113 protein-coding genes, 1 pseudogene and 2 riboswitches (2 of these 116 running past the window's edge) are annotated in these 115,343 nt (G+C 46.9%); of the genes and pseudogenes, 27 read left to right on the top strand and 87 right to left on the bottom strand.

All coding sequences use genetic code 11. The annotated features are described in order from the left end of the window. From FGT79_RS21350 to FGT79_RS21315, 8 genes and pseudogenes are all read right to left on the bottom strand, one after another. Positions 1-267, bottom strand: partial view of an iron-siderophore ABC transporter substrate-binding protein gene (locus FGT79_RS21350; RefSeq protein WP_138754850.1) — the start only. 825 nt of this gene lie to the left of the window's left edge; 267 of the gene's 1,092 nt are visible here — the first part of the coding sequence; the start codon lies at positions 265-267; its stop codon lies beyond the left edge, outside the window. 278 nt (positions 268-545) lie between these two features. Then, positions 546-1,382, bottom strand: coding sequence for an alpha/beta hydrolase (locus FGT79_RS21345; protein WP_138754849.1), 837 nt, complete (start codon positions 1,380-1,382; stop codon positions 546-548). 142 nt (positions 1,383-1,524) lie between these two features. Further along, positions 1,525-1,935, bottom strand: a pseudogene (locus FGT79_RS21340) (DUF1349 domain-containing protein); the annotation flags it as partial. A gap of 17 nt (positions 1,936-1,952) precedes the next feature. Continuing rightward, positions 1,953-2,654: an SDR family oxidoreductase gene (locus FGT79_RS21335; RefSeq protein WP_138754847.1), complete on the bottom strand. Its 702-nt coding sequence runs from the start codon at positions 2,652-2,654 to the stop codon at positions 1,953-1,955. A 76-nt stretch (positions 2,655-2,730) separates the two neighbouring features. Next, positions 2,731-3,471 carry an SDR family oxidoreductase gene (locus tag FGT79_RS21330; protein ID WP_138754846.1) on the bottom strand — a complete coding sequence of 247 codons (741 nt, stop codon included), beginning with the start codon at positions 3,469-3,471 and terminating at the stop codon, positions 2,731-2,733. Between the two features lie 12 nt (positions 3,472-3,483). Continuing rightward, positions 3,484-3,873, bottom strand: coding sequence for a hypothetical protein (locus FGT79_RS21325; RefSeq protein ID WP_138754845.1), 390 nt, complete (start codon positions 3,871-3,873; stop codon positions 3,484-3,486). A gap of 5 nt (positions 3,874-3,878) precedes the next feature. Next, positions 3,879-4,004, bottom strand: a complete 126-nt coding sequence (locus FGT79_RS32290) for a hypothetical protein (RefSeq protein ID WP_281286001.1) — start codon at positions 4,002-4,004, stop codon at positions 3,879-3,881. Positions 4,005-4,539: 535 nt separating this feature from the next. Continuing rightward, on the bottom strand, positions 4,540-5,115 hold the full coding sequence (locus tag FGT79_RS21315; RefSeq protein WP_138754844.1) for a TetR/AcrR family transcriptional regulator: 576 nt from the start codon (positions 5,113-5,115) through the stop codon (positions 4,540-4,542). Between the two features lie 299 nt (positions 5,116-5,414). On the opposite strand from FGT79_RS21315, the gene FGT79_RS21310 reads away from it, so the two are divergent. Continuing rightward, a complete protein-coding gene (locus tag FGT79_RS21310; RefSeq protein WP_138754843.1) occupies positions 5,415-5,816 on the top strand; it encodes an Rrf2 family transcriptional regulator in 402 nt (133 codons plus the stop codon). Positions 5,817-5,875: 59 nt separating this feature from the next. Here the strand turns inward: FGT79_RS21310 and FGT79_RS21305 are convergent, their stop codons facing one another. The 6 genes from FGT79_RS21305 to FGT79_RS21280 all read right to left on the bottom strand — a co-directional run bounded on the left by FGT79_RS21305 (position 5,876) and on the right by FGT79_RS21280 (position 13,348). Next, positions 5,876-6,373 (bottom strand): YhcN/YlaJ family sporulation lipoprotein, encoded by a 498-nt coding sequence (locus FGT79_RS21305; RefSeq protein ID WP_138754842.1) that lies wholly within the window; start codon positions 6,371-6,373, stop codon positions 5,876-5,878. Between the two features lie 319 nt (positions 6,374-6,692). Beyond that, positions 6,693-7,583, bottom strand: a complete 891-nt coding sequence (locus FGT79_RS21300) for a transglutaminase family protein (protein WP_138754841.1) — start codon at positions 7,581-7,583, stop codon at positions 6,693-6,695. Continuing rightward, positions 7,580-8,575 carry an alpha-E domain-containing protein gene (locus FGT79_RS21295; RefSeq protein WP_138754840.1) on the bottom strand — a complete coding sequence of 332 codons (996 nt, stop codon included), beginning with the start codon at positions 8,573-8,575 and terminating at the stop codon, positions 7,580-7,582. The genes FGT79_RS21300 and FGT79_RS21295 overlap by 4 nt, the downstream gene beginning before the upstream one ends. An 18-nt stretch (positions 8,576-8,593) precedes the next feature. Next, complete coding sequence (locus FGT79_RS21290) at positions 8,594-10,051, bottom strand: circularly permuted type 2 ATP-grasp protein (RefSeq protein ID WP_138754839.1); 1,458 nt, start codon at positions 10,049-10,051, stop codon at positions 8,594-8,596. 227 nt (positions 10,052-10,278) lie between these two features. Next, positions 10,279-11,283 carry a globin-coupled sensor protein gene (locus FGT79_RS21285; RefSeq protein ID WP_138754838.1) on the bottom strand — a complete coding sequence of 335 codons (1,005 nt, stop codon included), beginning with the start codon at positions 11,281-11,283 and terminating at the stop codon, positions 10,279-10,281. A 169-nt stretch (positions 11,284-11,452) separates the two neighbouring features. Beyond that, positions 11,453-13,348, bottom strand: coding sequence for a PrkA family serine protein kinase (locus tag FGT79_RS21280; RefSeq protein WP_138754837.1), 1,896 nt, complete (start codon positions 13,346-13,348; stop codon positions 11,453-11,455). A gap of 242 nt (positions 13,349-13,590) precedes the next feature. Between FGT79_RS21280 and FGT79_RS21275 the strand changes: the two genes are divergently transcribed. Beyond that, a complete protein-coding gene (locus FGT79_RS21275; RefSeq protein WP_138754836.1) occupies positions 13,591-14,316 on the top strand; it encodes a DUF2161 family putative PD-(D/E)XK-type phosphodiesterase in 726 nt (241 codons plus the stop codon). Here the strand turns inward: FGT79_RS21275 and FGT79_RS21270 are convergent. From FGT79_RS21270 to trmL, 3 genes are all read right to left on the bottom strand, one after another. Beyond that, positions 14,300-15,496 carry an aminotransferase-like domain-containing protein gene (locus tag FGT79_RS21270; protein WP_138754835.1) on the bottom strand — a complete coding sequence of 399 codons (1,197 nt, stop codon included), beginning with the start codon at positions 15,494-15,496 and terminating at the stop codon, positions 14,300-14,302. The two genes, FGT79_RS21275 and FGT79_RS21270, sit on opposite strands and share 17 nt — an antisense overlap. A gap of 403 nt (positions 15,497-15,899) precedes the next feature. Next, positions 15,900-16,148 (bottom strand): AbrB/MazE/SpoVT family DNA-binding domain-containing protein, encoded by a 249-nt coding sequence (locus FGT79_RS21265; RefSeq protein WP_138754884.1) that lies wholly within the window; start codon positions 16,146-16,148, stop codon positions 15,900-15,902. A 175-nt stretch (positions 16,149-16,323) separates the two neighbouring features. Continuing rightward, on the bottom strand, positions 16,324-16,788 hold the full coding sequence (trmL, locus tag FGT79_RS21260) for a tRNA (uridine(34)/cytosine(34)/5-carboxymethylaminomethyluridine(34)-2'-O)-methyltransferase TrmL (RefSeq protein ID WP_138754834.1): 465 nt from the start codon (positions 16,786-16,788) through the stop codon (positions 16,324-16,326). A 150-nt stretch (positions 16,789-16,938) separates the two neighbouring features. Between trmL and FGT79_RS21255 the strand changes: the two genes are divergently transcribed. Beyond that, the gene (locus tag FGT79_RS21255; RefSeq protein WP_138754833.1) at positions 16,939-17,661 is read left to right on the top strand and encodes a response regulator transcription factor; all 723 of its coding nucleotides are present in this window, start codon (positions 16,939-16,941) and stop codon (positions 17,659-17,661) included. Between the two features lie 121 nt (positions 17,662-17,782). Here the strand turns inward: FGT79_RS21255 and serC are convergent, their stop codons facing one another. The 11 genes from serC to liaF all read right to left on the bottom strand — a co-directional run bounded on the left by serC (position 17,783) and on the right by liaF (position 30,659). Continuing rightward, on the bottom strand, positions 17,783-18,868 hold the full coding sequence (gene serC / locus FGT79_RS21250) for a 3-phosphoserine/phosphohydroxythreonine transaminase (protein WP_138754832.1): 1,086 nt from the start codon (positions 18,866-18,868) through the stop codon (positions 17,783-17,785). 216 nt (positions 18,869-19,084) lie between these two features. Beyond that, on the bottom strand, positions 19,085-20,509 hold the full coding sequence (gene glnA / locus FGT79_RS21245; RefSeq protein WP_138754831.1) for a type I glutamate--ammonia ligase: 1,425 nt from the start codon (positions 20,507-20,509) through the stop codon (positions 19,085-19,087). 336 nt (positions 20,510-20,845) lie between these two features. Next, complete coding sequence (gene aroF, locus FGT79_RS21240) at positions 20,846-21,907, bottom strand: 3-deoxy-7-phosphoheptulonate synthase (RefSeq protein WP_138754830.1); 1,062 nt, start codon at positions 21,905-21,907, stop codon at positions 20,846-20,848. 384 nt (positions 21,908-22,291) lie between these two features. Next, a complete protein-coding gene (locus FGT79_RS21235; protein ID WP_138754829.1) occupies positions 22,292-23,263 on the bottom strand; it encodes a 4-hydroxy-3-methylbut-2-enyl diphosphate reductase in 972 nt (323 codons plus the stop codon). Between the two features lie 46 nt (positions 23,264-23,309). Beyond that, a complete protein-coding gene (locus tag FGT79_RS21230) occupies positions 23,310-24,821 on the bottom strand; it encodes a sensor histidine kinase (protein WP_138754828.1) in 1,512 nt (503 codons plus the stop codon). Between the two features lie 4 nt (positions 24,822-24,825). Then, positions 24,826-25,518, bottom strand: a complete 693-nt coding sequence (locus tag FGT79_RS21225) for a response regulator transcription factor (RefSeq protein WP_138754827.1) — start codon at positions 25,516-25,518, stop codon at positions 24,826-24,828. A 74-nt stretch (positions 25,519-25,592) separates the two neighbouring features. Continuing rightward, positions 25,593-27,266 carry a S1C family serine protease gene (locus FGT79_RS21220; protein WP_138754826.1) on the bottom strand — a complete coding sequence of 558 codons (1,674 nt, stop codon included), beginning with the start codon at positions 27,264-27,266 and terminating at the stop codon, positions 25,593-25,595. A 185-nt stretch (positions 27,267-27,451) separates the two neighbouring features. Then, positions 27,452-27,865: a YugN family protein gene (locus tag FGT79_RS21215; RefSeq protein WP_138754825.1), complete on the bottom strand. Its 414-nt coding sequence runs from the start codon at positions 27,863-27,865 to the stop codon at positions 27,452-27,454. A 74-nt stretch (positions 27,866-27,939) separates the two neighbouring features. Beyond that, positions 27,940-28,578, bottom strand: coding sequence for a response regulator (locus tag FGT79_RS21210; protein WP_138754883.1), 639 nt, complete (start codon positions 28,576-28,578; stop codon positions 27,940-27,942). Positions 28,579-28,601: 23 nt separating this feature from the next. Beyond that, positions 28,602-29,636, bottom strand: coding sequence for a sensor histidine kinase (locus FGT79_RS21205; protein WP_138754824.1), 1,035 nt, complete (start codon positions 29,634-29,636; stop codon positions 28,602-28,604). Between the two features lie 6 nt (positions 29,637-29,642). Beyond that, positions 29,643-30,659, bottom strand: a complete 1,017-nt coding sequence (gene liaF / locus FGT79_RS21200) for a cell wall-active antibiotics response protein LiaF (protein ID WP_138754823.1) — start codon at positions 30,657-30,659, stop codon at positions 29,643-29,645. 262 nt (positions 30,660-30,921) lie between these two features. On the opposite strand from liaF, the gene FGT79_RS21195 reads away from it, so the two are divergent. Beyond that, entirely contained in the window at positions 30,922-32,217 is a 1,296-nt protein-coding gene (locus tag FGT79_RS21195) for an ammonium transporter (protein ID WP_138754822.1), read from the top strand. Between the two features lie 67 nt (positions 32,218-32,284). Here FGT79_RS21195 and FGT79_RS21190 read toward each other — a convergent pair whose 3' ends face one another. The 10 genes from FGT79_RS21190 to metA form a co-directional block, all read right to left on the bottom strand. Further along, positions 32,285-32,668 carry a hypothetical protein gene (locus tag FGT79_RS21190; RefSeq protein WP_138754821.1) on the bottom strand — a complete coding sequence of 128 codons (384 nt, stop codon included), beginning with the start codon at positions 32,666-32,668 and terminating at the stop codon, positions 32,285-32,287. A gap of 78 nt (positions 32,669-32,746) precedes the next feature. Further along, entirely contained in the window at positions 32,747-34,144 is a 1,398-nt protein-coding gene (locus FGT79_RS21185; protein ID WP_138754820.1) for a methyl-accepting chemotaxis protein, read from the bottom strand. A gap of 128 nt (positions 34,145-34,272) precedes the next feature. Next, positions 34,273-34,401: a hypothetical protein gene (locus tag FGT79_RS32285; protein WP_269433050.1), complete on the bottom strand. Its 129-nt coding sequence runs from the start codon at positions 34,399-34,401 to the stop codon at positions 34,273-34,275. A gap of 60 nt (positions 34,402-34,461) precedes the next feature. Beyond that, entirely contained in the window at positions 34,462-35,064 is a 603-nt protein-coding gene (locus FGT79_RS21180) for a 3D domain-containing protein (RefSeq protein ID WP_138754819.1), read from the bottom strand. 62 nt (positions 35,065-35,126) lie between these two features. Next, on the bottom strand, positions 35,127-37,064 hold the full coding sequence (thrS, locus tag FGT79_RS21175) for a threonine--tRNA ligase (RefSeq protein ID WP_138754818.1): 1,938 nt from the start codon (positions 37,062-37,064) through the stop codon (positions 35,127-35,129). A gap of 532 nt (positions 37,065-37,596) precedes the next feature. Beyond that, on the bottom strand, positions 37,597-38,529 hold the full coding sequence (locus tag FGT79_RS21170) for a putative sporulation protein YtxC (protein ID WP_171056357.1): 933 nt from the start codon (positions 38,527-38,529) through the stop codon (positions 37,597-37,599). Between the two features lie 270 nt (positions 38,530-38,799). After that, positions 38,800-39,936 (bottom strand): cyclic dehypoxanthinyl futalosine synthase, encoded by a 1,137-nt coding sequence (gene mqnC / locus FGT79_RS21165; RefSeq protein WP_138754816.1) that lies wholly within the window; start codon positions 39,934-39,936, stop codon positions 38,800-38,802. Positions 39,937-40,102: 166 nt separating this feature from the next. Then, positions 40,103-41,275: a trans-sulfuration enzyme family protein gene (locus FGT79_RS21160; protein ID WP_138754815.1), complete on the bottom strand. Its 1,173-nt coding sequence runs from the start codon at positions 41,273-41,275 to the stop codon at positions 40,103-40,105. Positions 41,276-41,281: 6 nt separating this feature from the next. Further along, the gene (locus tag FGT79_RS21155; RefSeq protein ID WP_138754814.1) at positions 41,282-42,442 is read right to left on the bottom strand and encodes a PLP-dependent transferase; all 1,161 of its coding nucleotides are present in this window, start codon (positions 42,440-42,442) and stop codon (positions 41,282-41,284) included. A gap of 124 nt (positions 42,443-42,566) precedes the next feature. After that, positions 42,567-43,484: a homoserine O-acetyltransferase MetA gene (gene metA / locus FGT79_RS21150; protein WP_138754813.1), complete on the bottom strand. Its 918-nt coding sequence runs from the start codon at positions 43,482-43,484 to the stop codon at positions 42,567-42,569. A 99-nt stretch (positions 43,485-43,583) separates the two neighbouring features. Continuing rightward, a riboswitch (SAM riboswitch) is annotated at positions 43,584-43,693 on the bottom strand. A gap of 305 nt (positions 43,694-43,998) precedes the next feature. Between metA and corA the strand changes: the two genes are divergently transcribed. From corA to FGT79_RS21125, 5 genes are all read left to right on the top strand, one after another. Next, positions 43,999-44,934, top strand: a complete 936-nt coding sequence (gene corA, locus FGT79_RS21145) for a magnesium/cobalt transporter CorA (protein WP_138754812.1) — start codon at positions 43,999-44,001, stop codon at positions 44,932-44,934. Positions 44,935-45,084: 150 nt separating this feature from the next. After that, the gene (locus FGT79_RS21140) at positions 45,085-45,987 is read left to right on the top strand and encodes a LysR family transcriptional regulator (RefSeq protein WP_138754811.1); all 903 of its coding nucleotides are present in this window, start codon (positions 45,085-45,087) and stop codon (positions 45,985-45,987) included. A 77-nt stretch (positions 45,988-46,064) separates the two neighbouring features. Continuing rightward, positions 46,065-46,877: a histidinol-phosphatase gene (locus tag FGT79_RS21135; RefSeq protein ID WP_138754810.1), complete on the top strand. Its 813-nt coding sequence runs from the start codon at positions 46,065-46,067 to the stop codon at positions 46,875-46,877. A 150-nt stretch (positions 46,878-47,027) separates the two neighbouring features. Beyond that, on the top strand, positions 47,028-47,873 hold the full coding sequence (locus FGT79_RS21130; RefSeq protein WP_138754809.1) for a DMT family transporter: 846 nt from the start codon (positions 47,028-47,030) through the stop codon (positions 47,871-47,873). 142 nt (positions 47,874-48,015) lie between these two features. After that, positions 48,016-48,324: a winged helix-turn-helix transcriptional regulator gene (locus FGT79_RS21125; RefSeq protein WP_138754808.1), complete on the top strand. Its 309-nt coding sequence runs from the start codon at positions 48,016-48,018 to the stop codon at positions 48,322-48,324. 186 nt (positions 48,325-48,510) lie between these two features. Here the strand turns inward: FGT79_RS21125 and sdhB are convergent, their stop codons facing one another. From sdhB to FGT79_RS21110, 3 genes are read right to left on the bottom strand one after another with little or no spacing between them, the layout of a single operon-like run. Next, positions 48,511-49,275: a succinate dehydrogenase iron-sulfur subunit gene (sdhB, locus tag FGT79_RS21120; RefSeq protein WP_138754807.1), complete on the bottom strand. Its 765-nt coding sequence runs from the start codon at positions 49,273-49,275 to the stop codon at positions 48,511-48,513. A 2-nt stretch (positions 49,276-49,277) separates the two neighbouring features. Beyond that, positions 49,278-51,035 carry a succinate dehydrogenase flavoprotein subunit gene (gene sdhA / locus FGT79_RS21115; protein ID WP_138754806.1) on the bottom strand — a complete coding sequence of 586 codons (1,758 nt, stop codon included), beginning with the start codon at positions 51,033-51,035 and terminating at the stop codon, positions 49,278-49,280. A gap of 24 nt (positions 51,036-51,059) precedes the next feature. Beyond that, on the bottom strand, positions 51,060-51,731 hold the full coding sequence (locus FGT79_RS21110) for a succinate dehydrogenase cytochrome b558 subunit (RefSeq protein WP_138754805.1): 672 nt from the start codon (positions 51,729-51,731) through the stop codon (positions 51,060-51,062). A gap of 310 nt (positions 51,732-52,041) precedes the next feature. On the opposite strand from FGT79_RS21110, the gene FGT79_RS21105 reads away from it, so the two are divergent. Next, positions 52,042-52,950, top strand: a complete 909-nt coding sequence (locus tag FGT79_RS21105) for a LysR family transcriptional regulator (RefSeq protein ID WP_138754804.1) — start codon at positions 52,042-52,044, stop codon at positions 52,948-52,950. Positions 52,951-53,021: 71 nt separating this feature from the next. Here the strand turns inward: FGT79_RS21105 and FGT79_RS21100 are convergent, their stop codons facing one another. Continuing rightward, a complete protein-coding gene (locus FGT79_RS21100; protein ID WP_246096532.1) occupies positions 53,022-53,690 on the bottom strand; it encodes a potassium channel family protein in 669 nt (222 codons plus the stop codon). A gap of 13 nt (positions 53,691-53,703) precedes the next feature. Continuing rightward, positions 53,704-55,044: a TrkH family potassium uptake protein gene (locus FGT79_RS21095; RefSeq protein WP_138754803.1), complete on the bottom strand. Its 1,341-nt coding sequence runs from the start codon at positions 55,042-55,044 to the stop codon at positions 53,704-53,706. A gap of 99 nt (positions 55,045-55,143) precedes the next feature. Continuing rightward, positions 55,144-55,347, bottom strand: a riboswitch (cyclic di-AMP (ydaO/yuaA leader). A 245-nt stretch (positions 55,348-55,592) separates the two neighbouring features. Between FGT79_RS21095 and FGT79_RS21085 the strand changes: the two genes are divergently transcribed. Further along, positions 55,593-57,221: a CPBP family intramembrane glutamic endopeptidase gene (locus FGT79_RS21085; RefSeq protein ID WP_171056356.1), complete on the top strand. Its 1,629-nt coding sequence runs from the start codon at positions 55,593-55,595 to the stop codon at positions 57,219-57,221. On the opposite strand, the gene uvrC is transcribed toward FGT79_RS21085, so the two are convergent. After that, positions 57,190-59,094, bottom strand: a complete 1,905-nt coding sequence (gene uvrC / locus FGT79_RS21080; protein WP_138754800.1) for an excinuclease ABC subunit UvrC — start codon at positions 59,092-59,094, stop codon at positions 57,190-57,192. The genes FGT79_RS21085 and uvrC overlap by 32 nt on opposite strands. 207 nt (positions 59,095-59,301) lie before the next feature. Here uvrC and FGT79_RS21075 point away from each other — a divergent pair, with 207 nt between their 5' ends. Next, entirely contained in the window at positions 59,302-59,448 is a 147-nt protein-coding gene (locus FGT79_RS21075) for a YqzM family protein (RefSeq protein ID WP_138754799.1), read from the top strand. A gap of 29 nt (positions 59,449-59,477) precedes the next feature. Here FGT79_RS21075 and FGT79_RS21070 read toward each other — a convergent pair whose 3' ends face one another. From FGT79_RS21070 to FGT79_RS21025, 10 genes are all read right to left on the bottom strand, one after another. Next, positions 59,478-61,472, bottom strand: a complete 1,995-nt coding sequence (locus FGT79_RS21070) for a dihydroorotate dehydrogenase (RefSeq protein WP_246096531.1) — start codon at positions 61,470-61,472, stop codon at positions 59,478-59,480. 234 nt (positions 61,473-61,706) lie between these two features. Beyond that, positions 61,707-61,949 carry a YezD family protein gene (locus FGT79_RS21065; protein WP_138754798.1) on the bottom strand — a complete coding sequence of 81 codons (243 nt, stop codon included), beginning with the start codon at positions 61,947-61,949 and terminating at the stop codon, positions 61,707-61,709. A gap of 24 nt (positions 61,950-61,973) precedes the next feature. Continuing rightward, a complete protein-coding gene (gene cysW / locus FGT79_RS21060; RefSeq protein WP_138754797.1) occupies positions 61,974-62,858 on the bottom strand; it encodes a sulfate ABC transporter permease subunit CysW in 885 nt (294 codons plus the stop codon). 16 nt (positions 62,859-62,874) lie between these two features. Further along, entirely contained in the window at positions 62,875-63,708 is an 834-nt protein-coding gene (gene cysT, locus FGT79_RS21055; protein ID WP_138754796.1) for a sulfate ABC transporter permease subunit CysT, read from the bottom strand. 34 nt (positions 63,709-63,742) lie between these two features. Next, a complete protein-coding gene (locus tag FGT79_RS21050) occupies positions 63,743-64,861 on the bottom strand; it encodes a sulfate ABC transporter substrate-binding protein (RefSeq protein WP_246096530.1) in 1,119 nt (372 codons plus the stop codon). A gap of 475 nt (positions 64,862-65,336) precedes the next feature. Beyond that, a complete protein-coding gene (locus FGT79_RS21045; protein WP_138754795.1) occupies positions 65,337-65,549 on the bottom strand; it encodes a hypothetical protein in 213 nt (70 codons plus the stop codon). A 147-nt stretch (positions 65,550-65,696) separates the two neighbouring features. Continuing rightward, positions 65,697-66,299, bottom strand: a complete 603-nt coding sequence (locus tag FGT79_RS21040; RefSeq protein WP_138754794.1) for a hypothetical protein — start codon at positions 66,297-66,299, stop codon at positions 65,697-65,699. 292 nt (positions 66,300-66,591) lie between these two features. Then, the gene (dnaI, locus tag FGT79_RS21035) at positions 66,592-67,548 is read right to left on the bottom strand and encodes a primosomal protein DnaI (RefSeq protein WP_138754879.1); all 957 of its coding nucleotides are present in this window, start codon (positions 67,546-67,548) and stop codon (positions 66,592-66,594) included. 21 nt (positions 67,549-67,569) lie between these two features. Continuing rightward, positions 67,570-69,099: a replication initiation and membrane attachment family protein gene (locus FGT79_RS21030; protein WP_138754793.1), complete on the bottom strand. Its 1,530-nt coding sequence runs from the start codon at positions 69,097-69,099 to the stop codon at positions 67,570-67,572. A gap of 304 nt (positions 69,100-69,403) precedes the next feature. Next, positions 69,404-69,694, bottom strand: a complete 291-nt coding sequence (locus FGT79_RS21025) for a YuiB family protein (RefSeq protein WP_138754792.1) — start codon at positions 69,692-69,694, stop codon at positions 69,404-69,406. Positions 69,695-69,857: 163 nt separating this feature from the next. Between FGT79_RS21025 and hemQ the strand changes: the two genes are divergently transcribed. After that, positions 69,858-70,604: a hydrogen peroxide-dependent heme synthase gene (hemQ, locus tag FGT79_RS21020; RefSeq protein WP_138754791.1), complete on the top strand. Its 747-nt coding sequence runs from the start codon at positions 69,858-69,860 to the stop codon at positions 70,602-70,604. A gap of 219 nt (positions 70,605-70,823) precedes the next feature. On the opposite strand, the gene FGT79_RS21015 is transcribed toward hemQ, so the two are convergent. Together FGT79_RS21015 and FGT79_RS21010 are read right to left on the bottom strand one after the other, a co-directional pair. After that, positions 70,824-71,096, bottom strand: a complete 273-nt coding sequence (locus FGT79_RS21015; protein WP_138754790.1) for a hypothetical protein — start codon at positions 71,094-71,096, stop codon at positions 70,824-70,826. Continuing rightward, positions 71,096-72,289 (bottom strand): NAD(P)/FAD-dependent oxidoreductase, encoded by a 1,194-nt coding sequence (locus tag FGT79_RS21010; protein WP_138754789.1) that lies wholly within the window; start codon positions 72,287-72,289, stop codon positions 71,096-71,098. The genes FGT79_RS21015 and FGT79_RS21010 overlap by 1 nt, the downstream gene beginning before the upstream one ends. Positions 72,290-72,620: 331 nt before the next feature. On the opposite strand from FGT79_RS21010, the gene FGT79_RS21005 reads away from it, so the two are divergent. Continuing rightward, entirely contained in the window at positions 72,621-73,622 is a 1,002-nt protein-coding gene (locus tag FGT79_RS21005; RefSeq protein WP_138754788.1) for an NAD(P)/FAD-dependent oxidoreductase, read from the top strand. Between the two features lie 389 nt (positions 73,623-74,011). Here FGT79_RS21005 and sda read toward each other — a convergent pair whose 3' ends face one another. The 7 genes from sda to FGT79_RS20970 form a co-directional block, all read right to left on the bottom strand. Then, positions 74,012-74,155: a sporulation histidine kinase inhibitor Sda gene (gene sda / locus FGT79_RS21000; protein WP_138754787.1), complete on the bottom strand. Its 144-nt coding sequence runs from the start codon at positions 74,153-74,155 to the stop codon at positions 74,012-74,014. A 302-nt stretch (positions 74,156-74,457) separates the two neighbouring features. Beyond that, positions 74,458-75,363 carry a metallophosphoesterase family protein gene (locus FGT79_RS20995; protein ID WP_138754786.1) on the bottom strand — a complete coding sequence of 302 codons (906 nt, stop codon included), beginning with the start codon at positions 75,361-75,363 and terminating at the stop codon, positions 74,458-74,460. Positions 75,364-75,389: 26 nt separating this feature from the next. Beyond that, complete coding sequence (locus FGT79_RS20990; RefSeq protein ID WP_138754785.1) at positions 75,390-75,731, bottom strand: DMT family transporter; 342 nt, start codon at positions 75,729-75,731, stop codon at positions 75,390-75,392. Further along, complete coding sequence (locus tag FGT79_RS20985; protein ID WP_138754784.1) at positions 75,721-76,515, bottom strand: HAD family hydrolase; 795 nt, start codon at positions 76,513-76,515, stop codon at positions 75,721-75,723. The genes FGT79_RS20990 and FGT79_RS20985 overlap by 11 nt, the downstream gene beginning before the upstream one ends. 14 nt (positions 76,516-76,529) lie before the next feature. Next, the gene (locus tag FGT79_RS20980) at positions 76,530-77,888 is read right to left on the bottom strand and encodes an ABC transporter substrate-binding protein (protein WP_138754783.1); all 1,359 of its coding nucleotides are present in this window, start codon (positions 77,886-77,888) and stop codon (positions 76,530-76,532) included. Positions 77,889-77,944: 56 nt separating this feature from the next. Beyond that, positions 77,945-78,778, bottom strand: a complete 834-nt coding sequence (locus tag FGT79_RS20975) for a carbohydrate ABC transporter permease (protein ID WP_246096539.1) — start codon at positions 78,776-78,778, stop codon at positions 77,945-77,947. Between the two features lie 39 nt (positions 78,779-78,817). Next, on the bottom strand, positions 78,818-79,687 hold the full coding sequence (locus FGT79_RS20970) for a carbohydrate ABC transporter permease (RefSeq protein ID WP_425465035.1): 870 nt from the start codon (positions 79,685-79,687) through the stop codon (positions 78,818-78,820). A 199-nt stretch (positions 79,688-79,886) separates the two neighbouring features. Here FGT79_RS20970 and FGT79_RS20965 point away from each other — a divergent pair, with 199 nt between their 5' ends. Beyond that, positions 79,887-80,471, top strand: coding sequence for a GbsR/MarR family transcriptional regulator (locus FGT79_RS20965; protein WP_138754781.1), 585 nt, complete (start codon positions 79,887-79,889; stop codon positions 80,469-80,471). 194 nt (positions 80,472-80,665) lie between these two features. Here the strand turns inward: FGT79_RS20965 and FGT79_RS20960 are convergent, their stop codons facing one another. Together FGT79_RS20960 and FGT79_RS20955 are read right to left on the bottom strand one after the other, a co-directional pair. Continuing rightward, positions 80,666-81,337 (bottom strand): YheC/YheD family protein, encoded by a 672-nt coding sequence (locus FGT79_RS20960; protein ID WP_138754780.1) that lies wholly within the window; start codon positions 81,335-81,337, stop codon positions 80,666-80,668. Between the two features lie 208 nt (positions 81,338-81,545). Next, positions 81,546-83,714, bottom strand: coding sequence for a DNA topoisomerase III (locus tag FGT79_RS20955; RefSeq protein ID WP_138754779.1), 2,169 nt, complete (start codon positions 83,712-83,714; stop codon positions 81,546-81,548). A gap of 225 nt (positions 83,715-83,939) precedes the next feature. Between FGT79_RS20955 and FGT79_RS20950 the strand changes: the two genes are divergently transcribed. After that, positions 83,940-85,088 (top strand): metallophosphoesterase, encoded by a 1,149-nt coding sequence (locus FGT79_RS20950; RefSeq protein WP_138754778.1) that lies wholly within the window; start codon positions 83,940-83,942, stop codon positions 85,086-85,088. Between the two features lie 5 nt (positions 85,089-85,093). On the opposite strand, the gene FGT79_RS20945 is transcribed toward FGT79_RS20950, so the two are convergent. After that, positions 85,094-85,384, bottom strand: coding sequence for a low molecular weight protein tyrosine phosphatase family protein (locus FGT79_RS20945; RefSeq protein WP_425465034.1), 291 nt, complete (start codon positions 85,382-85,384; stop codon positions 85,094-85,096). Positions 85,385-85,431: 47 nt separating this feature from the next. Continuing rightward, entirely contained in the window at positions 85,432-86,679 is a 1,248-nt protein-coding gene (locus tag FGT79_RS20940; protein ID WP_171056355.1) for a helix-turn-helix domain-containing protein, read from the bottom strand. A gap of 167 nt (positions 86,680-86,846) precedes the next feature. On the opposite strand from FGT79_RS20940, the gene FGT79_RS20935 reads away from it, so the two are divergent. After that, positions 86,847-89,129, top strand: a complete 2,283-nt coding sequence (locus FGT79_RS20935) for a beta-glucosidase family protein (RefSeq protein WP_138754776.1) — start codon at positions 86,847-86,849, stop codon at positions 89,127-89,129. Positions 89,130-89,237: 108 nt separating this feature from the next. Here FGT79_RS20935 and FGT79_RS20930 read toward each other — a convergent pair whose 3' ends face one another. The 5 genes from FGT79_RS20930 to FGT79_RS20910 form a co-directional block, all read right to left on the bottom strand. Beyond that, positions 89,238-89,696 carry a type II toxin-antitoxin system VapC family toxin gene (locus FGT79_RS20930; protein WP_138754775.1) on the bottom strand — a complete coding sequence of 153 codons (459 nt, stop codon included), beginning with the start codon at positions 89,694-89,696 and terminating at the stop codon, positions 89,238-89,240. Between the two features lie 13 nt (positions 89,697-89,709). After that, complete coding sequence (locus FGT79_RS20925; RefSeq protein ID WP_138754774.1) at positions 89,710-90,009, bottom strand: hypothetical protein; 300 nt, start codon at positions 90,007-90,009, stop codon at positions 89,710-89,712. A 76-nt stretch (positions 90,010-90,085) separates the two neighbouring features. Then, positions 90,086-90,880, bottom strand: a complete 795-nt coding sequence (locus FGT79_RS20920) for a DUF817 domain-containing protein (RefSeq protein WP_171056354.1) — start codon at positions 90,878-90,880, stop codon at positions 90,086-90,088. Between the two features lie 385 nt (positions 90,881-91,265). Then, complete coding sequence (locus tag FGT79_RS20915) at positions 91,266-92,384, bottom strand: saccharopine dehydrogenase family protein (RefSeq protein WP_138754773.1); 1,119 nt, start codon at positions 92,382-92,384, stop codon at positions 91,266-91,268. After that, complete coding sequence (locus tag FGT79_RS20910; RefSeq protein WP_138754772.1) at positions 92,381-93,109, bottom strand: class I SAM-dependent methyltransferase; 729 nt, start codon at positions 93,107-93,109, stop codon at positions 92,381-92,383. Before FGT79_RS20910 ends, FGT79_RS20915 begins: the two co-directional genes overlap by 4 nt. A 154-nt stretch (positions 93,110-93,263) precedes the next feature. On the opposite strand from FGT79_RS20910, the gene FGT79_RS20905 reads away from it, so the two are divergent. Continuing rightward, the gene (locus FGT79_RS20905; RefSeq protein ID WP_138754771.1) at positions 93,264-94,331 is read left to right on the top strand and encodes a helix-turn-helix transcriptional regulator; all 1,068 of its coding nucleotides are present in this window, start codon (positions 93,264-93,266) and stop codon (positions 94,329-94,331) included. Between the two features lie 29 nt (positions 94,332-94,360). On the opposite strand, the gene FGT79_RS20900 is transcribed toward FGT79_RS20905, so the two are convergent. The 3 genes from FGT79_RS20900 to FGT79_RS20890 all read right to left on the bottom strand — a co-directional run bounded on the left by FGT79_RS20900 (position 94,361) and on the right by FGT79_RS20890 (position 97,257). Further along, on the bottom strand, positions 94,361-96,184 hold the full coding sequence (locus FGT79_RS20900; protein ID WP_138754770.1) for a hypothetical protein: 1,824 nt from the start codon (positions 96,182-96,184) through the stop codon (positions 94,361-94,363). A gap of 201 nt (positions 96,185-96,385) precedes the next feature. Further along, entirely contained in the window at positions 96,386-96,805 is a 420-nt protein-coding gene (locus FGT79_RS20895; RefSeq protein ID WP_138754769.1) for a VOC family protein, read from the bottom strand. Between the two features lie 191 nt (positions 96,806-96,996). Beyond that, positions 96,997-97,257 (bottom strand): DUF7667 family protein, encoded by a 261-nt coding sequence (locus FGT79_RS20890; RefSeq protein WP_138754768.1) that lies wholly within the window; start codon positions 97,255-97,257, stop codon positions 96,997-96,999. A gap of 140 nt (positions 97,258-97,397) precedes the next feature. Here FGT79_RS20890 and FGT79_RS20885 point away from each other — a divergent pair, with 140 nt between their 5' ends. Next, the gene (locus tag FGT79_RS20885) at positions 97,398-97,748 is read left to right on the top strand and encodes a hypothetical protein (RefSeq protein WP_138754767.1); all 351 of its coding nucleotides are present in this window, start codon (positions 97,398-97,400) and stop codon (positions 97,746-97,748) included. Between the two features lie 85 nt (positions 97,749-97,833). On the opposite strand, the gene FGT79_RS20880 is transcribed toward FGT79_RS20885, so the two are convergent. The 3 genes from FGT79_RS20880 to FGT79_RS20870 all read right to left on the bottom strand — a co-directional run bounded on the left by FGT79_RS20880 (position 97,834) and on the right by FGT79_RS20870 (position 100,265). Next, positions 97,834-98,421: an NAD(P)H-dependent oxidoreductase gene (locus tag FGT79_RS20880; RefSeq protein WP_138754766.1), complete on the bottom strand. Its 588-nt coding sequence runs from the start codon at positions 98,419-98,421 to the stop codon at positions 97,834-97,836. 64 nt (positions 98,422-98,485) lie between these two features. Then, positions 98,486-99,286, bottom strand: a complete 801-nt coding sequence (locus FGT79_RS20875; RefSeq protein WP_246096538.1) for an SDR family oxidoreductase — start codon at positions 99,284-99,286, stop codon at positions 98,486-98,488. A gap of 76 nt (positions 99,287-99,362) precedes the next feature. Continuing rightward, the gene (locus FGT79_RS20870; RefSeq protein ID WP_138754764.1) at positions 99,363-100,265 is read right to left on the bottom strand and encodes a LysR family transcriptional regulator; all 903 of its coding nucleotides are present in this window, start codon (positions 100,263-100,265) and stop codon (positions 99,363-99,365) included. Positions 100,266-100,433: 168 nt separating this feature from the next. Between FGT79_RS20870 and FGT79_RS20865 the strand changes: the two genes are divergently transcribed. From FGT79_RS20865 to FGT79_RS20845, 5 genes are all read left to right on the top strand, one after another. Then, the gene (locus FGT79_RS20865) at positions 100,434-101,546 is read left to right on the top strand and encodes an extracellular solute-binding protein (protein WP_138754763.1); all 1,113 of its coding nucleotides are present in this window, start codon (positions 100,434-100,436) and stop codon (positions 101,544-101,546) included. A gap of 15 nt (positions 101,547-101,561) precedes the next feature. Then, positions 101,562-103,232 carry an ABC transporter permease gene (locus FGT79_RS20860; RefSeq protein ID WP_246096529.1) on the top strand — a complete coding sequence of 557 codons (1,671 nt, stop codon included), beginning with the start codon at positions 101,562-101,564 and terminating at the stop codon, positions 103,230-103,232. After that, complete coding sequence (locus tag FGT79_RS20855; protein ID WP_246096528.1) at positions 103,229-104,446, top strand: ABC transporter ATP-binding protein; 1,218 nt, start codon at positions 103,229-103,231, stop codon at positions 104,444-104,446. Before FGT79_RS20860 ends, FGT79_RS20855 begins: the two co-directional genes overlap by 4 nt. Before the next feature lie 9 nt (positions 104,447-104,455). Beyond that, complete coding sequence (locus tag FGT79_RS20850) at positions 104,456-105,127, top strand: metallophosphoesterase (protein WP_171056353.1); 672 nt, start codon at positions 104,456-104,458, stop codon at positions 105,125-105,127. 218 nt (positions 105,128-105,345) lie between these two features. Next, the gene (locus FGT79_RS20845; protein WP_171056352.1) at positions 105,346-105,744 is read left to right on the top strand and encodes a collagen-like protein; all 399 of its coding nucleotides are present in this window, start codon (positions 105,346-105,348) and stop codon (positions 105,742-105,744) included. Positions 105,745-105,885: 141 nt separating this feature from the next. Here the strand turns inward: FGT79_RS20845 and FGT79_RS20840 are convergent, their stop codons facing one another. The 7 genes from FGT79_RS20840 to FGT79_RS20810 all read right to left on the bottom strand — a co-directional run bounded on the left by FGT79_RS20840 (position 105,886) and on the right by FGT79_RS20810 (position 111,724). Beyond that, positions 105,886-107,025: a PAS domain-containing sensor histidine kinase gene (locus FGT79_RS20840; RefSeq protein ID WP_425465033.1), complete on the bottom strand. Its 1,140-nt coding sequence runs from the start codon at positions 107,023-107,025 to the stop codon at positions 105,886-105,888. Continuing rightward, entirely contained in the window at positions 107,012-107,674 is a 663-nt protein-coding gene (locus FGT79_RS20835; protein ID WP_138754760.1) for a response regulator transcription factor, read from the bottom strand. The genes FGT79_RS20840 and FGT79_RS20835 overlap by 14 nt, the downstream gene beginning before the upstream one ends. A 99-nt stretch (positions 107,675-107,773) precedes the next feature. Continuing rightward, entirely contained in the window at positions 107,774-108,205 is a 432-nt protein-coding gene (locus FGT79_RS20830; protein ID WP_171056351.1) for a GAF domain-containing protein, read from the bottom strand. Positions 108,206-108,726: 521 nt separating this feature from the next. After that, entirely contained in the window at positions 108,727-109,032 is a 306-nt protein-coding gene (locus FGT79_RS20825; RefSeq protein WP_138754758.1) for a hypothetical protein, read from the bottom strand. 137 nt (positions 109,033-109,169) lie between these two features. Beyond that, the gene (locus FGT79_RS20820; RefSeq protein WP_138754757.1) at positions 109,170-109,532 is read right to left on the bottom strand and encodes a HesB/IscA family protein; all 363 of its coding nucleotides are present in this window, start codon (positions 109,530-109,532) and stop codon (positions 109,170-109,172) included. Positions 109,533-109,677: 145 nt separating this feature from the next. Continuing rightward, entirely contained in the window at positions 109,678-110,964 is a 1,287-nt protein-coding gene (locus FGT79_RS20815) for a polysaccharide deacetylase family protein (RefSeq protein WP_171056350.1), read from the bottom strand. 46 nt (positions 110,965-111,010) lie between these two features. After that, positions 111,011-111,724 (bottom strand): hypothetical protein, encoded by a 714-nt coding sequence (locus FGT79_RS20810; protein ID WP_138754755.1) that lies wholly within the window; start codon positions 111,722-111,724, stop codon positions 111,011-111,013. Positions 111,725-112,058: 334 nt separating this feature from the next. Between FGT79_RS20810 and mqnE the strand changes: the two genes are divergently transcribed. Both mqnE and FGT79_RS20800 read left to right on the top strand, forming a co-directional pair. Then, the gene (gene mqnE, locus FGT79_RS20805) at positions 112,059-113,162 is read left to right on the top strand and encodes an aminofutalosine synthase MqnE (protein ID WP_138754754.1); all 1,104 of its coding nucleotides are present in this window, start codon (positions 112,059-112,061) and stop codon (positions 113,160-113,162) included. Between the two features lie 62 nt (positions 113,163-113,224). Beyond that, positions 113,225-114,292: an NAD(P)/FAD-dependent oxidoreductase gene (locus tag FGT79_RS20800; protein WP_138754753.1), complete on the top strand. Its 1,068-nt coding sequence runs from the start codon at positions 113,225-113,227 to the stop codon at positions 114,290-114,292. 4 nt (positions 114,293-114,296) lie between these two features. Here the strand turns inward: FGT79_RS20800 and FGT79_RS20795 are convergent, their stop codons facing one another. After that, the gene (locus tag FGT79_RS20795) at positions 114,297-114,557 is read right to left on the bottom strand and encodes a YuzB family protein (protein ID WP_138754872.1); all 261 of its coding nucleotides are present in this window, start codon (positions 114,555-114,557) and stop codon (positions 114,297-114,299) included. A gap of 98 nt (positions 114,558-114,655) precedes the next feature. Between FGT79_RS20795 and FGT79_RS20790 the strand changes: the two genes are divergently transcribed. Then, on the top strand, positions 114,656-114,901 hold the full coding sequence (locus tag FGT79_RS20790; protein WP_054026871.1) for a NifU family protein: 246 nt from the start codon (positions 114,656-114,658) through the stop codon (positions 114,899-114,901). Positions 114,902-115,013: 112 nt separating this feature from the next. On the opposite strand, the gene FGT79_RS20785 is transcribed toward FGT79_RS20790, so the two are convergent. Next, positions 115,014-115,343: the final stretch of an SDR family oxidoreductase gene (locus tag FGT79_RS20785; protein ID WP_138754871.1), read on the bottom strand. Its footprint extends 447 nt past the window's final position; 330 of the gene's 777 nt are visible here — the last part of the coding sequence; its start codon lies beyond the right edge, outside the window — the gene reads right to left on this strand; the stop codon is at positions 115,014-115,016.

Here is a 115,343-nt window from a genome sequence, read left to right as displayed (position 1 = left end):
CGCCCACGATATGGTCGCGACGCGTTCTGGTTTCGCTTCAATAACCGTTTCGCCCAGCGCATGCTTAATTGTAAGCGGATATTGAGTTGTGGATGCTTCCGAAGCCGGTGCTTCACTCGCTTCATTGCTCGCACTCGGGGAGGCAGTAGGTGATGCAGTGGTATTCGTATTTCCATTGCTGTTGTTAGCTCCACAGCCAGCAAGTAAGATCACAAGCGCAAGTGAGGATAGCAGTGTTGACATTGTTAATTTCTTTCTAGTTTTCATTTTAGACCCGTCCTTATTCATAAATTTTATTGATAATGATTATCAATCTCTCGAGAATTATATAACCTAGGTTCATCTCTGTCAATATACTAAACTAGATTCATTGGAGATTAGGGAATAAAATATGAGCTATTCCTTACTTTATACAAAATTTTCTTGCATTTCTATTTCCCCGACCGTAAAAAAGCCGCAAATCCATTGGATTTGCGGCTTTTTTACGGTCGGGAGGTGAGGTCTCGCTTCGATTGCGTCCTCCATTGTACGAGTAAAGCGCAGCATCATTGCTGGAGCAGCCAACGGTGAGCCTCTATAAACAACGGCCCCCATGTGGATTCGTGATGAGTTCCATCCGGAATGACGTCGAATCGAATTCGATCCTCCGTTACCCCAGCTGCAATAAGCGTTTGTCGAACCAACGCAACATGTTCATAGGCAAGCTTATTGAAATCGGCCTTTTCGGTCTCGAGTTCTCCAATGCTCAAATATATTCGCAGCGCAGGAGACAAAACCGACTGCTGAATAAGTTGATTGATCGCGCCATTGTCATGCCACATCACAAATGAAATGCCGCTCACTCGGCCAAACAGATTTGGGTAGCGAATAGCGGCATAAAGCGAAATATACGCACCAAACGAGCTGCCGCCAATTATGGTATTCTCCGCTTCAGGAAGCGTCCGGTAGCTACTGTCGATGTATGGCTTGAGCGTTTCCGCGAGGAACGAGACGTACGCATCGCCTTTACCTCCGAAACCATACTCCGCATTTATCGTGAAATTATACTCATTGTTGCGCTGGTCGCCTCCATGATCAATGGCAACCACGATAACCTCGAGCGCTGGTTCATTAATCCCTGCTTGCTCGAGCGTCTCATCAACGCCCCACTCACTTCCCCAAGAGGTCGCTTGATTAAACACATTTTGCCCATCATGCATATAGAGGACGGGATAATGGCGAGTTCCTTCGTTATAGCCTCTTGGCAAGTAAATCCACACTCTACGCTCCGTCTGCAGCTGCGGAATCGGGAACGCTTCGATTATCCTTACATCACCGGTAATGGTATGCATCTTATCGTCAGACAGAACTTCACTCCACGGCAACGCCGTATGATTCGTCATAATTGACTCTCCTAGTCATTTGTTTACTAGAATCGTAACGTGCTGTCCAGCAGAAATCAATACAAAATAATACGGAAGTCTCTAAATCAGATTCTAAAATGAAAAGCTAATTCGTTCTTCTAGAGGTTAAAGGCGTTATAATCTCCGTCCTTGCTCGAATAATGACCGCATCCTTTTTACGGGATGTACGAATTGTCACTTCCTCTCCTACCCATTCCTGTACAGGAGCGAGTGACCAATCTGAGAATTGATCCGTGACAACAACTGCCAAATGTGGAATACCATCATTCATTTCAATACCCGCTTTAATCCACTGGTCGGAACCTTTCAACAGCATAATTCCCGCCTGATCGTACAGCTCAGTGAAGGAATCGAGCTTGAAGGATACCTCCATTGCATACTCATCCTTCCAATCTGCGAGCAGGGCATGGCCGTTGCTATGCACAAAATCATACAACGTTTTTTCCCAGTAGTCACTGCCTTTACTGGCCTCAACGATTAGCTTTCCGTCGTTCTCTACGGCGGATACGCATGTTTCACTCCTCCTAGCCATAAGAATGCCCGTAAATTTTATTGGAACAATTGCGGATACAAGGCAAGCACTCCTCCAGCGAGACCCTGCTGTACATTCCTGCTTGTATCATCAGCTACAATCTCGTAGAGTTTCGATTCGATTCCATCGATAGCGATTTTGGCGATATCCTTCGGGGAAGACTTAGGAGCTTGGATGCCTGCTGTCATATCTGTATCCATGAACGCAACATGCAATCCAGCAAGCTTAATATTTTTGGGAGCTAATTCTAAGCGTAATGCATTTGTTATTCCCCATTGAGCGGATTTTGCAGCGGAATAAGCACCTGAGTCACCGATACTGAACCAAGATAAGGCCGACAGGATATTTAGTATTGAGCCTCCTCCATTTTTTTCAATAACAGGCGCGAAACCGCGAATCATAGAAAGTGTACCGAAAACATGAGTATCGAACTCCAAATGAATATCTTCTAGATCACCTGAGAGAAGAGAAGCGCCCGTAGCTGTACCTGCATTATTGATCAGAAGGGTCGCATCCTTAGCAACTTCAACCGCCGCCATAACGGATTTCGGATCTGTAATATCAAGCTGAAGTGGAATAGCACCAGGCAAATTAATGGATTCGGGGTTTCTTGCACCAGCGTACACTTTAGCTCCCCTAGCTAGAAGCTCAAGAGCCAATTCCTTGCCTAAACCTCGATTAGAACCACTGATTATTGCAACTTGTTTAGAAATATCCATTTTAATTACTCCCTTGGTTTTTAGAATTATCGTTCTTAAATTATTACATCTAAAACGTGCCTATTATGATTATGAATCATTGACCAGACATCATATCGTTAACATGATTTACAAGAACACTCTCGTTCGGGCCCGGATTATTACGATACATTTTTGCTGACTCGACCAAAACCTCATCCGTATCTGTACCAAGTACATTCATTGTTTCTTCAATGAAGGCTGCAAGTGGCATTGCATTCGGATCGTAATTGATCATTTGCGTCTGAACCAACGGCGGTGCAATTTCCAGCACTTTCACTGAGGTGTCTTTCAACATGTAGCGTTGTGTCAGTGTATAGGAATGAAGCCCTGCTTTCGTCGCTGAATATACAGCCCCCTGTGCCACTGGTACGAAACCGAGTATCGAAGTAGTATTAATAATATAAGCATCTTCTTTGGATTTCAAATGACCCTGTAGTGCAGCCGTCATACGGATCGGACCCAGTAAGTTTGTAGTAACTGTCTGGACCAATATATCTTCGTCTACCAACCCCGACGGGTCTTCGGGGGTATAAATACCAGCGTTATTAAACAACACATTAAGATCTGGATATTGTTTAATTAATTGCTGGGCGACGGCATTTATACTTGCAGGGTCCTGTATATTCAGCACTACTGCTGCCATCCCGGGATTTGCTCGGATGGTATCCTCCAGGCGCTCTTTACTCCGTCCTGAAATAATTACCTTATTTCCAAGTTTGTGTAATGCCTCTGCTAAACCCCGTCCAATTCCCGAACCGCCGCCTGTAATAAAAATTGTATTTCCTGATAATTTCATTATAAATCCTCCTTATTTCATCACTAACCAGTCGACAGATTCTTCCAGAGAATCGAAACTTTTAGTGGCGTAGCTTCCTGTAAGTGTAGAATCTAACTTTTTTAAAATAGATCTAGCTACTGCCTTTTCTGGTGTAATTAAAGCCAGATATTTCAGCCCCGCTTCTTCTGCCTTTGGAAACCATACATCAGAGAACCATTGCTGATCCGCACCTGTTATGGCTGAGAATTTCAAAGTATTTGCGATTGCCTTGGAAGATTTTTTTGCAATCAATAACTCTAAACTTTTGTTTAATGGAACCTGGTATTTATCACGTGTTGCGAACCGTTTCCATTCTAAAACAACGGTTTTTATCTCTTCGTTCCAAGAGACTAGAGCCTCGGGAGATTCGTAATAAAGCAATTCATTTACCTCCATTCTTGTTGCAAATCTGTTTCCAAAAACGAGCCATACAAGCCAAAGCCCGCGTTATTGACCAGATAATCGACGGCGATTCCATCCTTTTTTAGCTCCGCATAAATTTCTTCTGCCACGCCAGGTATCGAAACATCCTTCGCGAACACCTTGGTTTGAACACCGTATTTTTTTAGTATTCTTTTTCCAGCTCAACAAGCTTAGACTCATTTCTTGCTATGAGAACCATGTTGTGTCCATCTTTGGCAAAACGATCAGCCAGCTCTTTTCCAATCCACCGGATGCACCAGTAATAAGTGCCGTTTTATTCAACTTACATCCACCTCAATTAATCATGATTAGTTTGTGAAAGAATCATGATTAGCTACATTGAAATTTTATTAATTAGGAGGATTACCTTTTGCAAGTAACAACCCCACTTATCAGGAATGATCGTTCTAAATAAAGTAAAAAAAAACGATGCTTATGCAACAATTTCATTGATACCCTACCGATTATATTTCCTCCCGCAACTAATGTAACATATCGGGAACGATCAGTAAAGAAAAACATTGCTAATTTTTTTGCGACAAATATTAGAACGCTTCAAATCAACCTCCTAATTTGAGCGCCCTCATCTGCAATGCCGATATACTGGGAAAACTTCTTAAATCACTACTCCAAAAGTTTTAGCGACACCTTCACAATCCGATATAATTTTTGTTTGTCAATTGAGGTTCTTGCCATTGCTCTTATTCCAACTGATATATTATGCAAGTACTCTGCCATTTCCTTGGCATTATGCTCAGATGAGATTTCGCCATCACGCTGGCCCCAGACAATAATCTGCTCGAACATCTGCTCTGCTACTGAGAACGATTCAATAGACCTTGCATCTACAACAGTATCACGTGCGGCAAGCTCCACCGCTGAATTCACGATTAAGCAGCCAGACGGCATGTCCTCCGTTTCGTTGATCATAAAATCGAAAACTTTATGCAGTGCCTCCGCTGCAGTATTTGAAGCTTTGACTTCTCCCAGTAATGTAACGTTAACCTTGCCGCAATATCGATCCATAGCCTGCAGATACAGTGAATGTTTATCGTCAAATGTATCATATATACTTCTGCGATGAATTCCCATATGGTCAACTAGGTCACTCATCGATGTCTTCTCGTAACCTTGCTCCCAGAAGAGCTTCATCGCTTTATCCAATACTTCGTTCACTTCAAATTCTTTACTTCTAGCCATTTTAATTCCCCCCTACAAATTAATGTATCATATCGGGAACGATCAGTAAATAAAACGACTAACGCGCTCTTCCCAGTGGGATAACGAGTGGGTATGAGAAATCAGATCAGCAATAATTTTGCAAGGCAGACCAATGATGGGCAATGTCGAGGAAGGACGTCGGTTCGTCGAGCAGCAACCGTGAACGCTCAAAATGAAATTTGTGAAACTTCGAGGCGACATGGATCAAGCTTGACGATGCCTGCTTGTAAAAGCTATTATAGATCATTAAAAGCTTTTATTAAGGCAGGTGGTTAAACATGAAGTACTCAAAGGCTACAAATTACGCTCTGCATACAATGCTCTTCCTTGTTGCAGCCGGACAGAGTAAACCAGTTGGCGTGCAGCAGCTGGCAGAGCAGCAAAACCTATCTCCCACCTATCTATCCAAAATACTAACGAAACTGGTCAAGGCTGGAATGATTGAATCGGCTTCCGGTGCCAATGGCGGCTATCGATTAAAACGAAATTGGGAAAATATCTCGTTCCTTGACATTATTCACGCTATTGAAGGAGCAGCCTCCTTATTCGATTGCAGCTTAGATCACGGGCCGCAATGCGCTATTCAACAAGTCGTTCTCGCAGCAGAAGCCCAGATGGAACAGCATTTGAGAAATCAGACTATGGCTGAGCTAGTCCAAAGAAAAAAGATCATATTCTGAATATGATCTTTTTTCTACTTCCCACATTTCCGACTAATCCTGCCCATGCAGAAGCTTCTTTAACGTATAGGAGGGGATATTTCAGCATTAATATCACGGATAATAACAGCTGCATCCCTCGTCAAATGCTGCTCAGGAGCCCCTTTCAACTTCAGAGCGTGCAGAGCACTAATCCGCTTACGCAAGCCCTCGTCTGACGTGACGTAAATTTCATATGCGGGATATTGACCTTTCAAGGCTGCATATACCTGCTTCTCGATAATAAATCTCTTCCCACGATCATTAACAGTTAGAGCAACGAAGGCATCCTTCTTCAGTAATACAACTTGCACTTTATCCACACCTGTAACGCCATCCGCCCGATTCTCCAGCTGCTTGGCACTTTGTGCAGTTCCCATATCTTGGCTGCGCATAAGCCTCGTATCCAATTGCTTCATTTCATTTCCTGCTTGAATATCCATTTGTTTCATACTGCCATGTTGTCCGCATGCTGTCAGTGAGCAGCAGATCGCAATCGTAAATAAAGATAATGTTGCCGGCTTGAACCAGTTTGACATGCCAAAGCACCTCCTGCTTATTACTTATAAGGTTTGCTATTGGCGGCAAATCATACATATAAGAAGAAACATCTGACGGCGTCCTTACTATAAACGCCATCGTTTCTGCGAAACGTATAGAGAAAGGATGAGCAGAACCTTATACTTTCCTATGCGTCAAGGTACAACGCTCCGTCTCTTGGCGGCTCGACACGTTTCATTCCGAGGAACATAGAGAGTGCATAGCCTAAGAAATGCTTTCCTATATTTCAAAAAAGAACAGTTGACCGCAGCAGAACTAGGCGGCTAACTGTTCTTTTTATCGATGTTTTCTCATCTGTTAATCCTCAACATTTCTTACATCAACCGACACATGCAGCACTTGCTCGCCCGTGCCTCTATAAACACCCTTAACCGGTACGATATCCTTATAGTCCCGTCCATGACCAAGCTTCACATAACGCTCGCCAACCGGGTCAACGTTCGTCGGATCAAAGCTGCACCAGCCAAGTCCAGGAACGAAGGCTTCAACCCACGCATGCGAAGCCTGCTCGAAATCTGCACTCCCGCCCTGCAAATCGCCCACGAAGTGATAGCCGCTCACATAACGCGAAGGAATGTTATAAGCCCTGCAGCTTGCAATCATCAAATGCGCAAAGTCTTGGCAAACCCCCCGTTTGCTAATAAACATATCTGAGGTTTTCGTTTTGACATCCGTAGCTTCAGGATCATAAATAAATTCCGTTCTTATCTTGGTAGACAATGCGTTCAACCAATCGAGCACGCTGGAGGAGCCAAACTCATCGGTATCTGTTATCTCGCTCGCGAACTGCTCAACCTCGATCGTCGCAGCCGTATACTCTGTCGTAAGCAGAAACTCCGTAAATCGATTGGCTGCATCTTCTGTCCGGAGCCAGCTCCACGCTTGCTCTGGTGATCGTTTGCTTAAGTATTGGGCTCTCTCCTCCGAGCTTGGCGCCTGCTTCGTCACGACCGTCATATTCGTTCGAATAGTCAGCCTTTTATGCGGCGCATTCACAGAAAAGGCATGCACTCGATTTCCGAAGTAATCCTCGTACGTAAATAAAGACGCATTCGGCTCGATGGATATTGCCTGCTGATAGCAGGACTGCCGCTCATTCGTGCTTGGCGTGAGTCTAATCTCATTGACACTGTCCGTTACGGCTTCCATATATTCGTATTGCGTCACATGTGAAATACTCAGCTTCATGCGCTTGCCTCCCCCATGCGAAAAAAGGTTTTGGCGAATGACATGCCTAGCTGCTGGCTGGCATCCAGCAAGTGGGCAACGATTGCTCCGCTCCGATCAACAACCATATCCTCACGCTCCAAGCATGCCAAATCAGCTTTTACCTTACCGACCTGCCGAATAACACGCTCATGTGCTGTGCGCAGCTGTTTATCCTGCAGTTCAATTTTCCGCATATGATCATCAAGCGTATGGAGTGAAAAGTGGAGAGAACGCGGAAACGCTGCATTCAGCACGACGAATTCCACAATCGTCTCAACAGATATACCATCTGCATAATAACGCCTGAAAGCTTGATACCCGCTCACAGAACGCAGTACAGCCTGCAAGTACGGATAAGCGCTTGAGCTGTTCCAGCTCTCGCCGCTTGCTGCGTTGCCAATCGCTTTGATGATCCGCAGCGTATTCTCTGAGCGTTCCAGATATCGCCCGCATTCGATGAAATGCCATTCGTTCTCCCGCGGCATGACCGATTGGCTAACCCCTTGGAACAAGGCCGTCCACTCCTTGATTCGGCAGAAAAACAGATGGGGAGACTCGCGCAGCAAATCATCAGGCTGCTTCTCGCGCAGCCACAAATAGAAGGCGTTCGTTGCATCCCACATCTCACTCGGCACCTTCTCGCGCAATGTACGCAGATTGCCCCTCGCATGACTTACGCAAGAAACCAACGAATTCGCATTATCGCGATCAAGCGTCGTATAGAACAGCACATCGCGTTCATTATAGTTGTTGTATTGCTGCTCATACGCCTCTCTGCTTCCCAAGGCATCGACAATTCTGGCCCATTTCAAATAAGGCTCCACCGTGTCGCCTGCTTGCTTGTCTTCTGACTCTAATGAGGCTTCCTCACCATGAAGATGGTAGTGGACATCAATTAGTCTTGCATGATTCTCAGCCCGCTCCATATAACGGCCAATCCAAAATAATGCCTCCGCATTCCGATTCAGCATCGCATTCCCTCCATTTTTCTATCGATTAAGAACCCACGTATCCTTGACGCCGCCGCCTTGTGAAGAATTAACAACGAGTGAGCCTTCTGTCATGGCCACACGTGTCAAGCCTCCCGGAATAACATGTGTTTCCTCACCCATTAATGCAAAAGCACGCAAATCAATATGGCGCGGAGTCATGCCGCCTTCTACCATAACTGGTGCGCGCGAGAGCTTCATCGTCGTCTGTGCGATATATCGCTCAGGCTCGCGTTTGATTGCTTCCGCGAATGCTTGAATTTCTTTGGGCGTTGCACTTGGCCCGATCAGCATGCCATATCCTCCCGATAGTGAGGTTTCCTTCACAACAAGCTGTTCCAAATGCTCAAGCACATATTCCCGTTCTTCCTTGCGAGAGAGAATATAGGTCGGAACGTTCTGCAGAATAGGCTCCTCGCCCAAATAATAACGAATCATATCCGGCACGTAGGCGTATACCGCTTTGTCGTCCGCTACTCCCGTACCCGGCGCGTTCGCGATGGCAACATTTCCCGCCCGATAGGCATTCATTAGGCCGGGAACGCCTAGAAAGGAATCAGGCTGAAAGGCAAGTGGATCTAGGAAATCATCATCAATCCGTCGGTAAATGACATCCACCTGACGGAGTCCACGCAGGTCTCGCAAATAAATTTTGTGGTCTTTGTAGACAAGATCTCTACCTTCAACGAGGTGAATGCCCATTTGCTGTGCTAGGAAGGTGTGCTCGTAATATGCGGAATTATAGGCGCCTGGCGTCAGCAGCACAATTAATGGATCCCGTTTACCGTTTGGAGATAATGCGCGAAGCGAGCTTAAGAAGCAGTTCAAGCTGCGGTCGATACTTTGTACGGAGCTAGATAAATACAAATCATGAAAAAGCTCATTCATCAGCGTTCTGCCTTTAAACAGGTAAGAAAAACCGGAAGGCGACCGTAAATTATCCTCCAGCACATAATAACGGCCTTTTTCATCACGGATCAAATCAATGCCCGATGCTGTAATATATACACCACCTGGAACATGTAGACCAGCCATTTCCGGCCGAAAATACGTATTCGAAACAATCATTCGCCGAGGAATAATGCCATCCGATACGATTTTCTGTCCATGGTAGACATCATGAAGGAATGCGTTCAAAGCCTGTATCCGCTGCTTGACGCCGCGATCAACAACATCCCATTCATGCTTAGGTATAACCCTAGGAATATAATCGAATGGAATCGTACGCTCTAACGGCTCATTCTGGGCACCGCTATAAAGCGTGAACGTTATGCCCTCCTCCATCATTCTTTGATTAATTGCCTTCTGCCGGACTGCGAGCTCTGCGGGCTTCATTCTGCCGAACAGCCTGTGCACCGTGTCATAGTGGGCACGTACGGAGAAGTCCTTCTCGAACATTTCATCGTAAAAGGTTTGAGCATCGTAATATTGCGATTGCGACTGTTTGGCCGTCGACATGACAACCGCCTCCTTCATGATGGGCGCTGCACCAATTTGGTACAAGCTAGGTAAACATTCGATCAATCTTGTTATATTTATGTCAAAAAACTTAACATTTATAACCGAATTGCATCTTAATGTTAGGATTATCATACTAAAATCTGAAAATTGTGTCAACTTATATAACGCGAAAGCAGGAACCCTCGGTGGAGAGAATTCCTGCTTTTTCTAAGCTGCGTATTATTCTAGGATTTGTTTAATTGCTGAAGATCCTTCGTGACCTTATCGACCATATGGACGAATGAGGCAAGCTCCTGCGACCTTGCCGCTTGGTTGCGCGCTTCAACCGAAGTTTGCTCCGATTCATGCCGTACGGCGGAGAGCTTCTTGTCAATCTCTTCAAGCTTTGACTGTATCCCTTCAAGCGCATTGCGCGACGAGGTGGCAAGTTTGCGCACTTCATTCGCAACAACCTCGAACCCCCGTCCATGATCACCTGCTCTAGCCGCTTCGATTGCGGCGTTAAGACCAAGCAAATGGGTTTGATCCGATAAGCCGCGAATTAACGTGCCCATCTCATTAATGCCGTCCAGTTCCTCGCGAAGCTCCCCTAATAATGTATGCGTCTTATCCTGGGATTGCGAGGTCGAAATTGCAGTTGCTGCAATGGATTGCGCACCCTCGTCCAATTCGAGCATAAGCGCTGCCAGCTCTTGAACGGCACTCGTTACAGTAGTCAGCATCATCGAGCGGTTGTCCGCAAGTTCTTGAACTCTATGCTGCTCATGCTGATTATAGGCCTCCAACACGAATTGCGAGTCTAGATTAAATAACTTCGTAAGCGCATGCACAACTTCCTGCCAGCTGTCTGGAAGAACTCGACTAATCACATTTGTGGAAATATCCAAATATGTCATATACGCGCCCAAATACCAATCGGTCGTCAAGCCGATTCGTGAATGAACGGCACCTATCGTTATACGGTTATCAATATACGCTTGATCGATTACCCCGTCAGTTAGCGACATATAATACGAGCGCTGCGTTTCCTTGAGACGGTCCATCGTGCTGAATTTCGAAATAAGAGCGACCAAATCCGGCTGCTTGCCTACGCTTTCATAAAACCGATCAACAACTTCATCGACAATCTTTTGAAAAATAGGCCTATGCGATGCGAGATGATTAAGATCCCACTCCGTAATGCCTGTGTAATCTAGCTGATTTTGACGTTCTGCCGATAATTTAATCAAATAACCCGACTCCTTCGGTGTATAGTCCATCACTATCACCTATTATATCGGAAAACATACAAGAAATAGTATGGACGCGATAATTTCTTTTTAAACCTCATTTTCGTACAGAAAAGCCGATAGACAGTTGTCTATCAGCTTCTCTCAGGCTGAGGCTGCGGCCATTCGCTTAGCGATTCAATAAACTTCCTACATAACGCAGCAATTCATTCGAGCATACCGGGCAGTATCCATGATCGTCCATTAATCGTTTCGTTACTTCATTAATACGTTTCAATTGGCTTTCATCCGGTGTTTTGGTAGAGGTCGTAATCTTGACGATGTCCTTCAGATCCGCGAACAGCTTCTTCTCTACAGCCTCGCGCAATCGTTCGTGGCTCGTGAAGTCAAATTTTTTGCCTTTCCGTGAATAGGAGGATATACGTATTAATATTTCTTCACGGAACGCTTTTTTCGCATTTTCCGACACGCCGATCTGCTCCTCGATGGAACGCATGAGCCGCTCGTCTGGATCCATTTCCTCGCCCGTGAGCGGATCCTTAATTTTGGCCCAGTTGCAGTACGACTCAATATTGTCGAGATAATTCTCAAACAAGGTGCGCGCCGACTCCTCATAGGAATAGACGAACGCTTTCTGAATTTCCTTCTTGGCAAGAAGGTCGTATTCCTTACGCGCAACCGAGATGAAATTTAAGTACCGCTCGCGTTCTTCCTTCGTAATAGAAGGATGACTGTCCAGCCCTTCCTTGAGAGCACGCAATACGTCAAGCGCGTTAATGCATTGTGTATCCTGCTTGATTAGCGCACTGGATATCCGGTTAATGACGTAGCGCGGATCAATACCTGTCATACCTTCCTCCAAGTACTCATTCTGCATCTCCTTCAAATCGGCTTCCTTGAAGCCCTCTACTTCCTCCCCGTCGTACATTCGCATTTTTTTGACCAAATCCATGCCCTGCTTCTTCGTTTCTTTAAGCCTCGTCAGAATAGAGAAGATCGCGGCTGAACGAAGCGCATGCGGCGCAATATGGATATGACGCATATCGCTCTGTGCAATTAGCTTCTTATAAATTTTCTCTTCATCCGATACCCTGAGGTTATAGGGAACCGGCATAACGATCATCCTGGAGTGAAGTGCTTCATTTTTCTTGTTGCTTATGAACGATTTATACTCCGATTCATTCGTGTGGGCAATGATTAATTCGTCCGCGCTGATGAGCGCGAAGCGGCCTGCCTTGAAGTTGCCCTCCTGCGTCAGCGAGAGCAGGTTCCACAGAAATTTCTCATCGCATTTGAGCATCTCTTGGAATTCCATCAACCCTCGATTCGCCTTATTAAGCTCACCGTCGAATCGGTACGCACGCGGATCAGACTCGGAGCCGAATTCCGTAATCGTCGAGAAGTCGATGCTTCCGGTTAGATCAGCAATATCCTGTGACTTCGGATCAGATGGGCTGAATGTGCCGATGCCGACGCGATTATCCTCTGAAATAAATACACGCTCGACAAACACGTTTTCAATATCGCCGTTGTATTCCGTTTGCAGCCTCATTTGGCAAGATGGGCATAGATTGCCTTCTATTCGAACGCCAAGCTCCTTCTCAATATCTATGCGAAGCTCATGGGGGATCAGATGCAGCGGATCTTCATGCATCGGGCACCCTTTAATCGCATACACAGCACCACGCTCTGTTCGGGAGAAGCGCTCGAGTCCTTTTTTGAGCATCGTTACAATCGTTGACTTGCCGCCGCTGACTGGACCCATTAAGAGCAGAATCCGCTTGCGAACCTCAAGTCTGCGAGCCGATGAATGGAAATATTCCTCAACCAGCTTTTCAATTGCACGATCTAGCCCGAATATTTCTTGATCGAAAAACTTATACTGCTTGTTGCCGCTGACATCTTCCACCCCGTGAGATTCAATCATTTCATAAACGCGTGAATGTGCAGTCATGGCCGGGGACGGGTCCTTCCTCAGCAACTCAATATATCCCTTGAATGTTCCTGTCCATGCAAGCTTCTCACTCTCAGCCTGATACTCCGATATTCGCTTGAATATGTCCATACCGTGCCTCCTCCCATCGCTTCCGCATACCACTTATCATTCTACGCCCGGGATTTGTCTCTAGACGCTCTACCCTGTGGTGCCAACTTTTATTGAGATATAACAATCCTATGCTTATTCGGCTGGATAATTGCACACTATTTTTGTCCATCTTCCATCAAAAACCGACAGGCCGGCGGCTTCGTTTGTTATAATGGAACTATACATACCGATTGAAGCAACCTCGAGAGGAGAAAGTGGAATTGGCTGTCGCACGCGAGGAAGAGCTCTATATCCCTATAAAAAAGTACTATGAGCAGTTCGGATTTATCGTAAAAAGCGAGGTGCTGCACTGTGATTTGGTCGCAATCCATCCCGAACAGGGTGAAACGATAATTGTCGAAATGAAAAAAACGTTCAACCTCGCCCTGCTGCTACAAGGGGTTGAACGTCTTCGCTTGAATAGCCATGTCGTGCTTGCTATAGAACGAAATAGAAAAAAAAGCGGCGCCCATAACCAACGCTTCGGCGACCTGACAGAGCTATGCCGCATGCTTGGCTTAGGCTTGATGACAGTTACCTTCTACAAAACCAAGCCGCCAGTCATCGAGCTGCTCTGCCAGCCAGGAGATCCGCCGCAGCGTGGGATCAGACGACGGAAGCAAGCTCAGCTGCTAACGGAGTTTAAAGAGCGCAGCGGCGACTACAACGTCGGAGGAAGCACGCGTCGCAAGCTTGTTACTGCATATCGCGAGAAGGCGCTGCGGTGCGCTTATGCCCTTCAGGGGGCGGGGCCGCTTGCGCCGCGCGAAGTTGCGGCTTTAACTGGGTATAGCCGCAGCGGCGAAACCCTTCGCAACAATTATTACGGCTGGTTCGACCGCGTTGCACGCGGCAAATACAGCCTTCGCCCAGAAGGCGAGGCTGCATTAGCCGAATATAGCGAAGTTATCGCTGAATGGGCTGCAAAGGTTAGCTCCGCGCCGTAAATTCACTAAGCGCTTCTACAAAGCGCTCCACTCCCAGCTGCGTACGCGCACCTGTATTATAGGTAAAGTTAAGCCTTGCCGTATTGCGCTGTGGATTGTCTCCATAGAATGAGCTGCCAGGCACAAAGGCTACATTCTTCTGAACCGCGCAGCGAAGAAGTGCCTCTGCATCCAAGCCATCAGGCAGCTCAAGCCATAAGAACATACCGCCCTTAGGCTTCACCCAAGTGATATCCTTTAACGCTTGGCGCTTCAATAGCTCGTGCATCTCCAGCATCCTCTCACCGTAAGATTTGGATATAACGCGGATATGTCCATCTAGGTCAAAGCCTTTAAGCAGCTGGCTCAAAATTTGTTGATCGATAGCGCTTGAATGAAGATCAGCTGCCTGCTTCGCTTTCGCTACCATTCCCATCACGCTGCTATCCCCGATCGCCCAGCCTGAACGAAGTGCAGGTGCGACCGTTTTGGAGAAAGTGCTCGTATAGAATACCGCTCCGCCTTCTGCTTGACCCTCAAGCGAGAACAACGTCTGGAATTGTTCAGTCTCATCAAATTTAATATCTCCATAAGGATCATCTTCAATAATCGGCATTTCATTCTGTTTGCACAGCTCAAGCAGCTTCTTTCTTCGTTCAAGACTCCATACTCGGCCCGTAGGATTACCAAATGTAGGTACAGCATATAACAGCTTAGGACGATGTGCTTTAATTAACCGCTCAGCGTCTTCGGGTATCATTCCGTCCTCATCGCTCTCCGCAGCGATCACGTTAAGGCCATGCAAGGCAAACACTTGCAGGCTGGCCAGATAAGTAGGCTTCTCGACCAGAACGGTGTCGCCAGGCTCCGTCAGCACGCCAACGAGCAAATCAATCGCTTGCTGCGAGCCTGTTGTCAATATCATTTGATCCGGGTTTACATGCATGTTCTTGGCAGCCATGCGCTCGCACAGCTGCTCGCGAAGTGGCATATAGCCTTCAGTTAAGCCATATTGCAGCGCTCCCTTGCCCGCCGTGAATGCACGGTCGGCCGCCTCGCGGATGGCTTCAACCGGGAACAATTCCTCTGCTGGCAAGCCGCCTGCGAATGAAATCATATCCTTGCCTTGCGTCAGCTTCAATATATCTCGTACTGCTGACGATTTAAGCGATAATACTCGGGATGAAAAACGATAATTCATAACGATTGCTCCTCCTCATATGCTAAACGCTTACTACGCTTATAGTATCTATGTTAACAAGGTGTTCACAACTTTTAAAGTTTTCTTTTTTGCCCGGGTTGGTTATAATAAAGACAATATACTTGGAGGTGTCCACAGATGAACTTTATTATTGTCATGACTGTGTTTGCGTTGTTCATTACAGCGATGCTTACCAGCTCCTACAACGAAGACAAAACGTCAGGTCTATAAGCCGTTTTTGAAACTGGCCTATCACAACCGTCTGCCACTGTACCCGCATTTTGACGTGGCTGCGCATCCTTATGAAGGACAACTTCCTTCACAACAAATGAAGCTTCCCGCTTGAGCCGACGGCTCAGACTGGGAAGCTTCATTTCGTTAAGAAAGCAGTCCGCTTCGCTTATTAGCGTTGCAGAACTGCCATTTCTTCCATACATACGCCGCATACATATCGATCCTTGAAATCACGAACTTCAATCATCGATCCACAAAATACACATTTGGGGCGATAACGCTCCAAAATGATATGGTCACCTTGGACGAAAATTTCAACGGGATCGCCCTCGTTCATCAAATAACGTTTACGTAGTGATTTTGGAAGTACAATACGTCCGAGTTGGTCCACTTTTCTTACTACACCTGCTGGTTTCATCACTTTCACCTCTTCTGTGTCTGGTTTCGCAAGTCATGTTGAGAAACCTCTGCGTTATAGTCTTTCGATGGCACTTCGGCTTTTCCTTCCTATTTTCATAATTTCTTAATATCCTGCAATAAAAAAGTGTTTTCCCGCTAATAAAACCCAAAAAATGATAAATAGAGAAACTTTATTATGCAAGGCCAGGAAAATCATTTTGCCTAAGTGCTTCGTACACAATGATTGCTGCAGAATTCGATAAGTTCAACGATCGAACTTTATCTGTCATCGGCATTCGAATACAAGTTTCCTTATTCGCATCTATTAACTCCTGAGGCAGACCTTTCGTTTCCTTACCGAAAACAAAAAAATCGCCATCTCGATAATCGAATTGTGAATACGGCTTGCTTGCCTTTGTGCTGGCATAGAAAAAACGCCCCTGCGGATAAGCAGACAGCACCTCTTCAAAGGAATCATGATACTCGATATGTACCGAATGCCAATAATCCAATCCCGCGCGCTTCAATGTTCGGTCATCCGTATCGAAGCCAAGCGGTCTAACTAAATGCAGAATTGTACCGGTTGCGGCACAGGTACGTGATATGTTGCCTGTGTTAGCCGGAATTTCCGGTTCTACCAAAACAATATGAAATGGCATATCTGTCCTTCTCACCTCTCATTTTGCCTATTATACACGAAAACGAACAATATTTTTACACCCACTTTACGTACCGTTAATCTCAAGCATAATTTCCACCCTCATAATAAGAAACAGAATAGGCGGAAACACATGAAGGAGAGCTGAACCATGCGAAAAAAAATATTGGTCGTGGATGACGAGCCATCCATTTCGATGCTGATTGAATTTAATTTAAAGCTGGCAGGCTACGATGTGCGCTGCGTAGGCGATGGCGAAGCAGTATTCGATATGCTTAAGCCTTTTCGCCCGGATTTGATCGTACTAGATCTCATGCTTCCCAAAATGGACGGCATCCAAGTATGCCGCGAGCTTCGCAAGCAAAGCAATGCCGTACCTATCGTCATGCTTACTGCGCTTCAGGATGTGACAGACAAAATTGCAGGTCTCGATAACGGTGCCGATGACTATATGACCAAACCCTTTAGCCCGCAAGAGCTGGTTTCACGCATTCAAGCTATATTACGCAGAGTCCAGTCCCTTCCAGGCACTTCGGATGACACAACCTTCCATATTGGACGGTTGAAGGTTCAAGTCGAACAGCGTGAAGTATTCATCGACGGCAAACCCGTTGAGCTTACCCCTAAGGAATTCGAGCTGCTTCTATTTCTTTGCCGCCACAAGGGCAAGGTGCTTAGCCGCCAACAGCTGCTGCACGGCGTATGGGATTATCACTTCCTTGGCGATACGCGAATCGTTGACGTTCATATTAGCCATTTGCGTGACAAAATCGAGAAAAACGCACGTACACCTGAGTACATCATGACGGTTCGCAATGTAGGCTACAAGCTAGGCGGCCCTCATGTCGCTGAAAGTTCTGCTCTGCAAGCCTAAGAACTGATCACACTCCCAAACTTTCCTATAACTCAAATGAAAGCCGCTCTCTCCTGATTCAAGGAAGGAGAGAGCGGCTTTGTGCTACCTCTGCTGCTCGCCAGCAAGGGTATTCCGATTGTTAACCGTTGCGTTTCTGGAAATCAATCATAAATTGTTGAAGCGCTTGGCAGCTCTCAAGCGGTACTGCATTGTAGGTAGAAGCTCTGAGGCCGCCTACATCACGATGCCCCTTCAAACCTACGAAGCCTTCCTTCTCTGATTGTTTGACAAACAGATTCTCAAGCTCCTCGCTTTGAATCCGGAACGTAATGTTCATAAGTGAGCGGCTTTGCGGCTGCGCACATCCGCTGTAGAAACCTCCGCTTTGATCAATGGCATCATAGATCAGCTTCGTTTTGTTCTGGTTAATCAGATCCAGCTGAGCAACCCCGCCTTGACCCTTAATCCATTGCAATACAAGATTCATCATGTACACAGAGAATGAAGGCGGCGTGTTGTATAGCGAGCCCGACTTCGCATGCGTGCTGTAACGGAACATAGCAGGAATGGATTTCGAGCCATTCTCAACAAGGTCCTTACGGATAATAACAAGTGTAACGCCCGATGGTCCCAAGTTTTTCTGAGCACCTGCATAGATCACACCAAATTTGCTTACATCAACCGGTTTACTAAGAATGTCGCTCGACATGTCTGCTATAAGCGGAATGTCTCCTGTTTCTGGAAACTCCTTGAACTGCGTTCCACCGATTGTTTCATTCGAAGTAATATGCAAATAGGATGCGTTATTCGGAACTTCAATCTCGGACAAGGTCGGCATACGCATGAACTTGTCGCTTTCTGTCGATGCAGCTACAACCGTTTCTCCGACAAGCTTCGCTTCTTTCAGCGCTTTGTCCGCCCATGCTCCAGTCATAACGTAAGCACCTGGCTTGCCTGGCTGTAGAAGATTCAAGGGCAGCAAGGCAAACTGTGTGCTTGCGCCGCCTTGCAGCAATAGAACATCGTAATTGTCAGGAATTCCGAACAATTCACGAAGCAAAGATTGCGACTCATTGTTTACAGCTTCGTACAATTTGCTGCGATGAGACATCTCCATAATCGACATACCTGCACCTTGATAATCAACGAATTGCTCCTGCGCTTGCTTCAGCACCTCAAGTGGAATTGCGGCTGGTCCTGCATTGAAGTTAAATGCTCGTGTCATCTTCGGATACCCACCTCTATAGTTTCTATATGATATGGCTATGATAGCAATTTTGAAGGCCTTCATCAAGTGTATTCCGCAATTTCAAAAAACTAAAAGTCGAACGTATGTCGAAATAACGACAATAAACATTCGGTTTTCATTTACATTTCGCTCATAATCCATAAAAAAAAGGGCCCCATAAGGACCCGTTTCTTATATTTCATAGCGATTGGATTAGCAATCGTAATAAAGGCTGAACTCGTGCGGATGAATACGGATTGCAACTGCTTTCGCTTCTTGGCGTTTGATTGCTACGTAGTTCTCGATAAATTCTTTCGTGAACACGCCGCTTTCTGTCAAGAAATCGGAATCAGCTTCAAGAGCGCTAAGCGCTTCGTCAAGCGTTCCAGGAACGCTGCGAATTTCTTTTTTCTCTTCTTCTGGCAATTCGTAAATGTTTTTGTCGAATGGACCGTAGCCAAGAGCTACTGGATCAAGCTTGCGCTTGATACCGTCAAGGCCTGCAAGCAGCATAGCTGCGAATGCAAGGTACGGGTTAGCTGTATTATCCGGTGTACGGAACTCGATACGACAACCTTTTGGTGTTACAGCTGCAATCGGAATACGAATAGCTGCAGAACGGTTACCTTTCGAGAATACAAGGTTAACTGGAGCTTCATAACCAGGCACTAGACGTTTGAACGAGTTCGTGCTTGGGTTAGTGATTGCGATCAAAGCCGGAGCGTGGTAAAGCACGCCGCCGATGTAATGCATAGCAAGTTCACTAAGGTTTGCATACGCGCCTTTGTCGTAGAACATTGGCTCGTCGCCATTGAAGATAGAAGTATGAACGTGCATACCGCTACCATTGTCACCGAAAAGCGGCTTCGGCATGAAAGTAGCCGTTTTGCCGTATTGGCGAGCTGTATTGTGAATGATATATTTGAATTTCATCAGGTTGTCAGCTGTTTTTGTAAGTGTATCGAAACGGAAGTTAATTTCTGCTTGACCTGCTGTAGCAACTTCATGGTGATGACGCTCAACGCGAAGACCCGACTCTTGCAATAGGCGAACCATTTCGCTGCGGATATCTTGTTGGGAATCAACTGGCGCTACAGGAACATAGCCGCCTTTTACTGGAATTTTACCACCAAGGTTGCCGCCTTCTTCTTTACGGTTCGTGTTCCAGCCAGCTTCTTCGGATTCAACCATGTAAGAGGAAGAATTCATTGAGCTTTCGTAGCGAACTTCGTCGAAGATGAAGAATTCAGGCTCTGGTGCGAAAAATGCTGTCGTACCGATGCCAGTAGTTTGAAGATACTCTTCAGCCTTTTGAGCAATACTGCGCGGATCGCGGTCATAGCGGTCGCCCTCAGGAGTATGAATATTACACATAATGTTTAGTGTAGGGTGATCAGTGAAAGGGTCAATAAATACGGATTCTGTATCAGGAATCATAACCATATCGGAATTCTCAATTCCACGGAAACCGTGAATCGATGAACCGTCGAATGCTACACCGTTTACGAAAGTATCAGCGTCTACCTCAGCTGCTGGCAGTGTAATGTGGTGAGCATGACCTAGAAGATCCACGAAGCGGAAATCTACAAACTGAATGCTGTTTTCTTTAATATTGTCCAAAACGTTTTGAACTGACATTAATAATTTCCTCCATTTCCGAACATTAGCGTAGTGTTGAACAGGTATTGTTCAATTATTGCTCCAAATCCATGTCGTTATTATAAAACTAGCTCTTAATCTCCGTCAATAGCTATGTAAGGTATTTTTTAAAGCTATGTAAGCTATACTTACAAGTTTGAACAGTTGTTCACAATTCATCCTAAAAAGGATGATAGAACTGCTCTCATCCCTTAACTAGCATAGGCTGCGCGTTACTCCGATACCTTTGCTCAATCTGAAGAAATAGCTATCCCTTCATCAAAAAAAGCTTTGCCGTCCATTGAAGGACTGGCAAAGCTTTATTATTGAGCTAAATTAGATTTTCCATTCTTGAAAAGCTTCCGCCGGTGCTTTCTCTGTATCGAATTGCTTGCCCACGATCGGAGCAAGCTTCTCCAAATCCTTCAAAAGGTTAGCGAATTGGTCCGGGAAGAGTGATTGCACGCCATCTCCAGTCATTGAATTGTCCGGATCTGTATGCATTTCTACAATAAGCCCATTCGCTCCTGCTGCTACTGATGCTTTCGACATCGGCTCTACCAATTCACGACGGCCTGTTCCATGGCTCGGGTCCGAGATTACGGGCAGATGGCTAAGGGATTGCAGAACAGGGATTGCAGACAAATCAAGCGTATTGCGCGTGTAGGTTTCGAACGTTCGGATTCCGCGCTCGCAGAGCATCACGTTCGGATTACCACCTGCCAGAATGTATTCGGCAGCATTGAGGAATTCATCGTAAGTAGAGCTGAAGCCTCGTTTGAGCAGAACTGGCGTTTGAATGGTTCCCAGCTTGCGCAGCAAATCGAAATTTTGCATATTGCGCGTGCCAACTTGCAGAATGTCAGCGTACTCTGCACACACGTCAACGTATTCAGGTGTCATAACCTCAGTGATCGTCAGAAGCCCGTGCTTCTTCCCTGCTTCCGCCATCATCACTAAACCTTCTACGCCTACACCTTGGAAGCTGTAAGGCCCTGTGCGCGGCTTGAACGCGCCTCCGCGCAATACCTGTCCGCCAGCCGCTTTCACCAGTCTTGCGATTTCATCAATTTGCTCCGGTGTTTCGACCGCACAAGGCCCGCCCATAATAACGAGGTTGCTTCCTCCGATTTTCACACCTTTAATATCAATCACCGTGTCGTCTGGATGGAAGTCGCGGCTTGCAAGCTTGTAGGACTTCGAAATTTTAATAACGTTCTCTACACCTTTCATTTGGCGCAAATGCTCAGCAAGCGTCGGCTCAGCAAGGCCGATGATGCCGATAACCGTGCGGTCCGTACCTCTGGATACATGCGCCTGAACACCTGCTTTCTCAATATGGGCAACAATTTCGGTAATGCGCTCTTCTGCAATGTTTGCATTTGTAATTACGATCATGGGGATCACTCCTGAATTTTATTTGTTGGATTAAATAGAAACGCCTGTCGCTGTCCTCTGGCGGGGGAACGCATTTCATTACAAGAAATATAGAGAATGTATAGCCAAAGGATATACTTTCTTCTATTTGAAGCAAAGCCCGCATCGCAAGCATTTACTCAATTTAGTATCCGTATTGAACATCAGTGGCTGCACATTGACTAAAATCCTTTAAGACTTTTATGCTTCGTAGCTTTTAAGCTTCTACGCTTTTAATCACTAAAGTAAATATACATGACTGTCCGTTTTACGTCAACCCCTATAGCAAAAAAAGAAGGAAAACAAGCACACCGCGAATTATCTTTTACGATGTACTTACTGTCCTTCCCCTTGTACTTATGACAATTATTCTGTTTTCTCTGCTGTCGCTGTAGTCGATTTCACCCGCACATTAGGCAGCAGCTTATTCATGTTCACCGTCCGACGGATTTCCCAAGTGTCTGGATTGTTATGATCATACTGCTCCAAATAGTTGATCACCTCTTTGGTCAGCGGAGTAGGCGTCGAAGCGCCGGATGTGACTGCAACACGATCTACTCCTTTTAGCCATTCCTGCTGAATCTCTGACACATCGGAGACGCGGAAGGCTCTCACGCCGGCGATTTCCTCAGAAACCTGGGCTAACCGGTTCGAATTGTTGCTTCGCGGATCACCGACGACAATCGTAAGCTGCGCTTCACCAGCCTGCTCAGCAACAGCCTCCTGACGTACCTGTGTGGCCATGCAAATTTCGTTATGAACCTCTGCAGATGGATAGCGCTCTAAGAGGCGGCTAATAATATGACGAATATCCCACTGCGACATCGTCGTTTGGTTCGTAATAATAATTCGGCCCTCGGGTACATCGAGCGAAGCAATCTCCTCTTCACGCTCGATCAGATGAACCTGATCCGGTGAAACGCCAATGGCTCCTTCCGGCTCTGGATGCCCCTTCTTGCCGATATAAATAATATGGTAGCCCTCGGCAGACTTCGCACGAATCAAGTCATGCGTTCTCGTTACGTCTGGACAAGTCGCATCCACGACGGACAAGCCTTTCTCCCGTGCGCGCAATCTAACTTCTGGAGAGACACCATGCGCTGTGAATATAACCGTCCCCTTGTCAATCTGATCCAAAATATCAAGACGATTCGCACCATCCAGCGTGATAACCCCCTCCTTCTCGAAGGAATCCGTTACGTGCGCGTTATGGACGATCATGCCTAATATATAGATGGGCCGTGGAAGCTCTAGATTTTTGACCGTTTGCAACGCCAGCACCATCGCATCAACGACGCCATAACAGTAGCCACGCGGTGATATTCTTACGATTTCCATTCCTTGCACCTGCTTTCTGACCGGATATACCTATTAAGTATAATTCCTATATTTCATCCGCTGCTACTATTATAGACGAATGAGACGTGTCAGAAAAGCTTAACGGCAGCCAAATGGTAAACTTCGTTCCAGCTCCCTCTCGCGTTGTCACCTCAACCGAGCCTTGATGCTCATCAATGATCCACTTGGCAATGGATAAGCCAAGGCCAGTTCCAACCGTAACTCCTCTTGATTCGTCGGCGCGGTAAAAGCGGTCGAATATATGTGGAATCTCCTCTGGGTTCATGCCGATGCCTGTATCTTGAATAACAAATCCAATCTGCTGCTCGTTTCTTACTGCACTCAGCACGATTGCACCTTCAGGCGTATACTTGAACGCATTCTCAATAAATATAAACAGCAGTTGCTGTAAATAGTTATGATTGGCATTCACGCGAACATCCTCAAGCGCGGAGAGATCACCGACTACCCAATCTGCGCTCCGCGGAAGCAGCTGCGCTCGTCTAACAACCTCTTCTGTCAGCGGGATCAGATCAAGCGGCGTTTTCTCCATTGTGTAGCCCGCATCGGCTCTAGCCAGCGCAAGCAGATCATTTACGAGCGTGCTCATGCGCTTAGCCTCAGCCGAAATATCGCTCATCGACTCTCTAGAGAGCTCCCACCGATCAAGATCGAGAGGCATCCACTCGCCTGTCTCTGCATTCTGGTTCGTTTCCCGAACTTTCGTCCACATCCGCTCTAGCAGCTCTATATTGCCTCTGATGGTCGTAAGCGGCGTTCGCAATTCATGTGAAGCATCGGATACGAATCTGCGCTGTGCCTTATAAGCCTCATCCAGCTCGTTGTAGGCCATCTCCAGCCTCTCCAGCATGACATTCAGCGTACTGACCAATCGGCCAATCTCATCCTTAGGCCCCATAGCGGGAATCCGCATGCTCAAATCCGAACCGTTCTCAATTTGCTGGGTTGCGCGAATGACTCTCTCAATTGGGCGCAGCGCCTGCCGGGCAATGAATAAACCGACGGTAAACGCAATCAGCACGACGATCAAAGATGAGAAAATAAGTGTTGTACGAACACCATTCAAAAACTGTTCTTCGTTATATGGAATGGCGCCAACCTGAAGAAGCCCAACTAGCTTACCGTTCTGAAGCAACGGTCGTTGATGAATCATCATCGTATATTTTTGTTTATTGATTTCCACCTGAATGCTAACGATATCTACTTCAGGATTCGTTGAAGCTTCTGAATAGGGGATAACGAAGCCGAGCTGCCGCAAGTTGGAGGATTGTTTAACAGCGCCTTCAACATAGTTGACGATTTGGATATACATATCCTTCTCTTCGATCCGCGACTGACGGTCCAAATTGAGATCATATTTGTCCCAGAATGTCGTGCCACCTGTAACAACAATATTACGGTCTTGATCCTTCAATTGTTCTTTCAGATCTGAGTACGTATTCCAATTGATAAACAAATAAATCGTAATGCCGAACACAAGCAGAGTGACGGCAAGCAAGCCAGAATACCATAATGTAAGCCTCAGCCTTATAGACATATGCCTAACCCGCCTCTCCGCGGAGCACATAGCCGGTGCCGCGAACCGTTTGAATCAGCCGGTTTCTGCCTCCGTCCTCTACCTTTTGGCGCAGCATCGCAATATATACCTCAAGTACATTCGATTCGCCGCTAAAGTCGTAACCCCATATTTTTTCCATAATTGAATCACGGGTAAGAACGCGGCGCGGATTCTGCATAAACAGCAGCAGCAAGTCGTATTCCTTGGATGTCAGCTCTATGCGACGCCCAGAGCGAATTGCCTCTCTCGCATCCATATCCAAAATTAAATCTTCATATAATAGCTGATTGCTAGATTGCTCCATTTTGTCAGTTTTGCGGCGCAGCAAAGCGCGGGCACGAGCGAGCAGCTCTTCAAGCGCGAACGGCTTGACTAAGTAATCATCTGCACCGAGATCGAGTCCCTTTACTCGGTCAACAACATCATCTTTCGCTGTCAGCATCAATATTGGCACGGTGCTTCCGCTCTCGCGTACGCGGCGGCAAACCTCCCAGCCGTCCACCTGCGGCATCATAACATCAAGGATGAGCAGATCAGGTTCTGCTTTCAGCAGTACCTTCAGCCCTTCCATGCCGTTCGATGCGGTTGTTACTTCATAGCCTTCGAAAGCAAGGCTTCGTCTGAGCAAAGATATGATCTTATCATCGTCATCCACTACTACAATGTGCTGTCTCATCTAATAATCCCCTTTAGTTGCAGCAAAAAGCACAGAGTCGCCATCTCTCTGCGCTTTTTGCGTGGCAATCATTTCTATTCTTGTGCACCAGCCGTATTCTTATCGCCGATCTGAACCTGCAAATTCATCGCACTGCCTTTTCGAACGATATTAAGGTCTACCTTATCGCCGACCTTCTTCGTTTGAATCGCAGCAATAAGCGCCTGTGTATTTGCATATTTCTTGCCGTCAATGCCGACGATCACGTCGAACTGTTGAAGCTCAGCGAGATAAGCTGGAGAATTATAGTATACATTACGAACGATTGAACCTTCTACTGAATCCATGCCCAGCTGCTTCGCGATATCAGCCGTTACGTCTTGAAGCTCTGCGCCGATATAAGGCACTGCTGGTTTAGGAATCGTCGTATTATTCTTAAGGTTCTCAAGCACTTCTTGAATCGTGCTTGTGGGGATCGCAAAGCCGATACCTTGCGCTTGTGAACTTACAGCCGTGTTAATGCCAACTACCTCGCCGTTTACATTAAGCAAAGGACCACCAGAGTTGCCGGGATTAATAGAAGCGTCTGTTTGCAGCAAATGCTCGTATTTGCGCTCGCCTTGTGTATCTTGAATATCGATTGGACGTTCCTTCGCACTCAGCACACCAACCGTAACGGTATGATCGAAGCCGTATGGATTGCCGATTGCCACTACCCAGTCGCCGATGTTAATGTTATCGGAATTGCCAAGCGGCAGTGTTGGGAACGCTTTGTCTCCAGTAACTTTAAGTACAGCCAAATCTAGATCATAACTCGAACCAAGCAACTCTGCTGTGAATGGCTTATCGTAGCCTTGCACAATGACTTTGATCTGATCTGATTCGCCAACCACATGCTGATTGGTCAGAATATAACCCGTTGATTCGAAGAAGAAACCTGTACCGATACCGGATTGCTGCATTTGACTATCATCTTGCTTCGTTCCTGTTTCAGGCTCAGCCGTACCCGGATAGTCATCGCCGAAAAACTGTCTGAAAAATGAATCGTCAAGCATACTGCCGCTGGTGCTCCGCTTTGCCGTATTCACATAGGTTTCGATTTTGACGACCGCTGGACTAGCTGTCTCGAACAACTGTGCTATGTTGTCGGGTCTAGCTGCAACGGTGGAAGCGCCACCGGTGTTTCCTGCTCCAACCGCAGCCGTTGAGCCTGTTCCGCTTGGCTGCGTGTTGTTCGCAACTGCTTGCTCATTTGTAAACCAGTTGTTAATATCTGCCGTATACATCAAAGTGCCTACGAGAATAACGCCTGCTAGAAAAGAAGCAAATATCGCTCTAAAAGATGTCCGTTTTTTCTCACGTACCTGCCATGCACCTTTCGAAGCTTGCGGCGATGGGTTGAATGACCGGATTTGGGACTGAACTGGAACTTGAGGCCTAACTTGCTCTTCATCCGGCTGCGAATCCAGCTGCCCATGCGCTTCCGATGCGCTAGACTGGGAACGTTGAATATCTCCATAAGGCTCGTCTTGGATCACCTTAGGCTTCTCGGCACTGTATTCTGAGTCTACAGCATTTGCACTTTCGTTGCCCCCCGCTCTGAACGGTCCGTAAGAATAGTAGTAAGAAGGCTTAGCCGCTTGCTCCTGTGAATCATTGGATTCGCGTTGTTCTGCGTTAATACTTTCGCTGTTATCCGCAGCCCCTTGCTCGTTATCTTTTTTTCCAAAAAAATCATCAAAGCCTTTTTTGTTGTTTTGATCATCCATGTTCGTTCTCCTCCTTGAATCTTATTGCATCACACTCGCGTACTGTCTTCTAGCACGAAGTCTGTTATTTGGTATAGCTCTATCATGCACATTCTACCTTAAAACAAACTTAAAAGGAATTTAAACAGACATAAAAAAAACGCTCCAAATTCATTTTGGAAACGTTTTTCTACACGATTCAATTTCTAATGAGGAAAAAGCTGCTCTACTTCTTGTAACGCCTGCTTAGCCTGATCAACCCACTTCGGCTCCACGTGAGCATCGGGATCGGAAGGCGATTGGAATTGATCGAATAATGCGCCAACAACACGAACCGATGCTTCGGGATCATTGCCTTCCCGATAGAGATGCTTCAGCACGTAAGGTGTACCCAGCTTAATCGTTGCCTCATTATCCGCTTCACTTACATCGATATGCCCAGCAGTCACTTCGAACGGTATGCGAAGCCAAACCTTATGAGCATCATCAAGGGAGCGGTCAAAGGAACCGCCAGCATATTCCCAATTGCCGCCAAGGGTGAATTGCTGTGATTCCAGCAGCTCCTTCGTTTGTAGAAAATGTTGCTCCCGAGACTCCAGCACAGACGAAATAGGTATCATGACAGCTGCTCCTTTTCACTAGCGAATTTCATATTATTTCAGCTAGTGGGTAGTATGCCCGGCCCATTCATCCTTTATGTGCGATTCGCCCAGCCCTTCCGATGAGCAAGCACGGCCAGTTGTGTCCGGTCATCGAGCTCACACTTCATTAGTAGGTTGCTTACATGCGTTTTGACGGTTTTGATACTAATATGCAGCTCTTCCGCAATTTCCTTATTCGATTGACCGTCGGCGATGAGCAGCAGCACTTCTTTCTCCCGCTCCGTCAACCCTTCATCGCCTGATTGAGCCGTTCGCTGCCGGAGACCGCGTGTTAAAGCTTGCGAAACATCCGCCGTCATGACTGGCATCCCTTTGAATGCCCCGCTTATGGCATAGATTAGCTCTTCTGCTGAAACGGTTTTGAGGACATAGCTCACTGCACCTGCCTCAATCGCACCATAAACTTTGTCGTCTTCTAGAAAACTCGTCAGCATCACGATTTTCATGCTTGGATGATTTGCTATGATTGCTCTTGTTGCTTCAATGCCGTCCATGCCTGGCATCATAAGATCCATCAATATAATTTGCGGTCTTATATCCTCCGCCGTTTTCTCCAGCAGATCAATAGCTGCCTGTCCGTTGCTTGCCTCCGCAATGACATGAAATTTAGGCTCCAGCATCAAATAGGTTCGAAGACCTGTTCTAACCATATCATGGTCATCCACAATCATAATTCTAATTTGTTCTGCTCCGCTCACGCTTCACGATCTCCCTTCAGCATCTTAGGTATAGTCACTTTCACTCTCGTCCCACCGCTTGGCTTACTCCATATCTCCGCTGCTCCGCCCAGCTTCTGCGCTCTTTCCTGCATCGTCGAAAGGCCGTAGGAGCCGCGTTTAACCTCATCAGGCTTGAATCCAACGCCGTCGTCCTGCAGAATCATGACAACCTGACGCTCATTATCAGTCAGCGTCAACGTGCAGCCGTTTGCTCCAGCATGCTTGACAATGTTAGCCATTGCCTCCTGTGCGATCAGAAACAACTGATGCTCCTTTGCTTCGGACAGCTGCTCCTTCAGACGCCATTCAAGCTCACCCTGCAGCTTATTTTGCCGGCAGTAATCGGGAAACCATTTATCTAACGCTTCATGCAGCGTTCTGCCCTCAAGCTCCATCGGACGCAGCTGCGCGATGAAATTTCTCATTTGCTTTTGAGCCGTATTTGACATGCTGACGAGTTGTTCCAGCACGGAATCAGCACGCTCGCGATCAACCTGCTGCAGCTTAGGCAGCGAGGACGCGCACATATGAATGGCAAAAAGCTGTTGACTAACCGTATCATGCAAATCACGGGCAAGCCGTTTCCGCTCTTCTAGAACCGCCGCTTCATTAGAAGCCGATTCCGTCATCACATATTCTTCACCGCGCATTTGGAGCCATTTCATTTTCTCTTCCATTTGGCCTGCAAGCTCATTAAATTCCCGATAGACCTCAATAAATGAATTATGTCCGTTTTCCGTTATACGAACGCCATAATTCCCGTTAGCAGCCTGCTTCAATGAAAGATGCAGCGTATCGATACGCCTGCCTATTCGCTGTGCCGCCCAATAACCGAAACCAGCGCTCACAAGCAGGAAGACGGAGGCGGCCCCAAGGCGCACTTCCGTCTTTCCCGCTTCATCAATCAGGCTAGCCCAAGTAACCGCTCCAAGCACAAGCGACACTACGGAGGCGATGACGAACATTCCGATAAGCTCCCACTTCCCACTTCGAAGAAAACGAACCATCATACCCGATCACCCTACCTTCGTCACACGAACGTCTCCAACGAACGTGCTAACGATCAGTTTGATTTTTTTATCGGTTTCTTGATAAGAAGGCGATTGAATGTTGATATTCGTAAATATGCCGCCTTCCTTCTGTCCTAATATTTTGACATCACCGATAAAAGCGCTGGATATGACTTGCACGCCGACCTCGTAATCATTCGGAACGAATACTTTCACATCCCCTATAAAGGAAGAGATATGAATTTTCGTTTCCCCTTGAGACACCTGAGCCTTTGTCAAATCAAGCACCGTATCTCCAATGAAATGAGAGATATTAAGCGGCTTCAAATCCCAGTAATCATGACCGATATGAATGTCACCAATGAAGCCCGATCGTGTTTGCGTATTGGAATCGCCATGACTCCACCATTCCACATGCTCTTTATGGTTTCTTTTCCAATCACCAGTATTTTTCTTATGCTCTGATTTAAAGTTATTTTTCCATTCCTTGAATTCCTTCTTCCCAGATGCGAACGGTTCATAGGCTTCCTGTACGTCTTCCCGATTCGTCTTCTGACCCAAATCTTGAAATTGTGATTGAGTAGGATCTGGATGCAATGGCGGTGCAGGAGGAACCTCTGGTCCTTCCGAATAAGACTGATACGACTTCCAATCATCCGTAGGAGGAGCCTGACGCTTTGATTTGGGCCGCCATATTAAGTTGATGCCGACTAAAATAACGACAACAGGCCAAATATAAGGAGCAATATCGCCAATCGACCAGGAGAATAGTTCCAAGCTTCGTCCAAGGAAGACAACGCCGATCAGCAATACAATTGCACCCCACCAGCTTGAACCCGAGCCATGTGTCCGGCTGGACAGCAAGCCTCGAATTCCGACAATAATAAGAATGACTGGCCAGTACGTAGAAATCATATCACCGATATTAAAGGTCACATGACCTGTCTGCCTAAGCAAAAACAAAACGCCAACTGCAATGATGACTAACCCGGTGAATAACCGGTTTGCGAAATTTCCGTTCATGCCGTCTCAGCTCCTTACGATTCCATCTCGGTTTAATAATCTTAGTATAACGGACAGCAATCAATAGAAAAAGGGACGACCGATTGAAATGACAATCAGTCTCTAGACTGAGTAATTGTTGAATCTATCCATTTCATACCTAACACGCGTCATGAAACATCACTTCTAACGTTGACATTGCTTACTTCTTCTACTTATAATGATGAACGGATTAGGAGCATAGAGATAACGATGCACAATTGATGGAACAGGGGATGAAGCAATGGACATTATCGAACTGTCCAAGGGATTGGATACGATATGGGTCGTTTTGACAGCAGCTATGATCTTGCTAATGGAGGGCGGCTTCGCCTTGCTTGAGGCTGGATTTGTCAGGCAAAAAAATGCCGTCAGCATTATTATGAAGGTGTTTGTCGATATCGCTTTCGGCGCACTCGTATTTTACTTCTTCGGATTTGCTATCATGTATGGACAAGATGCTGGCGGTTTAATCGGTACAACCGGTTTTCTAATTAACGGTGATTTGTCGCATATTGACTTAAATATTACTCATGAAACCTTTTGGTTATTCCAGTGCGCATTCGTTATCGCCGTTATTTCCATCGTATCAGGAGCGGTTGCCGAACGAATTAACTTCAGAGCTTATATATTGTTAACGATAGCAATGACCGGTTTTATCTATCCGCTTGCTGGGCATTGGGTTTGGTCGGTCAACGGTTTTCTCGGAAAACTAGGCATGATCGATTTCGCAGGCTCTGCCGTTATTCACGCTTTGGGAGGTTTCTCCGCACTTGCTGCTGCCATCTTTATCGGTCCACGCATCGGTAAATTCAGCGCAGACGGCAAAGTAAACATCGTGCCTCCTTCCAATCTACCGCTCGCTTCCGTTGGTGCTTTTATTCTATGGTTCGGCTGGTTCGGCTTCAACGCGGGCAGTACGCTAAGCGCAACGAACACCTCCATTGGTCATATCGCTATTACGACTATGCTCTCTGCAGCTGCAGGCGGCGCAACATGCATCCTATTCACTATGTTTCGTTATAAGAAAGCAGATCCTCCGATGGTTATTAACGGATCGCTTGCAGGTCTAGTCGGGATTACCGCAGGCTGCGCTTTCGTATCTGATGTTGCTGCTATTGGGATTGGTGCCGTATCTGGCATCGCAATGGTATTGGTAACTGAATGGCTGGAGAGCAGGCAGGTAGATGATCCGGTTGGTGCCTTTGCTGTACATGGTGTAAGCGGCAGCATTGGCACGCTTGCAGTTGGCTTATTCGCACTTCCCGAAATGACAGAAGGTGTTGGGAGAGGCTATTACGGATTATTTTACGGCGGCGGTTGGAACTTGCTTGGCGTACAAGCACTGGGCCTTGCCATTGTTTCAGTCTGGGGCTTCCTTCTCACATGGGGAGCGCTTTGGCTCATTCGTAAATTGCTGCCCGTGCGCGTCTCGAAGGATGAAGAGCTCATCGGGCTAGACGTTGGTATACATGGTGTTCCTGCCTATAGCCAAGAGCATGATTTCCTTGATTTCGACAGACTTAGAAACAACAAATAAACCAAAAAAGAACCGTCTCGGCCAAAGCGCTGAGACGGTTCTTTATAATAGTTAATGTACTCGTTTATTATTCATTCATTTCGTTAGCCAGATCATACGATATCGTCACGATATCCGTTGGGGCAGCTACGTTCTTAATAGAACGTGCACTTTCGATTTCCAAGCGCAGCGCACGAGCCTTCTCCATTGGCTTTCGTACGAAATGAATATATTCAACAGCCAAATGATGATCCGGCTTCTTGCCTGTCAGCATTCTTCTTAATGTAGACATCGATTGGTAGGCACGATCTTCCATCAGCCTTCGTTTCTCATAACGCTCAACCATCTGTTCAATTTCAGCAATTTCCTGCTCTTTCTTGGCAACGTAGGCATCAATAAAAGGTAAAACCTCGCCCGCTTTACGATGATGGGCAGCAATTACAAAGCCTGAATGAATGATCGGATCTGTCATGAGAATTCACCTGTCTTGTCATGTTATTAATTCTTACATATAATCATACAACAAATTCAGATGGATGAAAACTGTTTTTTAAGCGATGGAAATATCTGCTCCGATTACACCGATCACTTTACCTTCCGCATCATAAATCGGGACCGATACAGTCAAACAAAGCTGTTTAGTAATTGCCGAAACATAAAGTTCGGATTGAAATAGTTGGCCTGTGATCGCCTTTTTCCACCAATCTCTCCCTTTCGCATTCAGAAGACCAGCCTCCGGCAAAGAGAATATGAATGAGCCGTCTGCGCGATTAGACCAAATCGCTTCAATCTCCGTCCTAGCCTTCAGCAGGGAAGTAAGCTCATCTCTATGATCATGCTCGAATAATGCTGTAAGCTTCGGGGCTGCCGCCGCCGATCTCAGCCATTCCTTCACGGAAGCAACGTCAACTTTGATCTCATGACCCGTTTGACTTACACCAACCTGCTCAATAGCAAGCGATAAATCTGATGATGAGCGTTTAAGATTATGGCTGATCCGGTTCATGTTGCCAATCTGCTCACGCTGCAGCTGTGTCATTGCGAGTGTGCTATCCACGCTCTGCAATGTATCATGAACGGAATCAACTACATCCTTCAGCATCATCGTGGAATCTGTCATATGTTCAGTTTGCTGCCTGCTCGCCGCGCTTGTCTGCTCAACAAGCTCATCCACCTCAACTATTCTTGAGTAAATACGATCCATTCGATCACGGTTTACCGTCATTTCTGCAACTCCCCGCTCAACAGAAAGCTTTTCTATATCCACAGCATGAACGACTTGCTCTACTCTGCCCGCAATTTGCTCCACAATTGCCGATGACCGTTTGACCGCTTCGCCGCTTTGCTCAGCGAGCTTCTTTATTTGCTGGGCAACGACAGAGAACCCCCGTCCATATTCACCTGCGTGAGCCGCTTCGATTGAAGCATTCAGTGCAAGCAGAGAGGTTTGTGATACGATTTCTTGTATGAATTGGTTGATTTCATTGATATGGGAGGTTTGCTCGATCAGTTGACGAATATGCTCCTCCATAGCCCGATTGTTTCTGTTCAATTCGCTCATTACCTCATCGGTGCTCGTCAAAGAATGGCGCACGTCCAGAACAACTGCCTTTGTCTCTTTGCTCTTCGTGTTCAAATGCGAAGAAGCTCCACTGATCTGCTCCGCCGCGGAGGCTACCTCCTGCAAAGCTGAGAATGCTTGCTCAATTCGGTTCATCGCAAGCGTACTGTTCGCCCGCAGCTTCTGTTCATGCTCTGATGATACATCGGCAATCTCAGTCAACCGTGCAGCCGATTGGTCAACCTCGTCTACCGCAGCGTTTAACTGGTCTGAGATAACGACCGATTCATTGAGCAGACGTGTCATCCTAACATGCTCTTCCGCTCCCTGTGAAACAAGCGAGCGCGCTTTCGTATTCCGAGAAAACCAACTGGTCGTAGAACTCATGTCAGGTTTTGTTCCCCTCTCGCATGCTGATACAAAATTTTCCTAAATTATATATCAGCATTCCGCAAAAGAAAAGAGGAACCGCTAGGGTTCCTCCTTGTATGTTCGGTATTGCATGTTAATAACGATTACTTCTCAGCTTTTTGTTGAGCCGTGTTTGCTGCTTGTTTACCTGCTGCGTTATTTTGGTTCAACTCTTCTGCGAATTCTGCATTGTATTGATTGTTTTGGGCTTTATTGTTTTTGTTTTTAGCCATGGTAATCACCTCCCCGTCCAAAGATAGTATGGCATTTATAGCGAATATTATGCGAGCTGTTTACGATTCTAGATACGACTGGGGAATAGGCTTTCCTACCTCGATTGCCTCGTTAATTTGATTAAGCCAGGCTTGCGAAAGCTTGCCTGTTCCTATACGAAGTACCTCAACGTCCACCGTTCGCTTGCCCCATTGCTCATACACCTGCTTGATCGTTTCGAAATACAAGTCGATCCGTTTCCCTTTTATCGCCGATCCGGTATCTGCCACAACGCCGTAGCCATAATCCGGGATATAGAGCAGTGTACCGATTGGAAACAATTTCGTATCCGCTGCAATCGTCGATACCTGATCTCTGCGCACCTTCACCCCTGAATAGGTAATTCCGTATTGCGGATGCCCCGGACGCTTGCCGGTGGATTCTACGCCTGCCGTATAGCCAGTTGCAACAACCTCTACTTTATCCAGCTTCACTGCATTTGAAGGCTTCAACTCTGCAGCAGGCTTTTCGTGACGATTATTGCCTGTTGCAGCGCCACTTCGCTTCGGATAGGCAGCTTCTCCCTGCGCAGAGCATCTTAATGTATTTATGCCGATGAAAATGACAGCAAAGAGCAGCAGCGCTGTAATCCCTCTTCTGAAATAAAAAAAGCTTGTGGTCATCTGGTTTACTTCCTCCTCAGAAGAAATAATGCCCCAGTGGCCCAAGCTTTATGCGTCATTTGTTATTGTTCTTTGTCAGCGATTTGTTTCTGCAGCTTTGCAATCAGCTCTGTAACGGGAATCGCGCCTAGGTCACCTTCACCGCGCTTACGCACCGAAACAGCTTCCGCTTGCATCTCATTCTCACCTACTACGAGCATGTAAGGCGCTTTCTCCAGCTGTGCCTCGCGAATCTTGTAGCCCAGCTTCTCGTTGCGAAGATCGCTCTCAACACGAATGCCGCTTTCTTGCAGTTGTTCTGCTACCTTTCGTGCATAACCTTCATAAGCAGTCGATACGGGAATCACTTTTGCTTGTACAGGGGACAGCCATAGCGGCAGTGCTCCCGCAAAGTTCTCCAGCAAGAACGCCGTCATACGCTCCATAGTACTAATAATACCGCGGTGGATTACGACAGGACGATGCTTCTTGCCATCCTCGCCGACGTATTCAAGCTCAAAGCGCTCTGGAAGCAAGAAATCAAGCTGTGCTGTTGACAGCGTCTCTTCTTTGCCCAGTGCAGTTTTAATTTGAACATCAAGCTTAGGACCATAGAATGCTGCTTCGCCCTCCGCTTCGAAGAACGGAAGCTCCAGCTCCTCGACAACCTCGCGAAGCATACGCTGCGACATTTCCCACATCTCGTCATTTTGGAAGTATTTCTCTGTATCTTTAGGATCGCGGTAAGACAAGCGGAAACGGTATTCCTTAATGCCGAAATCCTCATACACCTTACGGATTAAGTTAACAACGCGAGCGAATTCTTCCTTGATCTGATCAGGGCGACAGAAAATATGAGCATCATTCAGCGTCATTGCACGAACCCGGTGCAAGCCTGTGAGTGCGCCTGACATTTCATAACGGTGCATCGTTCCTAGCTCCGCAATCCTTACAGGCAGGTCACGGTAGCTGCGCATATCGCTTTTGAATACCATCATATGATGCGGGCAGTTCATCGGACGAAGAACAAGCTCTTCATTGTCCATAATCATCTTAGGGAACATGTCCTCACTATAGTGCTCCCAATGTCCCGAAGTTTTGTAGAGCTCTACGTTCGCGAGTACTGGTGTATAGACATGCTCGTAACCGAGTCTTTCCTCAAGGTCGACGATATAGCGTTCCATTGTTCTACGCAACTTAGCGCCGTTAGGCAGCCACAGCGGCAAACCTTGACCTACCTCGCGGGAGAAAGTGAACATCTTCAGCTCACGGCCGAGTTTGCGGTGATCCCGCTTCTTTGCTTCTTCCAAGAAGTGTAGATGCTCGTCAAGCTGTGCTTTTTTCGGGAATGCTGTTCCGTAAATACGCTGCAGCATTTTGTTTTTGGAATCTCCGCGCCAGTAAGCCCCTGCTACGCTTAGCAGCTTGAATGCTTTGATACGACCAGTTGATGGTAAATGCGGTCCGCGACAAAGATCGAAAAACTCGCCTTGGTCATACATCGTAATGACCGATTCTTCAGGAAGATCACGAATAAGCTCCAGCTTCAAGTTGTCGTCCAGCTCTGTGAATATCTCCAAAGCCTCGTTTCTGCTTACGATACGGCGGCGAATATCCAGGTTTTGCTGAATGATTTTGTCCATTTCCTTCTCAATCTTCACTAAGTCCTCAGGTGTCAACGATTGTTCCATATCAATGTCGTAATAGAACCCATCCTCAATAACAGGACCTATACCGAGCTTAACTTTTTCGTTTCCGTATATGCGTTTAATCGCTTGTGCGAGCAAATGCGCTGTACTGTGACGATATACTTCCAAACCGTCTGCGGAATCAAGCGTTACGATTTCGATGGCAGCATCTGCCTCGATTGGTGTATAGACATCGACAACCTTACCGTCTATTTTGCCTGCTATTGCATTTTTGCGAAGTCCAGGGCTGATCGAGCCAGCTACCTCTTCAATTGTTGTTCCAACCTCATATTCCCTTACTGCGCCGTCTGGCAATGTGATATGAATGGCCATTGTTGTTCATCCTCCAATTTGTGATCAAATGAATCGTCACTTACGTATTTCAAGCAAGGTGAAACGGCTGTCTCCGTTCTCTGGCGGTGCACCGCGTTTCATTCTAAGAAATATAGAGAAAAGGTTGGCGAAATCCTATCCTTTTCTATATTTCAAAAAAAGAGCACAAAAAAAGCACGCATCCCTAAAAAGGGACGAGTGCTTGTATGCTCGTGGTTCCACCCTACTTCGACTGCGCCAGCCTCAAATTATGCCGCATTGCAGTCCTCGTAATATCCGGTAACGGGGATTTCCGGTACAGCATACTGCTGCAGCATTCCTCCATAAAGGATGTTGCAGGTTGAGCCATACAGCTTCAAAGGGGTACATCTGCGGATAAAATGGAAGGAAATTGCAGCCGAGTTTCCTCTCTCTAAGCCAACTATCATAAGCAGACACATGTCTTTGTCATTGCCGATTAGATTTCATATGAAGACAATTATAGCCCGCTCAGCTTGATTGGTCAAGTCCATCAGTCCATCTGCTCAGCTCATCAAGGCTGAATAAGCTCATCAAGGCTGCTGCTGCAGGAAACGCATTGCACGCATACGGTAACCCGCTGATCAAAAATCGTTTCTATCGTACGAATGACCTGCATATCCGGCTGTCTCGTGTGAATCGTAATATGCTTTGGAGATACAGCTATGAGTGAGCTAATAACCATATCTTCAATATTCATTTCTGTCTCGAGCATTTCTGCAACGATACGGTCGGTTGGCGGATTGGGATCAAGCGGCTGGAATACACCATCATACAGCATGAAATCATGGCCGCCCTTGTGCAGCAGATGAACCATAGGCAGCTTCGTATCCTGTAGAAATACGAAATATTTCAACAAAGATATAAACTCCTGATATTGCTTATCCAGCACATATTCATCCAGCGCATATTCAACGACTTCGGCCAGTTCCTTACGATATGCCTCTAGTCTAAACGTTGTAAATCCTTTTACATTCATCAGCGTATTTTCTTGCAAAAAAACTTCGGCTTCGACCGCTACCTTGTTTTTTCTTCTTAACCGATCTGCATCCAAAAACTTTGTTCCAAGTCCATCCCATTCCTTGCCATGCAGCAGATCGTGACAGTATTTCTCAAGTGCAGCCGTATCTGCAGCAGTGTTGTTACGGTACTTCTTTCTTATAATAGCAGCCAGCATGGAGGGCTCCATTTCACTGACAACAAATTCTGCAATTGCCATAGCTGCCGCATGATAAGCGGCCTCTCCGTGAGCTTTCAGTTGAAAATGCGGAAGCAGCGCATTGCAGCTAATATCAAGTTCAGCTGTTTGTTCAAATGCAATTAACACCGGCTGATCATGATTTGAACGGATATGTAAATCGACGAGCGCTTGTTCCGTTAACAATTCCTTCAGTTTACTCACTGACTTCCGGAGACTTTCAGGTAAAGATATCGTGAATAGCTCCATAAGCTCACCCCTTTCCTTCCTTATCAGTATATGGTGCCGCGTACGGGGATATACGATGAAGAGATTGGAATAAAAGTGGGGCATCAAGGTGAAACGGCTGTCGCTATCCTTTGGCGGCGCAGCACGTTTCAGTCCGAAAAATATAAGCGGAGTATAAGGGTAAACTTATACATTCTTATATTTGAAAAAAAAACGTCTGCTGAGCAAGCCACTTCTTCATAGAAGGGATTGTTCAGTAGACGTTTTTTGACTAGACAGCTTGGAACTCGTTTAGTTCTGCATCACAAAATCAAGATCAGCTTTATCGGCTTCGTTATATACCTTCAAAATATTGTATTTCGTATCCCGCTGAGCTGGAATTTTACCTACTTCTCGAATCAATTGCAAAATCAGCTCAATGTTGACCTTATGTGTCGTTCCTGCAGCCGAAACTACATTCTCCTCAATCATCGTGCTGCCGAAATCATTACAGCCATACGACAAGGACAGCTTACCCATCTCTGGTCCCATCGTTACCCATGATGATTGGAAATTCTTAATATTATCAAGCATAATTCGGCTTGCTGCTACGATACGGAGATACTCCTCCGGCTTCGCCTTCTCCAGCTTGAGATTCGTGTTGTCTGGCTGGAACGGCCAGGAAATAAAGGCCAGGAAGCCCGTTGAATCATACTTGTTCGCTATGCATTCATCCTGAGCATCACGGATGCGAAGCATATGTAACGCGCGCTCTTCAACCGTCTCACCAAGTCCGTATACCATCGTTGCCGTTGTGTTCATTCCATGACGATGAGCAGACTTCATTACGTCCATCCAATCCGTCCACGAGCCCTTCATTCTACTGATCTTGCGGCGCGTGCGGTCATCCAAAATCTCCGCTCCGCCCCCAGGCAAGGAATCAAGGCCGGCTTCATGCAGCTGCCTGATGACTTCATCAAGTGATAGACCATCTGATACGACCTTCATCTTCTGAATTTCTGCAGGAGAGAAGGAGTGCATCGTAATAGCTGGGTAATGCTGCTTAATCTTGCGAAGCAGATCCAAATAATAGGTAAATGACAAATTCGGATTTGTTCCGCCTTGCATCAATATTTCAGTCCCGCCGACATCAATCGTCTCTTGAATTTTGCTCAAGATCAACTCATCAGGCAGAACATAACCTTCCTTGGAACCTGGCGCGCGATAGAAAGCGCAGAAGCGGCAATACACATCGCATACATTCGTATAATTCACGTTTCGGCCAACGACAAATGTTGTAATTGGCTCCGGATGATGCCTCAGCATAATCTGATTGGCAACATGACCCATTTTCTCAATCTGATCCGAAGCGAACAGCTCCATGCCTTCTTCGAGCGAAACTCGCTCGCCGCGCAATGCTTTATCCAAAATATGGTCTAACGTTCCCATTCCGCAAGACCTCCTTGTGTCCGTTCTAGGTAAACAATTGTACGCTTAATCCTAACATAAATCACAGGGCAAAGTCACTTTCCATATGATGCTCTCTCGCCTTGAAATACGGAAAAACACGGCATGTTCGCTAGAACATCCGTGCTTTCCTTTCATTTCGTCCTCTTTATGGACGAAGTGCGTTATCCAAATCCTCAATCAAGTCCTCAATATCCTCTAGGCCGACCGAATAACGAACCAAGCCGTCTGTAATCCCACGTGCAAGACGAATCTCTTTCGGCATAGCGGCATGCGACATCATCGCAGGATAGGATAGAATGCTCTCAACCGCGCCCAGACTAACGGCTACGAGTGGTATTTGAACTTTATTAAGCAGCGCTTTGGCACGTTCGCCGCTGCCGACATCAAACGAAACGACAGCTCCGTATCCAAGCGATTGCTTCTCATGAATTTCACGGCCCGGATGGTTAGACAGTCCCGGATAAAACACAGCGGTTACCTCACTATGAGTCGAGAGCCATTCCGCCAGCCTGCGCGCACTGCGTTCACTGCTCTCCATACGCATCTGCAGCGTCTTCATACCGCGCATAAGCAGCCATGATTCCTGAGCACTCAGAACAGTACCCATCCCGTTCTGAAGTTGCTTGAGACGCTTGCCAAGCGCCTCATCCGCCGTTACTGCAAGTCCAGCCAACACATCACTGTGACCACCCAAAAACTTCGTTGCACTATGCAATACAATATCGACGCCAAGCTCGATTGGACGTTGATGGTAAGGGGTCATAAATGTGTTGTCAAGCAACGTAAGCAAACCATGCTCCTTCGCCCATGATGTCGTTTCAGCAATGTTCGTAATTTTGAGCGTTGGATTGGATGGCGTCTCCATAAATACAGCTTTCGTATTTGGCTTCAAGGCAGCCTTCACTTCTTCGAAATTCGTCATATCTACAAAAGTCGATTCAATGCCCAGCCGATCTAAAATTGTCGTAAGCAAGCGGTATGTACCGCCGTAAACGTCCTCTGTCACAATGACATGCTCACCTGCTGAGAGCAGCAAGAACGTAGTCGAAATGGCAGCCATACCTGATGCGAAGGCAAAACCTCTTGCTCCGCCTTCAAGCAAAGCGATATAGTCCTCAAGCGCCTGACGAGTCGGGTTGCCTGAACGGCTGTAATCATACTGCGGCGGGTCAAAAATATCATGATGATGGAACGTGGATGCTTGAAATATCGGTACACTCGATGCACCGGTCTGCTCATCGATTTCGGCACCGAAATGAAGCAGCTTTGTCGCAAAACGTCTATCTCGGAAGTTCTTTTTATTAGTCTCATTGCTCATCTGTTATTAAACCTCCTCGATTTCGCGTTGTGCTGCAGCCAGTGCTTGTGCCAGGTCTGCGATTAAGTCATCCGCGTGCTCAATTCCGACTGAGAAGCGAAGCAAACGATCATCTACGCCGATAGCCTGACGAATTTCAAGCGGAATGTCCGCATGAGTTTGAACAGCTGGATATGTCATGAGCGATTCCACGCCGCCTAGGCTCTCTGCGAATGCAATAAGCTTGATATGGCGCAAGACAGGTTCGATATATCTCGCATCCTTCAATCGGAAAGAGAAGATTCCCGTGTTGCCTGAGGATTGCTTGTTCTGAATGTCATGGCCCGGATGATGCGGTAAAGCAGGGTAGTAAACATCTTCGACAGCCTCGTGTTCCAGCAAATAATTAGCGATTGTCGTCGCGTTGTATTGATGTCGCTCCATGCGAAGTGCCAGTGTCTTCATACCTCTCATCAGGAGCCATGAATCCTGAGGACCAAGCACGGCCCCAATCGAGTTGTGAAGGAAAGCCATCTCATCCGAGAGCTCCTTGCCTTTCGTTACGATCAGACCTGCCAGCACATCATTATGTCCGCCCAAATATTTGGTAGCACTATGAATGATGATGTCAGCGCCAAGCTCAATCGGACGCTGGAAGAAAGGTGTAAGCAGCGTATTGTCAACGATTGTCAGCAAGCCCTTCGACTTTGCCCAAGAAGCTACTCGCTCTATATCAGTAATCATCATAAGTGGATTAGTCGGCGTTTCAATAAGTACGGCTTTCGTACTTGGCGTCCAAAGCGCTGCCACTGCATTGATATCATTCGTATCCACATATGAAGCCGTTACGCCGAATCTGGACATGATCCGCTCAAGCAAGCGATACGTTCCACCGTATAGATCAAGAGATACGATCAGATGATCCCCTTGACTGAACAATGCAAATATCGTTTGCAAGGCAGCCATGCCGGAGCTACATGCGAATGCTGCATCTCCTGCTTCTAACTGCGCTGCTGCTTCCTCTAGTACTGCTCTTGTAGGGCTTTTTGTACGTGCATAATCAAAGCCGGTGCTTTGCCCAAGCTTAGGGTGACGGAAGGCGGTTGCTTGATAGACGGGGAAGCTTACTGCTCCGGTTACAGGCTCTTTAATTGATCCAATTTGGGCTAAATGACTCTCTATTTTCATTGTTATATAGCGCTCCCTTTTTTTAAAATAAAGGAAAGTATAGGATCTCGCCCTACTTTCTCTATATTTCTCGGATTGAAACGTGCTGCGCTGCCAAAGGACTGCGATAGCCGTTTCACCTGAATTAAATGCCTCCGCCTAAATCATACGGCGTTTGTTGATATACGTAGTAGTTAAGCCAATTGGAGAACAGCAGGTTCGCATGCGAGCGCCATGTCGACAACGGCAGGTTTGCTGGGTTATCTCCCGGGAAATAATTTTTCGGCACATCGATTTGAAGCCCTTTCGCTTTGTCCCGATCATATTCAAACTTCAGCGAGTTAGGATCATATTCCGAATGGCCGGTAACGAAAATTTGTCTTCCATCCTTAGAAGCGACAATATATACACCTGAGTCTGTCGAATTCGACAAAATGTCAAGTGACTCGATCGGTTCAATATCTTCGCGGCGTACTTCCGTGTGGCGTGATTGCGGAACGAAGAACATTTCATCAAAACCTCTGAGCAGGTTCACATTCCGTTTCTCTACAACATGCGGATAGACACCAAACATTTTCTCATCTAGATTGTATTTCGGAATATTATAGTGGTGAAAAAGTCCTGCCTGCGCGCCCCAACAGATGTGGAAGGTTGAAGTAACACGCCGAGCACTCCAATCCATAATTTCCTTCAATTCCTCCCAGTAGTTCACTTCCTCGAAGGGCATATGCTCAACAGGTGCTCCCGTAATAACGAGACCATCATAATATTCATGCGAAATCTCATCGAACGTTTTATAGAAGGACTCCAAATGCTCAGATGACGTATTTTTGGAGGTATGCGTCTTCGGATGAAGCAGCACGACCTCTACTTGAAGCGGCGTATTGCCGATCAGCCTGAGCAATTGTGTTTCGGTTGTTTCCTTAGTCGGCATTAAGTTAAGAATTGCGATGCGCAGCGGCCTAATATCCTGCTGATATGCAACGCTCTCATCCATTACGAAAATATTCTCGTTGTTAAGTATTTCTTTGGCCGGTAAGTTGTCTGGCACTTTAATTGGCATAAGTTTCACTCCTCTTAGGCAGTATGACCGCTTGAACATGAAAAAGACCCTTTCTGCTGTGAGAAAAGGTCGTATGCTCAATAAATAAGCCATCCGCCTCTCTCATCTCTCAGAAACATAAATGCTTCCGCAAGAATTAGCACCGTGCGTAAAATACGCCGGTTGCCGGGCTTCATCGGGCTAGTCCCTCCGCCTGCTCTTGATAAGAAAGTAGTCTATTCAATTTTCGCGGTTACATTTCAATTACAACTTTAATGCATTCTGTTAATCGCGTCAAGAAGCTCATTTGCATATCCTGAATCATCAGCATGAAAAACACCGTTTTTGTGCTTGAATGTAAAGCTGATGCGGGAGTATACTAGACAAGAATTATTTCACTTATTCCATTAATAAAGGGGTGCATACGGACATGGAAGGCGACAGACCTAAGCCCGAACTCGTACGAATACGGTTACTGCCGGCCAAGTCCAATTCAGCCGGCAGTTTCCTCTAAACACAGGAAGGAGTACACCGGATGAAAATACGTCTCGTTAGCAATGGCATATTTACGACAATCGATGATATTAATGATACATTAATCCCCCCTAAGGAAGGCTTCTACTGGATTGATGCTGATGTGGAGGATCTCACAGTACTTCAGCCGCTGTTCAGCATGCATGATCTCGCTGTAGAGGATTGCCTCAGTGAAGAAGAACAGCGTCCCAAGATTGAAATTTACGAAAGCCACTACTTCATTGTAATTAACAGCATTCGTTTTGATGACGAGGAAATTTTCCTAAGAGCGCTGAACATCTTTCTCGGCCGCCACTTTATTATAACCGTTACGAAACAAAAAATTAATGAGCTTCGCTCATTGAAGCCTGTTCTGTGGGAACAAGAGGTTAGCAGTCCCGATTATTTCCTCTATCATCTGGTTGACATCGTCGTGGATAACTATTTCCTCGTAGGCGATCGGATCGACAATCGGATTGAAGCGCTGGAAGAGGATATATTAATGCACACCAAGAAATCTCATCTCAACGAAATCATCGGCTTGCGCGGTGAGATTCTGTGGCTGAAGAAGATACTCGGCCCACAGCGCGACGTCATTGCAACACTGAACAAAAAGGACTTGAAGCTAATCGATGATCAGCTTCAGAAATATTTCAGCGATATTTATGAGAATGCGCTCAAAATCGCCGAATCCTTCGACACGTACCGCGACTTAATGGGCAACTTGCGTGAAGCCTATCAGTCCAGCGTATCGAACCGAGCCAATGAAATCATGCGCGTGTTTACAGCTATTACAACGATATTCATGCCTCTCACATTTATAACTGGCATATACGGAATGAATTTCGACTTCATCCCTGGGCTTCATCTTAAACTGGGCTCTTACATTCTGCTTGGCATCATGCTGGTGCTAGGCATTAGTATGTTTTTTATCTTCCGCAAGAAGGAATGGCTGTAAATGATTCATAAGGTTGACCAAGAGGGGTGCAACTGCATGGGCTATGAAGCCTCCTGCTAAGCGTCCCTTTTTTGCTGTTGCTACTTCTATCCTTTATAATAGGTTTATACATAAACGAGCACATTCCGTACCTTTGAAAGGGGGATTGGCGTGAATATTAGTCAACTCGAAACACTCCTAACGATATCCAAAACGATGAGCTTCAGGAAAGCTGGCGAGCTTCTGAATCTCACCCAGCCTGCCGTATCCGCTCAAATCAAAAGTCTGGAGGATGAGTTCAAGACCGTCCTTATCGATCGGAACCAGCCTGTCACTTTGACGGATCACGGACAAGTATTTCTAGAGCATGCCGAGCAAATACTTACAATTGTAGATGAATTGAAGCAAAAGCTGTCTGACATGAATTTAACCCCTCAAGGACATATTCTGCTAGGTACAACATCATCCATCGCGATTCAGATTTTACCGCGTGTACTGTCTTATTTCCAGAATCAATTCCCTCAGATCAAAACAACGATACATTCCATGCCCTCATCCCAAGTGATGACCAGCGTCGAGAACGGCTCGGTCGATATCGGTATTACCTACCTTACTGAGAAAAATCCGAACGTTTCCTCCTCCGTTCTTTATTATGATACGTTTGAGCTTGTCGTCTCACCTGCTCATCCAATGAGCCGTCTAGACCATACGACCGTAGATACGCTTAAGGATATTCCAATGATTATGCTTGCGCCAGATACGCTGGGACGCAAATTCGTCGATCAAATATTTAAGAAATTCAATGTTCAGCCTAATGTCGTAATGGAAGTTTCGAGCAGCGAAGAAGTGAAGCGCATGGTTGAGATCAATTTGGGTGCTGCTGTAGTCTCTAAGCTATCTATCGCGAATGAGCTGCGGCTGGGCACATTAAAGATGATCAAAGTAAATGAGCTCGAGATAAGCCACCCTGTTGGCGTCGTATACCGGTCTGGCCGATATATAAACACTGCACTTCAGCAGTTTCTAAGTGATTTGAAGGGAATGCCCGAGCATCATTTCATTAGCAGCGAATAAGCGAACCATTCACACGACGGACCTAGCCGACAAACATGAGTTGAACTTACATACAGCCACAATAAGGAGAGGTAATCATGAAATTTGATCTACATACCCATCACGAGCGATGCGGTCACGCAAACGGTACGATTGAGGATTATATTACTGCGGGTATTAAAGCAGGGCTTCAGGTTATTGGCATCTCTGACCACTCTCCATTCTTTTACCACAAAGAAGATCAGCCCTCACCTGGCATCGCAATGGCAAGAAGCGATTTCGCAAGCTACATCGAAGAGGTACTTCGTCTTAAGGCAAAATACGCTGGTAAAATCGAGGTTCTGCTTGGTATCGAATCGGATTTCTTCCCCCAATACGTTGAGAGCTACAAACAAGCTTACGAAGGCGTTCCATTCGATTATTTGATCGGATCTGTTCATCAAGTTGGCGGCGTGAGCATATTCAACAAAAACCGTTGGAACGGCTTGAAAGAGCAGGAGCAAATAGCGGCGAAACGCAGCTACTACGATTTAATTAAGCAATCTGCTCGAAGTGGAATGTTCGATATATTGGGGCATATTGATGCGATGAAAGGTTATTATCCTGCATTCTCTGATATCCCAGCCTTCGATGCGATCGATGATACACTGCAAACGATCGCCGAATGCGGCGTTTCCATTGAAATCAATACGTCAGGCAGTACGAAATATGTAGGTGGCTGGTATCCGTCAGATGCGATTCTGGAGCGTGCGCTTCACTTTGGCGTTGATGTAACCTTCGGGTCAGATGCCCATTTGCCGGCAAGGGTTGGCGATGAGTGGGAACTTGTGGAGCGAAGATTGAAAGACATTGGGTTCAAGCATTGGGTCTATTATCGCAAGCGTCAGCAAGTCATCGTACCAATCGCTTAGTAGAAGGGCAAAAAAAGTGGACCTGCACGTCGCAGGTCCCAAAGGTTATATTAAAAAAGGGGGTCTTGTTTATTATAATAGCCCACTTATATGATGAGACGGTAACAGAACTATTTCATTTGTGTAACAAATTCGAGGGGTTGGACTTCCATGTGGCTCATAACAGCCATCAGCAGCGCACTGCTCTTCGGACTTGCAGGCTGGTGGATGAAAGTATCACAAATGCGCGGCGGCAGTACAAGAACGCTGCTGCTCGGACTTTACGCATCCGGCATGCTCGGCTTCGGCATACATGCTGCTCTTGAAGGTACATGGGGCTGGCTGGCTGAGCCGCGGGTATGGATTGCCGGCTTGATCATTGGCGCTGGCTCTGCTTGGGGTAATGCGCTGTTTATGAAGGCTCTGCATTACGGGCCTGCGAGCCTGACTTCTCCTCTTACGAATATGAATATCATATTGGTCATTGCAGCAGCAACCTGGTGGTACCAGGAGCCTCTAAGTATGGCTCAGGCTACAGGAATTTCGATGCTGCTACTCGCCGTTATCTTTATCGCTCATAAGAAAAAGGAACCGCTGACAATAACGGAAAAGCGCTGGTTCATCCTTGTTGGAATAGCTATTCTCATGTTCGCACTTCGAAACGGCGGGCTTAAAGTAACGGACGAGCTTGGGCTGCCAAGCGCCCCTATTCTTTTCATCGCCTATGCGCTTTCTCTATGCTGGTTTCTCATTCCAAAGAGAACAACAGCTTCACGCGCTGCTGAGCAAACAGGTCTGCGGCTTGGTATTGTTGCCGGTTTATTCTCCTACGGCGGACTGCAGCTTTATGCAGCCGCACTCGCAACCGGACAAGCCAACATAGCTGCACCGATCTTTGCAACGAACAGTCTCGTAGTAGCGGCTGGAGCTATCATCTTCTACAAAGAGAAGCTCACGTTTGTTCAATGGGCTGCTTTTGCCTTTATGATACTGGGCTTGATCGTAATTCGTCTCTGAAAGCAATCATTTAACTTTTAAGCGTCTAACTTTTTTATAGTAAATATGCATTTTTAGAAATAACACCTATTCCCACCGAAATGAACTTACTTTTAGTTTGTTAATATGCTACAATAGTAATACTAAAAGCGGGGTGATACGGTTGGATTATTCGACAATGTGCCCAAAGTATGAAGCCGCAGCCGACATATTAGGTAAGAAGTGGACTGGCAGAATTATTCGGGTATTGCTTGGAGGACCGAAACGGTTCAAAGAGATAAAGGAACAAATTCCCGAGATGAGCGACAAAATGCTGACGGACCGGATGAAAGAGCTTGAGACAATTACAATTATTAAACGCCAGGTTTACCCTGAAATGCCCGTACGGATCGAGTACGAGCTGACCGGTAAAGGCCGTGAGCTGGAGCCCGTCATTGAATCCATTCAAAAATGGGGAGAACACTGGATGTAAGCTAAAAAACCGCTGAGGCGGTTTTTTTTATTGCTTTCTCCCTCTTTCGAACCTAAACCCTCACTCCCTAATCATCATGATTGACAAAGGATTGGCAATCTACTATCATTGATAATAATAATCAATATCATGTAAACGTAAAAAGAAACCCCCTGAAGCAACAAGGGGTTTCCAATATAAAAATAACTACATACCAAGCCATTTCTTGAATAGATGTTTTGTTGTATCCTTGTTAATCGCAGCAATGGAAGTCGTAAGTGGAATTCCCTTCGGACATGCGCGAACACAGTTTTGAGAGTTACCGCAGCCTTCGATGCCGCCATCTGTCATCAGTGCATCTAGACGCTCCTCTTTGTTCATGTCACCCGTCGGGTGAGCGTTGAACAAGCGTACCTGTGAAATCGCAGCTGGGCCAATAAAGCTGTTCCGGTCGTTAACGTTCGGGCAAGCCTCAAGGCAAACACCGCAAGTCATACATTTGGAAAGCTCGTACGCCCATTGACGCTTCGTTTCAGCCATCCGCGGACCAGGACCTAGATCATAGGTGCCGTCAATCGGAATCCATGCCTTAACGCGTTTCAGAGCGCCAAACATGCGTTCACGATTGATAACGAGATCTCTCACGACTGGGAAGGTGCTCATTGGCTCAAGTCGAATAGGCTGCTCCAGCTTATCGACAAGTGCACTGCAGGCTTGGCGCGGTTTGCCATTGATAACCATCGAGCAAGCTCCGCAAACTTCTTCCAAACAGTTGGAATCCCAGCATACGGGCGCAGTGCTTCCGCCATCGGATTTCTTAGGATTACGTTGAATTTCCATCAACCCGCTAATAACGTTCATATTCGCGCGGTAAGGAATTTCGAACTCTTCCGTATAAGGCTTGGAATCAGGAGTGTCTTGGCGTGTAATGATAAACTTAACCGATTTTGTTGCTACAGTCGTTTCAGCCATCCTTATTCTCCTTTCTTCTTATCGCTCGAGTAATCACGTTTACGAGGCTTGATCAAGCTTACGTCGATATCCTCATAGGATATTTGCGGACCTTCTTTCGTCCATTTCGCAATTGTTGATTTCATAAATTGATCGTCATCGCGTTCTGGGAAATCAGGCTTGTAATGAGCTCCGCGGCTCTCGTTGCGCAGCAATCCGCCAAGTGTCATCGCTTCAGACAGCTCAAGCATGTTCCATAGCTGACGAGTAAAGGCAACGCCTGCATTGTTCCACTTTGCTGTATCGTTGATGTTGATGTTCGCGTAACGCTGCTTTAGCTCCTTGATCTTGTGGATCGTTTGCTCCAGCTTATCGTTAAAGCGAACAACCGTCATATTGTTCGTCATCCATTCGCCGAGCTCTTTGTGAATGACATAAGCATTCTCGTTGCCGTTCATGTTGATAATGCTGTTGTACTTGTCCGTTTGACGCTTGTTCTCGCGGTCGAATACAGAGGAAGCTACGTCTTCAGCCGATTTCTTCAAGCCTTTGATGTATTCCACAGCCTTAGGTCCTGCAACCATACCACCGTATATAGCGGAAAGAAGTGAGTTTGCACCAAGACGGTTCGCGCCATGATATTGATACTCGCACTCGCCAGCTGCGAACAAACCTGGAATGTTCGTCATTTGATTGTAATCGACCCACATACCGCCCATCGAATAGTGGACAGCCGGGAAGATTTTCATCGGGATTTTACGCGGATCATCGCCCATGAATTTCTCGTAGATTTCAATGATACCGCCGAGCTTAACGTCAAGCTCCTTCGGATCCTTATGAGATAGATCGAGGTAAACCATGTTTTCTTGATTGATGCCGAGCTTCTGATCCACGCACACGCTGAAGATCTCACGCGTTGCAATATCACGAGGTACGAGATTTCCGTAAGCCGGATATTTTTCCTCAAGGAAGTACCAAGGCTTGCCGTCTTTGTAAGTCCAGATCCGACCGCCTTCACCGCGTGCCGATTCCGACATTAGGCGCAGCTTGTCATCGCCTGGAATTGCTGTAGGGTGAATTTGAATGAATTCTCCGTTCGCGTAGTTAACACCTTGCTGGTAAACCGCGCTCGCAGCCGTGCCTGTATTAATAACAGAGTTCGTTGTTTTGCCGAAAATAATGCCAGGACCGCCTGATGCCAATATAACCGCATCTGCACGAACCGTGTGTACTTCCATAGAACGAAGATCCTGTGCCGATACGCCGCGGCAAATACCGTCGTCGTCAACGACTGCGCCAAGGAATTCCCAGTGCTCGAACTTGTTAACAAGCCCTGCTGCTTCCCAGCGACGCACTTGCTCATCTAGTGCATAGAGTAGCTGCTGTCCCGTTGTTGCGCCTGCAAATGCTGTACGAGAATGCTTCGTACCGCCGAAACGACGGAAATCAAGCAAGCCTTCTGAAGTACGGCTGAACATAACGCCCATCCGGTCCATAAGGTGAATAATGCCTGGTGCTGCATCGCACATCGCTTTAACCGGAGGTTGGTTGGCGAGGAAGTCTCCGCCATATACGGTATCGTCGAAATGCTCCCATGGAGAATCGCCTTCGCCTTTCGTATTAACAGCGCCGTTGATTCCGCCCTGCGCACATACTGAGTGGGAACGCTTCACCGGCACAATTGAAAACAGGTCAACGTGCACGCCGGCTTCAGCCGCTTTGATGGTAGCCATTAAGCCGGCAAGTCCGCCGCCAATGATGATCACTTTATTTTTAGCCATAACGTTTCGCTCCTTGTCTACAAACTAACCGATATTCGTAAGTGCCAATGCCGCACTTGCCGCTTCCGCAAATTCATCGCCTCTAAACGCGACAAGCGAAAGGATAAACAAAGCGGATACAATAACAAATACACCCATGCAAATATAAGAAGAAATACGTTGTGCTTTCGGGCCTATCGTAATGCCCCAGCTAATCAGGAATGCCCATAGACCGTTGCTGAAATGGAATACAGCTGCCAATACGCCGATGACGTAAAGCACGAAATAAGTCGGACTGCTCGCGATTTGATTCATCGTAGAGCCAAGCTCCTCATGCGTGATGTTACCAAAGTATACTTGCATTCTTGTCTGATATACATGCCAGAAAACGAATACAAAAGTAATGACCCCTGTAACGCGCTGAGCCGTGAATGCCCAGTTCCGTCCGTATTTGAAGCGTCCCGTATTCGTGTTCGATTGGTAAGCGACGTACAAGCCGTAAATACCATGAAACAATAGCGGGAGGTAAATGCCGAAAATCTCGAGCAGCGGGATCAAAGGCAAGCTGTTGATAAAGTGTACACCGTTGCTGAACCCTTCAGGTCCACGTTCAAACGCCTGGTAGTTGGTCAATCCATGTACGACGATGAAGCCGCCGAGCGGAATGATCCCGAGAAGCGAGTGAAGCTTGCGCGAGAAATACGAGTTTCCTTTCATGTCATTCCTTCTCCTTTCAATACTGTGAGTGCTAGCATGCATACTTGTTTGTGAAATATAAGAATGTATCTGATAGCTCTCTATACATTACTTATATTTCAGCGCAAACAGAAAGCCTCTCTGCCTCACGGCAGCAGCCTGCCCCTTTACGCATGGCAAATCATTCTACATTGTAACCCCAGCATGTACCTCAGTCAACAAAAGTCGACACATATTAGCCACACTTCCCATCCTACTCCTTTTCAGCTTATAATGGAATTGCTTATTTTTTATAATTTCTTATAACCAAATGACATAAGGGGCGCTATTTATGAATGAGGAGATGCATGTCTTTACCGTTATTGTCGAGCAATCCAGCATGAACAAAGCATCGGTACTGCTCAATCTGTCCCAGCCTGCACTCTCGCGCAAAATAGCCAAACTCGAGCAAGAGATCGGCTCACCCTTGTTCAGACGCATCGGCAAACGACTCGAGTTGACTCGAATCGGACAGATGACCTACGAGTATGCGCTTGAGCTGCGCCAGCTGCATCGCAAATATTTGCAAACCGTTTCTGAGTTTACTTCAACTGGTCATACTACGCTCACGATAGGAGCGAGCTTGACCACCTTGCAAACAACATTGCCCGACCTGATCAAAAGGCTGACGTCTACCCATCCTGAAATTGATATTAAAGCGATTACAGGCAAGACCCATGAAATCGTATCGCTTGTCCGTGACCATAAGGCCGATATCGGCATCGTCGCCTCCAGCATCGAGGATTCAACACTTCGGTGCATCCCCTTGTTCGAGGATCACTTATCACTTGTCCTGCCGCGGAATCAGATTATTACCGACAAAGGTGCGCTCGGCATACAGGATTTGACCGGCATGCCGATGATCTTATTCTCCAAAGGAACCTGGTACCGGCTTCTTACCGATGAGCTATTCGACAAATACCATCTCCAGCCAGACGTTAGGATGGAAATCGATTCGTTCGAAGCGATCCTTCGTCTGCTTCACACTTGCAGGGCAGCAACACTCCTGCCCAAGTCCTACATGCGAAGCCAACTGCTTGACGATAATGAGCTTATTGTCGTGCCTATTCGGGAGCTCGAGGATACGAAGCGGACAACCTCGCTCATCCATGCCGATTCCGCAGCACTCAGTCCATCCGTCCGGCTCTGGATCAATGAGCTTGCCGCGCGTTTCCCTGCCAAAAAGGACATCAGCCTGTAAAAGGCAGCTGTCCTTCAGCATTTCCAAATATAAACTTCCAAATCCATGCTTTGCCCTCCAACCCAATAGGTTTAGCGGATTATCGTAGCTTCGAAATCTTCGATTTGCTCATTCGTGCCGATAACGACCATGACATCACGAATAGCAAGCACATCCGTCGCTGTCGGTGCGATTATAATTCCACTCGGCTTGTTAATGGCGACAATGCTGCAGCCGAATCGCGCCCGCGGATTGAGATCATGAAGTGACTTCCCGTCCAAGCACTGAGGGACGGCAAGCTCTGCAATCGTGTATTCCTTCGATAGCTCGATGTAATCAAGCAGATTCGGAGAAACAAGCTGATGCGCCACACGTATCCCCATATCGCGCTCTGGGTATACGACGCGGTCAACGCCAATTTTCTCAAGCACTCGCCCGTGCAGCTCGCTCATCGCTTTGGCTACAACCTGCTTCACGCCCAGATCCTTAAGCAGAATCGTCGTCAGTATGCTCGCTTGAATATCATCGCCTATCGCTACGACACCACAGTCGAAGTTACGGACGCCAAGTGAACGAAGCGCCTCTTCATCCGTGCAATCGGCAGAAACAGCATACGTAAGCACGCTGCTCATTTCCTGAACAGCCTCCTCGTCCTTGTCTATGCCGAGTACCTCATTGCCAAGCTCGACAAGTTCCCTGCCGAGACTCGAACCGAACCTACCTAATCCAATAATGACGAACTGCTTCTTTTTAACTCCCACTCGCGCAATTCTCCTATCCAATCGTGATTTTGCCTTCAGGATGCCGATACAATTCTTTTTCTGTGCGAGGCCCAAGCGCATAAGCAAGCGTTAATGGACCGAGCCGTCCGGCAAACATCGTTAAAGCAATGACTATTTTTCCTACTAAACTAAGATCAGGCGTAACGCCGACCGATAGGCCGACTGTGCCAAATGCTGACGTTGCTTCGAACAGCAGTTCTATAAATGCATGCTCCTCGGTCATTGAGAGTATCATCGTTACGATAATGACGAGCAGCAATGAAATTAATGTAATTGTAAGTGCTTTGAAAATCCGGTCTTTTCCAAGCCTGTAGCGGAACAGTACGATATCCTCTCGTCCGCGAATCATCGCGATAACAGCGCCAACCAATGTCGTGAAAGTCGTCGTCTTAATACCACCGCCCGTTGATCCTGGAGACGCTCCGATAAACATCAGGATGATCGTGAAAAACATGGTTGCTTGACGCAGCTGTGTGTAGTCGAGCGTATTCGCCCCAGCTGTCCGCGGCGTTACTGATTGGAAGAAGGATGCCAGAATTTTACCGCCTAAGTCCAAGGAACCAAGCGTCTTCGTATTGGAAAATTCAAAAATAAAAATGACGATGGTGCCTACTGCAATAAGCGTGCCAGTCATAGAGAGAACAACCTTGCTATGCAAGGATAGCCGTTTGTTTTTACGGAACTCCATCAGATCTGACATGACTACAAAGCCTAACCCGCCGGTTATGATGAGCAGCATTGCCGTAAAATTGACGACAACGTCATCAACGTACAAGGTAAGACTGCGATAATTCCCAAAAATATCAAAGCCCGCGTTGTTGAACAGCGACACCGCATGAAAGGCACCGAAGTAGAGTGCTTTGCCCAGCGGCATATCTGCAGCGAATCTGGATGCAAACAGTAAAGCGCCTACCAATTCAATGGATAATGAATAAATAATAACTCGCCGAATAAGCTTGACTATCCCTTCCATACTCGACTGGTTCATCGCTTCCTGCAGCAGCAGACGCTCGCGCAGCGATATTTTCTTGCGCAGCACAAGTGCAACAAGCGTCGCCATGGTCATGAAACCTAGGCCGCCAAGTTGGAATAAGCACATGAGGATGACCTGACCGGCTGCTGAGAAATAGGTTCCTGTGTCTACGATGACGAGCCCAGTGACGCAGGTTGCCGAGGTTGCCGTAAACAATGCGTCAATAAAAGGAAGCCGCTCGCCGGTTGCCGAAGCGAAGGGCATGGATAATAACAGTGCTCCCAGTACGATAATAAGCGCGAAGCCGCTGACCAGTATTCGCGGGGGCGACCATTTCAACACATTAAAGTTTACCTTCATCCATTATCCTTCTTCTGCGGTGTGTCATTTATGAAGCACTATCTCTCTATATATAAGCATAAAAAAAAGCACTGAAACCAGATGTGCTCTGTGCAATGAGTTCTGTTCCACTAGCGCCTACGAGGTTAGCTGACGGATTCGGGCCTGGACAGGCAGCCCTATTCAGCGGCAGAAGCGTTCACTTCGCCGTAGAAATTCAACCCATGATGCCGGATTCAAGCGATGCTGTACACAGCAGGCTGAGCGATCTAGGCAACGTTATGGTTCCCCCGTTTTCCATAGGAAATTCGGCTTTGCTATTCGATTAGTATGACGATAACGATTATAATCCCAAAGCAGTCATGATATAAAGCTGATATTTACGACAAACAAGCTGATATTGGACCGTATTAGGGCAAGGCTGAAACACAGCATACTTCAAGCTTGTCGGATATCGTTATTTCGCATCTTTTTGAGCGTAAACGGGCTTTTCCAATGGATAATTCAGGGATTTGTATGGTATGGTATTCCGATAAGCAATTTACTACATGGACAATAGAGGTGGACAAATGATTGATTCTATTAAGTTAAATGAATGGAAACGTTTTCTATGGGCGGCGGTTGCTTGCTTCATTGTTTTCGCCGTTGTTGAAGTGGGGCCGATGTTCTACTCTATGATGACAGGCGAATTGAATACGAAGGTTATTGACAAAGAAACGGCAGAGAATCGGGCTACTGTATTTGCCGAGAAGCAAAGTGGATTGCAGGTGGGTTCTGCCAAGGCCGTCCATCAAACCGACAAAATCATGAACGGCTACCTCTCGAAAAACGACTTAATCAAAACCTATACCGATAAATACGACCAAAGCTTCCCTACGGATACGTATCAAGTCGACCTGAAATTTGACAGCGGTGAAACCGGCTACGTGTATGTACATATGCAAAGTGAAAAAATCGTAGCTTGGAACTTTCTCCTCAACTATCAAACACTCTCTGGCCCCGACCTGGAGAAGGAAGTAGCTGTTTTCTTACCCAGTCAAAGCTTAGACGCCAATGCGTTCAAGCAAAAAAGCTTCGAAGTGAATAAGGGATGGCATGGAGAAGCTCCAACTGGCTACACCATTGAAGAAGCTGTTCTAGGCGTCGATATCAATGCGCAGAACATCAATGACCGGAATATCATTGTGAAGTATAAGCCTGCATTCATTGCTCCTTCCGATTATATCCAATACGTGAAGAAGCAAGATAAGCTTGCCGGCTTCCTTACAGGCTTCGGCTATATGTTCATGAGCTTCGTTCTATTTGTACTTGCTATTATCTATGCTGTGCTGTATCGGAAATTCACATCGTTTAAATTCGGCATTATTTTGACCATAGTCTACTTTATTACCTATATCATAATGAATCTGAATATACTCGACGGAATCCGTGCTTCATTGGGTGAGACAGAGCTCGCAGGACAAACGGTCATCTTCACAGCCGTCTTTACGCTCCTGCTTACCATTCCAATGGCCGGCTCCATCTATATCTCCATGATAGCAGGTGACGGGCTATGGAAGGCGCAGGGACGGGCGCTATGGCCTCGCTTCGGGCAGAAGGGATACGGCGACCATGTATGGCGGAGCGTAGGGCTTGCTTATTTGTTCGCCATCATCCTCTTTGCCACGCAATCAGTCATTTTCATCGGGCTTAAGCTGACGATTGGCACATGGGATACGACGGACGCCACGCAATCCCCTTATAATATGGGTGTTCTGTGGCTCATGCCCGTGCTCGCTTGGGCAGCAGCCATTTCTGAGGAGGCTGTTTTCCGCTTCTTCGGAATCGGATTGTTCCGCAGATGGTTCAAAAACACATTTGCCGCAGCGCTGCTGCCGACCTTGTTCTGGGCGCTCGGACACGTCATGTACCCGTTCTATCCCTCTACAACGAGATTGATCGAACTGATGATCATTGGACTCATGTTCAGCTTCATCTTCGTCAGATACGGCTTCATAACGGCGATGTTCACCCATGCGATCTTCAACAGCGTTGCTGTTGGTCTATCCCTGCTCACGATCGGTACAGCGCCGAATATTATCTCGGCTATTTTCTTCACGGTGCTGCCTGTTATCATTGCTTTCGTTCTCAAATATTTCAGCAGCAAAAAAGAGAAGAAGCCGCCAGTCAGGGCGACTCCTCCCCTAGAGCAGCTATAATTTGAGAAGCTAATTTATCTCCAATAGAGAGAGGCCGGAAGTCTTCGACTGAGGCCTCTTTTATTTTTTTGATGGAGCCAAAATGTTTGAGCAGAAGCTTTCGGCGTTTCTCCCCGATGCCTGGAATGGAATCAAGCCTTGATTCCACCATGGATTTGGCTCGCTGCTCGCGGTGGAACGTGATGGCAAAGCGATGCACCTCGTCCTGTATACGCTGCAGCAAATAAAATTCCTGACTATCGCGCGGCAGTGGTACAATCTCGGCCGGATCACCAGTCATGAGCTGGGCCGTCTTATGCTTCGCATCCTTCACAAGCCCGCATACAGGTATGAATAAGCCAAGCTCATTCTCCAGCACGTCCAGTGCTGCCGAGATTTGACCTTTCCCTCCATCGACTACAATAAGATCGGGAGGCTTGATCTCCTCTTTGAGCACACGCTCGTAACGGCGCCTTATCACCTCTCTCATCGTCTCATAGTCATCCGGACCAACGACTGTTTTCACCTTGTATTTACGATATTCCTTGCGGTCTGGCTTGCCATCCGTGAAGACGACCATGGCCGATACCGGATTCGTTCCTTGAATATTGGAGTTATCGAACGCTTCAATACGCCGAACCTCTGGAAGACCAAGCCAACCGGCTAAAGACTCAGTCGCCTTGACACTGCGCTCTTCATCCCGCTCGATCAGCCGGAACTTCTCGTCCAGCATAACCTTTGCGTTATCGATAGCCATCGTTACGACCTCGCTCTTGCGCCCGCGCTGTGGCATCAATACCTTAACTTTCAGCCAGCTGTGAAGCGACGCAATCACATCATCCGCGCGAGATGAAGCTTCCTCGGCTTGCGCTTCCTCCTCAAGCAATTCTTCTTTCGCCTGCTCCAGCTCCGGCGGCAGCGGCAGCAGAATCTGCTTAGGCAGCGCCGGATTGTCACTGTAATACTGTGTGACAAAGGTCATGAAATCATCATACTCTTCCCCGTAATAGGGGAAGGTCGTTCCATGACGCTCGATCAGCTTTCCTTGGCGCATGTATAAAATCTGTACGCACATCCAGCCTTTATCGACGGCAAAGCCAAATATATCACGATCCAGTGCGTCGGACATCGTTATTTTCTGCTTCTCCATCACTGCATCGATAGCGATCAGTTGGTCCCTGAGCTCCTTCGCACGCTCGAATTCCAGCTTCTCGGCAGCTTCCTCCATCTTACGCTGGAGCTCAATCTTCACTACATCCTGACCGCCGTTAAGGAAACGTGATATCTCTTGAATCATACGATCATATTCCGACTGCTCCACATCAAATTCACACGGTGCAATACATTGACCCAGATGATAGTATAAGCAAACCTTATCAGGGAGCGTCTTGCACTTCCTGAGCGGATAAAGTCGGTCGAGCAGCTTTTTCGTCTGCTGGGCCGCATAGGCATTCGGATAAGGGCCAAAGTACTTCCCTTTATCTTTAATGATCCGCCTCGTCACCTCAAGCTTGGGATGCTTCTCGTTCGTTATTTTAATATAAGGAAAAGTTTTGTCATCCTTAAGCAAGACGTTGTATCTGGGATGATATTGCTTAATTAAATTACATTCTAGAATAAGAGCTTCCATATTGCTTGAGGTTACGATAAATTCAAAATCTCGAATTTCAGACACAAGACGCTGCGTCTTCCCGTTGTGACTTCCATTGAAATAGGAACGAACACGATTTTTGAGTACTTTAGCTTTGCCTACATATATAATAACGCCTTCGCCATTTTTCATCAGATAACAGCCCGACTGATCAGGCAGCAGCGCTAGCTTGTTCCGTATCGTTTCTTTGGCTGCAGCAAGCGCCTGCTCCGCCTGTAATTGTTCTATCTGTTGCTGGTTCATGCTCTCGCCTCCGACTGCCGAATGATTCTGTACACATTTTAGCATAATTGCACCGACGATTGTCTTACAATTCTCACCTGTATTTTGCTTTACAACTGTTTGGGAATTTGGGTATACTAATACAAGTTGAATAAACCGATACTACATAAAGACGACCGCTTAGGTTGTGAGTGAAGCAATCGGTCTTTTTCAAGGAGGACGTCAACGATGGAAAACGTAAGAGACCCGCGCGAGCATTTCAACGAAGAGCCTCGCCATGATTTGATGGACGTCGTATTCGGCTTTGGCGGAATGCTCGGTTTTATGACCGTCATTTTCGCAGTTGCTGTAATCGTTAAGTTCATTATTTCATAAGAAAAAGGAGCAGCGTGCTGCTCCTTTTTTTATTGCCTTCCATCAGCTGCTGCTTCAGGCAATTTCATTAAATACGGATATAGCAGAATAAGACCGAGTACATATAGAACCAATGCAAACAATGCCGGTGACAGATGCCACAAATCGACATAGCCAATAGACAGATGAACGCTTAAACCCGCATAAAATCCAGGGGCACCGCCAAGAAGAAACGTCCACCATAGCCAGCGTGAGCCTTGCTGAATTCCCCATAGCGCCATAATCAGAATAGCTACTGCCGCACAAAACAATGCACCGCCAAACCCCGCTCTATCATGTGCGATCAGCGGTATGAGCTTCGCATTCCGCTCATTCAGCTCCGCAGTACTTGTATCCAAATAGACTAGATCCGTCTGAACGAACACCTCCGTTATACCCACGACTGAGATCGTAAGACCGCCAATTGAGAGTGCAAAGCCCAGAACGACCATACTAAGCTGTCCCCACATCGCTCTGCGCCACCTGCGGTCATTACGGACATTAACGGCAAAGCGGTACGGTCTGTCTGGATTCCTACGCATCGCAAGCACAAACAACGGGAGCAATAAGACCGCAGCTATCGCATGCAACGGATCAAAGTAGCCATACCCCAAATAAAGGAAGAAGCTCGCGAAACCTACTACACCTGAGACTAGCAGCGCTGTCCTTGTCCAGTGCAAGCCTTCTCTCAGCCCATGTCTGGCCAATTGGAAATATACAATACCTATCGTCAGCATGGTACCCGCTAATGTAATACGGTCATGTGACATGAAATGCAGCAGATTGTGGTTAATATGATGCAGGTCCTCTAGTGATAGTCCAATGAAAGACAAATCATACGGCAGCAGCACCGTAGTAGCCGCCACGATCCAAGATAATAAACCGCCCAGCATCATACCGATGCCAAGCAGGCACATCCAGCCCCAATGCTTCCAGAAAGATGGCGGTTCTTCAATCGGCCAAAATTTTACCTGCTCATAAATAATGGCTTCATTGATGCGCTTAGGAAGTCCCGGCCCAGCGAATATAAGACCGCTATGCAGCATGATATAGTCGGCTCCCGCCTGCAGCAGATCAAGAGCATCCTGCGGCTCGTGCACGCCACCGCCTGCCTTAATGATCCAATTCGGAGCACATACGCTGCGTATCGCTTTGATCTTATTTATGCTGTCAGCCTTTTCTTCTTTGCTGACCTTGCTCGCTAAGGCTCCTTCGAATGAATAGCTGGAAGCCTCGCCTACCACAACTCCGCTCCAACTCTCTCGTGGGAGCGATTGAATAAGTGGCATTAAGTATTCATCTGGAAAATTAGGAGGCGTATACAGAAATAAGGGCTTATTAGAGGCAGGACTCGTATGCGACTTGAGCTGGAGCTGACCTGCCAAATCATTCAGAAGAACACTGGCTTCCTCCCAGCCTATGTCCCCATGGAGAACATCGATATAATAGCCATCCGTGCCTGCCTCTGTAAGCTGCTCTATCATGCTTATAAGCTCAGGGAGGATCTCCCGGCGGTCAGTGTATGGCATCGGAGTAATCCGTGCGAACTGAGGCAGCCTATGCTTAGCTGTGCGGATCAGCTCCGTCACTCGATCGACGCCTTCATTCTCATAATAATTCGGGTAACGAATCCATTCCTGTCCTGCATCTTTCTCAATAGCTGCAAGGCTTGTCATTCGCTTAATGGTGACTGGCCCATGCTCGATGAAGCCGATTCCGAATTGTGCAATTGCGAGATGCGCGATTCCCTCCGGATCAACACCTCCCGAGAGACCAATTGGAGTCTGCAGTACTATGCCTGATGCTTCGCTCTCTAACAATGGTGACGGTTCCATATGACCGAATGTTCGGACCACGAATGATCCACCCGGAAGCTTGCTTAGACCGCCAATCGCTTGAAGCGTAATTTTCCTGCTTAGGCGTGACGGCAAGCGAAACAATATAGGTCGAAATAAAGTTTGGTAGCTCCAATCCGGCATCGCTATTCTCCCTGCATGTGGTTTCATTTCCTCTTCCTATTGTAGAAAACAATGGACTTAGTTACAATAACCAGCTTCCATTCACACAAGGTGGAACGGCTGTCGCCGTCCTTTGGCGGCACAAAGCGTTTCATTCCGAGAAATATAGAGAAAGGATGACGAAATGATATACTTTCGTATATTTCGAGAAAACGGCCGTCCAACAAGGATCAATGATCCTGTGAACGGCCGCTTATTTGTTATATCCAACTCGTATAATAGCTATTGCACGATACGAAGCGCCTCTCCGGTAGAATGATTCTCACGATGCTTGATTTGCGGCTTCGAATCAGACGGACTAGACAGCTTCTGAGCGGAACCATCATAACGCGTTCTTTCCGTTCGATCGATTTGTACGATTCTGCCGTCATGCACAGTAATCGTTACATGTCCATAATTCAAGCCGCTCACTTGACTTGCGATCTGATCCAGCCACTGTTGATCAACTTCTAACGGTTTTGCCATTTGAAACCCCTCCACTTTTTTCATTTATTCTGAAATTGGCAATGGTTTTTGCTGAGCGGACTTCCACTCTACGATGCTCTTCACGATCAAAGTAACGACAGCCAGCATCACAAGCAAGGATGCAACCGCAAACGATGCAGAAAATTGATACTCATTGTACAAAATCTCAATATGGAGCGGCAGTGTATTCGTCTCACCGCGAATATGGCCGGATACGACAGATACTGCTCCGAATTCTCCCATGGCCCGCGCGTTACATAGAATAACGCCATAAAGCAGTCCCCATTTAATGTTAGGAAGCGTTACTTTCCAGAAAATTTGCCAGCCTTTAGCACCCAAACTCGCTGCTGCTTCCTCTTCCTGAACGCCTTGTGCCTGCATAAGCGGAATAAGCTCACGCGCTACAAAAGGAACCGTAACGAATACAGTCGCAAGTACAATGCCTGGAACGGCAAATATAATTTGAATGCCTCTTTCATCCAGCCATGGTCCGAGAAATCCTTGCGCTCCGAACAATAGCACATAGATTAGACCCGATATGACTGGCGAAACAGCAAATGGCAAATCAATTAGCGTAATGAGTATATTTTTGCCGCGGAAACGAAACTTACTGATTGCCCAAGCCGCAGCAATACCGAAAATCGTATTAATAGGAACGGCAATTAACGCAACGATAAGCGTAAGTTTGAGCGCTGACAGGGCATCCGGCTCTGTAATAGAGTCTATGTATACGCCTACGCCCTTCTTGAATGCTTCAACAAACACGGATGCGAGCGGCAGAAGCACGATTAGCCCTAGAAACAGCATGGCGATCCCAATGAGCACCCAGCGAACCAGGGCGGACTCATTAATATGCTGCGGCCTTTTCGATGCTTCTCCATCCGTATGAACGGTAATTGCTCCAGCCATTGTTTTTGCCTCCTTCTCAGTCCGATACTGTACGGCGGTTCATCCGCCATTGCAGTAAATTAATGACTAGCAGCATGAGGAAGGACACAACAAGCATAACAAGCGCAATTGCGGTAGCGCCGGCGTAATCATATTGCTCCAGCTTCGTCATGATAAGCAGCGGTGTAATCTCTGTCTTAAGCGGCATATTACCAGAAATGAACACGACCGAGCCGTACTCGCCGATGCCTCTTGCGAATGCAAGCGCGAACCCTGTTAAGAGCGCTGGCATAAGCTCCGGCAGTATGACCTTCCAAAACGTCCGCAATCGATATGCACCAAGCATAACAGCTGCTTCTTCTGTCTCCTTCTCCATATCCTGCAGCACAGGCTGCACCGTACGCACTACAAAGGGAAGACCTATGAATATAAGTGCGATCGTAATACCGATTGGAGAATAAGCAACTTTAACGCCGAGCGGCTGTAAAAACGATCCAATCCAGCCGTTTGGCGCATAGATTGCCGTTAAGGCAATCCCCGCAACTGCCGTTGGCAATGCAAAAGGCAAATCAACGAGGCTGTCTATAATTTTTTTGCCGGGAAATCGGTAGCGCACCAGCACCCAAGCGATTAATAGACCGAATACGGCGTTCACAGCGCCCGCGAAAAAAGCAGTAAAGAAGCTCACTCGGTAGGAAGCAACAACCCGAGCATTCGTAACCGTACTCCAAAACTCAGACCAGCTGAGCTCTGCCGTTTTAAAAAAAACGGCAGCCAGCGGAATAAGTACGATAACACTAAGGTAAAACAACGTAAAACCCATCGATAAGCCAAAACCCGGAAGCACATTACGGGACTTGGAACCTTTCATGTGAAGTCAGCTCCAATCTTTTTTGAGTGCTGCATTATGAACCCGGTGTATAAATTTTGTCGAAAATGCCGCCATCTGCGAAGTGTTTAGTTTGTGCTTCTTTCCAGCCGCCAAAGTCTTTATCAATTGTGAGCAGCTCAAGCGCTTTAAACTGATCCGTATACTTCGCCGCAACGGTTTCCGAAATCGGACGGTAGTAGTTTTTAGCTGCGATCTCTTGACCTTCCTCCGTGTACAAATACTGCAAGTATGCCTCAGCAACTTCACGTGTACCACGGTCATCTACCACTTTATCTACGACAGCAACCGGAGGCTCTGCCAAAATGCTAAGGGATGGATAAACGATTTCGAACTTATCTGGTCCAAGCTCGTTGATGGATAGGAAAGCTTCGTTCTCCCAAGCCAGCAGCACATCGCCAATTCCACGTTCTACGAAAGTTGTTGTTGAACCTCGGGCACCTGAATCGAGTACAGGTACATGCTTGAACAGTTCAGCTACAAATTCCTGTGCTTTGGCTTCGTCATTGCCGTTTTGTTTCAAAGCGTAGCCCCATGCCGCCAAATAGTTCCAGCGTGCGCCGCCAGAGGTTTTCGGGTTAGGTGTAATGACTTCTACCTTATCCTTGATCAGATCGTTCCAGTCTTTAATGCCTTTCGGGTTTCCTTTGCGAACAAGGAACACGATTGTAGATGTATAGGGTGAGCTATTGTGTTCGAATTGGGATTGCCAGTCAGCTTCGATTAAGCCGGGCTCTACGATGGCATCGATATCATACCCAAGTGCAAGCGTTACAACGTCAGCTTTCAGACCATCAATAACTGCACGCCCTTGTTTACCTGAACCACCATGTGATTGCTTAATGGTTACTTCTTGACCAGTCTCTGCTTTCCAATGCTTCGTGAATGCATCGTTGAAAGCTACGTAAAGCTCACGAGTCGGGTCATAAGATACGTTCAACAGCTCTACAGGAGGTTTAGACTCTTCTTTAACCGGTTCTTCTGTAGCTGCTGCATTCGTCGCCGCGGACTCGTTAGCAGGTTTGTTCGTTGCTTGGTTTGCTGCGTTATTGCCGCCTTGGCCGCAAGCTGCGAGTACCAGCACTAAAGCCAATAGGATAAATACCGAACGAAAATGAGTCACTTTTTTCAACATTTCATACACCCCTTTTGATTTTTACAGGCTTGTAGAAACACTTGCGAGTATGATCCTGACGCTATTCTGTCGCGTTTCTCCGTGATAGGTGTTTACTCCGGTTCGTCCGGTCGGAAACGATTATTCCTACCTGTTTAGTTGGTTATGGAAGAATCTTACCAGCGTCCCCCGTATACTGTCAATACTTAATTTCAAAAAAATGATAAGTTTGATTAGAAAGCTTTATATTAGCGCTAAAAGCACCTATATTTTGCTGAACATCTCCATTCTTTAACGTTTGCCATGCTTATTCGCCCCCTCTTTTATCCGCATCGGAATAAAGATGGGGCGAATAAGCTAAATTGGAATGGGGAATGCCAATCGAGGCAGCTGATTCGACTGTATTATCCAGTCGAATTCCTGTTTTCTCTCTCGCTGCAAGCACGTATATGTGCTTACAGATCACCAATACCTGCCACTCGCGCGCTGTTAGAACCTATAATCTTACAGTTGCTTGTTTGCTCCAGTTCCACCCCAGCTCGCTCCACACACATTCGTCGTTTTTCTCGTTTACAGTCCTGCTCATCCCGCCAAATGTTAACCTTATAAATCCCAAACCATAATAAAACGGCTGCAGAAGAGACTTGCCCTTCTGCAGCCGCAGCTGTTCTACTTTGTAATTCCATCGATAAAAGTCACGACCACCCATGTATATTGCTATATTCCTCCGAATCTGACTATGTTAACACGATCAGAATCCTGTTTGTCTCTCGGAACAATATGACGATTCATTTGCTCTACTTACCTCCTGCGGCGTCTCATCTTAATCTACTGCTAACCGAAATTTGCTCCATTATTAAGGATGTTCAACTGTCTGCTTATCCTTCTCATTCTCGAATGTGAATGTACCAACAATAGCTTCAAATTCTGCATTTGTTAACGGTGGTGATTGTGTATGAAACTCGTATATATGCTCATTATCAACATACAAAATCTTTCTCAGTTCCGATATGTTATCTGACCTGACATAGGCGGATTGCAATGCATATTTATAAACGATAAACCCATTTTCCGCTTCTACTGTCACTTCTTCAGAAAGCGTATTGTCCGCTTCCTCCATGGAGAGTGCCCTCTCTATTTTGTTGTCCAACCATACCTCAACTCCCTCTTCAGGGATGGCGTATGTTCGAAACGAAATATACTTTTCCGAGGCCGTTTCCTGCAGCACGCCTTCAGATGTATAGTCCCAAGATTTGGGGTATTGTACAGTCCAGCCGACCTTACTTCTATATGTCAAAAAATCTGAAGAATCAGCAGCAGACAAAACCGCTTCATCGATTAGTTGTGTTTTCTCATCATCACCTATTGTTGTTTCTTTGCGATCTTCCTGGTTTGAACAGGCGGCTAGAAGCATAATGGTCCAGCATATTGCGATAACATTTAACAAAAATTTCATCATTTTCCTCCCTCATCCTTTACCTAGATCATATGACGCAGGCTGACAGGAAATGGTTGCGAGGAAGTATACGCTTACGAATAAAGATTAGTTTATAAAGGAACTACGTCCATTTGAGAACTGAATTCAAAATGGCCAAGCGTACTCGGCTAATGCCGTCCTCTGGCGGCTAAACTTACGTTTCGCGTAGAAATATAGAGAAAGCTGGCAAAATGATATACTTTCCTATATTCCCAAAAAAATAGCCCTGGCCCTGCGATCTCGTTCCGATCGCATAGCCAAAGCCATCATTCGATTATTTCCGTCCGCGCTTATTCTCGCCTGTTACCATTACGACCTCGACATATGGCCGTATGCGGTCCATAAGCCGCTGCCCCTTATGAAGCTCATCGCCGTCCTTGCTCGTGAAGCTGAAATGCTTCTCCAGCGCCTCCAGCTCATAATTGGATGTATAGAACGTCGGCTTACGCTGCATTCGATAGTTTAGAATCGCTCCAAGCACATGATCACGAACCCATGGATTCAAATTCTCAGCGCCCATATCATCAAAGATAAGAAGATCGGTTTCCTTCATCATCTCAACGGTTTCCTTGAGCTTACCGGGCTCATGCATCAACGACTTCAGATCTTCAACGAAATCAGGCATGTACACAATAACGCCTGAATAGCCCGCTTTCGCCAGCTCATGCAGCAAATAGCACATAAGAAATGTCTTACCCGTGCCGAAACGGCCAGCCAGATACAGCCCGTCCTGCTGAAGTCCCTGTTCCTTCGTACGGTCGATATATCGCATCACTTGGCCTACTGCCTTTGAACGTTCAGGATCATTCGTTAAAATCTCAGCAGGCGAATACCCCCGCTGAAGAGCCTTTTCATCGATGTAGAAGCTCCTTACACGGCTTCTAATCTGCTCTTCCACCTGGCGCGCATTGAACTTCTTGCAAGCCACTTTGCGATCATAGAGCTGTGTAAGACCATTAATGGTATCCGAGCTGAGCAACGTATAATGTCCTTCGAAATCATTCGGGCAGTTATCAAGACCTGGACAATTCGTACAATTCCGATATTCAGTCACATATTGATACACACGATTCAAATTGAGACGAATCGTATGCTGATCCAGATCGGGATATTTCAAACGCAGCTTCTCGACAAGCGGCTCCGCAAGCAGCTCAGTCAGCTTTTGCTCCGCTTGCTCCGTAATCGTTTTGCCCGTTGGCCAAGCCTTCAGCAAATCGCCCATCGACTCCATCATCCGCTCACACCACCCTTATCATTTGCCGTCTAGTTTTTGTGCAAGCTTCAGCAGCTCCTCAAGCTCCTCTGCCGACACGGCAGACGTAGACTTATTCTCCTCCACGATTGGAATCGACGGCTTGCGCGATGTTCCGCGGCTGCCGCTTCCCCCCCGTGAACCGCCCTTGGCGTTGTTGTAACCGCCAGCATAGCTGAGTGCTGCTTCCTTGCGCCGTTCCTTATCCTGCTCTACCTGCGCTTGCTCGCGCACGTAGACAACCGCCTTCTCGAACGTATCAATTTGCTTCACGAGCATATTCGATGCGACTGCATCCAGAAACGTCTTCGTTACACGCTGCGCGTCATTTGCTCCAATAACATAATGAATAAGTACATTTATGACAGGACCTGCTAATTTATAATTCAAATCGATTCGCTCGAATACACGCTCAATCCAATCCGGTACTGCCCCTGGAAAAAACCGCTGCAGAAAGCGGGTGTGCGGCTCGTTTCTCATCAGCATATTATATTGCTGAACATCGCAGCGGCCTAACAACTGGTTCGGTACCTGCAAGTAATGCTGCTCCTGAACCTCGAATTCCTCTGTCAGTTCATCGGGATCAGGCTGCTCTTCACCAGATATGACCTGTGTACGCGAGAGCGCCCGCTGACGTTCACCTTCACGCTTCTTATCCTGCCTGTAGAACTGATTAGCTCTTAGCTGCAGCTCATCAACCTGCAGCGTTCCGCTCTCGCTGAATATTCCATCCTCATCAAGCAAGCGGCATATATCAACGACTGCCAAGCTATATTTGTAAGCGACATAATTGACTTGCGCAAGCTGCTCTTCGTCACTTCGCAACCGCTCTACGAAGCGGCGATTCGCCGAATTGCGCGGAAAACGCAGTATAATTTCCCCGTACGGTATTCCTGCTGTCGCCTGCGCAGCTCGTGCGGAAGACTGCCTCGATGGAGCAACCTCCGTCAGCGCCTGCTCAAGCTCATCATCAACCGATTGCATGTTCAGCTTGAACAATTCATAGAACGGCATCGAAATGTTTTCTTTCTCGAACTGCGCACCTGCAAGCTCATCAGGCTCATTCGCTCCAAAGGACTCGCGCAGCGATATTACTGCATATTTGCCAACCTTATCACGAAGCAGCATCGTCAAATGCATGTTGCGGAAAAACTCAACGGGCGACAATGGCTGTGAAAGCTCGTATTCATATATAACATCTGCATTATCGGGCACGCCTAGTCGCGAGGTTTGCAGCAAGCCAACGGCCTCAAGCTTGGAAGCCTGTTCGATCAAATGCTTGCGCCCACGCTCGTTCATCTCAAGTCCAAGCCCTAGAAACAGCTTGCGCTGCGGTTCAATTGCTGAATAGCCAGAGGTTCCCTCAGCGATTCCATGATAAAGCTGCTGATAGAAGGCGACAGCAAAAGCACCAATCATCGGCTGATAGATTAGCGACAGCATTTTATAGTCCAGACTGCTCAAAGAATAGTCACGGAATATGTAGTATCGGTGGTGTTCCGTATACTGTAATATATTATTGATGCGCACTGCACCAGCTCCATCCCTTACTTTCATTCTATCATTTTAACATAAAAACCGTTGTTCAGGACGTGTCGAAAAATAGAAAAATCCCCCGAATGAGGGATTTCTCTACGTATAGGAAAGTATTTGATTTTACTCATACTATCTCTATACGTCTACGCGAAACGTGAGCATAGCCGCCAGAGGACGGCTTTAACCGTTTACGCTTGAAATATAAGCCCTCTATAAGTCTGCTAGCTTATAAAGGGCTTATATTTTACCGTCAAAGCTCCTTCAGCGTCCAAAGGACGACGAAGGCATTTTTGCTTGTTTAGAACATTTTGTAGCCGCCCTTACGAAGCGCTTGTATCGCCCATCCGCTCACGTATGCGCCGACCAAAGCTCCAAGAACCGGAATATAGTCAATGACCGTGTAGTGAGCAAAGTTCTGAATCGTTGTAGTCGCTGAATCATCCCAAGGCGCCCATATGCCTAGTACGATCAAAGCAATAATAAATAAATATATTGGAAACCACGTTGTTTTTAAGAGCATATTCAGAATAAAACCAATACCGAACATCATTACTAAAAACAGTACCGTTGCAATCATTAATTGAAGCATTGAAACTTCCCCCTTCAGACTCTCGTTATTAGTTTAATTAATGGCCCCAAGGAAGTCAATTACGTATGAAGAAATGTCACAAGACCGCCATTTGCTCCACTTGCCCAGAGTACGATACAATGATTGCAGCATCATTATGGAGCTTGAAGGGAGCATTTATACAATGAGTGAAGCAGCACAAACATTAGAAGGCTGGTACGCGCTGCATGATTTCCGCAGCATCGACTGGACTGCATGGCGCTTAGCAGACGAGAGCGAGCGCAGCCGCGCGCTGGACGAGCTGCAATCTTTCTTGCAGCAATGGGCAGCAGTAGAGGAGAATAAAGAAGGCAGTACAGCCGTTTATTCCATCGTCGGCCAGAAGGCTGATTTTATGTTCATGCACCTGCGTGAAACGCTGGAGGACTTGAACGCGATAGAGACGGCGTTCAACAAAACGTCGTTCGCAAGCTTTACTTATCCGGTGCATTCTTATGTGAGCATCGTTGAACTTAGCAACTACATGGCGGCACCAGGCTCAGATCCGATGCAGAATCCGGATATACTCGCACGCCTCAAGCCTGCGCTTCCGAAAGCAAGCCACATCTGCTTCTACCCGATGAACAAACGCCGCGACGGGCAAGACAACTGGTACATGCTCAGCATGGACGAGCGCAAGACGTTGATGCGCAGCCACGGCATGATTGGCCGCTCTTACGCTGGCAAAGTAAAACAAATCATTACGGGCTCTGTCGGCTTCGACAACTGGGAGTGGGGCGTAACACTGTTCGCAGAGGACGCGCTGCAATTCAAGAAGCTGATCTACGAAATGCGCTTTGATGAGGTTAGCGCGCGTTATGCTGACTTTGGCGATTTCTATGTCGGCAATTTCTTGAACGGTGAGAAATTCGCCGCCTTGCTCGCACTGTAACAATAACTTGAAAGCCCGTACCCGCCTTTGCGACAGCAGGCAGGTACGGGCTTTTTTTCGAGAGCTTGAGCGTCAATGTAGACGCGCAAGCAACGCCGCCGGATACCTGAAAAAGTATGTAATGATGAGAAGAACGTATATCCTGCCGTCTGTAGCTACAAAAAAAGACGCTCGCCATTAGCAGCAATTGAGCTGCTTCCTGTAGCGAGCGTCTTGCATTTAGTTGTCGTCGTCCTCATCATCATCGGAATCTTCCAATCCGAGGCGCTTGGACTCCAGATATTCCTGGGTAGCACGGTCGCGTTCACGGCCCTTGTCCTTTAACCGCTCTATCGCGGGCTGGATCAACAGGTCAACTTCCTTCTGCACCGTATAAGCAAGATCATAGCGTGTCTGCGACTCGAGAAAAGAGCCGACCTCCATCAAGGCGTTATAACGATCTAGCTCATCCCTTGTCAACAAACCGCGTACCTGTACGCTGCAGTGTCTCATTATAGGAATTTGCCTTTACGAAGCACGAGCGAGATACCGCCGATAATAAACAGGTAGCGCAGGTCAATTGCCTTCTTCAGCCAAGCAGCTACGCGTCCTTTATATTTTTTGCCGAATGCGATACCGATGGCCTCGCCTTTGCCTAGTGATGCTACCGTTCCTTTGTTGCTGAACGTAAAGCCTTTCGGCGGCTGGTTACGAATCGAAGCAACCAGATTATGCGCACATACTACACCTTGCTGCATAGCGATCTGAGCAGTTGGCGGATATGGACGACCTTCCGGGTTGAACATCAGCGAGTTGTCGCCAACAATATAAATATTTTCGTTGCTAGGTGAACGAAGGAACTCATCTACCTTCACACGACCGCGCATCGTCTCAAAGCCCGCTTCCTCAATAAGACGGTTGCCGCGAATACCACCGGTCCAAATAACCGTTGCCGATTTGATTTCTTCTCCTTCACCAACTACAACGCCTTCTGGCGAGCATTCCTTAATAGCTGTGCCGATGCGGAACGTTACGCCCTTCTTCGTCAATACGTCCATGCCGTATTCGACAAGCTCGGGATCGAAGCCAGGAAGCGCCGTCGGGGCAGCTTCAATGTTGTACATTTTCACAAGTGCCGGATCTACGTCGAATTGCTTGCAAAGCTCAGGGATGCGATCCGAAAGCTCGCCAATAAACTCGATACCTGTAAATCCTGCGCCTCCGACGATAAATGTCAAATAATCCGTACGATGCGGTTCGCGCTTGAAACGAGCAAATTGATACTCGATATGCTCGCGAATTAAACGAACGGAATTAATACTGCGAATATTCATGGCATGCTCGCCAAGACCTGGAATGCCGAACGTTTCCGGCTCGCCGCCGAGACCGATAACCAAATAATCGTAAGACAGCGTTCCGTCTTCGAGAATGACTTTTTTGTCCTGTGGACGAATTTGAACGACTGTCGATTTCACAAAATCGATTTTGAATTCATCGATCAATTTCGAGATGCTTACGCGCGCATTCTCTGGATTGTCCGTGCCTGCTGCAGGCATGTGGAGATGTGTCGTAATATAATGGTAGTCATGTTTATTGACTAAGGTTACGTCCGCTTCATTGTAATTTAATTCTTTTTGCAAGCGCAGCGCCGTTAATATGCCTCCGTACCCTGCGCCAAGAATGACGATTTTAGGTATGTTGCTCATTGTATGATCCCATCCATTCCTCTTATCTTTGTCCTATTACATTGTGAAAAATTACACATGCTAAACCGAATATCTATAATTATAAGTTCAGTGTGTTCTAATTGAATCCGTTTTATCAAGGCAGTACCTGCTTCAAAGTGTTTGGTTTCTCTGTACTTTGCAAGCAGTCCCATTCATAACATACATCAGAAATTTTACATAGTTTTAAGTAAAAGTTCAAGGGCAAAATATACGAAATTGTTTAGAACTCTATACAAATTAAATATTTCCTTCTTCTTGTTCGAAGGATTATAATGATTAACGAAAAGCTTAAAAATTGGAGGTGGCTACATTGACTAACTCTGAAACAGCAGCAAACCCCGTCGATATATTGATTATCGGAGGAGGCCCTGCAGGATTGTTCGCAGCTTTCTATGGCGGGATGCGCCAAGCGACCGTAAAACTGGTGGAGAGCATGCCTCAGTTAGGCGGTCAGCTTGCAGCACTATATCCTGAAAAATATATTTATGATGTGGCCGGATTTCCCAAAGTAACTGCACAGGAGCTGGTTGATCGGCTTATTGAGCAGTTGTCGCATTTCAAACAGGAAATCTGCTTAGAGGAAAAGGTTACTACCATTATTAAGCATGACGAGCGCCTCTTTGAAATTATAACTGACAAGGGCTCACATTATGCCAAAGCCGTTATTATTACAGCCGGAGTAGGGGCATTCGAGCCGCGTAGGCTTGATATAGCCGAGGCTGGGAAATTCGAGAAGAAAAACCTGCATTATTTTGTAGGCGATTTGCAGCGATTTAAGGGGCAGAAGGTGCTGATTAGCGGCGGCGGCGATTCAGCAGTCGATTGGTCGCTTATGCTTGAGCCGATTGCAGAGAGCGTTACGCTCATTCATCGCCGGGATAAGTTCCGCGCGCATGAGCATAGTGTAGAGACGCTTATGAATTCTAAGGTGAATGTTGTGACACCCAAAGAATTGACAGCGCTGCATGGCGAGGAGAGGATTACAAGTGTCACGCTGACCGATGTTAAAACGATGGAAACAACCGAGCTCGATGTCGATGCTGTTATCGTTAATTTCGGCTTTATCTCTTCCCTTGGTCCGATCGCGGATTGGGGCATACACATTCAAGGCGGCTCCATAGTGGTCGATACGCGGATGGAAACGAACATACCTGGCATATTCGCAGCAGGCGATATTACCGCCTATCCTGGCAAGCTCAAGCTGATTGCCGTAGGATTCGGCGAAGCTCCAACTGCCGTTAATAATGCTAAGGTCTATATAGATCCAAATGCAAAGCTGTCTCCGGGCCACAGTAGTAATATGAAGCTGTAGCAAGTCCTGAACGATTTTCGTTAGAAATATAAACAAAAGGGTATCCTAACCTAGGCATTCGATTAATCATTCACCTATTGCATACATATGCAAGGTGTGCCAAGGAGGATACCCTTTTGTTTTGTCCAGTTTGCAACGGAATTCAGTCTCTGCATGAACGCTGCTCCTCTTGCGATAGCGCAATTGTTGATTGCGGTCGTACAGCCGACCTGGCAGGTCCATATGCTCCATATGAACAGTTCGCTGTTGATCCGCTTCGTAATGAGGAAACTGAATTCCTCACCCACATCTGTATACATATGCTATATTGCTCGACTTGCAAGCAAACAACCGAGTTTTCGGTCAACGAATGGTAATCATAGTTGTAAGGCTGTCTACTTCATCAGACATTAAGCCGTAATTTTGACCGTTTCTGGATTGAGCCTTCTTCGTTTCATTTCGATAGCCAGCATTCTAATAAAATCGGGTTCCAACTTGAATTGGACAGCGGCATAATAGGTGTCTACCAACATTTCATCGGACAGTAGCTCCATTACTACACACCCTTTCTTCCATCCTTTGGTTAGTACTTGTTCATAGTAGCATGGCACTAATAGAAGGACAACAGCGTCAGTTATACACAAGATGTTGTGGATACGGTGTGCACAGCATGTGCATACACATCTATCGCCTAGCAAAATCAAGGTGGATAATGTGGATATAGTTATCCACAGGTCTCTTTCTCAAGCAACTCTATAAAAAACTTTAATCGAATTCTATGAATCTATTAATGGAATATATTAACGTCATTACATATATTCTGAAAATGGGCAGCCGAAACGCAGCAAAAAAGCCCCTAAGGGCTTTCTGTACAACTGCCGAATAAGCTAAGTTCGAAGCGTGCCGACTGTATCCAAGCAGATGCCGCGAAATCTCTGCCGTTTACGATTATTTTGTCCTCGTATACCTCTACGTAAAGTCCTTGACTGCCTTCTTTATACTCGTCCTCGTTTGTCCATAGATAAGCAACGGAAGAGCAATTGAAAAACGAAGCTGTTGCTCCCTCGCCAGCCATGCAAGTCAGTCCAGCCTCAAGCTCCCAGTGCGTGTGACCACTGAACATAACAGCCTCAGGATGCTTCGCAAGGATGTCCTTTAGTTCCTTATCCTGTGTAACGCCAAACCAGCCCTGAGCTTCCAGCGACCCCGCTACCGTATCCTTTAACGGCTGATGCAAGAAAACAAATTTCGGCTTGCCAGGCTCTGCCTGCTCACTTAGCTTCTCATCGAGCCATGACAGCTGCTGCTCGCTCAAGTAAGCAAAATCTTTCAAACCCTTCTCCGAGCCCAAAAATATAAAATGATAGTTTTGAAGCCACACATCATGATAAGGCCCCGACATGCCCGTGTACCGTTCATAAAGCTTTATCTGACTCGGTAAGTCGCCAAGGAATATATCATGATTGCCGTAAGTGAACCAGATTGGTGGCAATTCGGCTTTATGCGCCTCCCAAATACGGGTCACTTCCTCATACTCAGCTCGAAGTCCGCGATCCGTTACATCTCCGACATGCATAATACCGACACTATTCACAGCATGAGCAGCCACATCCTGAAGCGCTTGCCCGAAATGCTTATTATGAAGATGATCGGGGTCCTCCGTTACATGCGTATCGGTCACGACCTGAAAGCTAATGATAGGTTCTCTTCCGCGGTCTATTTCAGGCAATGCACCAGCTTCATCAGCAAGATGTTTCTCCATAAGCCCGTAACCCCTCCCTCCTATTATTAGTGGCCCTTCACACTCATATTCAATCCCACAACTCCAATAATGATAACGCCAATCCAAAGTAATCCAGAAATCGGCAGCTTCTCATGAAACACAGTGAAGCTGACCAATGTGATCAATATAATGCCAATGCCTGACCAAATCGCATAGGCAACACTAACATTCATATAAGCGAGAGCGAAGTTGAGCATTGTGAAACTGGCACCATAAAAGAGGAACATGAGTACAGAAGGCCAAAAACGAGAAAAGCCTGCCGAATATTTCATCGAAACGGTTCCAGACAGCTCCAGCACGATAGCCAGCAGTAAGAAGGTCCAGCCCCAACCTGTTTCACCCTTCATCGGAACGCCTCCTAATGCTAAGCTGCGCGTAACTGTTGATCGTTTCATCCGCATCGGCCAGCACATGCTGCCCGTCCTTAGTTCCAGCAGCTTCATGTATGCCAATGGAAACAGCTGCGCCAGCTGCACCTCCCATACGCATATCTCCATTCGTATCGCCAATGACAGCAGCGTCCGAGCAATTGATTGACAGCATCTCGCAAGCTAGATGCACCATATCGGGAAATGGCTTACCAAGCGCAACTAGATCACTCCCAACCACCGCATCGAAATAATCTCTTATGCCCATCCATGCCAAATGCTTTTCTGCTGCTTCTGTATCATCTGCGGTGACAACACCAAGCTTAATGCCTTGTTCCCTGCAGCTCGCAAGAAGGGCATGCAGATCAGGAAGCGGCTGCGCAGGGCGCAGCCGTTCGAGTTCCTCATCCGCTTCAAGCTTGCATTGCTGCACAAGCTCCATAGACTCAGCCCAGGATATGCCTGCCTGGTAGCTCTGCCAAGCAAGTACCGCATACAAATCCTGCATTGAACCCATTGCCAGCGGTCCATTCCTGTCGTAATCGGTTATTGTCCCGTCTTCGCCATGCTTCGTTCCCCATAGCCTAGGAACAAGATTAGCTTGAAAGGCAAGCCCCTTATTATGCAGCTGCTGTTCGAAAGCCTTAAATACAGCTTCGCTCCAGCAGCCCCACATAGCAATGAAGTCAAGCAGCGTTCCATCCTTATCGAACAAGATGCCTGTCACCTTGTATGCTCGATTGTGTATGATTAAGTCAGGCATATTGTTCATCACTCCTATTTCAGTCTATCGAGTTCCTTCTGCGCTGTTGCTTTCGCTTCCTTCAGCGCTTGCTCTGCGGAAACATTTCCAATTTGAACTTTATCAGCGGCAATTGTAAGCGCATCGTTGATTTTGCCTCCCGTAGGGTCTTGGAACGGAGCCGATGCGTGTGCTGCTTGCATTAACGGCACCTTAATCTGCGGATTCTGCTCGCTGAATACTTTGTAATTCTCATCCTCAAGTGCAGATGAGCGTACAGCAATGTAGCCCGTGCTAATGGACCAAGCAGCAGTATTCTCAGGTTGTGAGAAGAACGTCAGCCATTCATATGCTGCAGCCTTCTGCTCATCACTAACGCCTGCCGGTATACCCGCCATAATCGCATTTGCCACAGGCTTGCCTGCTCCAACGCCTTCCCAGCCCGGCTGTTCCATGGCAGCTACGATATTGAAGTCCAGGTCCCCTTGGTCGCCGCTTGAGCCTGTATAGCCTGCTGCATTTCCTTTCATCACATCATCAATCGTTTTATACCAATACTCCCAGCCTTGTCCGCCGGAGTGAATCGACATAATTTGATCCTCATGTATCCATTTGCGGAACAGCTCCCAAGTCTCAATCCACTCTGGCGAATCGATCATTACTGTCTTGCCATCCTCACTCAGAACAGTACCACCCTTGCTGAATACCGCATCCATCATATTATCTCTGCCCCACATCGGCTCCCAGCCGTAAAAGCTTGTTTTGCCATCCTTCTTTGTCGTCATCTTCGCAGCGGCTTCTGCAAGAGCTTCCCATGTTTTGAAGTTGTCAGGTGTTAACCCATTCTTCTCAAGCGCATCCTTCCGGTAATACATGACTTGAGTCGTTCCGTACATCGGCAGGAAGTATTGCTTATCATCCAATTGCCCTTGCTCAAGGAAAGTTTGAACGAAATCATCTTTATTAAAGGAATCATCAGAAGCGATCATCTCGCTCATATCTGCAAATAGGCCTTTCTTTGCCCACGCCATGTTGGATGAGAGTACTGCCGCTGGCGGTTGCTTCGCTGCGATTGCCGCTTGAAGCTTCTGCTCCGTCTCCGAATAGTCCGCTTGCGCGATCCCTTTCACGATAACATCCTGCTGTGAGCTGTTGAACAGCTCGATCTTTTCCTTCATTGTATCGCCGAGCTTGCCGCCTAATCCATACCAGAACTCAATGGTTACGGGCTGCTTAGGTGCCTCCGATTCAATCACTGCATTTGTTGCTGTGTTTTTTGCTTCATTTGCACCGTTTTCTACCCCATTAGCCGTGCCTGAACCTTGTCCACAAGCCGAAAGCACTGCAAAGCTCGTTGCCAGCATTAAAGCCATTCCTTTTTTCATGTTCAACATCGTATTTGATTCCTCCACTCTATTTGTATGAAACGGACTTGCATTTACTACTCCAATCAGCCTTTACTAGCGCCGGCAGACATGTTAAAGCTTTTCATAATGGTGTTCTGCGCGAATAGAAACAAAACAAGCAGCGGTGCAATCGTAAACGAGCTTGCCGCCATGATCAGCGGCCACTTCAAGCCGTAAGCCCCTCCTTCCACGAAGAAGCTTCGCAGACCGGCTGACACGAGCTGTAAATCCGGATTTTTTGTAATCAGCATCGGCCAAAAATAGTTATTATAATGATCAATGAACGTGATGAGAGCGAGCACAACAAAGGAGGATCGCGCCACCGGGACTAAAATAGACCCTAATATTCGCAAATGCGATGCTCCGTCGATCTGTCCTGCTTCTACCAGTTCATGTGACACCTGAAGAAAAGCCTGCCTGATCAAAAATATCGAAAAGACACTGACGCAATTAGATAAAATAAGCCCGGCGTACGAATCCAGCAAGTTCAGCTTTGCTAAGATCATATAACTCGGCAAGTAGACCGCTGTACTCGGGATCATGTACCCCAGCATGATGATAGCAGTAAAAGCTTTTTTCATACGAAACCGCATATGTGTAAGGGCATAAGCCATCATCGCGGAATTGATAGCCTGCAAGACGACGATCACGGCAGCAACGACGATGCTGTTCGTCAAATACCGCCAGAACGGCGCTTCCAGCCATGCTTCTAAGTAATTGCCCCATTGCGGGGAGGTTGGCCAAAGCGTCGGCGGAAACTGCCAAATCTCATCGTTCGTCTTGAGCGCGCTCGTTGCCATCCAATAGAATGGGAATGCCATAGCAGCGCTGAATAGAAGCAGAATGAGATGATGAAGTATCCTTCTAGCATTACGAATGGCTGGCAAGTCACATTTCTCCTTTCATTGCTGTTGTCATTAAGAGGTGTAGTGAACGGTTTTGCTACTTATGGCAAAAGAAACGAGCGATAAGAGCATACAGGTGAGAACAAGTACGACGGCAACAGATGATGCTTGACCAATATCAAAGGACTCGAACGCCGACTGATAATACATGTACAGCAATGTTCGTGTTGAACCCGCTGGTCCGCCTTGCGTAAGTACATTAATCTGATCGTAGGCTTGGAGCGCTGAGATCGTTTGTACAATGAATAGAAACAAGGTAGTTGGCGAGATAAGCGGAAGTGTGATGTGTCTGAGCTTGCTCCAGCTTCCTGCGCCGTCAAGATCCCCAGCTTGCAGCAGTTCGCGCGGCACGTTCTGCAGAGCTACAATATAGAACACCATAGTCCAGCCAATCAGCTTCCATATCGTGACGATCAGCACGCCTGCCAGCGCCCATTTCGTATCCTGAAGCCAGCCGACGCCATCCAAGCCGAACCAGCGGAGTACCGTATTCGCCAGTCCCACCTTAGGCTCGAGTATCCAGGACCATACGATTGATACAGCAACCGTTGGGGTAACCCAAGGCGAGAACATGAGCGTCCGATACCATGCTGCTCCCTTTAGAGAGCGATTCAGCAGCAGTGCAAGTCCCAAGCCGCCAATCATGACCGGAATTACACTTCCTAGGCAGAACAACAATGTTACGCGCAGCGACTGGTAGAATGCAGGATTATCGAACAAGTACAAGTAGTTATCCAAGCCAACAAAGGTTTTAACCGGACTCATGAAATCCCAATCTGTAAAGCTCAAGTAAAAAATCGTACCTAACGGGATAATCCAAAATATAATTAAGGGGATCATTGCCGGCAGCGTGAACAATAGTGCCTTCCATTCCTTAGCCATATCGGGGGTCATCACTCTCCTTTATTTCGTTCAATTTCTTTTTAATATTTGATATAATATCCGTATATTATTGCGTTTCACCTCTATCGTTCAAAAATTATTGTACACTCAGTGTATGACGACTGCATTATCGGAACGTCAACTCCCGTTAAAGATCTTGTAAAGAACTTAGAAAATATGAATGATGCAGGTGAGAGATATGAAACGAGCATCCCATCGTAATTCGGACGATTCAAGGGCAACACAGGAGCAAATGAGAGGTAAAATGATTGACGCCATCGCGCAAACCATGGATTTGTACGGTGCCAACTATTCTTTCGGACAACTGTACGGGGTTATGTTTTTTGAAGATAAGCCTATGACGCTTGAAGATATGAAGCAGCATATGAATATGAGCAAAAGCAATATGAGCTATGCCGTACGCTCCTTGATGGACTCAAAAATGGTCATGAAGCTGGATGAAAAGCAGGAGCGCAAAGACCTCTATGTCGCGGAAACTGACTTCTTCCAAGCTTTCCAGAACTTTTTTGCCGCCAAGCTTCAGCGTGAGATCGACGTTATGCTCGGAGCGATCAATGAGGTGATTCCCTCCCTCTCCGAGATCATTCTGACAATAGACACCCCGGAGGATGAACGCCAGCTTTGTCTAAAGGATCTGCATAAGCTTCGGCACGGCGTCGAGTACTACAACTGGCTCCAACAGTTTGTTGACGGGCTGCGCAGCGGCTCCTTCTTCCAGAAACCAAATCAGTCCGGAGAAGCTGCACCTCCACCGAAGGAATAGCGAGCTTGTCCGTTCCTATCGAGCCTAAACGACTGAATCCGTCCTAAGGCGGCAAAGCTAACGGTTCGCGTAGAATTGTAGAGAATGTTGGCGAAATAATATACTCCCCTATATTTTAAAATAGGTGTCGAAGAAGTCTGATTGACTTCCTCGACACCTATAAAGTAGTTTATGACAGTAACCAAGCTCGGCGCCTATTGCGGCCGCGTGTTGACCTCGAAGATCCAAATCTTTCCTTGCTTATCAATCCCATAATCAAAGCCCAATTGGCCAATGCCCGGATACTTCGCTTCAAGAATGCTTGTAGAGAGTACCGTGAGCTCTCTCATTTTACTTTTCTTCTCTGATACCTGTGCAGATGAGAGTGATCTACTTATTCCTTCTGCCGCCGTTACAAGCGTTCCGCCGCGGCATAAATTCGTAACGAACAGCCCGCGTTTGGCAATACGGCCAACAATAGCACGATAGACCCACCTCGTTGCTGTCTTCACGTATTTCACGCGATAATCAATCGGACGCCCATCCACCGTTGCCAAATCAATGCCTTTCTGAATCAAGTAGGACCGACCTTTACGCTGCTTGTTAAGCGAACCTATCAACGCTGCAAAACTAGCAAAACGTTTCATCTGCGAATAATAAGTATAGGCATATCCGCCTCTTTCACGGGTAACTTTAATGACACCATGACCGCCTGCGCCAACGACGGGCTTTACGACAACCATTTGATGGGAATCAAGCATGGACCTCAGGTTACTCGCCGTAAACCTTCGTGTAGGAGGAATATGCGGCGCAATGCTCGAATGTGAAAGCAAAATAGACGTCTTCGCCCATTTGCTGGCCAACTGCCTGCCCTGTTGTTCACCCATTCCAATCTAACCCCTTTCCTATCGTCTCATCCATAGCATATGACAGCATACTATCTATCTCTTGGATGAATGTCATCGGTTAGAAGCCTTTATTGCCAATTCTAGCAGCAACTGCTAGGGTATTTTGTAAGTCGCATTGCTTGGACTTCATAAAAAAACCGGCAGCCCTGAGATGGGCTTGCCGGCTTTCCTATCACGATTTCACTGCTTAATCCTGTTGTTTCTCAAGCGCAGCCTTCAGCTTATCAGCCAAGCTGTTCGATAGAGATGTATTGTCGCTATATTGCTGAATTAGCTGCTGATTTTGCTTGCGGTTAACCTTGCCGCCCTGCTTGTCACCAAGCATCTCGATTACCTGGCATGGCTTGCATTGCGCGAATTTACCCGCCTTGCCGTCCTTAATCTCCATTTTCTTATGGCAATTCGGGCAGCGCTTGTTCGAGAGCATCGGCTCTGCAGAACGGCGATATCCGCATTCACGATCTGAGCAAACGAGTGATTTACCGCGCTTTCCATTGATTTCGAGCAGCGGCTTCTCACAATCAGGACAACGCGAGTGCGTCAAGTTATGCGGCCTGTATTCCTTGCTGTCCGCAATGACCTCCGATACCCATTTGGCCGCTTGCTGACGTACGTTTATCATAAAAGCCGCTGGATCTCCCTTGCCCTTCGCAATTCGCTCCAAATCCTGCTCCCATTTGGCTGTCAGGTTCGGGCTTCTCAGCTCATTCACGACAAGCTCGATCAGTTGCTTGCCTTTGCCTGTCGGCATAAGCTTGTTCTGCGTCCGTGTAATCGTATCTGTCCCGAGCAGCTTCTCGATAATATCTGCCCTTGTTGCAGGCGTGCCAAGACTGTGCTTTTCCATTCGAGTAAGCAGTGTTGCTTCCGTAAAACGAGGCGGCGGCATCGTCCGCAGCTCGCGTATTTTCTCCTGCTTAACGGTCAGCGTCTGAGCGCTAGTGAGTGGCGGCAGCAGCTGTGAGGGCTGGCGGTCTGCTTGACCTTGCCCAGAATCTCCCGCTCCATCATCATCCTCGTCATCATCCAAGCTGGAGGCACCCACGCCTGATTGGTAGATTTCTTTCCAGCCCTTGTCCTTCTCTATTTTCCCTTTGGCATACAACTGATCCTTCCCTGCTGTGAGCACAACGCTGGTTTCATCATAGCGATAAGGCCCATAGAACAAAGCAATGAATCGTCTTACTATAAGATCGTAAAGTCTGCGCTCGTCATTGCTGAGTGCTGCCAAATTAACAAATTGCTCGGTAGGAATAATAGCATGATGATCCGTAACCTTTGAATCATCGACAATACGCTTCGTAATCAGCAGTTGTGTTCTAACCAGCTTGCGTGCAAGCTGCGCGTAAGGCCCGACGGCAATGCTCTCAAGTCTTCCCTTCAAGGTTGGAACCATGTCACTCGACAAATAACGGGAATCGGTGCGCGGATAAGTGACCAGCTTATGCTGCTCATATAGCTTCTGCAAGACGTTCGACGTCTGCTTGGCCGAGAAGCCAAGCTTCTTGTTCGCATCTCGCTGCAGCTCCGTCAGGTCATAAGCCTGAGGATGCGACTCTGACTTCTCAACCGTACGAAGCTTGCTCACCTTCGCCTGCGCACTCTTGATTCGAGCAGCTATCGCATCTGCATCCGCGCGGCTCCATACCCTGCCATCATGACCGTCCTGCTCCCTCCAGAGCGCAGAGAATGTACCGAAGTCAGCCGAGACATTCCAATAGGGCTGTGACTGGAAGGATTGAATTTCCTGTTCCCGCTCGATCATCATCGCAAGCGTTGGCGTTTGCACACGGCCCGCTGCAAGCTGAGCGTTATATTTGGTTGTTAATGCCCGCGTCACATTCAAGCCGATCAGCCAGTCCGCTTCTGCTCGGCAAACAGCCGAAGCATACAAATTGTTATAATCCTTGCCTGGTTTCAAAGCATGAAAGCCGTCTCTGATCGCCTTATCCGTCTGAGAGGAAATCCACAGCCGCTTGAAAGGCTTCCGCCAATGAACAAGCTCCATAATCCAGCGAGCGACAAGCTCACCTTCACGACCTGCGTCGGTCGCAATAATAAGCTCGCTAATATCCTGACGCTTGCATAGCTGAGCTACGGCGCGGTATTGCTGAGAGGTTTCCTTCATAATCTTTAAATTCATTTTATGTGGAAGCAGCGGCAAGTCTTCCAAATTCCATGTTTTGTATTTCGGATCATAATCTTCAGGCTCGGCTAATGTAACGAGATGTCCGAGTGCCCAAGTAACGACATATTTGGGTCCTTCCATATACCCCTTATGCTTCTGTCCACAGCCAAGCACGCGTGCGATTTCCTTCGCGACGCTCGGTTTTTCTGCTAATACAAGCGATTTCATTTCATTATTCGCTCCATTTCCATTTAGATACATCATTCACTATGACGAAACGATACCATAGGCTTACAGCCTGCGCAACGATTCTAGCGTTAATACTCTTCCATTATCAAGCAAGCTCCCCCGCTCGGCTGCTTGCTTCCTCCATTTTTGCTGCAACTATTCCCCGTGTGCTATAGTAAATGCAGCTTAGTAGAAAATAGACGAAATGCTAGGGAGTGTTGACGAATGAAGTTTCGATTTATTGCTATTATTTTTGGCGTCTTACTCGTATACAGCGGCATTTCCTTCTATATTGGCTGGAACGGCTGGCTGTTCTTATCCACACTGTTGAAGTTGGAATCCGCAGGCTGGTATACCCTATTCCTCTGCCTCATTGCTTACGCTTATTTGATCGGACGCGCCGCCTATCGAACCCCGCTGCGCCCAGTCGCCGAAGCCTTTAAGATCATTGGCTCATACTGGTTCGCTGTGCTGGAATACGCCGTTCTTATTTTGCCGCCGGCTAATGTGCTTGCTCTTATCCTAAAGGCTGCTGGCGTGAATTCCGACATTTATATTATTGGTGTAGGCAGCATCGCCTTGTTGCTTATGGCTGTACTTCTGCTTCGCGGCAGTTGGAACGCATGGAGCCCTGTCATTCGAACCTATCAGGTTACAGTGCCCAAGCCAGCGGGAGAGCTGAAGAAGCTTACCATTGCTATGGCATCTGATCTTCACCTTGGCAATATTGTTGGCAACAAGCATTTGAAACGCCTAGTTCGTACGATAGACCAAATCAAGCCAGATCTTATTCTGCTCCCTGGAGATATTCTCGATGATGATATCGAGCCTTACCTCCGCAAAAACATGTCAAGCGAGCTCGGAAAGCTAAACGCGCCTTTAGGTGTATATGCTGTAACGGGCAACCATGAATACATTGGACGCAAAGTGCCTGAATTTATCAAAGCTATGGATGAGATTGGCATACGCGTGCTTATGGATGAGTCGGCGCTTGTTGCAGACAGCTTCTATTTGATTGGACGCAAGGACAAAGCTTCCGCAGGCTTTGGAGCCGATGGGAGAATGACCATAAGAGACCTGATCTCACCGCTCGATCAATCGAAGCCGCTTATCATGCTTGATCATCAGCCCTCCGATATAGCGAAAGCTGCCGAGAACGGCATCGACATTTCCGTATCCGGTCATACGCATCGCGGCCAAATGATGCCTAACCATCTCATTACGAGACGATTGTTCGAGCTCGACTGGGGTTATTTGAAAAAGGGCGGTCTGCATGCTATTGTATCGTCCGGTTTCGGAACATGGGGACCTCCAGTCAGAATCGGCAGCCGATCTGAGGTCGTTCATATTGAAGTGGAATTTGTGACGGCATAAACCTGTCATTCGCTGCTCGGCTCCACGTAGGGGAGCACCGTTGACTGAAGCAATCCGATTAAATCCTCGTTCATATACTCGAATTCATCCGGAATGTGCAGGCAGACCACTTGTTTGCCTGCAATCTCGCTGCTGAACTTACTCTGAAGTCTGCGAACATGCTTCTTCTCCATCACAAATATAAGATCAGCCCAGCCGATGTGACCTGCATTCACTTTGATTCGGGCATTCTCCTCCGTTCCCGCCGATCTTACCTCGTGACCGCCTACTCCTTGGAAGATCGTCTCAGCCGTCAAGCTTCGCCACTTGTTTCTGCTGCAAATAAACAATAGATGAATAACGCTCACTCCTTCGCATACGACCGATATTTCTTAGGCGTTACGCCTGCGTGTTTCTTGAATGTTTTGGTGAAATGGCTCTGATCATAGAAGTGGAGTCTTGCCCAAATCTCGGATAGCGTAAGCTCTGAGGACAACAGCAGCTTTTTGGCCTCTTCAACCTTCTCTTGAAGGATGTAAGCATGAATAGGCAAGCCTGTCTCTTTCTTGAAGAGCTGAGATAAATAATTAGCGTTCAGATGCATCTTCTCTGCAAGCTGAGCAACCGTAAGCTCCTCATAAATGTGATTATAAATAAACCGTTGGCACGCCGTGACCACACGAGAATGGCTGCCAACCTGGTTATGCTTCACCCTCTCGGCGAAAGCAAGCAGCGATTCCGAACGGTACCTGACTACGCTGCGTGCATCCTTCTGCTCCTCCATCTGCTGAATGTAGAGGTCGCTCATCGTAAAAGCAATTTCGGGATGAAGGCCGCCCTCGATGGCCGCTCTGGTCGCAAGCGTAATGGCCGCGACCGTAAGATTCTTTTGACTGCGAAGGTGGCTTCTCTTGGACAATACGCCGAGATTATCCGGATCGAACATAACAAGCTCCCGCAACTGCTCCGGCTGGCCTTCCTTAATGTAATCAAACAGCTGCTTCTCCTGCGTGACATCGTGATGCAGGGCGCTTGCCTCTCTCTGACTCGATAATCTCCGATTAATATCCTGTAAAGCCCTCGGCATTTCTTGCTCCTGTTCGGTCCATGCTGCTCTGTGTTGAAGAATATCAAACACGCTTATTTCTTCTCTATATAGCAAATAATACAGCAAGACACCCGCATTCAGCAGCTTCAAACCGTTTATGACCGGTAAAGAAGCATAATAGTTTCTTGCCTCCTCTTTATCCTGTAACGGAACGACGTCATCTTGAAGGATTCCGGTGAGCGCTTCAGCGGAAAGCGCCGTGTAAACGGAAGGCCCAATAAGCATATAACCGGCAAACTCGCTCTTCCGCTCCACCTGCAAAATTACAACATTTTCAAGCGCATTTAGGATCTGGATGGACGGAAACTCCACCGAGGCTTGCTTTGCGCTGCACTGCTCCAACAGTGCCCGTACACTTTGCATCATCGTAGAATGGATTACTATGTCCGCAGAGCTTGCAAGCAGCTTTAAATCCTTGTCCACGTAATGGGAAGGTACTTGAAAGCTGCTATAGATGAGTCTGCAGATCGCTGGTATTTGATCTTCGGGTACAGCTTGCCTCATCAAGGCTCCCCCTTCGCTCCTTTTGGAACATTGCATTCAGAGATAATCATGAAAATTTACTATTTATCGATGTATTTTACCATAAATGAAGGAAACTATCCTATAAAATAAGCTTACAGCATCGAAATGTAAGCGCTATTTCCAAATCGAAGGGAGCCACTATACACATGAAACGGGATATTCGACAAATCATCGCACAGCTTACGTTAGAGGAAAAGGCCGGATTATGCTCCGGACTGAATTTTTGGCATACGAAAGCCATTGAACGTTTAAACATTCCTTCTGTCATGGTAACGGATGGGCCGCATGGGCTTCGCAAGCAAAGCGGCAGCAGCGACCATCTAGGCCTGCTCGACAGCGTTCCTGCAACCTGCTTCCCATCGGCCGCAGGACTTGCATGCTCATGGGACGTCGAATTGGTACAGGAGGTCGGCGTTGCGCTAGGCGAGGAATGTCAGGCAGAGAACGTTGCTGTCCTTCTAGGTCCAGGTGCCAACATCAAGCGCTCGCCGCTATGTGGCCGCAACTTCGAATATTTCTCGGAGGATCCGTATTTATCGACAGAGATGGCTGCAGCTCATATTAACGGGGTGCAGAGCCAAGGGGTCGGAACCTCGCTCAAGCATTTTGCCGTCAACAATCAGGAGCACCGCCGCATGACTGTAGATGCAATCGTCGATGAGAGAACGCTGCGGGAAATTTATTTGGCCAGCTTCGAAGGCGCGGTTATCAAGGCACAACCTTGGACAGTCATGTCTTCTTACAATCAGGTTAACGGTGCATTCGCTTCGGAGAACAGTCGATTGTTAACGGATATTTTGAAGAGGGAATGGGGTCATGAGGGCTTTGTCGTATCTGACTGGGGTGCTGTGAACGAGCGCGTAGCTGGACTTGCTGCAGGACTGGAGCTTGAGATGCCATCCAGCAACGGGGCAGGAGACCGTAAAATCGTCGATGCCGTGAACGCGGGTCAATTATCCATTGAAATGTTAAATGATGCAGTTGAGCGTATTCTGACCGTCGTATTCAAAGCGGTTGACAACAAGAAAGAAAACGCGGTATACGATGCTGCTGCCCACCACCTTCTAGCTAAGAAGGTTGCAGCAGAGAGCATCGTCTTATTGAAAAACGAACAGTCATTGCTGCCACTTCAGAAGAACGGTGCAGTCGCAGTGATCGGAGCCTTCGCCGAAACTCCTAGATACCAAGGCGGAGGCAGCTCGCATATTAAACCAACTAAGCTCGACAGCACGCTTGCAGAAATCATTCAAACAGCAGGGGCATCTGCACAAGTGACCTATGCGCAAGGATTCAGGCTCGAAGACGACACTGCGGACGATGAACTTATACGAGAAGCTGTAACCGCCGCAAGCCAAGCGGATGCAGCCGTATTGTTTCTTGGTCTGCCTGACCGCTTCGAATCGGAAGGCTACGACCGTCAGCATCTGAGCATTCCGGGCAACCAACTAGCACTAATTGAAGCTGTTGCAGAAGTGCAGCCGAACATCGTCGTGGTGCTCAGCAATGGCTCACCGATTAGTATGCCATGGCTTGGCAAAGCCAAAGCGGTGCTGGAAGGATATTTGGGAGGTCAAGCTGTCGGCAGTGCGATTGCCGCCTTACTGTTCGGAGATGCCAACCCTTCAGGCAAGCTTGCCGAGACGTTCCCCGTCAAGCTGAGCGACAATCCTTCGTATCTGAACTTCCCAGGCGAAGGAGATCGCGTAGAATATAGAGAGGGTATCTTCGTCGGGTATCGTTACTACGATACGAAGGAAATTGAACCGCTGTTCCCTTTCGGCTTCGGACTGAGCTACACTTCGTTCGCATACAGCAATCTTAGCGTTGACCGAACGACGCTTACGGATCAAGAGACGGTAACGGTCACCGTCGATGTTACCAACACAGGCCCTATCGCTGGCAAAGAAATCGTACAGCTTTATGTACGGGACTCGGTCAGCGCCGTCATTCGCCCAGAGAAGGAGCTGAAAGGCTTCTCCAAGATTGCACTGCAGCCCGGCGAGCGCAAAACCGTTTCATTCTCATTAAGCAAGCGCGCTTTTGCCTATTATGATGTAGCCTTGCAGGATTGGCATGTGGAAACCGGTGATTTCGATATACTCGTAGGAGCATCATCAAGAGATATCGTTTGCACGCAAACCGTACACGTACAATCAACGGTTACGATTCGAAAACAAGTTACACTGAATACAACCTTTGGCGATTTGCTTCAAGATCCGACACGAGCAGGCTTAGCCAATCAGATGCTTCAACAATTCTCAGAGGGCGGCGGCATCATGAGCTCGATGATGGAAGACGCACCTGAGATGATGACTGCGATGCTGAATTTTATGCCGCTGCGGGCAATTGCGATGTTCAGTCAAGGCGCCGTTCCGGAAGAAGCTATTCTAGCCATTGTTGCCCAGATGAACGCGGCTGAATCGTTGTAATAACCTGTTAAAATAAGCAACGTCCCTGTATCACCCAAAACTAAACAAGCTGACGCCGAAAAAGGATCGGCGCCAGCTTGCAGCATTGGGCATTTTGATTAAAGTTCTTTAAATAGTTGGAATAATACGAATATCCTTATCCAAATTGGCTAGCATCATGTAATTACGGTTGAACGTAAAAATACGTTTTATTTGGTAATAGGACATCGTTACAGCAGTAAATGCTTCGCTAAGCGAGAAATGGAGCTCCGGCCTGTCTATTAGCAGCCTACGCGTCTCCCCATCAAATTCTTGGCTGCTGGATATGACCGCGAGTCTGCCTTTACTTACCGTCTTATCCATTGCTTTCAAAAAATATTCCGCCTGCTGATAGCTGTATTCAGTACGCAGCCACTCATGAAGCTCAAATATAATGGAGCTGGTTGTTACATAATTTCGTTCCATGTCATGCAAATCCAAAAATATGGAACGGGCTTTCGCATAGCGAGGGTCATCAGCGTTCATTAAAGCGGCTAAAGCTGTGCTGTCCAGAAATATAGTATCCTGTATGTTCAAGTCATTATCCATATGTATGTACTCCTTAATCCACGAGTTTGCAAATACCATCCAAATAAAGAATCGGGTTATCTTCTTTTTGATCCACTGAAATAGTGACCAATTCGCTTGGCCTGCTTGCCAGATATTGAACAATCATTCCATTAACGATTGCTTGCACTGTGGTTTGCTGTATATCGGCGATTGACTTTAGCTCCGCATAATGCTGCGAATTGAGTTCTAACGTGTTATTTACCTGTTCTTCGCTTCTTGAAGAGATGAATTCTGTCATGGTAGATTTCGCTTTTTCAAATTGATTCTGAATGAAGCGCTTATAATTATTCACCTTCGGGATTCACTCCTTATATGATTGTTTATATAAGGATTCGTCGAACTTTGTCGATTTCAGGGGGTGGAGCCCCTTATTCATCACGGAGATGGTTTGCTTCAATCGTGTTCCGGTTTGCTTTGACATGCTTCAGCTGGGCAACAATAATGACGCTAATAATAACCAGAAGGAACCAAGAGCTGATCTTACTGAAACTCACCAGCTGCCAGGATTGATGCTGGTCAGGATATTTCCAAGCATTAAAGAATGTAGCAATATTTTCGGCCAGCCAAATGAAAAAACCAACTAAAACAAAAGCAAGCGTCAAAGGCATTCGATAAGTAATAGTACGTACCCGATATACGATCCAAGTTTTCCAAAAGACAACGAGTACTAGACCTGTCAGCATCCAACGAAAATCAGGAATGAAATGATGAGTGAAAAAGTTCAGATAGATGGCTCCACCTAATAATCCTGCTGAAGCAAGCCCTGGCCAGCCCGTCATAACCATCCTCAGTCTACGCCATATTTGACACATAAAGCTTGCAACACTAGCATACATAAATCCACTGTACAGCGGAACTCCAAGTATTTTGGTAAGCCCGGGCTCAGGATATGACCATGATCCCATTTTCACTTTATACATTTCCAGAAACAATCCTATAAGATGAAAGACACAGATAACTTTAATTTCATCGAGAGTCTCTAATCCACTTCTGAACATGAGGTATTGTACGGCAAGCAATAGGAGAAGAATGGTATCATAACGGTGAACGAACGGTATCTCTATTATACTGGAAAGTGCTAAAGTCCCAAAAATTGCAACTGGAAATATGCAACTCATCGCTTGATGATAGCCAAAATAAAGCAGCTGTATGATTGGTTTCATAGATGTAATCTCCTCGCTGTGCAGCTCTAGACTTTTCAACCTTCCGCGTCGATTGTATAAGCTTTTCTACTAACATACGCTTCAGCATTCATCCTAGTTAACTCGTCCGCACTTTCTCCTCATATCCAATGTTAAAAATAATCATATAAGCTCAATCGAATATTAAAAATAGAATTTTTCATTGTTAATGTTTCTTATTTTCGATATAGAAAGTCATCAGCCCATATAAAAAAGAGCAATGCTTTGAACAAAACCAAAAAAAGACATTTCATAATGAGAGTCCGTCTTTATGGTTATTGTTCAAGTACAATTGCTCTTTCATTGCCTGCTGAATTGGTTATATATAAATATCACATTGTTTATATCAATAGAATGGATAGTACATCTAGGTCCGTGTACGTGACCAGCTTTGAATCGGATTGACTGTCGATACATCCCATGCGTCTTCGTTCCCTTTTAAACGAAGGGCTATGCCTTGCTCATGCAGATTCAGCTCAAACAATTGCTCCACATGGAAGATTCCCTTCGGCAGTTCGCTTTCATACATGGCCATTGCGGCAGCGGCGGCAACGCCTGCTGTTATATCTGCCTCCTTCTCTCCTTGCAGGCCAAATTCGACGATTGTATCCATTTCTCCCTGTTTGCCATATCCGGCAATTTTCACAGCGTAACCTTCCGAGCCTATACGGAGCTTTCCGAATGATTGGATAGCCAGCTCTCTTATCCAGCCTATTCGCAATAAGCGCATGAAGCCCAATCTCTGGAGCACCGCAATCGTTTTCGTCACGAATCGCGAGTCAAAACAAAGTCTGGTCGAAATGCTTGGTACACCTAACGTCGTAGGAAGCGTCTGCTGATCAGAGAATGGGAACCGATAAGCGGTTCTATTCCCCCAGCTCCCGCCGAAATCGGCCTTTTTCCCTTCATCAAAGCTGCTGACCTTTCTTAATCTGTGATGCTCGGTTATAGAAAAGGATTGAGTAAGACTGTCTACCGTCCATTCGATTGCAGCCTTTCCATGTGCATCTCCTAGTCCCAGCATAATGCCTATCTCAATGCGCTCTGCTGTATCCAGTGCTTGAACTGCCTTCAAGGACAGCAGGTTTGTAAGTCCTGGCGCAAGACCTACACTAAGCAGAGCAGTCCCTTTTAGAGTCACATCTTGCTTCTTCAATTGTTCCATCGCTTCAAAAAAAAGGCCATTTGCAGAAACATCAATATATGCTATGCCTTCCTTCAAGCAAGCCATTGCAAAATCTGTTGCTGTTTGGTCCAAGCACATAATGACGACCTTAGCTCGTTCAAGCAGCTGCTTCGGAATAGGTTTTCCTACGTCTAGGCGAAGAGGCTTTACTCGTCCTCCGACAGCTCGGCAAAACAGCTCTGCCCGCTCTATATTTCGACCCGCTGCATAGATGTGTCCCGGATATGAGTCCGCTAGCAGCTTGCAAATCTGACCTCCTACATGCCCATAGCCGCCTACGACAATAATATCTGTTTTCATAACAATGCCCTGCCTCTTTTCACTGCGAACATGCCATCAATTAAATAGGTGCCGAAAAAACGGGTTACTTGTTCAAATCCCGCTTCCTCCAGCATCGCTTCAAGATCGGCTGCTGGTATTGGATCTGACTCGGCTCCAAGCGAGCTCACGAACTTCTCCCAATCCGGTAAGGAAATACCGTTATCAAGCATATGGCTCTTCCAAGCCAGCAACTGAATAGAGAACGCTTCTGTCCCCAGCTTGCCATTAATCGCCGCTATAAAGAGTGGCGACCCCGTATCGAGCCGCTCAGCTATGCTTTGCAACAGCTTTAGCTTCTGCTCCCTGCCCTTAACAAAATGCAGCACCAGTAAGCAGGTTGCAGCTGAATATCGTGAAGCTGGGACCAAACGGTCTATCTCTCCATGAACGAGTGCAACCCGATCAAGCAGTCCTGCCTGCTCCGCACGCTCGCGTGCTGCAAGCACCATCGGTGCAGAGGGATCAACGCCCGTAAAGCTCCAATGCTTGTGGTGAGTGCCGAGCGTCGACAACTCCTGACCGCCGCCTGCGCCTACAACAAGAATGTGAGCCGCCTCCTCGCCATTCTGGCTAAGCTGCGCTGTAAGCAAGCGATCCATCATATCGTAAAGCAAATGATAGCCTGGAATTTTCAAAGCAATTGTATGTTCATAATTTCCCGCATGGGCATGATTCCAGTCCATCGATGTGTCAGATTGTTTCATAGTCGTTCTCTCCTATTCGCGTTCCTCTGTTCATCCCCCTCTCCTTTTTGATAAAATGTTAGGATGAGAGGATGAGGATGTACTTCTCATTATTGATGAGATACAAAGTGATCGCTATCCCACAAATGTGGGATTTTGAATAGGGGCCTAAGTCATGACAGATCATATCGAAGCTTTCAAACGCAACTTGGATACACTTGTGCATCATTCGCAGTCAGCGCGGCATTATCGAGAAGCCATTATGCCCTTCATTCGGGAGGCCGTCCCTTTCGCGGCTGCTTGCTGCACCTCCGTTGATCCCATCACGCTTCTGTCGACCGGCTCGTCCACAGATGATGCTATTGAAGCTATCCATCACAGATTGTTTGAGTATGAATATGGACACGGACACGAGGACTTTAACAGCTATGAGCGCTTAATTCATGCCCCCTTGCCAGTTGGAAGCCTATATGCTGCTACAGATGGGCAGCTTCTACTCAGCGGAAGATATCGCGAGGTGCTTGCACCAGCTGGCTTCGGCGATGAGCTGCGTGCTGTTTTCATTCATGACGGAGCATGCTGGGGATATTTAACACTATTCCGACGGATAGGCGATCCGCTTTTTCGTGAAGAGGAGTGTTTATTTATAGCTTCGATTGCGCCACTCTTGGCGAAGTCAATTAAAACCGCAGCCTTAAAGCCTGCTGCATCTAATCGGAGAGCGGAAGAGCAGGACGCAGGGATGCTTATACTCACAGATCACCTCGAGCTGGAAAGCTCCAACGCTGCCTCCAGCCTCTGGCTGAATGAACTGAGGACGATGGAGGGAATTGGATCAAGCATACTGCCCAGACCACTGAGGGCGGTTGGTTCACGCGCATTGGGACAGACTGCTGATAGCAGCAGCGAAGCGAAAGTATGCATCCTAATGCCGGATGGCTCATATCTTGCCATCAAAGCGTTCAAACTAGAAGGAGCCTCTCGCCTTGTTAAGCTTGGCGTTACGATTGAACAAGCTAAGCCAGCAGATGTTCTCCCGCTAATCGCTCAGGCGTATAGCCTATCTGCACGAGAAATTGAAGTAATTGAGCGTATTATCAAAGGCTTTTCCACCAAAGAAATCGCTTTTTCTCTTCATATATCGGCATATACCGTCCAAGATCATCTCAAATCCATTTTCACTAAAATGGGCGTAAACAGCAGGCGCGAGCTGTTATGGGAGCTGGTCGCCAAGCATAGCTGACAGGAATAGGAATGATAATGCAATATGACTTACGGGAATACCAACTGTTGCGCTCTATCATTCGTGCCGATTCGACCATGCAGCTCGATCGCTTCTTGTACCTTCCTCATCATATGCACGTGCATTTCGTTGTAGCGTACATTGAGAGCTCCGAATGCTGCAGCATTCGTATTTGCTAGATCGAAGTCTGTAACATTGTTCGAATAGATCTCTCCTTGCCCTACCCTCTGCCAATATCGATGATAACGAGTAGCTCCGACGACTCGCGTCGAATGCAGCCGTTTCATCTCATTACCAATGCCGAACATCTCGTCACATAATGCTGCTTTGGTAGCTCCAAAAACTGAAAATGTGGCATTAGCCGGCAATGAATCATTGAATGTAGTATAATGATCGGTGCTGCTGCCTACGATGTTCCCTCCAGCAATACCCAGATAAGTAAGCCAGTTTTCCCGTTTAACCGCACATTGCTGCTCATAAATATCTTGCATATAGCTCAGTGCATCAACATTTGTATAATCAGGGAGCTTGCCCAGCTTCTTGAAAATAGTATCAAGAGTTCCTGGCAGCAGCTTCGGCTTGGCACCTTCTGAGTATTCTCGAAATTGATCAGCCAGGCTATTTAATTTATTGGCGATTTGCATCGTCATCTGTGCTTTATTCTTTGCTTCGGTCCATTCCTTGTTCCTTGCTGCTGCGTTCGCTTCGAGACGGGTATCGTTCATCAGCTTCAGATCCCCGCCGTCTTTTATTTTTAGTCTATCAAACTCTTGCTTTACTTGTTTACATAGCGTGAAGTCGGCGGACAGCTCCTCGAATTTCTTTTTACTCGCCGCAGCAGTTGTTACTTTGCCTCGGAGCGACTCAAGCTGTAAGGAGCCGTTAGCAGCTCGTTCTCCTGCTTCAATCCACAGCTTGCCCGCCGCCTTCTCGTTTGCTTCCGTTGCTAACGCATGGATGGAATCCGGAACTTCGATTCCTAGCTCTGAGGCCATTGCGAACAATCCATTCTCACCTGCCGCTTTGCCATGCGCGTCGGTCATCTTCTCGTAGCTTAACTTCCCTTTCTTGTTGTCACTTGCTTCCTTCTGCAACCCTGTTGTGAACGTATGAATTTCATGCTGGAGCACACGTGCTTTATCATATTCAGCCTGTACCTTTGCTACGTTGTCCTTAATGGCTGATTGGACAGGCGCGTCCATTAATGTGTTCTGCTCGACCTGTGCCCTCAATCGATCCTGAATACTGCCACCCTTAGCTCTGCTTACTACTGGCTTCTTCGCCGTTTTCTTATAGTCTTCGATCAACAAATTCATTGCAAGCACCGCAGCATTTTTGGCTTCGGTCAGTTTGCCTAGCTTCTCTGTCATTGAAACCAGTCCAGTCTCGGCCTTTTCTTTAACCATCTCATTGCCTAGAAAGCTTTTGATCGTACCGATATGCGGTTTGGACGCACCTACCCATTGGATGATAAGATCCTCCTGGTTCGATGCAAAGAACATCGACTTGGTCGACTCGCGTGCTTTATTGCTATCGTAGCTGTCGTATACGCCCGGTATAATCGCCCTGCGCTGCAACGGTATGAGTTCAGCTTGATCCGTTTGTATATCCTCAGTCAATTCGCTTGGTTGAGACGATTGCGAACTGCTTTTCAACATCTGCGCTACTGCTTTGTTTCCAATTAACTTCTGCATGCCTATAGCCCTAGCAGAAGACAGACTGTTTCCTTTGGCTCCTAAGCTGTGCTGGTCAAACGTCCCACCGCCTGATGCGGTCCGTGCTGTATTCGCCAATTTTGACCCAGTTTGCCCAGGGAGTGATACCTGCGTCTTTGTATCTGTGTGAGAGAGCATCTGAGTACTCCTTTCATAGCGTCCTTAATCATTCCATATTTAACCATCATGATTCTATGCTATCATAACTTTCATTAAGCACGAATAGGACACCGGAACTATGGAGATAACCGAAGATGTAATATTAAAGCAGTAATTCAACACCTAGCATTGCAAAATAAAAACGGCTGACGCAATCGCGCCAGCCGCTTCTCATTCCAACTATTCGCCTTGCTCTAGTGCGCTTGGCTCCATGAACGCGAACTCCCACAGGTGGTTATCGAGATCCTGGAAGCTCCAGCTGTACATAAACCCATGATCTACAGGATCTCTGTACGGCTTCGCATCCGCTGCCAGCGCCCGGTTCACGATCTCATCTACTTGCTCTCTACAATCTGCCGATAAGGCAACGATTACCTCGGTCGTTTTTGCAGCATCCGCAATATCTTTATCAATAAATGATTTGAAATAGTCTTCAACGAGCAGCATCACAAAAATATTGTCGCCAATAATCATACAGGTTGCGTTCTCATCCGTAAATTGAGGGTTGAATTCAAAACCGATTTTCGTAAAAAATTCCACTGATTTGTTCAAATCTTTAACCGGTAAATTCACAAATATGTTGCTGGACTTTAAAGCCATTTCCTATCACCTCATCGTTAGATTAGCAAACTTTGGTCTGAATCCGAATCCAAATGATTCGTTTTGATTATAACGTTAATTTAACCTTTTTTATAGTCTGTTATTTGTTAAGGATTGCTAGGTTTTGAGATTGCTTGCCGCAGCAAAAACAATGTTCTGATCAGATAACGCTTGTGTACACAGAGCCTATGCTAATGCTTCTCAAAAAAAGCAGGCCTCTTGCTTTCGTAGAATCTCTCCATCTTATCGATCTCCGTAGAAACCTCAAGCAGCCACGCCTCATCTCCTGTCACATTGGCCATATAGCCAAAGTTATATTGCTCCGCAAGACGTTGCGCATACTTGGCATTAAGCTTAAGGCAGGAGCTCATTTCCGATTGTTCCTGTTCATTCAAGCCCCGACTTTGCTGCAGCAGCCACAGTTCTGCAAGCCGCCAATGAATATTCATCATTATGATCATTCCTATCCAGCGAAATGTCCTTCATTTCCATTCTCTCCTTTTTTGCGAAAAATTAGCCCTCTAACTCATTGTTTCATACCTTTGTTATTTGTTTTATAACTTAATAACACAGATAAAGGGGAGTGAAGCTTATGATACAGAAGAAGCTGTATTACGTATCCATTTCGGGAAAACGAGTCGAGCCTGAACCCTCTATTAATGATCAATTAACCGTTGTGGGTACGACTGATGAAATCAACGAGCTAGGGCTGCAGCTCGACCAACTCAGACGCGATGACGAATTGACTCAATTCCGCGCACCGATTCCTTATAAATCAGCCGATCATGATAAAGCTACCGATAAGTTCAACGAAGATCTAATCAAGGTGTATCACACCATTTATGAGCTCGGGACCGATGAAACGAGAACCCATATTCGTCAGATGAACATTTTGTCTAAACTCCAGGACACCGATTATAATTCCCCCGGATATGAGCGGTAAAATTGCCCAAGCAAAAGATGCTCCAAAAAGGCTATAAACGCCTTTTGGAGCATCTTTTCTACGTATGCGTATCAACTTAATGCTGCTACTCGAACAAGCTTACTGCCTTGCTCTTTACTTCCTCAAGCATCGCCTTGCGTGCGGCATCATCGATTTGAGGTACACTGCCGAAGAAAATATGACCTACTGGCTTAATCCCGCAAAATTCATAAATGCCGGTATCGGAAGTAATTTTGAGCCCCTCGTACATACCGGTCTTGCTGTAAATATCAGATGGCGTACCATGCGTATTAATAATAAGTCCCTTTTTGCCTGAAAGCAGCTTATCAATATTCCCGTTTTCCCCATAAGCGTAAGCAAAGCCATAGGAAAATACACGGTCAATATAGCCTTTGATGAGTGCAGGAAGCCCTGTCCACCAGATGGGGTATACCATTGTAAAGGCGTCTGCCCACTTTACATGCTCCTGCTCGGTCTTAATGTCTGTTGGCGTATTCCCTTGACGCATAGCATCGAAATCACTAGCTTTCAGCACGGGATCAAAACGCATGGCGTACAAATCCCTTACAATTACCTCATGCCCTTCGTTTTTGAGGGATCCAATGAACGCTTCGACAATCGCATTATTAAAGCTGTCTGGATTAGGATGGCAATAAATGATCAAATGCTTCATGAGTAGGAGACACCTCCGCAGATATGAGATTCGGTCTGCCTTAGTGTTGCCTGTTTTCATCGCTTTATGTAAGTCCAACCTGCTGCTCGCTCCATATCCAGAATCGCTCGGTCAGCTCGGTGCTATTTGTTTTACTCGAGGTCGGTACCATTTGATTATTGACCCAATAGTGCCCGCTTAGTCCCGCCGCTTCTTCGCTCGAAGCCAGATAGATGGCGGTAGCTGCTCCTTCCAGCGGCGTGCGGAAAAACGGCTTGAGAAGCCGATGGACACTCTTGCCGAAGCCCGTCTTCCGATCCACGCCAAGACTTGTGGCAACCGCTCCAGGGTGCACGCAGTTCACCGTTACGCTTGTGCTTGAAAGCCGCCTAGCCAGCTCCTTTGTGAACAATACATTCGCGAGCTTCGATTGTGCGTAGCCTTTCACAACATTGTAGCCTTTGGACAATGTAGGATCATTAAAGTGGATGCTGCCTGCCTTATGTGCGCCAGACGATAAGTTAATGATTCTCCCCTGCGGTGCACGTTTGATCAGATCAAGCAGTTCGTTCGTCAGCAAAAAATGACCCAAGTGGTTCACGCCAAGCTGTGACTCATGTCCGTCCACTGTCAACTGCCGCTTCAGTGATACGACTCCCGCATTGTTAATAAGCACATCAAGCTGCTGATAAGACTGCTTGAAAGCCGCTGCAAAGCTGCGAATGCTAGCAAATGATCCAAGATCGCAGAGCATAAGATCAATCTTCGTGCTGCCGCTCTGCTTTTTCACTTCCTCCAAAGCTTGCTGACCTCTCTCCCTGCTTCTGCAAATCAGGATGACATGTGCTCCCAGCTTAGCCAGCTCTACTGCCGTCACTAAGCCCATTCCCGAATTTGCACCTGTTACAGCTGCTGTTTTTCCACTTAATGTCCCCAACTCGCCGCCTCCTCGCCTTTGTTAGCTATAGCTTACCATTCTCTAGAAAAGTACGCCTCATAAATGCGATAAATGTGCGTACATGCGGCGACAGCTGCTCCTCTTCGCGGTAGGCAAGGCAAATATGCCTTCGATTCACGTATTGAGGCAAATCCCGCATAACCAGCTCACCCGCTTCAATCTCGCGCTTAACGCTGCGATGAGGCAAAATGCCGATGCCCATATTGCATTTCAATGTTTCCTTTATCGTCTCAATAGCACCGAGTTCCATTACACTCTGCCATTTCAAACCAACTGCGTTTGCCCACTCGTTAGACAAGGTCCGGGAAGTTGATCCCGTCTCGTGAAGCAGAAACGTTTCCTCCCTTAATTCATCCAAATTGACCTGCTGCTGCGTAGCCAAAGGATGTACGGGAGCGAGCAGCAGCTTCAATTCATCAGCGACGAGCGGCTGGATAATAAGCCCTTCCTGCGGCTCATCACTGAGCGATACGATACCAATGTCGATTTCGCAGCTACGCAGCATCGACAGCACTGCACCTGCTTGCTTCACCGTAAGCTGCTGATTCACACCTGGATATAACTGGCGATAAGCAGCCAAGTGCGGAGGCAGAACGTAAGTGGCAGGTGTATAGCTAGCCCCCAGCCGCAATCGGCCCTCTCCCTGCTCTCTTCGCTCCTGCATGGTCAGCCTTGCTTCCTCCACAAGAAATACGATCCGCCGTGCGTACGGCAATAAATCTGCTGCAGCCTCAGTCGGCTGAAGGCTGCGGGATTGCTTGCGAAATAGCTCTACCCCCAGCTCTTCCTCCAGCTTTCTTAGATGAAAGCTGACCGTAGGCTGCTTCAAGCCTAGCTTGTCTGCCGCATCAGCTAATGTTTTCCCGCCGCATACCTCCAAAAACACATGCAGCTGCTGTACATTCATTTCTGCACCTTCTCTGCTATTTTTCAAATAATATAGATCAAATCTATATATAGATCAATATGTATTGATTATATTTAATATTTTCTAGACATGACGTTAACAATCATCTGACAATCGCTTGTTAGAGTTAGGTAGAAAGCAAAACAGACAGTGGAGGGAAATAAAACAATGAAAACGAACAATAAACGATGGCTTGGTACAATGCTGCTGACCGGATTGGTAGCACTGACAGCTGCCTGCGGCAATGCAGGAAGCATGGAAAACAATACCGCAGCGAATGCTGCGAATAATCAAGGAACCGCATCCGCTTCACCTGAGACACAAGCAACAGAGCCAGCAACAGCTGCGGATAAAGGAACACTAACTGTTTACCTGAACGATTTCGATGCAATCATCGCTCCCTTATTCGAGGAAGCCACTGGATACAAAATGGAGGTTGTCGTTGGGAATGGCGCAGAGATTATGTCTCGCGTAGAGGCTGAGAAAGGCAATCCACACTGGGATGTCCTCTGGATTGATGCTATGCCTTCCGTTTACGGGCTTGGCGTAAAAGGACAGCTACTGGATAACTGGACGCCTAATAATGTAGCGAATTTGACCGACTTTGCGAAAGGTTTCTTGCCGGAGAAGCCATGGTATGTGCCAACGGGTGCTCACGCTGCTGGCGTGATTGTATACAACAAAGATAAAGTGAAGGATGAGGATGCTCCAAAAACGTGGGAGGATTTCTCTAATGCGAAATACAAGGATATGATCGGAATGGCTGACCCCGCAATTGCTGCACCAGCTTATCCATTCGTGTCTTGGTTCTTCAAAGAAAAAACGATGGATGGCGCCCAAGCATTCTTCGGATCGCTTATGAATAATGGCATGCGCGTCTACCCGAAAAATCCGAATGTCGTCAAAGCACTTGCCGCTGGTGAGATTTCAATAGCAGCCTTGCAAGAGAGCAATGCCTATAGCATGAAAAATGCTAATGAGCCAATTGAAATCGTTTGGCCTGCCGAGGGGGCTCCCGCTTCCGTACGAGTTGCCGCAATTCAGAAGGATACCGGAAACCCGACTGCAGCCAAAGCTTTTATTGAATTTTTACTTGATCCCAAAACGCAGCAAGCGCTTATCGATAATGGTGACGAAAGCTATTTCCAGCCATCTGTTGATGGTGTAAATGCGAAAGAAGACCGCGCAGCCGACGCGAAGCTCGTTGCAGCCGACGCTTCATGGGCATCCGAGAACGAAGCAGCCATCAAGCAATGGTTTGCTGACCAGTCTGTGAAATAAGCGATGCAAACTTTCATGAAGGATCGACTAGGTTGGTTCGTCAGTATCCTCCTCTTCATCCTTGTCTTATATCCCTTGGCAGCAGTCATCATTCAGGTGCTGCTGCCTGGGGTTTTCTTCGGCAATTGGCAACTTGGGAACCTATCGCTGCTGCTTGAAATTTTCCACCGTCCGCTATGGCAGAAGTCACTTGAGAATTCAGTCTTACTCGGACTTGGCACCACCTTACTTGCAACTTTATTAGGCGGAGTACTTGCTACTGTGCGCACCAATTGGTCGTTTCCAACTGCGAAACTTCTCGATGGCGCAGTCTGGCTGCTCCTTATTACACCTTCGTTTATACTCGCGCAAGGCTGGGTGCTGTTTGCAGCAGGCGGAGGCATTGCGGTAAATACACTTGGCTGGAACTGGGTAACAGGCTTTGTTTTCCAGCCTGCCGGACTCATCTTTATTATGACGCTTAGCAAATTTCCATTTGCATACCTCAGCGTACACGCAGCGCTTGAGTGGAAGGTAGATCAGCTCTCCCATGCCGCACGGCTGTCGGGAGCGTCCGCCTTCACCGTATGGAGAACGATTCAAGCACCGCTCATTATGCCTGCCGTTTGGGCTGGAGCCGCGCTTGTATTCATGGATACGATCGGCGATTTCGGACTGCCGGCATCGATTGCCGCTGTTTATCGTTTCCCGACGCTGCCTTATTCCATTTACTCGGCCATCTACACGTCGCCTATTCGTTTCGACATGGCAGGCGTTCTCTCTTTCTATCTTGTATTGCTAATCGGGCTGGCTATGTTCGTTCAGTTTTATGCGATGCGGCGCTCACGATTCGATTTCTTATCCGCACGCGCTGAACGGTCGGCTCCTAAACAAGCAGGCAAATACCGCCTGCTGCTAACCACTCTGAACCTTATGTTCTTAGCGGTCGTTATCGGCATACCTCTTGGTGCGAATCTACTGATGTCTGTCTTCAAAACGCAATCAGCAGGCTTTGTACTAAGCAATCTCACGCTTGATCATTATACGGATTTGTTCCACAGCTCCAGCGTGCTGCTGAGGGGCTTGTCTCATTCCTTAATGATTGCCGGAAGCGCCGCACTGCTCGGCTTACTGCTCGGTGTATGTGTCGCATATGTACTCACCTATTCGCAATTCAGATTCAAACGTACGATTGAGGTTTTCTCAATTGTGACGCTGGCAGTACCTGGCGTCGTACTCGGTATCGGCTATATATTCGTATGGAACCAAAAGTGGCTGGACTCGATTGGTCTGCTCTTATACGGTACGCCATGGATTCTTGTGCTTGCAGCTGTTGCCGGCGCGATTCCCGTCATTACAAGATTGATGGTCGGTGCCATGGCTAAAGTACCGAACAGCCTGCTGACTGCCGCGCAACTGCAAGGCGACTCGTTCACAAGCCGGATCCGTTTTATTCTCGTTCCGCTAGTCCGCGGCGCTTTGCTATCCGCTGGCCTCGCCGCATTTGGCTCCAGCGTATTCGATCTAGCGGTCAACTCTATACTGTTCCCGCCGAACTTCCTTACGCTGCCGGTTACGATCAATAAAGCGTTCGAGGATTTGGATTTCGGTTATGCCTCGGCTGCTACTGTACTTGGTTCAGCAGTCGTCATTACCATCATATTGGCGATTGAGCTTCTGCTCCGCCGCAAGGAGGCAAAGATATGACATCAACAGCACTTCAAGCTGCTCAGAAGCAACAGGGCTCACCCGCTTATCTGTCAATGCAGACCATTCAAGCATCGGCTCCTGCTACACTGCTTAGCGCCAATCAATTAACGAAGAGTTACGGCTCATTTCAAGCCCTCAAGGGCATTTCCTTCGACATGCGGGAGGGAGAAATTATTAGCGTACTTGGTCCCTCTGGCTGCGGCAAATCTACTCTTCTCCAATTGGTTGCAGGCTTATCGAAGCCTGACAGCGGTCAACTGCTCCTATCAGGTGAGGTGATCGCCTCAACCTCGGTTATGATGCAGCCGGAGAAGCGCGGCGTCAATATGGTTTTCCAAGATTATGCGCTTTGGCCCCATATGAATGTGTATGACAATATTGCTTACGGCTTGAATAGAAGCAAAATGGCCAAGGCAGACATCATGCAGCGCGTTCAAGAGCTGCTCGCAATGCTCCGCCTCGAAGGACTGGAGCGCAGGCTTCCGCCTCAGCTATCGGGCGGTCAGCAGCAGCGTGTCTCCATCGCCAGAGCCATTGCAACGAGGCCGCGTCTCATGCTGCTTGACGAGCCGCTCTCCAACCTCGACATGCGTCTTCGCGTAGAAATGCGTACGGAGATGGCCTATCTGTTCCGAAGTCTTGGGATGAGCGTCTTCCATGTTACACATGATCCTGAGGAAGCCTTCGCAATGGCTGATCGGCTGCTCATCCTTCGAGATGGACAAATCGATCAAATCGGAACACCCCAAGAGTGCTTCTCGCGGCCAGCAAGCCGCTGGGCTGCATCCTTGCTAGGTGCCATTAACGGACTTAGGGGAGCTATTGTAAATGACCAGTATGGCTGTGCCGTACGTATAGGTTCTTCGCTTATTTACGGCTTGCAGGCAGCGGCAATGCCCCGCTTGGGAGACGATGATAACAGCGTAGTTATGTTCCGCCCAGAGGATGCTTTGATACTGTCACGCAGCAGCACAACTGCTCAATCGAACGATAACAGCCCGCCTGATGCAGCGGAGCAAGCGCGTAATACACTTACCCTCAAGGTGAGCCACTGCACATTCGAAGGCAATCGATGGCGTACCGTTGCACAAACGGACTGCGGACAGAAGCTATATCTCGTGCATGAAACCCCACTAGAATCAGGGGAACAGGTGAGTGTTAGGCTATCGCATCAATCTGCTTTTATCTATCCGAATGAAGAAGAAAGGTAGTCGATCCAATTGCCATTGCCCATCATCTCAGAATCGAGACTCCTCGCTATTGCGGATATTCACGGCTATCACGAAGAGCTTCTGCTGTTGCTGCAGAAGGCATCCTATAACCCGCTCAAGGATCAACTGATTCTACTCGGCGATTATATTGATGCCGATGAACCAGCCACTTGGCGTTCATTGAGCATAATCAAGCAGCTTGCCTCTGAAGGTGCGAAGGCGCTTCTAGGTAACCAAGAGCTCAAGCTTCTAGCAGCAGAACGGAGAGATAAGCGGCTGAGCCTGCCCCATCAACAGTGGCTTCAATCCTTGCCCTTTTATCATCTGGATCGTACGTATTTGTTCGTACATGCCGGTATTCGGCCTGGTATCCCGCTTGCGAAGCAAAGCCATAAGGATCTGACCGAGATTCGGGACGGGTTTATCTATGAGAAACTAACGCTTCAAGATGAGTGCCAGCCGTATGTTATTATTTTTGGGCATACACCTACGTTCAAGCTGAAAGTTCAGCCAGGAGAACTGTGGCATGGAGATCGCCGTATAGCTATCGATACGGGAGCCAAGCACGGCTACCGCCTAACGCTTCTAGATCTCACTAGCAAGCTAAGCTACTCCTGCTCAACCGCATCTACGAGCCGAGGCGGACATATGCGTATAACAAGCCTGCCTCCACATATTTAAGCAAATAACAGGGATAACCACGCTCCAATGGAGCAAACGTTATCCCTGTTCGCTGTTGTGCATATGCTTGGTATGAGGAGAATTAACTCCTGACTCATTAGCAAACTTATACTCCTATACTTACTCAGTCAGCAGCCTATTCACGAATATCAAGCCGCCCAAACCTTGTGGGTCATCGCTGCATACTATGCAATAGCCCAACTAAGGAGTGATTATACATGTCGTTTTTGCCTCCTCCCGGCCCTCCGGGACCGCTTGGACCATTCGGCCAACTGCTCGGTCCCCTCGGTCCGATGGGACCACAAGGTCCTGGAGGTCCTGGAGGTCCTGGAGGTCCTGGAGGTCCTGGACCCCAAGGACCGCAAGGTCAGATGCCAACTGCTCCACCACCTAGCTTTACGCCGCAGCAGCCTACCGCCTCACTGTTCGCCGTTGACCCAGGCGCGATTTCGGGGTGCTTATTCCGGAATACGTATGTATGGCTCAGGAATGGCCAAGGCTTTTGGTTTTTCCCTGTATTCGTAGGTCGGAATTCAGTTGCAGGATTTCGCTGGTTCGGCAGATCCTGGATGTATATGGGAATCGATTTGAGACAGATTACGACTTTTACCTGCTGATAAGCATAATTCAACTATGCAAAAAGGCTTCCTTCTCCGAATTTGAGAAAGAAGCCTCTTTGCAATTCAATTCATTAAGCGCTCGCTTCGCGAAGCTTGTATGCCCATAAAGACAATCACAACATGCTCATGATACCTCCTTTATCTAGCATCAAGAACAGAATGCTGCTGCTCCCCTTTCGGCACGATAAGCCTCACGCTTGTCCCTTTACCTGGCTCAGAAGCAATGTCTAATTTTCCGCCGATGCTTCGGGCACGCTCCTCCATACTAAACAATCCAACACCTTGTCTTGACTGTTCGATCTTAAAGCCTTGCCCTCTGTCTACGATCCGAATCTCGACCTCATCGGGACGCTCCTCGATCGCGACCTCCGCTTCTGCAGCATCCGCATACTTGGCAATGTTCGTCAGCGCCTCTTGTATTACGCGGTATATAGCTGTTTCCTTCATGATTCCAATCCGGCTCTTCAGGTTGCAATGAAGCAGGATACGAATCCCAAAATGCTGTGAGTAGTTATCCGTATACGTTCTTATTGCGGGAACTACCCCCAGGTCATCTAGCACGGAAGGACGAAGCTCCCAAGCAAGACCGCGAATGTCCTCCATCATCCCAGAAATATCCGTTCGCAGCGCCGTCAGCTCAGGAAGATCGTCATGATCACTGATCAAACGGTCAAGCCGAATGAGCAAAGAAAACAAACCTTGCCCAATCCCATCATGCAGCTCTCGCGAAATACGTTTACGCTCATCCTCTTGGATCTCGATGACCTTTACCATCATTTCCTTCAGTTCTTGTTCGGCCTGCTTTCTTTGCGTCTCCTCACTTCGTATCGCTAAATATTGATAGGGCTTCCCCTCGCTATCAAGGAACGGGACGATGGTTGTGTTAACCCAATAAATACTGCCATCCTTCGCACGGTTTTTAATTTCTCCACGCCAAACCTCGCCTGCGCTTATTAATTGCCATAGCTCCCTAAAAAATTCACGTCCATGATAACCTGAATTAATGATACGGTGATCCTTGCCCAGCAGCTCATCGCGACTATATTTGGATATTTCACAAAACTTATCATTCACATATTCAATCTTTCCTTTGTGGTCGGTAATTGCTACGATTGACGATTCATCTAGAGCAAACTTTACGTCTGCAAGCTGTTTGAGCGATTGGTTAACCTGTGCAAGCATCGACTTGTCATCAATCTCGTTCTCCAATACAGACAGCAAATAATCGACATCAGAGCCGATAATTTGCTGATAGTGCTTGCCATTATGCTTCGTCAAAATGCAGCAGCCCCTTCTTCAGCGCGAACTTAATCAGCTCCGGTCTCGTTTTCAGACCAAGCTTTTCCATCAAATGGCTTTTGTGCGTTTCGACTGTCTTAACGCTTATAATTAAGCTCTCCGCTATTTCTTTATTCGAATAACCTTTCGCAATCCATCCAAGTACTTCCTTCTCGCGTTCAGAGAGCGTATCATAAGGCCCTTTGTCTGCTACGCCTTGGTTCAGCTTCACTAAATATTCGCTCATCAGCCGTTTTGTAGCCGTTGGGTACAGGTAGGCATTCCCTTGAGCAACGGACTGAATCGCAGAGAGCAGCTCATCATGCGGCGCATTTTTCAGAATATAGCCAGAAGCTCCAATATGAATTGCCCGGAATAAATATTCATCATCATCATGCATCGTCAAAATAAGTACAGCCGTTTCTGGCAGAAGCTGCTTTAGTTCCGTTGTTGCCGTCATGCCATCCTTGCCATGCGGCATACTAAGATCCATTAATACAACATCCGGAAGAACCTGCTTTGCCAGCTCAATCGCTTCGTCGCCCTCCGATGCTTCTCCGACTACTTCAATGCCGTGCTTCCCGTGCAGCAGCATGGCCAGGCCTGATCTGACCATCGCATGATCATCACAAATCAACAGCTTTATCATCTATGTAATCCCCTCCACTTGGCTTCCATGTCATGTCACTTTTACTATTATACTGTATATTACTGTATCCATCGTCCCTAATAAACAAAAAAAGCGCCCTTATTCCAGCAAGGACGCCAGTTCTTTCACAGCAAACGCTGCTTGTTCAAGCTCAAATGCATGATAGCTGCAATCCGAACGCCGCCCTAGAAGCAGCACGCCCCCAACCCTGTTAGATATCGCAATGGGTACACTCACAGCAATTCTAAGCTGTTCAATTAACAATATGGGTTCTCCCAGCTTGAAGCGCTCCCCTTCCGACATCGCCGTATTTGCGGTCGCTTGCCTGCCTGAACGTATGGCTTTGCCGGATAATCCAGCTGTTGTCTTCTGCTCTACAAGCATCGTCCTCTCGCTGGTCCGGCCAACAGAACTTGACCAGCGCAGCTTGCGGCCACTCGAATCAATCATGCCTAGTATGGCGAAATCACTGTTTGTCTCATGCTGAAGCCGCTCGATGCAGGCAGCAATATTTTTTTGAACCGTGTCCATCGGCACGCCTCCTTCAAAAACAATATAGAGCATTCCTTTAGTTTCATTATAAAACGGTATCTCTACTTTGTATGTCAGGGAATTCCCTGAATTATGATAGGCGAACCTTGACATGCAGGCGTAAACGGCTGGAGCCGTCGTTTCGGCGTATTATACAGTGAAAGGTTGAATATACTCATATACGTATCGAAACGTGAAAAAAGGAGCCCTTTGACAGGCTCCTTCTTCGACGGTGTTTGATCGTATGAGTCTCTTTGCATCTAACACTTCACGTAATTAAGAATACTTGGGCACCGCTTTTTCACAATCCTGTTTTAAGGGATTGCTTATGGCGTGTGTGTTCAGATTGTCTCTGCGACACAATCCCCTCGCTTTCAAAAAAGCTTAGTGATTAAATAAGTTCCTCCTGCAGCCCTAGCACCAAAAGGTCCAACGGAACCACACCTCTCTTCACACCGTCAACACTATCTTGCACCATTTTCATTAAGCTTATACATGAGCCGTCCATTTTTTTTCAAACATTACGAATGGAACATATAATTCATCTCAACAGCAAAAAAAACGATGACGAAGCCGATGACAAGCATCATTTTGACTGTTGTCGCCTTGTTCCGCTTCGGTATGTCGTGTTGCTCCGCCTTGCTTGTCCACGTCCGATTCTCTTTGCTTGCCGTGCTCGCTGTGCTTCCGCAGGTACAGGCTAATGGAGTATGGAAGGAATAGCCTTGCATCGTTACATTATATTTGCCTTTGGAGACTGTATGCTTCCTGCCGCATGCAGTGCAGCCAACCTCAATAAAATGTCTATAATCATGAATGAATTTCATGCGCTGTTATCCCCCAAGATGATCGATTAATAGACGAAAGTTATGCTTTCCTATAGTTTAAGAAACGAACAAAAAAATCTTCCGGGAAGCACGCACTGTGGCTGTGCTTTCCGGAAGATGGCGTTCATAAAGGCCAATTAACACTCGCCAGCAGCAGCCGGCTTACCTGCATCGCTTGCTGTGCGGAACGAAGATCCGCAGCCGCATGTTGCGCTGGCATTCGGATTCTCGATGGTGAAACCCCCACCCATCGCTGATTCCTTGAAATCAATAACCAGTCCGTTCAAATATTTGATGCTATCCTCATCTACAACAACTTTGAGACCTTCCATGTCGAGTGCTTTGTCGCCGTCATGCTCCTCATCGTCAAAGCCCATTCCATAGGAGAAGCCGCTGCAGCCGCCTTCCTTCACGCCAATACGCAGGAACATCTCAGGCCCGCCTTCTTCTGCTAGCATTTCTTTTATTTTATCAGATGCTGTGTCGCTGATCGTGATCATGCTACATCCCTCCGTTATCCATCTCAATTATGTCTATTGCAACTCACTTACTTATTTACAGTATAACGGAATGTTAATACGGTATCAATCGGCAAGTTCCAGGCCACTACTCATTTTTATTGTGAATAGATCCAGTATGAGGATGTTATTCAAATATAACGAATTTTAAATTCAAATCTTTAAGGTATTTAATAATGCCGGGCAATGCTTTGACGGTTTTCTGTTTCTCATGCAGCACATAGATACCGCCCGAGGGATCTACTTCTTGAAAATATCGGATGATTGCATCAGAGCTTTCTGCTTTCCAATCCTCAGGATCTCGGTTCCACATAAGTATCTTCATTTTTTGTTTCTGCAAATCTTCAACCAAAGTATTTGATAACAGACCATAAGGAGGGCGAAATAGCGTATTCGTTTGTTTCGTAAGCTTTTCTATTGCTGTTGTAGCAAAAGATATATTTTCTAATTTCGACTCACGATCAAGCTGTTCCAGATTGCTGTGATCCCAAGAGTGATTGCCTACCGCCATCTTCTGCTGACTCGCATAAGCTACTGCATCCGGATATTTTCGCGTATTCTTCCCTATAAACAAAAAGGTTGCGGCTACTTTATGCTCCTTGAGAATATCAACGATCACTTCCGTATAAGCCGATGGACCATCATCGAAAGTTAATGCAACATACCCCTTAGGCAGAGTATAAACTGCTTCATCCCCTGAAAGATCAAACCATTCATAATGCTGCTCTTCTTCTTTCACCTCTGCCTGCACTGTAGCGAGGGAATTCGAATGTGAATATTCCTCTTCATTCGTCAAATAAACAACTGAGTGAGCCTGAGACTTATCATCATATTCTGACTGTTCAGTCATCTCATAAAGCGAGCTTGCTGCGTTGACACTCAGCCTAAGCGGATCATCTTCCTCATTGAACAGCTTGTCACTTGTGCTGATCACCGCAATAATAATGAACAAACTGAATGCGACCCATCGAACAGCGCTTAGTCCTCTTTGCTGTCCTATATGTAGCTTGCTCATATTTTGAAGCTTATGTAGTGAACTTTTCATTGCTGGTACTAGATCTACATCATCCGTTGCTTCGTCACAGCTATCCTCCTTCAAACGCTGCAACGCACCCATATATTTTGTAGTACAAGCAAAATATAAGGAGGAGCGCAGCTCCCCTTCTTTACAGGATATGTGACTGTAATGGATCTTTCTATACGGATCCCACTTTGTATATAAAGACATTCTAATCCTGCCTTGACCAAGCGTAAGTGGATAAACAGCAAGCATTTCATTATATGTATATTCATCTATTTCAACGACGCAATCAGTACGGCCAGATTCTCGAAATATGCTTACCGCCATCTGATAGTCGCCTGCAATCTGTTGAAGCGACAGTAGCTCGATCATTTGGACTGGATTGCTTTCCATAGTTGTCTTCAGATCTCCTTTAGCGGCCGCAGGTGAAGAAGCAAGCTCAATGCTCTTCCGCGCCTTCATTCCGCTTTGATTGATTCTGACCTAATGGCAAAGACATTCGGCTGGTGAAATCACTGATCATGTTCGCTAAATATGCTTTTTCTTCACGCATCGTTTCGTATTTTTGCTTCAGGTGGGTGTTTTCCACTTCCAGCCTGCCGATTTTTTCTTCCAGCTCATTAATTTTAATATTTTTATCAGCATTAGCCTCATTATGCTTTTGGAGTAAACCACTATATTTCTGGCGTTCCAAATCTATCACATTTTTGAGTTCATCTGTTTCGCTGGACATCGCGGCCTGCAGTTCCCTGAAATCTTCCATAACTTGATCAACCTTCAAATTTTTATCAACCAGTTTATTTTCTAGCTCGAGAATGTTTTTTTCACGCTCTTCGATTACTTTATTCAAATTTCTCGCATCTCGGTTTAGCCGCTCTACATGACTATTGGAATGATTTAGTCGATCTTGAAGTTCATTGATGTTCAGCTCGGAATGCTGCCTGGATTGAATGATTTGCTCTACCGCAAACACCAAATCAAGTGATTTCTTATCCATATTGGCTTTGCTTGCCGAGCTCATAATGGAGGTAAACTCTTCTGAATCTCCAGTCTGCTGATCCATGTCTAAATCCTTTACATCCAAAGTTGAAGCTGAGCTTAGTCCTCGGTGTTTATCTGCCAAGTCTTTCTTTTTGAAAAAAGGAGCAACCATTTCCAACACCTCTTCCATATACATGTCAAATTTTGTCGAACTCTGTTAAACCTATTATAGAATAATTGCTAATTGCATAATCGAGACTTTGTATCTATATTTAACGCTAAATCAAAAGTCCTATTTTCGAACAAAAGTATTAGGGATAGTACCATTTATCTATAAATAATTAAGTTTTGATTAAATTTCAAATGATTAGCTGCATTCCCTTTAAATTTGTACATCATGGATATTGCCCCTGCTACGTATGAGGTTTATAATAGTTACAGCTTCTTTAATCGGAAAAAGAAAGTACTTTTTTTCACAAACTTATAGAAAATGAGGTGGCGAGACCATGAACGTCGTTATACCGACACAGGATACAAAAATGCAGCAAATTATCGAAAAGGTACGTCATGGACAGCGTCTATCGTTAGAGGATGGCGTTTATTTATATGAATCCGATGACTTGCTTACAATCGGGCAACTGGCCAATGAAGTTGCGATTCGCAAAAACGGTAAAAAGGTTTATTTTATTGAAAATATGAGCCTTTACTTTACGAACGTCTGTGAAGCGCACTGCGCATTCTGCAACTTCCGCAAAGATGAAGGCGACGAGGGGGCGTATACGCTAAGCGGCCCTCAAATGATTGAATATGTCGAGAAGCATTTCCACCCAGGCGTGCGTGAATTTCATATTGTCGGCGGTCACAATACCAATGTTCCGTTTCAATATTACGTCGATTCCTTGAAAGCATTGAAAGAACGTTTTCCAGAGGTCACACTCAAAGCATACACAGCAGCAGAAATCGACTTTTTTTCTCGTATTAGCGGCCTTTCCTACCGCGAAGTACTTCAGGAGCTAATGAAAGCCGGCCTTCAATCACTTACAGGCGGCGGCGCTGAAATTCTATCCGATCATTACCGCAAAAAAATGCGCGTCGACAAAGCTGACGTCACACAATATTTGGATGTGCATCGCACAGCACATGGGCTTGGCTTGCGCACGCATACGACTATGCTTTACGGCTCTATTGAGACCAAAGAAGACCGCATTCGCCATCTTATGCATATCCGCGAGCTTCAGGATGAGACGAACGGCTTCCTCGTATTCATTCCGCTATCGATGCAGCCGATCAATCCGCGAGCTGGTATTCGCCGCCGGAACTCAGCGTTCGAGGATTTAAAAACGATTGCGATCAGTCGTTTGATGCTGGATAACTTCCAGCATATTAAAGCTTATTTCATCAACATTGGCGTACAGCTGACCCAAGTTGCTCTAACAATGGGCGCATCAGATGCTCACGGTACAATCGTGAAGGAAAAAATCAGCCATGCAGCTGGAGCATTGACACCAGAGGGCATTACGCGCGAGGATCTAATCTGGTTAATCAAAGGTGCTGGACGTATTCCTGTGGAACGCGATACGTTCTACAATGAAATTAAAGTTTATGAATGAGTAATCGGCAACACGGTAGCACAAAATAGATTATCATCACGAGGCGTGGAGTTGGAAATCATATGAGAAAACTTATTATTTTGGGTGGCGGCTACGGAGGTCTGGCTATTGCTAACGAGCTGCTCGAGAAGCAGCTTCCCCTAGACGTATCCATTGTATTAATTGACCGGATGCCATTCCAAGGACTAAAAACAGAGTATTATGCGCTTGCAGCTGGAACCGTATCGGATCTTGAGCTCCGCGTAAAATTTCCTGTTGATCCTAGAATTTCACTGGCATACGGCGAAGTTACCGATGTCGATATGGAGGCAAAATTGGTCCATATCGAGGGGCAGGAATCGTTGGTTTATGAATGGCTTGTTATTGGTTTAGGCTGTACAGATAAGTTCCATGGAATCGAAGGCGCTGAATTGTATTCTACTAGCATTCAAACGTTCTCTGCCGCTAGACAAACCTATGCGCAACTGAATGATGTGAAGCCTTATGGACAAGTTTCAATTGTCGGCGGGGGTCTGAGTGGGGTTGAGGTCGCTGCTGAGCTTCGTGAAAGCCGTCCTGACCTTAATATTCGTATACTCGATCGCGGACCTAAAGTGCTCTCTGCATTTCCTAGCAGGCTGCAATCATTTGTCGCGGAATGGTTCGAAGAACATAACGTAGAGATGCGCGGCAATGTTGGCCTTACACGAGTTGAAGGCGGCATTCTGCATGATGGCCATTCAACAAGTCCGATCTATACGGATGTGACCGTATGGACGGCAGGCATCCAGCCGGTACCGCTCGTGCAGCGGATAAATTTGCCAAAGGATAATCAAGGCAGACTTATTATTAATGAATTCCATCAGTTGCCGGATTATAATGATGTATATATTGTCGGCGATTGTGCAGCGCTCCCGCTCTCTCCGAGCGGTCAAGCAGCCGGCGCACAGGGCAAGCAGATTGCCGAGGTGCTTCAGGCTATCTGGCACGACAAAACGCCGCGGCTTGGAAAACTTAAACTTAAAGGCGTTCTTGGGTCGCTTGGCAAAAAGAGCGGCTTCGGCTTAATGGGCGGAACGCCTATCATGGGCCGCGTGCCGCGTCTCGTTAAGAGCGGCGTGCTCTGGCGCTCTAAGCGCCATCTAGGCTAGATGGCTACATGTCATCCAGCAGCTTGTCCAGCGCTTCTTTATCAGCAAGCTGCTGGTCTATTGCTTTCAATATATTCTGATGAAGCTCATCTGTCGTTTCCGCAGATATGATGGCTCCGTCCACTAACGCGAATGGGTTTGCATAACATTCGCCGCAGTTGCCTAGACAGCCGTATTCGGTAACCTCATAGTCATCATTTTCTTCAAATATATTCATTATGCGGTCGGTGCCATGATGCATATTACTGGCACAAAACTCGATCATTGGTTTAAACACCAGGCTTCACCTAACTTTACTTAGTTACTATCCATTTTCAATTGCTTCACTTTGTACTATAATAGGGGAGAAAGGAGATGATTGCAATGAGTGAACAAGTACAAGATACGATGTATGACGAAGTGCTCGACGTACTCGATAAGCTTCGTCCGTTTTTGCAGCGCGACGGCGGCGACGTTGAGTTGGTTGATGTCGAAGGCGGCATCATCAAGCTTCGCCTAATGGGAGCATGCGGCAGTTGCCCGAGCTCGACGATCACGCTTAAAGCAGGTATCGAGCGCGCCCTTCTTGAAGAAGTTGAAGGTGTAATCGAAGTCGTTCAAGTATTCTAAAAATATAAGAACGCATCTTTATCGCCTTTACATGGCAAATGCTGAAGAGTCTTATCGGTGGAACGGAGTCCTACTCCTTTCCTAGCCGACAAGACTCTTTTTTTGCACACTTTTAGAGCATACCCTTAATATTGGCAACGATTGGATCAAAACCTCCGGTTACATCTATCACATTTCCTGTCAAGAAATTAGATTGCTTGTCGCAGAGGAATAGTACAACTCGTGCAACATCCTCTCCTGCACCAGGTCGGCCAACAGGTGATTCATTATCGTATTCCTCTTCCACTTCTGCAATCGATCTTTCTTTGTTCACGCCGCGAATATCACCAGGCCCAATCAGATTAACGGTTATACCATTCGGAGCTTCCTCCACCGCCAATGATTTCGTGAACGATACCAGCCCAGTTTTGGCAGCAGCATAAACCGCACGGTGAGGCCATGC

Source organism: Paenibacillus sinopodophylli (assembly GCF_005930355.1).
Classification (GTDB): Bacteria; Bacillota; Bacilli; order Paenibacillales; family Paenibacillaceae; genus Pristimantibacillus; species Pristimantibacillus sinopodophylli.
Note: the sequence above shows the minus strand (reverse complement) of the source record. Positions and strands in the feature narration are given on the sequence as shown.

Coding starts and splice junctions, on each gene's coding strand:
- FGT79_RS21255 (WP_138754833.1), top strand. CDS start 16,939: ATGCGAAAAAAAATATTGGTCGTGGATGACGAGCCATCCATTTCGATG.
- FGT79_RS21270 (WP_138754835.1), bottom strand. CDS start 15,496: ATGAATTATCGTTTTTCATCCCGAGTATTATCGCTTAAATCGTCAGCA.
- FGT79_RS21225 (WP_138754827.1), bottom strand. CDS start 25,518: ATGAGACAGCACATTGTAGTAGTGGATGACGATGATAAGATCATATCT.
- FGT79_RS20950 (WP_138754778.1), top strand. CDS start 83,940: ATGAAGTTTCGATTTATTGCTATTATTTTTGGCGTCTTACTCGTATAC.
- FGT79_RS21040 (WP_138754794.1), bottom strand. CDS start 66,299: ATGATGAAATTTTTGTTAAATGTTATCGCAATATGCTGGACCATTATG.
- FGT79_RS21045 (WP_138754795.1), bottom strand. CDS start 65,549: ATGGGTGGTCGTGACTTTTATCGATGGAATTACAAAGTAGAACAGCTG.
- FGT79_RS20900 (WP_138754770.1), bottom strand. CDS start 96,184: ATGCTCTCTCACACAGATACAAAGACGCAGGTATCACTCCCTGGGCAA.
- FGT79_RS21160 (WP_138754815.1), bottom strand. CDS start 41,275: ATGAGCAATGAGACTAATAAAAAGAACTTCCGAGATAGACGTTTTGCG.
- corA (WP_138754812.1), top strand. CDS start 43,999: ATGAAAATACGTCTCGTTAGCAATGGCATATTTACGACAATCGATGAT.
- FGT79_RS21220 (WP_138754826.1), bottom strand. CDS start 27,266: ATGGATGATCAAAACAACAAAAAAGGCTTTGATGATTTTTTTGGAAAA.
- FGT79_RS21065 (WP_138754798.1), bottom strand. CDS start 61,949: ATGGCAAAACCGTTAGAAGTTGATCAACAGTGGCTGGATCAGATCGCA.
- serC (WP_138754832.1), bottom strand. CDS start 18,868: ATGACACGAGCATTTAACTTCAATGCAGGACCAGCCGCAATTCCACTT.
- FGT79_RS20990 (WP_138754785.1), bottom strand. CDS start 75,731: ATGAAGGGTGAAACAGGTTGGGGCTGGACCTTCTTACTGCTGGCTATC.
- FGT79_RS21190 (WP_138754821.1), bottom strand. CDS start 32,668: ATGACAGATCCGATCATTCATTCAGGCTTTGTAATTGCTGCCCATCAT.
- FGT79_RS21135 (WP_138754810.1), top strand. CDS start 46,065: ATGAAATTTGATCTACATACCCATCACGAGCGATGCGGTCACGCAAAC.
- aroF (WP_138754830.1), bottom strand. CDS start 21,907: ATGATCGTAATTACAAATGCAAACATTGCAGAAGAGCGCATTACCGAA.
- FGT79_RS20935 (WP_138754776.1), top strand. CDS start 86,847: ATGAAACGGGATATTCGACAAATCATCGCACAGCTTACGTTAGAGGAA.
- hemQ (WP_138754791.1), top strand. CDS start 69,858: ATGAGTGAAGCAGCACAAACATTAGAAGGCTGGTACGCGCTGCATGAT.
- FGT79_RS21085 (WP_171056356.1), top strand. CDS start 55,593: ATGATTGATTCTATTAAGTTAAATGAATGGAAACGTTTTCTATGGGCG.
- FGT79_RS21295 (WP_138754840.1), bottom strand. CDS start 8,575: ATGCTGAATCGGAATGCGGAGGCATTATTTTGGATTGGCCGTTATATG.
- thrS (WP_138754818.1), bottom strand. CDS start 37,064: ATGGCCATTCATATCACATTGCCAGACGGCGCAGTAAGGGAATATGAG.
- FGT79_RS20995 (WP_138754786.1), bottom strand. CDS start 75,363: ATGGAGAAACATCTTGCTGATGAAGCTGGTGCATTGCCTGAAATAGAC.
- FGT79_RS21050 (WP_246096530.1), bottom strand. CDS start 64,861: ATGTTGAAAAAAGTGACTCATTTTCGTTCGGTATTTATCCTATTGGCT.
- FGT79_RS20970 (WP_425465035.1), bottom strand. CDS start 79,687: ATGGCTAAGGAATGGAAGGCACTATTGTTCACGCTGCCGGCAATGATC.
- FGT79_RS20930 (WP_138754775.1), bottom strand. CDS start 89,696: ATGGATAATGACTTGAACATACAGGATACTATATTTCTGGACAGCACA.
- mqnC (WP_138754816.1), bottom strand. CDS start 39,936: ATGGGAACGTTAGACCATATTTTGGATAAAGCATTGCGCGGCGAGCGA.
- FGT79_RS21075 (WP_138754799.1), top strand. CDS start 59,302: ATGGAAAACGTAAGAGACCCGCGCGAGCATTTCAACGAAGAGCCTCGC.
- FGT79_RS21110 (WP_138754805.1), bottom strand. CDS start 51,731: ATGAAAGGAAACTCGTATTTCTCGCGCAAGCTTCACTCGCTTCTCGGG.
- FGT79_RS21210 (WP_138754883.1), bottom strand. CDS start 28,578: ATGATTGTGGATGACCATGATATGGTTAGAACAGGTCTTCGAACCTAT.
- FGT79_RS20815 (WP_171056350.1), bottom strand. CDS start 110,964: ATGGAAAGCAATCCAGTCCAAATGATCGAGCTACTGTCGCTTCAACAG.
- uvrC (WP_138754800.1), bottom strand. CDS start 59,094: ATGAACCAGCAACAGATAGAACAATTACAGGCGGAGCAGGCGCTTGCT.
- FGT79_RS20845 (WP_171056352.1), top strand. CDS start 105,346: ATGTCGTTTTTGCCTCCTCCCGGCCCTCCGGGACCGCTTGGACCATTC.
- FGT79_RS21235 (WP_138754829.1), bottom strand. CDS start 23,263: ATGGAAATCGTAAGAATATCACCGCGTGGCTACTGTTATGGCGTCGTT.
- FGT79_RS21070 (WP_246096531.1), bottom strand. CDS start 61,472: ATGAAACCACATGCAGGGAGAATAGCGATGCCGGATTGGAGCTACCAA.
- FGT79_RS21130 (WP_138754809.1), top strand. CDS start 47,028: ATGTGGCTCATAACAGCCATCAGCAGCGCACTGCTCTTCGGACTTGCA.
- FGT79_RS20830 (WP_171056351.1), bottom strand. CDS start 108,205: ATGGACACGGTTCAAAAAAATATTGCTGCCTGCATCGAGCGGCTTCAG.
- metA (WP_138754813.1), bottom strand. CDS start 43,484: ATGCCAATTAAAGTGCCAGACAACTTACCGGCCAAAGAAATACTTAAC.
- sdhB (WP_138754807.1), bottom strand. CDS start 49,275: ATGGCTGAAACGACTGTAGCAACAAAATCGGTTAAGTTTATCATTACA.
- FGT79_RS20960 (WP_138754780.1), bottom strand. CDS start 81,337: ATGGGTGAACAACAGGGCAGGCAGTTGGCCAGCAAATGGGCGAAGACG.
- FGT79_RS20875 (WP_246096538.1), bottom strand. CDS start 99,286: ATGGGCTTAGTGACGGCAGTAGAGCTGGCTAAGCTGGGAGCACATGTC.
- FGT79_RS20985 (WP_138754784.1), bottom strand. CDS start 76,515: ATGCCTGACTTAATCATACACAATCGAGCATACAAGGTGACAGGCATC.
- FGT79_RS21195 (WP_138754822.1), top strand. CDS start 30,922: ATGGACATTATCGAACTGTCCAAGGGATTGGATACGATATGGGTCGTT.
- FGT79_RS20885 (WP_138754767.1), top strand. CDS start 97,398: ATGATACAGAAGAAGCTGTATTACGTATCCATTTCGGGAAAACGAGTC.
- FGT79_RS20790 (WP_054026871.1), top strand. CDS start 114,656: ATGAGTGAACAAGTACAAGATACGATGTATGACGAAGTGCTCGACGTA.
- sda (WP_138754787.1), bottom strand. CDS start 74,155: ATGGAGCTACTGTCCGATGAAATGTTGGTAGACACCTATTATGCCGCT.
- FGT79_RS20890 (WP_138754768.1), bottom strand. CDS start 97,257: ATGATGAATATTCATTGGCGGCTTGCAGAACTGTGGCTGCTGCAGCAA.
- FGT79_RS20835 (WP_138754760.1), bottom strand. CDS start 107,674: ATGATAAAGCTGTTGATTTGTGATGATCATGCGATGGTCAGATCAGGC.
- FGT79_RS20870 (WP_138754764.1), bottom strand. CDS start 100,265: ATGAATGTACAGCAGCTGCATGTGTTTTTGGAGGTATGCGGCGGGAAA.
- FGT79_RS20955 (WP_138754779.1), bottom strand. CDS start 83,714: ATGAAATCGCTTGTATTAGCAGAAAAACCGAGCGTCGCGAAGGAAATC.
- FGT79_RS21010 (WP_138754789.1), bottom strand. CDS start 72,289: ATGAGCAACATACCTAAAATCGTCATTCTTGGCGCAGGGTACGGAGGC.
- FGT79_RS21155 (WP_138754814.1), bottom strand. CDS start 42,442: ATGAAAATAGAGAGTCATTTAGCCCAAATTGGATCAATTAAAGAGCCT.
- FGT79_RS21315 (WP_138754844.1), bottom strand. CDS start 5,115: ATGGCTAGAAGTAAAGAATTTGAAGTGAACGAAGTATTGGATAAAGCG.
- FGT79_RS21345 (WP_138754849.1), bottom strand. CDS start 1,382: ATGACGAATCATACGGCGTTGCCGTGGAGTGAAGTTCTGTCTGACGAT.
- FGT79_RS21305 (WP_138754842.1), bottom strand. CDS start 6,373: ATGTCAAACTGGTTCAAGCCGGCAACATTATCTTTATTTACGATTGCG.
- glnA (WP_138754831.1), bottom strand. CDS start 20,509: ATGTCAGTTCAAAACGTTTTGGACAATATTAAAGAAAACAGCATTCAG.
- FGT79_RS21180 (WP_138754819.1), bottom strand. CDS start 35,064: ATGACCACAAGCTTTTTTTATTTCAGAAGAGGGATTACAGCGCTGCTG.
- sdhA (WP_138754806.1), bottom strand. CDS start 51,035: ATGGCTAAAAATAAAGTGATCATCATTGGCGGCGGACTTGCCGGCTTA.
- FGT79_RS20880 (WP_138754766.1), bottom strand. CDS start 98,421: ATGAAGCATTTGATCATTTATTGCCATCCTAATCCAGACAGCTTTAAT.
- FGT79_RS21280 (WP_138754837.1), bottom strand. CDS start 13,348: ATGGACATATTCAAGCGAATATCGGAGTATCAGGCTGAGAGTGAGAAG.
- FGT79_RS20915 (WP_138754773.1), bottom strand. CDS start 92,384: ATGAAAACAGATATTATTGTCGTAGGCGGCTATGGGCATGTAGGAGGT.
- mqnE (WP_138754754.1), top strand. CDS start 112,059: ATGAACGTCGTTATACCGACACAGGATACAAAAATGCAGCAAATTATC.
- FGT79_RS21330 (WP_138754846.1), bottom strand. CDS start 3,471: ATGAAATTATCAGGAAATACAATTTTTATTACAGGCGGCGGTTCGGGA.
- FGT79_RS32285 (WP_269433050.1), bottom strand. CDS start 34,401: ATGGCTAAAAACAAAAACAATAAAGCCCAAAACAATCAATACAATGCA.
- FGT79_RS21300 (WP_138754841.1), bottom strand. CDS start 7,583: ATGAAGCTGAGTATTTCACATGTGACGCAATACGAATATATGGAAGCC.
- FGT79_RS21185 (WP_138754820.1), bottom strand. CDS start 34,144: ATGAGTTCTACGACCAGTTGGTTTTCTCGGAATACGAAAGCGCGCTCG.
- FGT79_RS21215 (WP_138754825.1), bottom strand. CDS start 27,865: ATGATACCTATTTCGTCTGTGCTGGAGTCTCGGGAGCAACATTTTCTA.
- cysT (WP_138754796.1), bottom strand. CDS start 63,708: ATGAAAGGTTCCAAGTCCCGTAATGTGCTTCCGGGTTTTGGCTTATCG.
- FGT79_RS20910 (WP_138754772.1), bottom strand. CDS start 93,109: ATGAAACAATCTGACACATCGATGGACTGGAATCATGCCCATGCGGGA.
- FGT79_RS20825 (WP_138754758.1), bottom strand. CDS start 109,032: ATGAAATTCATTCATGATTATAGACATTTTATTGAGGTTGGCTGCACT.
- FGT79_RS21290 (WP_138754839.1), bottom strand. CDS start 10,051: ATGTCGACGGCCAAACAGTCGCAATCGCAATATTACGATGCTCAAACC.
- FGT79_RS21015 (WP_138754790.1), bottom strand. CDS start 71,096: ATGAGACACTGCAGCGTACAGGTACGCGGTTTGTTGACAAGGGATGAG.
- FGT79_RS20795 (WP_138754872.1), bottom strand. CDS start 114,557: ATGATCGAGTTTTGTGCCAGTAATATGCATCATGGCACCGACCGCATA.
- FGT79_RS20820 (WP_138754757.1), bottom strand. CDS start 109,532: ATGATCACGATCAGCGACACAGCATCTGATAAAATAAAAGAAATGCTA.
- FGT79_RS20940 (WP_171056355.1), bottom strand. CDS start 86,679: ATGAGGCAAGCTGTACCCGAAGATCAAATACCAGCGATCTGCAGACTC.
- dnaI (WP_138754879.1), bottom strand. CDS start 67,548: ATGGAGTCGATGGGCGATTTGCTGAAGGCTTGGCCAACGGGCAAAACG.
- FGT79_RS20920 (WP_171056354.1), bottom strand. CDS start 90,880: ATGAAACCAATCATACAGCTGCTTTATTTTGGCTATCATCAAGCGATG.
- FGT79_RS20800 (WP_138754753.1), top strand. CDS start 113,225: ATGAGAAAACTTATTATTTTGGGTGGCGGCTACGGAGGTCTGGCTATT.
- FGT79_RS20855 (WP_246096528.1), top strand. CDS start 103,229: ATGACATCAACAGCACTTCAAGCTGCTCAGAAGCAACAGGGCTCACCC.
- FGT79_RS20860 (WP_246096529.1), top strand. CDS start 101,562: ATGAAGGATCGACTAGGTTGGTTCGTCAGTATCCTCCTCTTCATCCTT.
- liaF (WP_138754823.1), bottom strand. CDS start 30,659: ATGAACGGAAATTTCGCAAACCGGTTATTCACCGGGTTAGTCATCATT.
- FGT79_RS21265 (WP_138754884.1), bottom strand. CDS start 16,148: ATGAAACCAGCAGGTGTAGTAAGAAAAGTGGACCAACTCGGACGTATT.
- FGT79_RS20965 (WP_138754781.1), top strand. CDS start 79,887: ATGAAACGAGCATCCCATCGTAATTCGGACGATTCAAGGGCAACACAG.
- FGT79_RS21335 (WP_138754847.1), bottom strand. CDS start 2,654: ATGGATATTTCTAAACAAGTTGCAATAATCAGTGGTTCTAATCGAGGT.
- FGT79_RS20865 (WP_138754763.1), top strand. CDS start 100,434: ATGAAAACGAACAATAAACGATGGCTTGGTACAATGCTGCTGACCGGA.
- trmL (WP_138754834.1), bottom strand. CDS start 16,788: ATGCCATTTCATATTGTTTTGGTAGAACCGGAAATTCCGGCTAACACA.
- cysW (WP_138754797.1), bottom strand. CDS start 62,858: ATGGCTGGAGCAATTACCGTTCATACGGATGGAGAAGCATCGAAAAGG.
- FGT79_RS20810 (WP_138754755.1), bottom strand. CDS start 111,724: ATGGTTGCTCCTTTTTTCAAAAAGAAAGACTTGGCAGATAAACACCGA.
- FGT79_RS21310 (WP_138754843.1), top strand. CDS start 5,415: ATGAAGTACTCAAAGGCTACAAATTACGCTCTGCATACAATGCTCTTC.
- FGT79_RS20905 (WP_138754771.1), top strand. CDS start 93,264: ATGACAGATCATATCGAAGCTTTCAAACGCAACTTGGATACACTTGTG.
- FGT79_RS21205 (WP_138754824.1), bottom strand. CDS start 29,636: ATGATGGTTCGTTTTCTTCGAAGTGGGAAGTGGGAGCTTATCGGAATG.
- FGT79_RS21095 (WP_138754803.1), bottom strand. CDS start 55,044: ATGAAGGTAAACTTTAATGTGTTGAAATGGTCGCCCCCGCGAATACTG.
- FGT79_RS21105 (WP_138754804.1), top strand. CDS start 52,042: ATGAATGAGGAGATGCATGTCTTTACCGTTATTGTCGAGCAATCCAGC.
- FGT79_RS20980 (WP_138754783.1), bottom strand. CDS start 77,888: ATGTTGAACATGAAAAAAGGAATGGCTTTAATGCTGGCAACGAGCTTT.
- FGT79_RS20895 (WP_138754769.1), bottom strand. CDS start 96,805: ATGGCTTTAAAGTCCAGCAACATATTTGTGAATTTACCGGTTAAAGAT.
- FGT79_RS21170 (WP_171056357.1), bottom strand. CDS start 38,529: ATGGAGCTATTCACGATATCTTTACCTGAAAGTCTCCGGAAGTCAGTG.
- FGT79_RS21230 (WP_138754828.1), bottom strand. CDS start 24,821: ATGTCTATAAGGCTGAGGCTTACATTATGGTATTCTGGCTTGCTTGCC.
- FGT79_RS21025 (WP_138754792.1), bottom strand. CDS start 69,694: ATGCTTCAATTAATGATTGCAACGGTACTGTTTTTAGTAATGATGTTC.